Below are 115,343 nucleotides of genomic sequence, written 5' to 3'. Positions count from 1 at the left end.
CTTGAAATACTAAAAGCCGCAGGATGCGATTTTGATTATGAATTTGTTGATGCTGGCCTAGCTGCACTTGAAAAAACAGGTGAGTTACTTCCGCAAGACACAATCGATACTATCGCTAAAAACAAAATCACCTTAAAAGGTCCTTTAACAACGCCAGTTGGTGAAGGCTTTACCTCTATAAACGTAACACTACGTAAGCAATTTGGTTTGTACGCAAACGTACGTCCTGTTAAATCGTTTGTAGGCACAAAAGCGCGTTATGATGATATTGATATCATTACTATTCGTGAAAACACCCAAGGTATGTACTCTGGCGCTGGTCAAATTGTAAGTGAAGATGGTAACGAAGCAGAAGCAAAATCTGTTATTACTCGCGAAGGCGCAGAAAAAATCGTAACGTTTGCTTACGAGCTAGCAGTACGTGAAGGCCGTAAAAAAGTAACAGCGGTACATAAAGCAAATATTTTAAAATCTACATCAGGCCTATTTTTAAAAGTAGCGCGTGAAGTTGCAGAACGTTTCCCAGAAATTGAATCAACCGAAATGATTGTTGATGCAACCTGTATGAAACTAGTAATGACGCCAGAAGAGTTTGACGTAATAGTAACCACAAACTTATTTGGTGATATTTTATCAGACCTATGTGCTGGTTTAGTTGGCGGCTTAGGCATGGCACCAGGTGCTAACATTGGCGAAGATACTGCAATTTTCGAAGCAGTACACGGCAGTGCGCCTGATATTGCAGGTAAAAACCTAGCTAACCCTACTTCAGTAATTTTAGCGTCTATTCAAATGCTTGAGCATTTAAATATGGGCGACACCGCAGAGCGCATTAGAAGTGCAGTTGCTGATGTGATTAAGTCAGGCGATCGTACTACTCGCGATTTAGGCGGCAGCCACGGTACAACAGACTTTACTCAAGCTGTTATCGACCGTTTGTAATATAAAGTATAAAGTACATACATAAGTACTTGTAAGCGTACTGATATAAAAAGCCAGCAATTGCTGGCTTTTTAATACACCAACTTATAAAACTGCATAAAACCTCCTTATACCCACTTGCAAACTTCAAAAAACAACTAATCCCAGCACAAAAACAGCATAGTGAGAAAAAACAATGCAAAAAAGCCATTTCACGGTTGACATACTCTCTCAAAACCCTTAAAAATAACCACATACACAATTTTAGTTTAAAGCAGTATTAACGCTTTGTAATAGAGTAATTAATTATGAATACTACAATTCGCCTATTAGTCGTACTCGTACTGGTCTTAGTTATAAGCCCAGCGGGGATGTATTGAAAGGTGATACTGCTTTTTAAAAACCCCCGCCCCATGCGGGGGTTTTTTTATGCATAAAAATAACGGCAGAGGAATGAGGATGAGCAAACAACAATATAATGGTTCTGAACTAGTTGTTCAGGCATTAAAAGAATTAAAGGTTAAATACATATTTGGCTACCCCGGGGGCTCAGTATTAGATTTATACGATGCGCTTTTTCAGCAAGACGACATTGAGCATATTTTAGTTCGTCATGAGCAAGCCGCGACACATATGGCCGATGGCTATGCGCGTGCTACTGGCGACGTAGGCGTGGTACTGGCAACATCAGGTCCAGGTGCTACAAACTGTATCACCGGCATTGCTACTGCCTATATGGACTCCATTCCTATGGTCGTGCTATCGGGGCAAGTACCTACCAATTTAATTGGCGATGATGCTTTTCAAGAAACCGATATCGTTGGCTGTTCGCGCCCTATAGTAAAGCACAGCTTTAACTGCAGAAGCGCAAAAGATATCCCAACTATTTTAGCTAAAGCTTTTTATATTGCCAGCACAGGCCGCCCAGGCCCCGTGGTAGTAGAGCTGCCAAAAGACATGCTAAACCCTGAGATAAAGTTTGATTATGAATTTCCTAAATCTACCGATTTAAGAACTTATAACCCAAACACTAAAGGCCACTCAAAACAAATACGCAAAGCCGTTACCGCCATCCTAGAAGCAAAAAAACTGGTAGTGTACTCTGGCGGCGGAATTGTAATTTCAAACACTTCTGAGCAATTAACTCACTTGGTAGAGTCACTAAATGCACCAATTACCAATACCCTTATGGGGCTAGGTGGCATTTCAGGTGTGCATCCAAACTTTGTCGGCATGTTAGGTATGCACGGCACCCTTGAAGCCAACAAAGCCATGGCTAATGCCGATGTAATTTTAGCATTAGGAGCACGTTTTGATGATCGGGTTACCAATAACGTACAAAAATTTTGCCCCAACGCCACCATAGTGCATGTAGATGTTGATCCTACGTCTATTTCTAAAACAATTAAAGCCCATATTCCAGTGGTTGGCTGCCTTGCAACCGTACTAGAGCAACTACAAGCTGGTATTGATAAAAGCCCTATTCAAATTGATCGCAGCGCCCAAGAAGACTGGTGGCGTCAAATTATCAGCTGGCGCGAACAAAAGTGCTTAAGCTATAACACCGATGGTGATGCAATTAAACCGCAAGCCGTTATTGAAGCAGTTTATAAAGCAACCAATGGCGACGCTTATGTAAGCTCTGATGTTGGCCAACATCAAATGTTTGCAGCCCAGTATTACCCGTTTAAACATCCGCGTCAGTGGATCAACTCAGGCGGCCTTGGCACTATGGGCTTTGGCCTACCTGCAGCCATGGGTGTAAAACTTGCTTTTCCGGATAAAGAATCGGTATGTATTACTGGCGACGGTTCTATTCAAATGAATATTCAAGAGCTAGCTACGTGTTTGCAATATAACTTAGCGGTAAAAGTCGTGTCGTTAAATAATCGCTCTTTAGGCATGGTGCGCCAATGGCAAGACATGGTATATGGCGGGCGTCATTCATCATCTTACATGGAGTCGCTGCCTGATTTTGTTAAATTAGTAGAAAGCTACGGTCATGTAGGTATCAAAGTAAACACCCTAGACGAGTTACAACCAGCTATCGATAAAGCCATGTCGATTAACGATCGTTTAGTGTTTTTAGACATTCTTGTAGACGAAAAAGAACATGTATACCCAATGCAAATTAAGTTTGGTGGCATTGATGAGATGTGGCTACGTAAAGGAGTAAAAGCATAATGCGTCGTATTTTATCTATATTATTAGAAAACGAACCAGGAGCACTGTCGCGTATTGTAGGGTTATTTTCGCAGCGTGCTTATAACATCGACAGCCTAACAGTTGGCACAACGGATGATCAGTCTTTATCGCGCATTACTATTACCACTATGGGTGATGACCGCGTAGTAGAGCAAATAACCAAACAGGTAAACAAGCTTGTTGATGTACTAAAAATTATTGATTTAACCGAAATGAGCCACATTGAGCGTGAACTATTATTGGTTAAAGTATTTGCCCAAGACGAAACAACACGCGCAGCAGTTACCCGCGTAGCAGATGTATTTCAAGGGACTATTTTAGATATGGGCCGATTAAGCTATAGCCTACAGTTAGTGAGTAGCACAGATAAAATTGAATCATTTTTAGATACGCTACGCCACGAAACCGACATTATTGAAGTAGTACGTTCTGGTGCAGTTGGCATTGGCCGTGGCGATAAAGCCCTAAAAGCCAAATAAATAACTAAAAGTTAATCCACTTTATTAAGGTGGATTAACTTTATTACAATTATTAAATGTGATTGTAATATTAACAAGGCTGACAAATATTTTAGGCATAAAAAAAAGGGCTAAAAGGCCCTCTTTTCATTTAATTAGATAAACCTACAATTAAAGGTTTACTTGGTCTTTAAGACCTTTACCTGCTTTAAAGCTTGGGATAGTTGCCGCTGCGATTTGGATCTCAGCACCCGTTTGTGGGTTACGGCCAGTACGTGCTGCACGTTCTTTAACTGAAAAAGTACCAAAACCAACTAACGCTACTGAATCACCTTCTTTTAAAGAAGAAGTTACAGCGCCAGTAAACGCGTCAAGAGCGCGTGTAGCAGCGGCTTTAGAGATTTCTGCATCAGTAGCAATTTTTTCAACTAATTGAGCTTTATTCATTATTTGATTCCTATTCGTTATTATTTTGCCTTCGCAAAACCTATCTTTATGCATTTTTGAAGAGTTAGCAACAGCAAATTGCATTTTTTGCTTAAAATCTTATAAAATGCGTAAAATTAAAATAATTATCGGTAAAATACAGCGTGTTGAGTTAACAAAGACTTAATTTAAGTGCAATTTTAACGCAATTTAAGCCACAGAGTCATAAGCTATATTTTTTCGATAACCAAAGTAACTTCCCCAACTTCGATACCAAACTTAACAATAGACGTACGGTTTATCAAGCGCGTTTGTGTTACCAAGTACATCCAATCATCAAAGTTTACCGTTAAAGTGCTGCCGTCGTAAGGTAGTTCAACATCGTAATTCCAATGAAATACACTGCCTTCACTTTTCCCATTTGCTGTGCCTAAAACATCATCTGCAGTGCCGGTTAAACTCTTGTCATTATTGAGTGTTACTTTCCAAATACGTTTTTGAGTTTCACCATCATCATAAATAAAATCTTCTTCTATAACGCCCTGGTTGCCCTCCCAGCTTGCGTGCATGTCAACCACGAGCTTTCGGGTTAATTCACCTTTATAATCTTGCACAACGCCATAGGCTTTTAAATTTCCGCTAAAAAACGTTTTAAAGTCAAATTCTGGAGAGGTGTTATTGTAATGCTCGACATTGGGGGCAGAACAACTTACCAACAACAGCGCGCATAGAGCAGCAACAGTCACTTTTGCATAATTTAAAATCATCATGTTAATTCCCTAATAATTGTTTTCTAAGTGCGGGCTCAGAGGTATTTTCGCTTAGCCAAATCGCTAAAAAGTCAGCGGCAAAGCCAGGCTCATTAATTTCACCAATTTTTTTATCATTATGATAAAAAACACTTAGCCCTTGCTTATCTGTTACGAGTGTTAACGATTCGCCTTTTTTTATATCTGGCCACATCGCTAATAATTTATCGCTATATTGCGTCGTTAGCTGTTTTTTACCTAAGTGTTGCCATTGCTCGTTGGTCGCTTTTACTATGTCTTTAGCTGCAAAATCACGCAAATAAGTCAGCTTAAATTTAATCGGGTTATCGCCTAACTTATACTCCCCCGTTGTAGTAAATAATGTGGCGTCGTATACGTCCCAAAATAAATACTCCATCCGCGCATCCCCTACTTTCGTTAAGCTAATGTTTGCCGCAGCAATACAACTCGTTGTGAGTAAACAAATGCACAGTATTTTAAATATAGCGTTCATGGTAAATCCCTTAAGATAAGTAATTAAACATACGGGAGTAGCAAAGGCGAGGATCAGCGAGTAACTAATAATTTAAGTTTTAAATTAGCTAAAATAATTAAAGTAAATACAGCAGCCCAAAGAGCGCCATATACCAACCAAAAAGCCAATAGCGGCAGGCCTAAATTTAGCACTTCAAAGCGTGCGCCGGCCCAGTAACTTGCAGGCGCAAACACAAGGCAAACAATAAATACCTGCCAAAGTTTTAGTGAGGTTAAAAAACGCATTGAGGTATTTATACTAAGCAGTAATGCGAGCCACAACAAAGCAAGCCAAGCAGGAAATGGGAATACTTTAAACTCTAATAAACCACTTTTAACGGCAATAAACTCGCTCAACAAAGCCAAGGGTAAAGTCACTAAAACCAGCAATGCGTCGTGCTTTTTTTGTTTTGATAAATAAAACATCAACACAATAATAGCGCTACTAAACACAACAGAGCTTGATTCAAGCAGTAAGGATAAAAACCACACTGCTTGAAACAACACAAAATTAATAACCGAGTGCAATTTCATCATCAACACTGGTAAAACGCGGTTTACGCGCCATTAAATGCACGGTACTAGTTGCACGCGCTCTAAATGCACCTTCGCAGTAAGCAAAGTAAAATAACCACAAGCGATAAAAACGTTCGTCAAATTTAGAGCTATCTAAGTCTGGCCAGCTTTGTATAAAGCGCGTACGCCAATCGGCAAGTGTACGTGCATAATGGGCACCAATATCGTTTACGGTGTGAATAACCATATCGGTATTGTTTTTAATTTGTTCACTCATTTCATTTAACGATGGCAAACAGCCACCAGGAAAAATATATTGCTGAATAAAATCTGAGTTTTTCAAATAATGTTTATAACGCTGATCGCCAATAGTAATCGCCTGAATAAGCATAGCGCCATCATCTTTTAATAACGCACTACATTGAGTAAAAAAGCTTGGTAGGTAATCGTGCCCTACCGCTTCAATCATCTCAATTGAAACCAGTTTATCGTATTGCCCTTTAAGTGAGCGGTAGTCTAATTTAAGCAAAGTTATTTTATGCTCAAGCCCAAGTTGCTTCACTTTTTGTGCAACATAGTCGTGCTGCTCATCAGATATAGTGGTGGTAGTAACATAGCAGTCGTAATGAGTAGCTGCATAAATTGCAAATGCCCCCCATCCGGTGCCTATTTCTATTACCGAGTCGCCTTTTTGTAGTTCAACTTGTTCACAAATTCGTTGTAACTTATATTGTTGAGCTTGCTCTAAAGTTGCTTCTTTTTCGGGATACACTGCACACGAATACAGCATTTCTTTGCTTAAAAACGATTCGTATAAATCATTTCCCAAATCATAATGAGCAATAATATTTTTTTTCGAACCCGATTCTGAATTTTTGTTTTTTAAGTGATTTAAACGGTTGGCTATATTGCTAAAAAAAGAAAACTTTTTTTCAAAAGCATCTAATTGATTTTGATTAATTGCAAATATTTCGATCAGCTGAGTTAGGTTATCGCAAGACCATTGCCCTAAAATATAAGACTCGCCTGCGCCCACACTGCCCGACAAACAAAATGCTTTGTACATTGCTTTATTATTAACGGTAATCGTTACTTTTGTAGCTGACGATAAATCGCCAAAAGTGCTACGCTCGTTATTATCAACTAACGTTATTTTCCCTGTTTCAATCGATGAAAAGGCTTTAAATACTATTTTTTTATATAAATTAGTAAGCCAGCTTCGATTATTTTGACAACGTAAATGCGTCGCTTTTTCCATAAAATCACCTATATTATTACTCTACTACCTAAACAACATAACAACTTGCTTTATGGCTTACCTGAGTGGCCTAAAAAAGGCACTCTTTTAATAAACAACTTTAATGCTTGATAATAAATACCCTTAAAAATTGACCAGGTCATTGCCGGAAAGCGTTTAAGCAACCTACTTACTTGTTGCTCAGTTAGCTCATAGCGTTTTAACCTTAGTGTAGCGTCGAATAATACCTGCTCGTCGCGTATATTTTTAATTTGTATGAATGCTTTATCCTGCGTTTGTCGAATATGCCAGTGGTAGTTCATGTCCAAGTCCATAAAAGGTGATACGGAAAAAGTTTTCTTAAAGTTCACTTTTTTTTCTAACGGAACTAAATAATAGTGGCGTTCATTCCAAGGTGTGTTGCTAACCTCTGCAATCATGTAGCTAAATTTTGTTTCGTTATCGCCAAAAAAATAAAAATTTACTGGGCTAAAGTAAATACCTAAACAGCGTAATTGCCCCAGCATATAAACATGGCTAAAGGTTTGTTTAACACCTAGCTTTGCAAGGTGTTTGTGCGCGCGCGCTACTAACGAAAGGGTATTTAATTGAGGGTCTTTATTTAGGTAGTCTGCTTGGTTAAATTTAAGAGCTTTAAAACCTGAACTGCCCAATTGGCTGTGCACATCGTTTAATTGCTGTGGGTTATTTAAATCAACCCACATCATGTACAAAGGGTAACTAAAGCTATGGCTTTTAACCGCAAAACGGCGATGTTTTACATCGCCTAAATATACAGCGCTAGTCAAATTCAACCCCTAGCTGTTTTGCAACATCTACACCACTATGCACACCATCTTCGTGAAAACCGTTATACCAATACGCACCACAAAAATAGCTATTGTGTTGCCCGTCAATGCTGTGTTTTTGCTGTTGTGCGGCTATCGACTCTTGGTTAAATACTGGGTGATGGTAAGTAAATTCACGTAATATTTTACTCTTTTCTATCCCTTGTAGATGGTTCAATGTTACACAAAACTGCGTATCTGACTGTAACCCTTGAAGTATATTCATTTGATACGTAACAACAGCCGCTTTATCGGTATTATTATTGAGTAAATAATTCCAACTAGCCCAGGCTGCTTTTCTGTCGGGTAATAAATTAGTATCGGTATGAAGCACCACTGAATTTTCGGTATAAGGAATAGCGCCCAACACTGACTTTTCTTGCTCGCTGGCATCGCTCAATAACGCTAACGCCTGATCTGAATGACAAGCAAATATCACTTTATCAAACTCGCTTTGCTCACCATTAGCAAACACAATGGTTACTTTATCGGCAGCTCTAGTTACTGATTTAATATCAGTATTGAGCTTGATTTTGTCGGCAAAGCCTCTAATTAGCGGGTTAATATATTGACGAGAACCACCAGGTATTACATACCATTGTGGCCTGTTTACTACATCTAATAAGCCATGATTAAAAAAGAACTTAACAAAAAATTCAACGCCCACATTTTGCATTTCTTTAATGCTGGTAGACCAAATAGCAGCGCCCATAGGTAAAATATAATGATATTTAAAAAAGTCGTTAAAATTATGTTCACTTAGTAGCTTACCTAAAGAATGATCTGCTTTATAGGTGCCTTGCTCGTGTATTGTTTTACATAATTTATTAAACCTAACTATGTCGTACAGTAAACGCCAAAATTTAGGTCTAAAAATATTACGACGCTGTGCAAATAAACTCGTAAAGGTATGGCCGTTGTATTCAAAACCTGTGGCATCGTTATGCACACTAAAACTCATTTCTGTTTCTTGCTTATCAACGCCAATACGCGCTAGTAGCTTTTCAAAATAAGGGTAGGTTCTGTTATTAAAAACAATAAAGCCGGTATCAATAGCGTGTTCAATGCCATTAACTTGCACATCAACCGTTGCCGTGTGGCCACCAATATAATTGTTTTTTTCAAATAGGGTTACATCGTAATGCTTATGCAATAAATGCCCACAGGTTAAACCTGAAATGCCGGTGCCAATTATAGCTATTTTTTTCAACGCGCTAGTCCTTTTGCAATTTTGAGCCACAATGGCAATGGTAATATGCGTAGTGCTTTTAATATAAGTGTAAAACGATACGGAAAATGCACTTCTTTACGGCGCTTGTGTATGCCTTTTATCATGTAGTCTGCCGCTTTTTTCGCCGTAACGGCCATAGGCATAGGAAAGTCATTTTTATTCGTTAGAGGCGTTTTAACAAAACCAGGATGCACTAAGGTTACATCAACGTCATTTAAATCAATTGCTAAACTTTTAGCCAAGTAGCTTACACCTGCTTTAGATGCGCCATACGCCTCTGAGCGCGGTAGTGCTAAGTAGGTTACGCTTGAGCTGACTAGCACCAGCTGGCCACCGCTATTTATTTTAGGTAATAAAGCTTCTAAGCAATACCCCATAGCCAGTAAATTAACGCTAATGACCCGCTCAAATAAGGCGCTGTCAAAATTTCGTGCATCGTCAACGTATTCGCAGTTACCAGCATTGAGTATGACCCGATCAAAATGAGCAAAGCCAATGGTAGCCGATTTTATTTGTTGTAAGTTTGTGGCATCAAATTGGCAGGTTTGAATATTGTTATGCTTAGCAAGCTCAGCTAACTTTTCACTGTTTCGACCGCAAGCAATAACAGTATCGCCCTGCTCAGCATATTTTATTGCTAGTTGCTCGCCAATACCTGAGGTAGCACCGGTAATAAGTGTGATCATAATTAGCCCGCCCTTTTATCTATAAGCCTAATAACACTGCCTAATAAAGGAATATGCTTATACAGCAGCTCGCCTACGTTAAAATAGTCGCGGTGCTCAATTATTTTGTCACCGTTAAATGTAAGCTTACTGTGCCCCTGCACAGTAATGGTGTTTCCTGAGGCTAATTTAGGATGCACATAATACATACTCCAATACACAAAGGCGCTATTGGCAACACTAAACGAGTCGGTTATATCAAACTGGCAATGCGTAACATTGCTATACAAATTAGCAAAGTATTTACGCAGATCAACAATGCCATTAATGTTGTGCATTGGGTCGGTAAATTGTATATCGTCGCAGTAAATTTCACTTAGTAAATCAAGGTTACTATTATTAAGTTTTTGATATATATCTACAAACTTATCTACTGGTAACTGGTTATCCATATCATACCTTAAATGCTGCTAGGGCACGCTCTCGCGCCGCTTTATGATCAACAATTGCTGGCCAGTAACACGAACCACTTTGCCCCAATGAGGCTAAATAACTATGTGGAAAGTGAATGTGTTTATCTGGCACGTTTTCAAGCTCTGGTATGTATTTACGAATAAATTCGCCGTTTGGATCAAAGCGTTCACTTTGTCTTATAGGATTAAAAACTCTAAAGTAAGGCTGTGCATCGCACCCCGTACTTGCCGCCCACTGCCAGCCACCATTATTAGAGGCCAAATCGCCATCTATTAGGTGTTGCATAAAAAAGCGCTCGCCTTTGCGCCAATCTATAAGTAGGTGTTTAGTTAAAAAGCTAGCAACCACCATGCGTAAACGGTTATGCATCCACCCGGTTTGCAACAATTGCCTCATGGCAGCGTCAACAAGCGGGTAACCTGTGCGGCCTTCGCACCATGCTTTAAAGTCGTCATCGCTACTGCGCCAAACTACCGCGTTATACTTTTCGTTAAAGTTATCGCCACGCGAAAGCTTTGGAAATTGCGCAATTAAATGCCTATAAAATTCACGCCAAATAAGCTCATTAACCCAAGTAAAGGTTTTGCTTTTCGAAGTGCTTAAAATATCGGGGTAGCGCTGCTGTATATTTATTAATAATTGCTTAGTACTAATAATACCTAACGCTAAATAAGGGCTGAGGCCTGAGGTGCCTTTAATACTGGGAATATCACGGTGATCGTCGTAACTTGTTAGTTTATCGCAAATAAAGTTATCAACTACAGTGGCCAATGTTTTATCATCAACAGGCCATTTTTCAGAGCTGCTATCGCCTTTGAGTAAATTAGCTTCATTTGTGCTTAACTGCTCAGCGCCGCTAACGTGCTCTACAGGCCACTGCGGCAAAGAAAAATGCACCTCAATGTACTGCTTTAACCAAGCGCGTTTAAATGGCGTAAATACTTTGTACATTTCATTGCTTTGGTTTTTAACGCTACCTACCGGGGCAATTAAATCGCCTTCGTACAAAGTAAACGTAATAGAAAGCTCATCGCACTTTGCTAAAATAGCTTTGTCGCGGTTTACTTCGTTTAGCTCATACTCGGTATTAGCAATTACCTGCTGAACATTATTAGCCTTACAAAAATCAATGAGTTGAGTTTCGCAATCAGTAAAGTATGGTGCGTCAATAATGTGTAAGGTAATACCGTGATCAGCAAGTTGCTGGTGCAGATAAGTAATACGACGTTTAAGTAAGTCAATTTGTATTGGCGCGGCTTGATGCAGCTGCCATTGTTTTTCGCAGATAAAAAAAACAGCGTGTTTAGCGCCATTATTAAGCGCTTGAATTAGCGCCTCATTAGAAAAAAGGCGCAAATCGCGCCTAAACCAAAATAGTGTGTTCATTAAATACCGTAGCGTAGTTTTAGCTCATGAGGATAAGGATTAAAAAACACTTGTTTTTCAAGATACTCATTAGGGTGAACTTTTAAATGATGCTTTAACAAAGTAAGTGGCACGTAAAGAGGCACTAAACCCTCGCTGTATTCATCAATTGCTTCTCGCATCTCTTGCTTTTCGACTGACGATAAATCTTTTTTAAAGTAGCCCTGTAAGTGCATTAAGGTATTACAATTATTTTTGCGTGAAGCCGGTTTTTTAAGGCCATTCATCAAACCTAAAATGTACTTATCAGCAAGCTCAGTTACGTCATCACCTAAAAACGTGCCCAACAGATGACCTAGGTCGCGGTAAGCTTGATAATTATGAGCCATTAACAAGTATTTATATTGCGAATGAAACTGGGTTAAGCGATGAACGTTCAGCGGTTGTTGTATTAATTTTTGCCAATTTTTAAATGTATACACTCGCATTACAAAGTTTTCACGCAAGTGCATGTCGTTCAGGCGACCATTTTCTTCGCACGGTAATAATGGATTGTGTTTCATTATTTGCTCTGCAAAAAAACCAACACCTTCTGATGTGTTACCAGTGCCCGCTTCGTTGTATATTTTAATACGTTCCATACCACAGCTTGGGCTTTTAGCACAAAATACAAAGCCGCTTAACTCTTTAGCTTGTTCGGTAGCTACTTTAATACCATAGGCAGTAAGTTGTGGCCCAACATCGCCAGAACCATCAGGGCGACACACTTTTATTGTATCGCCTACTCGTACTTGACGAATAGTTGGCCTTGGAATAGGTAAACCCACCGCAACCTCTGGGCAAAAGCGCGTATATTCAACATGCTTTGCAAACTCATCCATACAAAAGTTTGAGCGTTTATGGCCTGTGTCAAAACGCACTTTTTCGCCTGCTAAACAGGCACTAATGCCTATTTTAATTGTATCAGCTTGCATAATATCCCTAATAAACTGTTTATATTAGTAAATTAAATTACCAATTGGGTTAAGTAACTTACTCAGCCCTTTATTAAAATGTAGCGCACTACTGACTACTGTAAAGCATAAACAGCCTTCTTTTGTTACCGGTGTGTGCTGATGGCTACCATCTTGCCAAATAAAGTCGCCCGGTACGTAGCTACCCTCTTCGTCGCTAAACTCGCCGTTTAGTAACAAAGTAATCTCAAATCCGGTATGAGTATGCTCTGGTATTTCGCCACCAGCAGCAATGTGCAATAAACTGGTACGTAATGGGCCATCATCTAGGGCAACGCGCGAGCGTGCTAATTTGCCAACTTGCGTAAATTTGCTGTGCGATATACGTGTTAAAGCACGCGGCAGTTGATAATTTTGCTGGTTTATTTCAACAGCAATTGGTTCAACTTCGTATACTTCATCAATACTGGTATCGCTGGTTATTAAATCAAATAAGCTTGAGCTTTCTTGCTCAAAATAACCATTAGTATCAGCATCTGCTTCTATTGGTAATGCATCATTAAACACTTCGGCTGCATTCTTAGCTTCAAGCTTTGTCACTTTTGCTTGGCATACCGGGCACATATCTACGTGTATAGACACTGCTAAACTTAACGAGGCGCTAAGTGATGCACTGCAATATTGTGTAAGTAAGGTATCACTCGGGTGATGTTTAATCATGCTGATCTCCCATTTCATTACGTAATTTTTGCAAGGCTAAACGTAACCGTGATTTTACCGTGCCTACTGGAATATTAAGTTGTTGCGCAAGTTGTTCTTGCGACATATCTTGAAAATAAACACCTCGTACTACTTCTCGCTGAGCTACTGGTAGCTTTTCAAGGTAGCGTTTAATTTGCTTATCTTCTAAATGATCTGTGTATTCGTGATGTGAATTTTGCGATTCGTTCAATAACGGCCAAATATCTTCGCTGATATTTTCTTCTTTATTGCTTTTCATTTTGCGCAGCATATCAAACGAAGCGTTTCGCATTACCGTATAAACCCAAGTAGTCGCAGCCCCTTTGTCACTATTGTACAAATGTGCTTTACGCCAAACCGATGTTAGTGTTTCTTGCACTAACTCCATTGCTTGAGCTTCAATACCAAATTGCTTGATACCAAAACGTTTAATTTTTGGCGAAAAATATTCAAATAAATAAGCAAATGCTTTTTTATCGCGGCTTTGTGCAACATCAATTAATGCTTGCATCAATTCCTTACTTGGCGTTTCTGGCATGGCAGTATACTTACCTGTATTAGGTTCACAACGTAGTGATTGTTGTTGACTTACCATAGTAATTTATCCCGTTATTGCTTTAGTACTTGTAAATACGGGCAATAATTAAATAAGGATCAAATTAAATTAGGCAAATTCGTTATTAATCACAGTATGGAGGAAACTTAGTAAGTTATCAAAGTTAGTTTCAAACGCAAGTTGCTGTTTTTTCTCAATAGATATAGGTAACAGCTCAAGCCAGCGAGCAGCAACCCAAGTAAGCTCATCAAAATAGGTTTGTTTATATAATGAACTAAGCTCTGGGTTATTAATAAACACTTCGCGTAGCGTGTCTTGTAGGCGTTTATGCTCGCCAATATTATTGTTTGCCTCTGTGTACCAATAAGGCGTATTACAGTTCGACATTAAACCGTAGCGCAGTTCTTGCTCGTCTTGAAACACATCGTTTATTTGCACACTTTGAGTAGCACACACATCTATAAGCAGCATGCCATTATCATCTTGATCAAAGTCAATAATGTTCATTAGGCAACCTTGGGCGCTTATATTAAATGGCGTGTCGTGCTCAAAACTACAAAGCACAAAGCCAATGTTTTCTTTTAAAGCGCTTTTAACCATATTTAAATAGCGAGGTTCAAATATGCGCAAACGCGTATAACCGTCAGGAAGGATAAATAAGGGTAATGGAAAAATCGCACGTTTCATAAAGTCTACTTGTTTAAAACATTCTGCCTTCATTTACGTGCGCTTTAACTAAGTCGATCAGCTTTTATTAAACCAACGTTAAATATTAAACCACGCTCCCATACTTTTAAGTAATTGCACCGAATAATAAGCACTGATCATACTTATAACCGGCGCAAGCATTAAAGCAAATAATCCAAATTCACTGCTCATAGGGTTATTCCTTATAATTGGCGTATATTATTGCGCTGGTTTAACGGTATCTTCGGTTTTAATTTCAGCTTGAAGATCGGCAATTAATGGCTCACTTAACCAGCTACCTAGCATAGTTTCAGTATTAAAAGTAAGCGTGTCTTTTATTGATTTTTCAAGCTCTATGGTGGTTTGCGATATATAGCTGGTAATTGTTTGTGTGAGCATATCAGTTACATCAAGGTCAACTTCGGTTGCTTTTGCTTGCAACGAACCTAATACTAATAAACTTGCCATAGCGATTTTAATTGAATGTTTCATAATGGATTTCCTTGTTTGTGTATTGTTTCGACTCAATTACATATTCAAGGGATGTGCCACACTAAATTAAAATCATAACCGATTGTTTATACAATACATTTACAAAGTAGCAGCCGCACATAAAATTCAGCGTTGGTTAATATAACTAATTAATTTAACTTTTCAGCTAAATTTTAGTTAATATAACACGCTGTATTTATGCGCTAATACCGCAGTTTATTTAACCGCCTTTTTACCTAACCTGTAAGCATCTACTATGCTCAAAAACCAAATAACCAACATTAAGTAAATATACTGGTATTGCCCTAATACTGCACAGTGCGCTGATGGGTGCTTTACTGCTGCCAAAATATCATCAAAGCTAGCACCGCCCCTTGTGTTTACTATGTCATTAGCTATGCATTGCGCCATTGCATACGCATCTTGTAAAGTTAACAGTAGTAAAACCGAAAATACTCCCGCAAAAATAGCGCCTATTAAACGCTTTTGTAACGCAAAGTGCCCAGCACCTGGGTAAATTAAAGCGCTAAGTAATGCTGCTTTAAAGCTTTTTTGCATAATTTTCCTTTAAGTAACAGTTGAGTGTGTAGCCTATTTTGTAGTAAAACATATTGAATTAATGAGCCTTTAAAGCAAGCGAAAGTTTGCCCTTATGTTTGCTTATAATAATTGAAAGATTCAGCGTACACACGTACACTGAAAACAATTAAAAGTGGTAGGATCAGTTATGTCATCGAATGCGCCCTATTCGCGTAAAGAAGAGCAGCTCAATGTAATTAGCCATGCAATAGGTGTGTTATTTGCTATTTGGGTAATGTGGGATCTGTTTAATCAATCAAGTAGCACTAAAGCCTATATAAGTGCAACGATTTATAGCACCAGCATCTTTATTTTGTTTTTATCATCTACTTTATATCACGCCAGTGTACAACCTAGGCTCAGGGCATTTTATAAAAAGTGCGATCACTGTGCTATTTATATTCTTATTGCCGGTACTTACACCCCCTTTTTATACCTGTCGCTAACGGGTGTTTGGTCTTGGGCAACCCTCGCCTTTATTTGGTCTGTGGCACTTGCTGGCGTAGCGTATAAAACTTTAGTTCACAATGGTAATAAAAAAGTCTCCCTTGCCACCTACTTACTGATGGGCTGGTTTGCACTCGCCATTATTTATCCGCTTTACTTAGTTATTAATGTAAACGCATTATATTGGCTACTCGCCGGCGGCATTTTTTACAGCCTAGGCACAGTATTTTACAGCGCCAAAAACACCCAATTTAGCCACGCCATTTGGCACTTATTTGTTATTGCAGGCTGCGTTTGTCACTATGTGGGGGTTAGTCGTTATGTGTATTGAAGGGATCAGGGTAAATTGATATATGGTAGTTAAGAGTGATAAGCGCATGCTGGTTAAAGTTAAACTTAGCCCTCTTTTGGTGTGTTATAAACCACTAAAATCGTGTTCAGTTAGATGTTATATGCCCGTAATAGCAAAGTCGATCGCTGCAATAATCTCATCTCTTAATGACACAACTGATCCAACAGGGTCTTTGAGTAATTTAGATGGCATCGAAGCAATCTGAGGAGTGAGTAAAACATATTGTTCATCTTCATACTTAATCAATGGAGTTAAGCCATCCATTTGCTCACTTCTAAAATGATTGAATTTTCCTAATGGAATCACAATTCTTGTTGTAATGTCGCTAATTAATGCATTTTGAATATCAATAATAAACGGGTATGCTTCACGACTTTTTTTACTTGGATTTATATATACGTCAAATTGCGACATTAAAACTCTCTAAACTCATCACCAAAACATCCTTTCTCCTCGACAAAGTCATTGTAGGCTTGTATGGCATTTTTATTTTCTTTCACCCACTTTTTAGCTTCAATACTTTTCAATTTATCTTTTAATGATTGCTCTAAAGTCGCAGATAAATTGATGTTAAGTGCTCTTGTTTTTTTTAGTAAATCACTATTTAAACTAAGGTTTGTTGCTTTTTTGGGGGCATTAGAATCGTATAATACTTTCATAACAAGTCTCCAAATAATAATTGCATTAAGTATGCGCACTCTAATACGCATTGTAAAGGGCATATAAGAAGCAATCAATCGGCAACATAAAATGCTGATAATAATTGGCACTTAGCAACCAATCGATAATGCAAAACGCCTAGGTTAATTGATGCTGCCTTTTTTCGTTGGGTTTCGCTGCGCTCAAACCAAGCTACTTAATTTCATATTAAAGCTATTGTTGTGGGGGAGTGTTCAGCAAAAATAAATTTTAAATACACTACACTGTTTACTAATTCTACTTCCCTTAATTATGGTAAGGAAACCACACCATGGCGTTTGAATACTTTCATTTTATGAGTTTAATTGGCGTGGCCTTTTTTGCTATATCGGGCACCTTATTAGGCCATGAAAAAAACATTGGGGGGTTTGGTGTTGTAGTTGTAGGCTCAGTTACTGCGCTTGGCGGCGGAACACTGCGCGATATATTATTAAATCAGCCGGTGTTTTGGATTGCAGAGCCCGATTATTTATACGCCACCTATGGCGCAATATTTATTGCCGTGGTGTTTATACGCCATTTACCGCACGTATCTAATTATTACATGCTGCTAGTTGATGTATTAGGCATGGCTATATTTAATATTGTTGGCATTGAAAAGTCGTTAATTGAAGGCACTACCATGATAGTTGCCATTACCATGGGTATGACTACCGGTATATTTGGCGGGTTAATGCGCGATGTAATTTGCAGAGAAATTCCACTAGTGATGCGCGAAGAGCTCTACTCTACTGCATGTCTGTCGGGCGGCTTAACGTATGCAGCGTTGTTTTTACTCGAAGTGTCTTATATATGGTGTATTTTAGGCTCCTTGTTTATTACCGTGTTTTTACGTTTGGGCGCACTGCATTGGGGTTGGCAGCCAAACATATTTAGAAAAAGAACGGTTAAAAATAAATAACATTAAAAACTAACCGGTTTGTGTTTCATTTTAGCGCCAGCTTATACTCTGCCTGCCGCTAAAATAAAATCACCATGAAATATAACTAATAATATTATGTAACATGAACTCTGGTTAAGAGGTTTACTTACGTATTGAGTCATAGTTAAATTTATTTTTTCTAGCCAGAGGTTTTCGGTGAAAAAAAATGCGAATTTACGCGTCAATAGCTGGCCTATTGCAAGTAAATTCAACGTAGTTAGCGCTAAAAATAGCTGCTTGAGATAGATTTGTTATTTAGGGTTCAAGTTATGCCGGGTATTTTAATTTTACTGCCTACTTTAGCGGGCTTGGGTAGTTGGCTAAATTGCTGCTCTATTACCTTTAAACGCTGTAGTACCTCACTTGGAAATGGCGACACTCGCCTGGTTGCTAAATCAATATGCAAATCTAAGTGCTCGCCCGCAGCGGCGCGATACCCTTTATTGGTGCAGTATATTTCATGAAATGTATGAATACGCTTTTCATCAACGTATAACAGCCAAGACACAACCTCAATTTCATCGCCTTCGCACAACTCTCTTTCAAAAATACAATGGCTCTCTACTAATGCTTTACTGCAGTTATTTGCATAACGGTAACGCTCACCTAAATCCAGATGTTCGGTAAAATCTATATGCGCATCGTAAATAACTAAACCATAATACTTTGTATTCATGTGGCCGTTAAAATCAACCCACTGGGTGGGCACTGTGGCTGAATATTTTTTAAATGGGTAGAGCGACATTTTACTTCCTTTTAGGATAACGATAAGGCCTAAGTTGCTATTGCTGTATTAACCAATCACTGAAAAACTTGCTGTGTAATTACATTCAATAGCCGTCCTGTTGGTTGTTATTCGTTAGCGGAAAATTGATTTATATTAAATATTAAGCAGCACCAATTTCAGCATTTAATACTGTAAACCAAGCTAAATCACATAACATCCTCCATTTGTGTTAACATTAATTTCTTATGTGGGCGTTTTTGCTTACATTCTTCTTACTGATGATCGTATCAGCTATTTTTTGCTACTAGTTTTATTAAGCTAATTTATAAAGTTTTTAGTAGCCCTCTAATTATTTACGTGCGTTTTTAACTGCGTAAAATAAATAATAACCGTCACCTTATTACCCCTATTGTAATGACGAGTGACGCAGCGAAGGAGTCAAAATGTTTCAGTTTAGTACCAGCACTATACTGCTGGTTTTATTTGCTTTTTATGGTTTAACCTTTTTATTCACGCTAAGTATTGGCAAAAAACAAGAAAATGCCGATGGCTATATGGTTTCCAACGGGTCAGTTGGATTTAGCATGTCTGCAGCGAGTATGACAGCGACATGGATATGGGCAGCGTCGTTTTATGCTGCTGCAAGTTCGGGGTATAAATATGGTTTATCGGGGGCAATCCATTACGGTTTTTGGGGCGCACTGATGATTTTATTTATTTACCCCTTTGGTAAGCGCTTTAGGGAGCTTGCGCCAAATGCGCGTACCTTAGCCGAAATTATGCATGCGCGGCATGGCAGTGCTAGCCAAATGATTTTAGCCTCTTCAAACATAGTCGGCAGTATAATTAGTTTAATGGTTAACTTTACTGCAGCCGGTGCGCTGGTAGATATTTTATCACCACTGAACTTTACCGAAGGGGTATTAATTGCAGGCTCTGGCGTGCTTATATACACTTTTTGGTCGGGGTTTCGCTCCTCAGTTTTTACCGATTTTGGCCAGCTAATGGCTATGATGCTCGCCGCTGTGGTTATTATTCCTATGCTATTTTTTGAGCTCGACGGCCCCGACCTATTTACTCAAGGCATGAGTAATTTAACAATAGAACAAGCTGACTTTTTCTCAACTACTGCCATTTTAGAGCAAGGCGCGCCGTTTTTTGTTGCGGTGCTTGCGTACGCTATTGGTAATCAAACTATTGCCCAACGCTTATTTGCTGTACGCGAAGACTTAATAAAACCAAGTTTTATTACCGCAACCATAGGTTATGGCTCTATTGTTATAGGCTTAGGTATGCTGGGTTTACTGGCGTTACTAGCTGGCGTGCAACCTATAGACGGTGATTTAAATAACCTAATTCCGCAAATGGCTGCAACCTACCTGTCGCCTATTATGGTGTTGGTATTATTTGTGATGATTATTGGCTCGCTTTCATCTACCGCCGATTCTGACTTGTCAGCCTTATCGGCAATTATAATGACCGACGTATACGGTAAACACTTAAGTAAAAACAATCCTAACCCTAAAAAAATGCTTTGGGTTGGCCGCTTTACTATGGTTGTTGCCACCATGTTAGGCGTTATATTTGCAAGCCTTAAACTCGATATTCTCTCAATGCTAATTTTTGTTGGCGCACTGTGGGGCGCAATTGTGTTTCCGGTTATTTCTAGCTTATATTGGGATAAGGTGACAAATCTTGCGTTTACTGCCGCGGTAACCGGTGCGTTTTTACTCTTTATTATCGCACGTTTTGAATGGCTAGAATTAACTGGCGCTGTCGCGTTGTTTTTTGAAGTAATAGCAAGCGTAGGCGGCGGTGTTGTTATTGGCTTAATGTGTTTTGGCTTTTTTGGCCGCACTGCTGGGTTAATTTTGGGCGCAATAACAGCCGTAATATTACTGTTTTTTACTTTAGGTTTTTTACGCGACTATATTGTATTGCTAAGCTCACTGACCGCTTACGGTGCCAGCGCTATTATTTGTGTAGTGCTTACCTTAACCAGCAACAAAAGCGCGTTTGATTTTGCTTTAATTAAGCAACGTGTTGTTGAATTTAGTGACAATAAATAAGGAAAAATTATGTCTACAACATTACTTACTATTTATGTATTAATTTGGCCTGTGATTGCCTTTGGTGTATTTGTTATTTTACTTTGCTCACTTATTAAAGATCTTAAAAATGCGAAACAAAAAGGCAAAAACTTAGTGTAAAGCATGCACTTTACACAGTAACTAGGGCAAGTATTTAACTTGCCCTTTTTAGTGCGCTAAGCCCTTAGTTATAAACACTTTAACGCTCGCACTATTTTAACACCGCACTCATTGAGCAAGTAGCTAAGTAAACAGCTGGCAAATTAAACTTATTATACTACTGCCATTGATACACGCGCATATTCACTCGCTCATCTTTAAATGCAATACCTTCTAATAACAGCTTTTGTCGCTGCTCTTTATATTTGTTACTGCCTATTGGAAACGATATTTTACCTTGGCTGTTTACTACTCTATGCCAAGGTATTGTTGAGTCGTTGGGCATTAGCTTTAATAACCGCCCCACTAAACGCGCATTTTGCGGATACCCCGCAATAGCGGCTACTTGCCCATAACTTGCAACTTGCCCTTTAGGAATACTACCAATAACGGTATAAATAAGCGTTTCTTTATCAATTTCCATGTTTTTTCAAATACGCCTGGCTAAGTTGAGTAAACTGCTGCCAAATAGTACGTGCTACTGGCCCATGGTGGCTAGAGTGCTGCCTAAAAACGCGAATTTGCGTGCTAAATTCATGCTCGCGATCAGTTATGCTGACTTTTTGTAATAACCCCGATTTAATTTCTTCAGCGCAATGCTCTAAGCTGATCATCGCCCAACCAGCGCCCGATAATAAAAACGATTTTAAGCTCGATATATCGTCAATTTTCATCATTGCTGGGCCTTTAGAATAAGACAATCTATCACTGTCTATACTCAGGCCGCTTTCAAACATGGCTAAACACGGGTACGACTGCAATTCACTGTAACTAAGTGTGTTGGGTATAATATTTTTTGCGCTAACAATACCAATGTCGAGCTTGCCTATGGGCAAGCTTTCTAAATCGCCGGTAGCATGAAACAAGTCAAACCAAGGGCCTATGCCAAGCTCTGCTTGGCCATTATTAACCTGCTCCAACGAAATAAAACGTTTACCACTGGTTAAACTAAACTCAGTGCTATTAAATACTCTAAAAGTATTACTTATGATCTCATTGTAGCTTTGCACATGGCATATTTGTTCATAACAAATTCTAAATTGCGCTTCATTGCCCAGTGCCAGCTCCTTTGCAAGTTGTGCAAGCTCTTCATTGTTATTGAGTAGTTGTTTAGCTTGGCGATGAAAAATCCGCCCTTTTTCGGTTAATTGTAAACGGTATTGCGAACGGTCGAGTAGCGCAAAGCCTATTTTTGTCTCTAAACTTTTAATAGCTAACGTAAGCGCTGGCTGCGTTTTGTGTAGTTTAATTGCCGCTGCACTTAAGCTTGCGCTTTGTACAATGGCGTCTAATATTTGTAGCTGGTTGAGTTTCATAGCACTGCTAATAACAACATAAGTAAAACTTATTGAGTTTCTAAAATTTAATGAATTTTATTTTATATGTTTGCGGAGTATGCTGCACTGACTTTATTTAGCTTTTAATTTTCATGGAGAAAATATGCACCTCTTACGTCTATGTGTAGTAACGACGACTTTACTTGGTTTAATAGCCTGCTCTGAGCCTGAGCCGCAAGTAAAAGAAGAGCCAATACGCCCGGTAAAGTTATTTAATATTGGTCACGATTCGCAAATTAACATTCGCAGTTTTCCTGGCGAAGTAGTTGCAAATCAAGGCTCTTACCTTGCATTTAGAGTAAGTGGTGAGCTGGTTGAGTTTCCGGTATTAGCGGGTGAGCATGTAAAAAAAGGACAACTATTAGCTAAGTTAGACCCTGAAGATTTTCAGCTGCAATATAATGAGCGTAAAGCCCGCTACGAGCTGGCTAAATCACAATTAGGGCGCATTGAACAACTATTCGAAAAACGCATTACCAGCCAATCAGAGCTTGATCAGGCTGTTGCTAACAAGCAAGTTGCCGAATCGGCCTTTAAAATTGCACAAACAAATGTGGAATATAGCCAACTAAGAGCGCCGTTTGCGGGCACGATTGCTAAAGTATTTGTAAAAAACTTTGAAAGCGTACAAGCAAAGCAAAATATACTGCGCTTAGAAACCCGCGATTTAATGGATGTTGAAATTCAAGTACCTGAAAGAATTGTGGCGCGCTTTATTAAAGGAACTCAATACCAACCAACGGTTATTTTTGACGGCTATCACGATAAAAAATACACACTCACACTTAAAGAGTGGGATACCCAAGCAGATCCTGCCACATTAACGTATAAAGTTGTGTTTTCGCTGCCTGTGCCAGAAGACTTTAACTTACTTGCCGGTATGACTGGCCGCGTACTTATCGATTTAAGTAAAGTAACGCAATCACAAACCGCGTACACTATTTTGCCCAACGAGGCAGTGTTTTCTGATCCGCAGCAATCTATTAGTGATAACGCTTATGTATGGCTATATAACGAGCAAACCGGCCAAATACATAAACAAGCAGTAAAAGTGGGGCAATTACACCGCGATGGCATTGAAGTACTCAGTGGAATTAAAGAAGGACAGCAAATTGTTTCTGCCGGTGTACATTCACTAAAAGAAGGTATGAAAGTACGCCCATGGAATAAAGAGCGAGGCCTGTAATTATGAGCTTTGCACAACTATCTATAGAGAAAAAAGTTATTAGTTGGATGTTTACCCTATTGCTACTTATTGGCGGTGGTGTTTCTTACTTTGACTTAGGGCAATTAGAAGACCCTGAATTTACGTTAAAAAAAGCTATGGTTATCACCATGTATCCTGGCGCGTCGCCACAGCAAGTAGAGGAAGAAGTTACTTTTCCTATTGAAAATGCAATTCAACAATTACCCTACGTTGATTACGTTACCTCTATTTCATCAAATGGTAAGTCGCAAATTACCGTAGAAATGAAAAGTAACTACCGAAAACAAGAGCTAAGACAAATTTGGGATGAAATGCGGCGTAAAATTAACGACCTCAATCCATCTTTGCCCAGTGGTGTATACGCCAGTAAAATTATTGATGACTTTGCCGATGTTTACGGCGTAATGTATTCAGTAACTGGCGACGGCTATTCGTACGACGAGCTTAAAGACTACGTAGACTACCTTAAACGCGAACTAGTATTGGTTAAAGGCGTAAGTAAAGTAACTATTGCGGGGGAGCAACAAGCGCAAGTAATGGTTGAAATTTCTACGCAAAAACTTGCTCAATTAGGCATAGCGCCCAGTCATATTTTTCAATTATTACAATCGCAAAATACGGTTTCTAACGCAGGTAAAATTAGGGTGGGCAGTGAGTCTATTCGCTTACACCCTACTGGCGAGTTTAAAGATGTAAAAGAGCTAGAAACCCTGCTTATTTCTAAATCGGGTGCCAGCGAGCTAATTTATTTAGGTGATGTAGCTAAGGTTTACCGCGAGTATGCCGAAGTACCCAACAATATTATTCGTTACAACCAACAACAAGCATTGTTAATTGGCGTGTCGTTTATGTCGGGCGTTAATGTGGTTGATATAGGTAACGACATTGACGTGCATCTTGCGTCATTAGAATACCAGCGGCCACACGGAATTAAAATTAATGCTGTTTATAATCAACCAAACGAAGTAGAAAAATCGGTAAACGGCTTTATTGTTAGCCTAGTTGAAGCGATTGCTATTGTAATTATAGTGCTACTGCTGTTTATGGGAGTTAAAAGTGGGCTATTAATTGGCGGTATTTTACTGCTTACCGTTTTAGGTACTTTTATTTTTATGAAGTTATTTGCTATTGATTTGCAAAGAATTTCGTTAGGTGCGCTGATAATCGCACTTGGTATGCTTGTTGATAATGCCATTGTTGTTACCGAAGGTATTTTAATTAACCTAAAACGTGGGCAAACTAAGCTAAGAGCCTCTATTAATATTGTTGAACAAACTAAATGGCCATTACTTGGGGCGACTGTGATTTCTATTACTGCATTTGCGCCTATTGGTTTAAGCTCCGATGCCAGCGGTGAGTTTGCCGGTAGTTTATTTTGGGTATTGCTAATCTCCCTTTTATTAAGCTGGATCACTGCCATTACCCTCACACCATTTTTTGCCAATTTAATGTTTAAAGAAACGCAATTAAACGCTGATGGCGAGCAAGAGTATGACGACCCATATCAAGGTTTTATATTTACCAGTTACAAAGCCAGCTTAAACCTTGCTATGCGCTTTAGAAAAAGCACCTTAGTTTTAATGTTAGTACTGCTGTGTAGTGCTGTTGTTGGTTTTGGCGCTGTAAAACAATCATTTTTCCCGGCATCTAATACGCCAATGTTTTATGTAGATTACTGGCAAGAACAAGGCGCTGATATTCGCTCAACGCTTGAGGGGATTAAAAAGTTAGAAGCGTTTTTACAGCAAAACCCGCTCGTTACTGAAATAACCAGTACTGTTGGCCAAGGTGCTCCGCGCTTTATGCTTACCTATGCACCTGAAAAATCATACCCCGCGTACGGGCAGTTGATTATTCGTGTAACTGACCGCGAAGCGGTTGCCACTGTTATGCAAAAAGTACGAGATTTCGCACAGCACAATCCGGTTGCCGCACAGCTTAAAGTTAAACCTATGGAAATAGGCCCTTCAACTGATGCAAAAATAGAAGCGCGTTTTTCTGGCCCAGATCCAGTTGTACTAAGAAAACTATCTGCTCAAGCCAAACATATCATAGCGCAAGATACCGGTTCGCATAATATTCGTGATGATTGGCGGGCACGTAGCAAAATGATTCGCCCACAGTTTAACGAACAAAAAGCGCGCCGTTTAGGTATTAGTAAATCAGACCTTGATCAAGTGTTGCTTACTAATTTGTCGGGTAAGCAAGTGGGTGTATATCGTGATGGTACCCAATTACTGCCTATTATTGCACGCTCTCCTGCTAACGAGCGCTTAAATGTAGAAAGTGTACACGACCTACAAATTTTTAGCCCAGTACTGGGAGTGTTTATACCGGTAACTCAAGTTGTTGATGAGTTTGTGGTTGAATGGGAAGACAGCTTAATTATGCGCCGCGATCGTAAGCGTACTATTACCGTTATGGCTGATCATGATGTATTAAGTGACGAAACGCCGGCTAAACTATTTGCACGTATTCGCACCGATATCGAAAACATTGAGCTGCCACGCGGTTACGAAATGCAGTGGGGTGGCGAATACGAGTCATCGAGTAAAGCTAAAAAAGCTATTTTTGGCTCATTGCCAATTGGTTACTTGGCTATGTTTGCAATTACAGTATTGCTGTTTAACTCTGTTAAGCAGCCTTTAGTTATTTGGGCTACTGTACCACTGGCAATTATTGGGGTAAGCGCTGGGCTATTGGTCATGAACGCGCCATTTAGCTTTATGGCATTACTAGGATTACTAAGCTTAAGCGGTATGTTAATAAAAAATGGCATAGTACTCGTGGATCAAATAAATCTTGAATTATCTGAAGGTAAAGCGCCATACCAGGCAGTATTCGATTCAGGAGTAAGCCGTGTACGCCCTGTTGCTATGGCTGCAATTACTACTATATTGGGGATGATTCCCCTGTTATTTGATGTGTTTTTTCAATCAATGGCGGTTACCATTATGTTTGGTTTAGGTTTTGCTACCATATTAACTTTAATTGTAGTGCCAGTACTTTATACCATAATATATAAAATTGAATATCAGCCATTTAAAGCTCGAATTAAATAAAGTAAATAAACTCTTATTAAATTAATAAGCGCAGCTAAGGCCTAATGCAGATCGTTTAAGCTAATTGAACGATCTTTCAGAGGCTTCATAATAGGCTACAACAAAAGTTGTGGCCTATTTTTATGTCTGAATTTATTAAAGAATTACACCTTACTACTGAGTTTTGCCAAGTTCGTGATATTGATTCGTTCACTAAGCACATTCCCCTTGAGTGGATTGAAGAAGCTGTTACCCAAACAGGAAGAGCATCAGTACGCAAACGACGCTTCCCCGCCGAGCAAGCCGCTTGGCTTGTGTTAGGAATTGGTTTATTAAGAAACCGCTCAATATCTGAAGTCTGTGACAAACTAGAGCTCGCTTTTCCTGACGCTAAAGGAGAGCTTCCACCATTGGCGACCAGCAGTATTATAAAAGGGAAAGAAAAGCTAGGCGCTGCGCCTATGAAGCACCTTTTTAAACATACAGCAACGCAGTGGGAGCAGTCGCAAACGTTTGATGACGTCTGTGGTTTAAAGCTACTAAGCGTTGACGGTACACAATTTAAAACCCAAGATACCCCGAGTAACCGTCACTTTGGATATGCTCAATCGACAACTAACTTTCCCTCAGTACTTGCTGTGACCTTGATGTCGACAAGAACGCATTTAATATCCGATGCAGCGTTTGGCCCTATCACTCAAAGTGAAATTCATTATGCTCAACAGCTTGTTGGCTCAGCACCTGAACATTCATTGACCCTATTTGATAGAGGTTTCTTTTCGGCTGAACTATTCACGAGCTGGCAAGGTGTTAGCGAAAATCATCATTGGCTTACGCCCATTAAAAGCAAAATGCGCTATGAAATAACGGGATCATTTAGTGAGTATGACCACTTAATAACAATGCCTATTTCGCCACAAGCTAAAAAATCAGCCCCTTACCTAGGTGATACATGGCAAGCAAGACTTATTCAAATTCCAACACCTAAAGGTGAAATAAAAGGGTTCATCACCTCATGCGTCTGTCCAGAAAAATACCCGCTAAAAGCGCTACTCGGTGTTTATTGGCAAAGGTGGGAAATAGAGCGAGGATATGGTGAGCTCAAGCAATATCAATTATCTAGTAAACCAGCGCTACGGAGCCTGAAACAGGAAGGTATTTATCAAGAACTATGGGGTATTCTGACGTCATACAATATCGTGAGGCTTGAAATGGCAGAGATGGCTAAAGCCCATAAAGTGGAGCCATTACGCATCAGTTTCATAAACGCATTATACCTGATACAAGACGAGTTTTTATGGTGCTCAGGTCGAAGCCCCGGGACAATCCCTAAAAAGCTGAAAGAACTACGTGAAAACGGGAAACGGCTAATATTACCGGAGAAAAGAAAGCGAAAAGCTTATCCGCGAGCGGTGCTCGCAAAGACACAAAAATATCCGGTTAGGTATAAACGAAAAAACACCACTCGTTCTTAAACGAGTGGTGTTAAGCTAAGGCTGCGTTTATTTTATATCCCACTCTAAGCCTGCCTTATAAACTCCCTACCCCTAGTAATAAAGTACCATTGTAATTATGCCGCTCAAAAAACATCGTTTGTCTTATATTTTATATACATACAAACATTTTAAATATCTGGTATTTTGTTTTAATAATGCTAATGTAACCTTGAGGTTAATCATTTTAAGGACATGAGAAAATAATGAGACTATCCCTAACTCAATCAGCAGCAAGTATATTGTATTTAGGTTTTATTCAATTTTTTCTTGTCGTTGCTTTTTTGGGTGCCTTAGAAAGTATTATCGTTACGCAAAGCTTAATGCCGGTTATTTCTCTGCAACTTTCTTTGACTGCGCTAGGGTTAGCTGTTTTATTGGCTTTTTTACCTAAGGTTTTACCTACAAAAAAAATTAAATACCTCATACCTATATTACTCATTACCGGTGCTATATTGTTTATTAACTTTGAGCTAAGTTTGTGGAGACACGATAGCAGTAGCTGGTTTTGGGATAGCCATAATCCTTTTATCTCATCTTTTAGTGCTGTAATGGTATTTGTATTTTTTTTAGCTTTAATTATAAAAATTAAAAATCCTATTACTACCGTTAATGGCTCAATGACCGCTAAAGTTATTACGTTTTTTGCTATTTTTATTGGCATAACACTTTGGCATGTTACCGCGGTTCAAACAGTAACTAACGCAGCTGTAGATGCACAAAATAAAATTAAGTTTGTTGAAACTATACTCAATAAAAACCTCGAAAGTCATATCACATCACTTACTCGCATAAAAACACGTTTAGAAGCAGTGAATAGCGACGATTTTATAAAAATGGCTAACATAGATTTAAGAGGTTATACCCAAGACTTTGAAATTATAAGCAGTATGCTTCTTCTAGATGAAAATTTGAAGCATATAAGCGGTACAACTTACTCTAAGCAATTTACTAATGACGGATTAATTGCAACCAGTCCTATTACAAACTGGTTAAAAGCCGCTAAAAATGAAGTCAGATTTGCAGCTAACTCAGCAACCTTAGACACAGATACACCAATAATTATGTTCTCAATTCCGATAACGGCAAGCAATGGTAAGCAATACCAAGTGTTGGCACTGTTAAATTTAAACTTGTTAATTGAAAACAGATACATAGATTACCTCAGCTCGTTTGATACCTTTATTGAGTTAACACCTAAAATTTATTTCGCAATCGACAAAAAACAAAAAAATGTTCAAGATTTAAATAGCTTATTAAGCCGTTATAGCAAGCATTATATAATTAAGGAAATTGTTGTAAGAGGATTTATTAAGCACAACGTTTATAGCTTTATTAAAGATTATTCAAAGCTTAAAGAAGCAGCACAAATTGAGCAAATGATAATATGGCTTACTTTTGCGTTTATTTATATTTTGATATTAGCCACTGATTCTACTTTTTTGCTCAGGCAACAGTCTGTTGCGTTACATAAAATGGCTAAATACGATGAATTAACCGGCTTGCTGCGCCGTGATGCATTAAATGCAGAAATAGAGGCTAAGCAAGTTAACTATGTAAATGTTAATTGTACGATAGTCTTTTTTAATTTAGATGGCTTTAGCGCAGTAAATAATAGTTTGGGCCATGAATTAGGTGACATGGTTTTGCAATTAGTCGCTAAAAGGCTTAAAAAAAATGCAGTTAAAGCGGGTGCTATAGCGCGTTTTGGCAACGATGAGTTTGTATTGTATTACTGTAATATATCTAAGCAGCAGTTATCGGAGGAAATTACACTCATAATAAAATCGCTAGCCGATATATATAACTTAGGTGAGGTTGATATCCATCTTACTGTGAGTGTTGGCATAGCTATGTCTGATGGAGAAGTCATTAGCCCTACATTACTACTGCAACAAGCAGATATAGCAATGGATAACGCCAAAGCTTTAGGCGGCAATCAATTTTGTTTTTACCATAAGCTTATGGATGAGAGCCATAAGTTTATGGTTACAATTAGAAGTGAGCTACAAAAAGCGATTAAAAATGAGGAGTTAGAGGTTTATTATCAACCCATTTATAACTTAACCACTCAGTGTATTATTGCTGTAGAAGCATTAGTTCGCTGGAAAAATAATGGCAGTTATGTTTCTCCTGCTGTTTTTATTCCTATTGCTGAACAAACAGGGCAAATATTACAAGTGGGCGAACAAGTGCTTACTCAAGTACTAAACGATATGAGTAGCATAGCTGAATTACAAAACATTTGTGTTGCAGTTAATTTTTCACCGCAACAAATACAACAGCGAAACTTTACCGAAAAACTTTGTAAGTTAACGACTGAAAAAAACATACAATCTAACTTGCTCACCATCGAAGTGACCGAAATGATTATGTCGGAAAAAGGCGCTATTGAAGAGGTGCTTAAAGCGCTAATGAATAAAGGCTTTAATGTTGCAATTGATGACTTTGGGACGGGTTACTCTAGTTTGTCTTATTTATCGCGTCAGCCGGCAAACATTATAAAAATAGATCGTGAATTTACTATTGGCGCCGAATTAGCTGGGCAAAAAAGAGCATTGCTAGAGGGCATTATTAATATTTGCATACAGTTAAATAAAACAGTGGTAGTAGAAGGTGTAGAAAGCCCTGAGCTGATCGATTATTTGTCTAAGTTCAATAACATTCGAATACAAGGCTTTTATTACTGTAAACCTTTGCCTCTGGATAAACTTATAGAATATATACATAGCAACAAATAGCGATTTTGATAATAAACCACCCAAATCGCAGGTTAGTTAAGTTGTTGTACTGTACCTAACTGTAATATCGCTTTATTTTTTAAGGCTCAATATTCCTTTTGAGTCGGATGACTTATTTGCTTTAATACTTTTCGGTTTGCCAACATAAGTGGTTGAGCGCTTTTGATAAGGCGTTTTACTACGCTCTTTTTTACGTTCTTCTGTGCGCTCACCTTGATTAAAACGTTTAGGGTTTTCGCCCTGAAAATCACGTTTTTTATCACTTGTTTTTTGCGGCTTAGCTACTGCTGGCGGGCTTTGTTGCTGTAAAGCGTTTGCCTCATCATATACTGAATGCTCTTGGGTTTTTCCTGAGTCAGAAATTGAGTCGTTTATAATCGTCATTTCTTGTTCGGTTAAGTGGCGCCATTGCCCTACTTTTAAACCTTTAAGCGTCACATTCATAATGCGCACGCGCTTTAGTGTGACCACTTCGTAACCTAAATACTCACACATTCTACGTATTTGACGATTTAATCCTTGGGTTAAAATAATAGTAAACTGCTGCGCCCCGGTTTGGATTACTTTACATTTTTTAGTGATAGTATCGAGTATAGGTACACCATTACCCATTTTAGTTACAAACTGACGATTTAATGGTTTATCTACAGTAACTACATATTCTTTTTCGTGATTATTGCCAGCGCGCAAAATTTTATTAACAATGTCGCCTTCGTTAGTTAAAAATATTAGCCCTTCAGATGGACGATCTAAGCGCCCTATTGGAAAGATCCGATCGGGGTAATTAACGGCTTTAACAATATTACTTTGAATTTTTCGCTCTGTAGTACAGGTAATACCAACGGGTTTGTTATAGGCAATATAAACGCGTTTAGGGATTGCTTTAAGTGTTTTACCATCTACCAATACAACATCTGTAGATGAAACTTTTACGCCCATTTCCGGGCGAATACCATTAACAGTAACACGACCGTCTTCAATATATTTATCAGCCTCGCGTCGCGAACAAAAGCCAGTATCGCTAATAAATTTATTTAATCGTTTTAAGTCTGTCATGGAAGCAATTCACCTTAATTTTAAAGGCTGCTAGTTTAAACCACCCACAATAATTTTTCGCCCTTAATTTAACCTTTGTAGCCGTTTAAGCAGTGATTTTTGCGTAGGTTAATTTTCGCCATATGTATTCTAAAGGGCCTTGTTGAAAATAACGGCTATAAATGGCGGTAATAATAAGCTGAATAACGACCAATAAGGTAGCAACTAAGCAATAGTCAATGCGATTAAAACTGAGCGCCCACTGCTTAAAAAGTACTTTAAACAACAAAAGTTGCATTAACGTTTGGCTTATATATAAACTTAATGCTAAACGCCCTGCTTGTTGAATTAATTTTCCTGTGTTGGCATTGTTACTACACAACTTAACTGCAATGTGAATATAAATAACCGCCATACACAATGCCGCTACACTGTTAATTAATTCTTGCAGCGCATAAAATACACCGCTGCTATATTGCTCTGTAGTTAGCCGTAAACTGATAAATAGTAGCGCACCGCTAATTACTAAAATGAGTTGCTTTGCCGATAAGCCGCTAACAAACACCTGTTGCTTATACAGATATATACCTAACAACATTAACGCTGTCGTTACCCACATAGTGAGTATCGGAACCATAAACACCATTAACGCGTACATGGTTATGTTAGATAACAAGTGATCGCCATATGATTGAAAGTATTGGCTATACAACGCATTAAACTCTGGCGAGTCACGGTATATTAATGTCTCTGGTACGCTATACATAACTAAAGCGGTCGCCAAACCCGAGAGTAAAATAAACCCATAAGCATGCTTCAGAAGTTGCTCATTGGTACTGCTTAAGTACTTTATAGCGAGCAACCCCGACACCCCATACAAAAATAGAATATCGCCTGCCCAAAGTAAAAACCCATGCAATAAACCAAAAAGTAGTAACCAATATAGGCGACTTTTAAGTGGTAAAATCAAGTTATAGCGTTGCCATTGAATGTATAACCCAGCCCCAAACAGTATGCTAAATAAGCTCCTAAAACGCCCTTCAACAAATATTAGGTTTAATGTTTGAATCAGGCTATCGCTGCTTGGTGGGATTGTTAGTGGCGTATAACCGAGCTCAAATACTCCAAAGGTGTATATATTCATAAACACCAAGCCAAGTACGGCAATACCACGAATGAAGTCTAAATTATAATTACGCATTACCTATTCCATTACGTGATATTTTTATAGCTATCGGCCCAATCTACCGCTTGTTTATATATGTTAGGTAGTAATTTACTCTCTATATTTATTAATAAAACTGCCTGCTCTAATGCCCACCAGCTTCCTGATTCGTATGCTTTTACGGTATCAAGAATATAATGTAAGGTGTTTTTTTCACCCTGTAACGCTGCTTTAATGTCATCTGGAAATGGAAGTTTATTAACTAGTAAACTCATGGGTTGATCTAATATGGCATCGAGTAACGAAAACAGCCCGGTTAAAAAAGCTTCACCTTTTTGCTGTTTACTTATTTGCGCGGCAATTAGCTCACAAAAGCGAGCACGAACTACGCACATTTTCATTAATTCGGCAGGCTTAGACTTAACTGTATAAGCAGTCACGATCAAACTTACAAACTTTTTTAACCGTTCCTGACCTAAGTAGACTAATGCTTGTTTAAGGGAAGATATTTTGCTTTTAATAGGAAACACACCACTATTAATTAAGCGTAATAGCTTGTATGCCAGCGCAGCATCAAGCTCAAATAAACCAGAAATTACGTTTATATCTAGATTGGGTTTCATAACTTCTGCATAAATTGCAATTACCAGCGCGTAATTATAGTCTATGTCGTTTTGTTTAAGCATGGTTGGCTTTGCAAAATAATACCCTTGAAAGTAATCAAAGCCCATTTTATATGCAAGTTCAAACTCCTCGGGCGTTTCTATTTTTTCGGCAAGTATTTTTATTCTTTTGTGTTTTTTTAGCTTTTTAACAACCAGGGCAATTTCCGGTAATGGGGTTTGGCGTATATCAAACTTAATCAGATTTACCAGCTTTAAAAAACGCTCCCATTGAGGGGTGTACACAAAATCATCTAACGCTAGTTTATAATTACTATGAAATAAATCACGGCATAACTCATAATTATCGTCTGTGGGCTCTATGGTTTCGAGTAACTCAATAACCACATCTTTACAGGGTAAAAATGCACATAAATCGAGCTTTAACGACTCTGGGCCTATATTAATCAGTGCTTTTTTACCTGATGTTATATGCCGGGTTCCTAAGTTAAGCTGATTCTCCATGATCAATCTTGCCGTTGCTTGGCCATCAGATATTTCCGGAAAATAGTTTTTATCACTATCACGAAATAATAGCTCATAAGCAACCACATTCTGGCGACGATTTAATATTGCTTGCCTTGCAACAAATACAGACACATTACCTACTTCTTGGTTTTTATATAGTACTTAGCTATTAATAGCGTAATCAGCAATAATTGTCACTTTTCTTCGACAAAATCATGTTAATTAGCCACTTTAGTTTAAAATATATGCAACTTTAAGCAACAGTTAATAAACGCTACGAGATAAGTCTTTAGTTCTCTTCTACCATCAGCGATAATAACGATATATTAATTAACATTCTGAAATATATTAATTTGATGTTGAAAAAAAGTATTCTACTTTCTATTGCTGCTCTGTTTATTTTTAGTGCCATATATATAGGCTCTGCTATTTATACCTTGTATAGCAAAAAAATGATTTCTGTTGACCCTAGGCTCAAAGAAGTATCTGGTATTGAGTATGATAAGCATAAACGCTTATGGGCTATTAACGACAGCGGCGACGAGCCTAAACTTTACCGACTCAATGATGATGGCTCAATAGCTAAAGAAATATTAGTGACTAACGCTAAAAATATAGATTGGGAAGATATGACCCAAAATAAATTTGGTCACTTTTTTTTAGGTGATTTTGGTAATAACACCAATGAGCGCCGCTGGCTTACTATTTATAAAATAGAAAACCCCATTGATATTAAAACCGATACCACCGAAGCTGAAATAATTAAGTTTACCTACCCCGAGTTAGACGGTACACCGGTTGCTCCTGATAACCGCAATTATGACTTAGAAGCGTTTGTAGCATTAGGCCGGCACTTATACTTATTTACCAAAAATCGCACCGAACCCTTTGATGGCATAACAAATGTATATAAAGTGGGTGATCATGCAGCTAACTTTAACGCCGAACTAATCGACTCATTTAAAACCTGCACCACCATGGAAAAACTCTGCTGGATCACCTCGGCTGCACTGAGCCCTGATCGGAAAAAACTGGTGTTATTAGACTCAACTAGCCTTTGGTTATTTGAGAATTTTAAAGGGGATAAGTTTTTCTCGGGTGACGTGTCACGAATAGACCTAGGCATTGTTACCCAAAAAGAAGCGGTCACTTTTTACGACGACAACACCATAGTATTTACCGATGAAGAGTTTAAAGGTATTGGCGGTAATGCCTATGTTATAAAGCTCGACGAAGCCAAGAAGCAAATCATTAGAAAAGCCCCTTTAAAACCATAATAACTAATGGGGCTTAATGTATTACTTTATATTGCTAAGCTTAGTTAGCTCAGCAATATAAATATCAATAAAAAAAGCGCTCTAGCCTTCTTCTTCTACCAGCGACTCTAGTAGGTCGTGTATTTCTGCTTTAAGCTCTTTATCAGAAATTTTATTAGCGCTGATTTTAGCGTCTTGAAGGTTTTTAATTGCAGCCTCTTTTTGGCCTAATTCTAGCTGCAAAGTTGCCATAGAAAATGCAACCGACGACATATGATCTTTAGAGTTAATGGCTATCGATTTTTTTAATGCTTTTTCGTAGCCTTCAATTGCTTCCTCTAATTCTTCGGTAAAATCAGCCAGCGTTTCCCATTGTACAGGGTGATCTTTGCTGGTATTTTCGTTTTCAATACAAATTGCTTTAAGCTGCGCGTAAAGTGACTCGAACTTTTTTGTATCGTTTTTATTTGCAGCCGCCATTAGCTCTTCAGCTAAGTCGTGTACTGCTTTGTATACTTTGGTGTTCATCATTGCTAATTACCTTTTGCTACCACTGAATATAGTGGGTAAATTAATCATTCTCTCTTTAATAAACTTATTTTAGCAAATTAATAAATATAAGCTGCAATGAAGTGCACTTTATCAAGATTAATACCATTGATTAAGAGAGCTACTTAAATGACGAAAAAGTCACTAAATTATTAGTGACAAGTTTAACGCATTTACCCGAGCAAAAGATAAGTAATTAAAATATTACAAGCTTACGCAGTCAATAAACTTTTCTGCGACTAAGCTAACCGGTGTTTTTTTATTGTAAAATGCTGCGTTATGCGCCGTTAAAAACTGTGCGCATTTTGCTTTTGATTGATGAAACTTAAGTTTGCAAGAGTCAACCGTTTTCCCTAAAACCTGTTGATAAACTGCATCATCGCACATTGAAAGTGCAAATTGTGAAGCCCCAGCAATAATTTCATCTATGCTCACTGAGTCTGGGGCAGAATCTGAGCCTAGTTTATAAAAAATGTCACTGTAAACTTTAACTTCGATAGCTTTTTTTGCATTGAAGACGGGGATATGAGCATTAAAGTAATAGCCACTCGCTATAATTAATAAAACAATGGTGGTTATAATAACTTTCACAACTTGTCCTTATCATGTCAGCAAATTGCTGACTCCTTGGCGGTGCGTCTCATCTAATAAAATTGACTGACCAATGTACTGTAAATTGATTACTATTAATTGAATTTAAAAGAGAGAGTAATACTCAACTTTCCTAAATTTATTAAAACAGTCCTTGTTTATAAAGTACAAGCTAATCGTGTGCACTTTCATGATATTAGAGCTCGTACTTTATGTAATAACTTTATTATAAACAGCTAATTATATCTATACTTAATCATTATCTGTTTACATTCTTATACAACAAGCCTAGCGTTTAAATTTGGTTTCTAAAATAACAGATGAAGTAGTGCGTTCTACGCCATCTAGGTTGCCAATATCATCGAGTAAATGGCTAAGTTGTTCTAAATTTTGTGCTTGCACAACTGCAATTAAGTCAAACTCGCCACTAATAGCATAAAGCTGCGATATAGCATTAATTTGCTTTAACTCTAAATTGGTTTTAGTCGTCAGTTTTTGCCTTACTTTAATAGACACATGTGCGGCCACCATACTATTTAAAAAGTCATCACCGTAATCAACGCTGTAACCTTTAATAACGCCACTTTCCTCTAGCTTTAACATGCGGCTTTGTACGGTTGATCGCGATAAGTTAAGGTGCCTAGCTAAATCTGAAATACTCGCTCTGGCATTGGTTTTTAAAATAGATAATAGCTTTTCGTCTTGTGTAGTTATCATAATGCACAAACCCTTCGTTAATTTGACTTTTATTCTAATCATTTTTCACAAAATAGCACTGCAAATTTCATTCGCAACCTTCGATAATGACACGTATAACAAAAAACACAGTGTTTACTGAAGAATACAGGCTAAGTTCTTCTTTGTTTTAGCAACACTTTTTAAGTAGCCACATAATTTAGGTGTAAAAATGCAAGTAACTAGAGACTTATTTAACGATGTAATGGTACCAAACTACAATCCTTCAGCAGTTATTCCGGTACGCGGCGTAGGTTCGCGTGTATGGGATCAAGATAATAACGAGTTTATTGATTTTGCCGGCGGTATTGCGGTTAACTGTTTAGGCCATTGTCATCCGGCTTTAGTTAGTGCATTAAAAGAGCAAGGTGAAAAAATTTGGCACTTATCAAACGTAATGACCAATGAGCCTGCTTTGCGTTTAGCTAAAAAAATGGTTGATGCTACATTTGCTGAAAAAATCTACTTTGCCAACTCAGGTGCCGAAGCTAATGAAGCAGCGCTAAAATTAGCGCGTCGCTTTGCCCTTGACGTACACGGCGCTGAAAAAACGCAAATTATTGCTTTTAATAAAGGCTTCCACGGTCGTACCTTTTTTACCGTAACGGTTGGTGGTCAAGCAGCTTATTCAGATGGTTTTGGCCCTAAGCCTGCCGATATTGTGCATTGCGATTTTAATGACATTAACGCATTTGAAGCGCTTATTAGCGATAAAACCTGTGCGGTAATGATGGAGCCACTACAAGGTGAAGGCGGTATTATTTCACCTACAGACGATTTTGCACACAAAGTACGCGAGCTATGTACTAAGCACAACGCGCTGCTTATTTTTGATGAAGTGCAAACGGGTGTAGGCCGTACTGGCGATTTATACGCGTATCAAGGCTTAAACGTAGTACCTGATATTTTAACTACAGCAAAAGCGTTAGGCGGCGGTTTTCCTATTGGTGCCATGATCACCACCACAGCAATAGCAGCACATTTAAAAGTGGGCACACATGGCTCTACATACGGTGGAAATCCATTGGCCTGCGCCGTAGCCGAAGCAGCTTTTGATACAGTAAATACCCCTAAAGTACTTAGCGGCGTAAAAGAGCGCGAACAGCTGTTTCGTGATGGCTTAAATGCAATTAACGAAAAATATAATGTATTTAGTGAAATTCGCGGTAAAGGTTTATTAATTGGTGCAGCACTAAACGACAAGTTTGCTGGGCGTGCGCGCGACTTTTTAATCGCCAGTGCTAACAATGGTTTGATGAACTTAGTAGCCGGTGCGGATGTTATTCGCTTTACTCCATCTTTAGTTATTCCGCTAGAAGATATTAAAGAAGGCCTAGAGCGCTTTGATAAAGCCGTAAGCGATGTAGTTAACGGTTAATAATAGTAAACCAGCACGCCTTTGGGCGTGCTATTGGAGCAAGTAATTAATGCAAGTATTACGTCCTATTACAGCCAACGACTTTGATGCGCTTAAGCAAATAGCAATAGAGTCTGGGCATGGGTTTACCTCTTTGCCCGTGGATGACACCCAGCTAAAAGAAAAAATTGACCGCGCCGAAAAAAGCTTTGCTAAAAATATTAATAAACCATTGGACGAGAGCTATTTATTTGTTTTAGAAGACAGTGAAACAGGTAAAGTGATTGGCACAACCGCCATAGAAGCCGCTGTAGGCTTAACTGTGCCGCTATATCATTATCATTTAGGTAAAACAGTGCATCACTCGCCTACACTAAATGTATACAATACAGTTGATATTTTGAGCATGTGTAACGACTACACGGGTTGCTCTGAAATATGCACTTTGTTTTTACGTGAAGACAGCCGTACAGGCTTAACTGGGCGCTTTTTATCGCGCTCGCGCTTTTTGTTTATGGCGCAGCACAGCGAACGCTTTGCCGATACCGTCATTGCCGAGATGCGCGGTGTAAGCGACGAGCATGGCCACTCACCATTTTGGCAATGGCTACAAGAGCACTTTTTTAGTATTGAGTTTCCACAAGCTGATCATTTAGTCGGTTTAGGCGACAAGGTGTTTATTAGCGAGCTCATGCCTAAGTACCCTATTTACGTAAATTTACTGAGTAAAAAAGCCCAAGCTGTGATCGGTCATGTTCATGAAAAAACCAAACCCGCGCTTAAACTCCTCGAAAAAGAAGGTTTTGAGCATCGCGGCTATGTTGACTTATTTGATGCCGGCCCCACTGTAGAAGCTAAGCTAGGTAATATTCGCAGTATTCGCGAGTCTCAAGTGTGCCCTATTACCATAGGTGAACTTGAGCACATAACACAAAACAGTTCCGACACGCTCGCTATTTGTAATCATGGTGTGAGTGACTTTAGAGCTACATTTACTAAACACGCGCATTATAATCATGCAAAGCATACGTTAATCATTAGCCAAGCAGTGGCTGATGCACTTAAGTTAAGCCAAGGAGATGCAGCACGATTCTTTCGTCTGTAAATATATATGAATACACAACTTATAAATAACCAATGGCAAGCAGGCCAAGGCCCCGCGTTTGCCTCAATTAATCCAAGCAATGGCGAAACAGTTTGGCAAGGTAATGGCGCCAGTGCTGAGCAAGTAAATAGCGCAATAAAAGCAGCAAGAGCCGCGCAGTTACAATGGGCCGATACCCCGCTTGAGCAGCGTATTACTATACTAGAGAGCTTTGCTGCACAACTAAAAGAACACAGCGAAGAGTTTGCCGTTATTATTGCCCAAGAAACCGGGAAGCCTTTATGGGAAACCCGTACTGAAGTAGGCGCGATGACAGGTAAAGTCGCTATTTCGGTAAAAGCATATAATGAGCGTACCGGCACCACAGAAAACCCAATGCCTGGTGCAAAAGCATTTATTAGGCATAAACCGCACGGTGTAGTGGCTATTTTTGGCCCTTATAACTTCCCTGGGCACTTGCCTAACGGGCATATTGTGCCAGCTATTTTAGCGGGTAACACTGTGGTATTTAAACCCTCAGAGCTTACTCCTCATGTAGCACAATTTACTTTATCGCTGTGGTTAAAGGCAGGTTTACCTGCTGGTGTAATTAACCTAGTACAAGGCGAAATTGAAACGGGTAAGGCATTGGCCGCTCACCAAGACATAGATGGCTTATTTTTTACCGGTAGTTCTAATACGGGTCATTTATTACATAAACAGTTTGCTGGCCACCCGGGTAAAATTTTAGCGCTTGAAATGGGCGGCAATAACCCGCTTATAATTAAAGACGTAAACGATATTAGTGCTGCAGTACACGACATTATTCAATCAGGCTTTATTACCTCAGGCCAACGTTGTACGTGTGCACGCCGTGTATTTATTGAAAATTCGAGTAATGGCGATACCATTTTAGCTAAGCTTATTAGCGCCACTAACAATATTGTAGTTGATGACAGCTTTGCAACAGAGCAGCCATTTATGGGTGCTATGATCAGCGAAAAAGCAGCATTAGGTATGGTCGCTGCGCAAAATGAACTTGTCGCAAAAGGCGCCGAGATTTTAGTTGAACTTAAGCAATTAAAACCAGGCACTGGTTTTGTCAGCCCAGGTATTATTGATGTAACTAATGTTAGCGATATGCCAGATGAAGAGCATTTTGGGCCTTTAATAAAAGTATACCGTTACAGCGATTTTGACAGCGCCATTAATGAAGCAAATAACACCAGCTTTGGTTTATCTGCCGGCCTACTCGCCGATAGCGAACACGATTATAGCCATTTTTTAAAGCGTATTCGTGCTGGCATTGTTAACTGGAATCGCCCCATTACCGGTGCGTCTAGCGCTGCACCATTTGGTGGCATTGGCGCAAGTGGTAATCACAGAGCAAGCGCCTATTACGCTGCCGATTATTGCGCCTACCCGGTAGCTTCTGTTGAATCAGACAAAGTAACCTTACCGCAAACCCTCGCGCCGGGCTTAATAATTGAATAAATACAACTTAACTAACGTTAGGTATATAACAAAATTTAAGGATTTAAAATGCATACTGATGTAAATACATTATTTGATAACCTATGGCAAAACTACTTAAACGTAACGCCATCGGCAGACAAAATTCATGATCTATTAGGTTCAACGCAAAAAGATGACATTATTAACGATCATATTGCTCTGCGTACCTTTAACATTGAAAAAGTGGGCTTAGAAAAGCTGGCAGCACACTTTTTAGCTTTGGGTTATAAAGAATGTGGTGAGTATCACTTTGAAGCTAAAAAGCTATACGCAAAGCACTACGAGCATAGCGATTTAACGCAGCCAAAAGTATTTATTTCTGAGTTGTTGGTCGATAAATGCTCTCCTGAGTTACAAGCAATTGTAAATGATATGGTAAGCCAAATTGACGAAAACGCAGTGACTGCCGATAACTTTTTATACTCAGGCACGCACTGGCAAGTAAGCACAGACACTTATAAGCAACTTCTTGCCGAGAGCGAATACGCAGCGTGGATGTCGGCATGGGGTTACCGAGCTAATCACTTTACGGTAAATATTAATACCCTTGATAAGTTTGATAACATTGAAGATGTTAACCAAGCGCTAAAAGATGCAGGCTTTACACTTAACAGCTCAGGCGGCGAAGTAAAAGGTTCGCCAGAGGTATTACTTGAGCAATCGTCAACACTTGCTGATGAGTACTCAGTGAGCTTTAGCGATGGTGAAATGAGCATTCCTAGCTGTTTTTATGAGTTTGCTATTCGCTACCCTAAAGCAGATGGTGAGCTTTACACCGGATTTGTAGCAGCCTCTGCCGATAAAATTTTTGAAAGTACCAATGCGCGCTAAATAGCCTGTATTAAGTTACTTTTTAAAAAGCCCGTAAAGGGCTTTTTTTATGCCTATTTAATATGAACTCTGGTGAAGAGATTTACTAACGTAATGGCGCTTTCGATTAATTTTACTTATCGATAAGATTATTTAAATTAATAACCCAAACTACTGTTTTATATTAACTTAAATTAATTACAAGTTATTTTAAATTAACTATTGCACAAATTAAAAACACGTTTTATTATTTCGCCGCTTCTTGATTATAGTCAATCCGAGTAGATTACAAACCTAGTTTGTAGCAAGGCAAATCAGCAACTACATGCCAAGTTTTAATTGGCTAATTGCTAACAAAATTTCCTCAACTATAGTTACGTTGGCTTGTAACTATATACTTAAACGCAGTTGCTCATTCCAACTGCGTTTTTTTTGCTTTAAGGGAGACAAGCTCCCTGTGGTTATTATAAAAACAGCGGCTTATAATCGTTTTCTAATTGTTCAAACGACAAGTCACCAATAAAGCGCCCAAAACTGAGCCAAGTTGCTAAACCGCGTAAGTCTTTAAAATGTGGCGGTACAAACTTAGGCGATTCGATTACTCCTAAACTATGCAGTTGCGTAATCAGCCTAAAGTCATCAATCGATATTTTTCCCACCAGTAATAAAGGCAGTTGATCGATTCGGCCCAGTTGTATGGCAACCCGGATTAAGTTGTACACCAAAACAAAGCCTTTAATGTAGGCAATGTCTTTAGTAAACGGTAAACCTGTGGGTGTGCTGCCTCTAAATACACGCTGAGCTAGGGTATAGCTTTCATCTTGCGATAATCCTTGCGCTACATAGTCGCGGTAAATATCAACAAATTCAGCACCATCAATTACCTTGGTTACCGCTTGAATACGATTAACTAATTTAGATAAGCGCCGTGGTGTTGATTTTAAGGTGATAATTTCGGTTAATACCGCAAGGCCCTCTTGGGTCACTGTAGAGCTAGGCGTGCCTTTACTTAAACAGGTTAAGTAAGGTTGCGCTAGGCCATTTTGCGTCGTGCCTACGTGTATCCAGCCTTCGTGTACTTCTAAAATATCGAGTTCACGCTGCGAAAACTTCACATCTTTATTAAGTTTAATGTTATTAGCCCCGGCGGCTGCATCACTCACTATGCCATCGCTTAGCATTACCTCTACGTTGATCCCCACCATACTGGCATTAACTTGCTCCGATAAAATACGCACGGCATCGCTGGCTGCTATATTTTTAGGATCGTCTGGCAGTATATCTGCAATTAATAAGTTTTTAAGCGGCCGCTCTAACATGTTTGCCAGCTCAGTAAGTGAAGGCTCACCAGCATGAAACAAATCTTTAGGATGCCCGAATAGCTCTACTGATAAGTCATGAAACTCAGGCGTTCCTCGATATTCCAGCATGCTTAATACTGTTTTATACTCGCTGCACATTTTTCCCATATATTGAGCTATTGGATTTAGCTGTCCTAACTGGTTAATAATGTTACGCTGCAAAGTAGAAAATGCTTGGCGTAGTTCGCTGGGCACAAATCCTAAATCGCGCTGCTGATAATAAGCACGATCGATAAGTGGATTTTTTTGACATTTCTGTCTAAAAAATTCTTCTTTAATTTGTTTATCCCAATTAATCGCATCCAGTATTCTTATAGGTGTTTGCAGGGCAACTAATTGATCTGATAATTCACGAGTTTTAAGTAGTAACGCCTTGTCTATCATGGTGTAAGCTCAACAAATAATGAATTCTGAGCATAATTTAAAATAACCAAATTACAAAGTAATATCATCATTTTTTAACCATTGTTTTTAAGATGATCGGGCCACATATCTAATACGTATACACTTGCAAAGTTAAGGATTAATTAATGAAAAATGAAATCGACAACAAGCAAATTTTAGCTGTGTATGAACGCATAATACAACGCGGCGAAATGCAGGATGATGGTAAGCATTATCAAGGCGTTACCGCGTATTCAGACGCAGACGGTTATACCATTTATTTACAAGGCAGCGGGGTAGAACTGCGCTTTGGTTTTCATAATACGTATCATCTTGATTACGAACATGAAAAACACAAAGATGACTTTTTAAAAAAATTACACAATATTGCCAATGAAACCTAATGCTGCCACCCAGGCTTAAAAACGCGCCACTAGCAAGCTCAATACTTCCTTTATTACGCAAGTAATTATTGAGCTTGAAGCTAATCCGCACAAGCTCGAAATTATTCGCCACAACCTAGCTTACTACCGTACCCAAACCCATTTAAAAAAAGGCTTTCTTCTCGCTATTGAGCGATTTGACTGGGTGTTTGCAGCATGTAATAACATGGATGAAATTTGCGCACAAATTATGGCCGATGACTACATTGGAAATCGTCTTAGGCGTTATCCTCTTTTGTTCAAAGGTATATTAGCGCCTTAAATTAAGCTGTAACAATACCTCTGCTTTGTATATATATTAGCCCTTTTTGCTTTGCTATATTTACATTAACTTTATAAAACCAGCCTGTTGTTATAATTATATCCATTGCAATTTTGGCTATATAAACAGCAACACATACCGTTAGTGCTCTAATGATTACCGTACTAAGCATATTATTTGAAATTATTTACATTTTATTTCTTAGCAAAAATAACCCTCACTTACCTCGCGATAATATAATACATAAATACTTGTTTTTAATGAATATAAAACAATTTCAATGTTTGTTATTTACGTATACTAGACTACCTTATTTGTTAATGATTCATCTACATTTTGGCATCCGATCATTTACCTGCGCCTTGAATTGTTAGAGCTATTATCTTAAACTTATGTTTATTGAACGGTCAATTAATAATAAATATGCCTAAAGTTGGAATGGAACCTATAAGACGTCAGCAGCTAATTGACGCAACAATTGAGTCGGTTGCACAGCGCGGTTTACAGGCAACCACTATTAACAGTATCAGTAGAAATGCGGGATTATCCTCTGGCATTATTAGTCATTACTTTGGTGGTAAGCAGGGATTAATTGAAGCAACGGTCAGGTATTTACTTACGAGTTTAAAACAGGAGCTTGTTTGCAAACTTGAAGCAAATACCAACGCGACGCAGCGCTTAATGTTTATTATTGAAGCCAACTTTGCACTTGTGCAACAGCGTTCAGACACCACACGAACTTGGTTGAGCTTTTGGGCACAATCAATGCATGATGCCGAATTACACCGGCTACAAAATGTAAACAGCAAACGCTTGCAAAGTAATTTAGCATTTTCATTTAAGCAATTAATGCCCACTGAGCAAGCAAAACAAGCTGCCGAACTTAGCGCCGCCATGATCGACGGCCTATGGTTGCGAGCAGTACTTAGTAAATCAAACGAACATCAGTTTAATCACAGTGAAAAGCTAGCAAAAAGTTATGTGCATTCACTCATCAAGCAATATGGAGCCTAGCGTGACAACACCTGTCTATCAAAATTTTATTAACGGCCATTTCCTTGCAAATCAAAGCGGCAAAACATTTGATGTAACCAACCCAGCTACGGGTGAAGTTATTTATGCAGTAGAAATTGCTGACGAGTTTATTCAAAACGCTGCCATTGCAAGTGCAAAGCAAGGTTTTGCTCAGTGGTCGGCTATGTCGCCAATTGAGCGCAGTCGCATTTTACTCAAGGCCGTAGCAATTTTACGCGAGCGCAACGATGAGTTAGCGCTGGTAGAAGTACTTGATACCGGTAAACCAATGCAAGAAGCAAACTGTGTAGATATTGAAACAGGCGCTGATGTTATTGAGTTCTTTGCTGGTTTAGCACCGGCACAAGTTGGTCAACAACAAATGGTTGGCAGCGACTTTTACTATACCCGTAGAGAGCCTTTAGGTATTTGCGCTGGTATAGGTGCATGGAACTACCCGCTACAAATTGCCTGTTGGAAGTCGGGCCCTGCCCTTGCTGCTGGTAATGCGTTTATTTTTAAACCATCGGAAGAAACGCCACTTGGCGCAATTAAGCTAGCTGAAATTTTTGTAGAAGCTGGCGTACCCGCAGGTGTATTTAATGTAGTACAAGGCGCCGGCGATGTAGGCCAGTGGCTAACACAGCATACTGATATAGATAAAGTATCATTTACTGGTGAAGTGGGTACAGGTAAAAAAGTAGTTGCGAGCGCTGCGGGATCTTTAAAAGATGTCACCATGGAGCTTGGTGGTAAGTCGCCATTAATTGTATTTGATGATGCCAATATTGAACAAGCAGTAAGTGCTGCAATGTTAGGCAACTTTTATACTCAAGGCGAAGTATGTACTAATTGTACCCGTATTTATGTTCATAAAAATGTATATCAACAATTTATTGATGAGCTTAAAACCCGTACTGAACAAAATATTATTGCCGGCGATCCGCAAGATTTAAATACTAACTTTGGCGCGCTAATTTCTAAAAAGCATCAAGACTTAGTAATGAGCTACGTTAATAAAGGTATTGCAGAGGGCGCAACGCTACTAACCGGTGGTACAACACTTTCACCTGCATCTGCACCTAACGGCTACTTTGTTGCCCCTACTGTGTTTATTGATTGCAACGATGACATGTGCATAGTTAAAGAAGAAATATTTGGCCCAGTAATGAGCGTGCTGGTATTTGATGACGAAGACGATGTGATTAAACGTGCAAACGGTACTCACCTTGGCTTAGCTGCAGGTGTATTTACTAGCGATATTAAGCGTGCACACCGTGTTATTCATCAACTACAAGCGGGTATTTGTTGGATTAACGCGTATGGTAACTCGCCAGCAGAAATGCCAGTGGGTGGCTACAAGCAATCGGGCATTGGCCGCGAAAACGGCATAGAAACCCTCGATACTTACACGCAAACTAAATCTGTTTATGTTGGTATGGCCAACATAGAAAGCCCATTTTAAAGGATACTGATTATGAGTAATTCGTATGACTATATTATAGTGGGCGCAGGCTCTGCAGGTTGTGTGTTAGCAAATCGCTTATCGGCTGATAAAAACACCCGTGTATTACTACTAGAAACGGGTGGCAGTGATAAAAGCATTTTTATAAAAATGCCTACCGCACTTTCTATTCCAATGAATAGCGATAAATATGCGTGGCAGTTTCATACCCAACCTGAGCCACATTTAGACAACCGCGAAATGCATTGTCCGCGTGGTAAAGTACTCGGTGGTTCGTCATCTATTAATGGCATGGTGTATGTACGCGGCCATGCAAAAGACTTTGACGAATGGCAACACAATGGCGCAAACGGCTGGGATTACCAGTCGTGTTTACCGTATTTTCAAAAAGCAGAAAGCTTTTACTTAGGTGAAAATCAGTACCGCGGCGGTAAAGGCCCGCTGGGCGTTAATAACGGTAACGAAATGAAAAACCCTTTGTACTGCACCTTTATTAAAGCGGGTATTGAAGCGGGTTACGCACACACTAACGACTACAATGCCTCGCAGCAAGAAGGCTTTGGGCCGATGCACATGACGGTAAAAGACGGTGTACGCAGTTCAGCCGCACGTGAATACTTAGATCCAGTTAAATCGCGTAGTAATTTAACTATTGTTACCGGTGCACTTGCCCAGCGCATTATTTTAGAGGGCAAAAAAGCCACTGGTATTGAATACAAAGTAAATGGCGAAGTTAAAACCGCTGTTGCTGCAAAAGAAGTGATATTAAGCGCCGGCTCTATTGGCTCGCCACATATTTTACAGCTGTCGGGTATTGGCGATAGCGAAGTACTTAAAAAAGCGGGCATTGAGGTAAAACATCATTTACCCGGTGTAGGCCAAAACTTACAAGATCATCTTGAGTTTTACTTTCAATATAAGTGCAAACAACCTATTACCCTAAACGGTAAATTAGGGTTAATTTCAAAAGGTTTAATTGGTGCGCGTTGGTTATTAACCCGCAAGGGTCTGGGCGCGACAAATCACTTTGAATCCTGTGCTTTTATTCGCTCTAAGCCTGGAGTTGAATGGCCAGACTTGCAATACCATTTTTTACCTGCCGCAATGCGCTACGACGGACGTAGTGCCTTTGACGGCCATGGTTTTCAGGTGCATGTTGGCCATAACAAGCCTAAAAGCCGCGGCAGCGTTACTGTTGCATCGGCTGATCCTGAGCAACCACCTAAAATTGTGTTTAATTACCTACAACACCAAGATGACATTGAAGGCTTTAGAGCCTGTGTACGCCTAACCCGTGAAATTATTGAGCAAAGTGCCTTTGATGATTATCGCGATGAAGAAATTCAGCCAGGTAAGCATATTCAAACCGATGAAGAAATAGATGCCTTTGTCCGTCAAACGGTTGAAAGCGCTTATCACCCTTCTTGCTCTTGCAAAATGGGTGAAGATGAGCTGGCAGTCGTTAATTCAGACACCCAAGTACATGGGATCGCAGGTTTACGTGTAGTTGACTCGTCTATATTTCCAACCATACCAAACGGTAACTTAAACGGCCCTACCATTATGGTGGCCGAAAAAGCCGCTGATATTATTTTAGGTAATAAGCCATTAGCGAAGCTCAATGCACCAGTAGCAATGAGCGCTGACTGGCAAACAACACAACGTAATAGCAAGATATAAATTAAGCCATTAGCAAAGGTTTAACTACTTAGGTCGTTAAGCCTTTGTGAGACTCGCCGTGGCTCACGATATAAATTGGTTATGTTGTGTTAACGCGAGAAAAAACAATAAACGGAGTATTTATGAATTACTTTTATTTATTTTGGGAGGGCGATAATGACTATTTGGCTTAGTGCTGGGATTATTTTCACCTTATTAGCTGTAATCGCTATTTTATTTAAATGGGGCAATGTACGTGTTGTTGGCGTAACGCCTGTTAGAACATTTACCTTTATAGCCATATTATTTACCTCAGGCCTAGATGTTGGCCTTATTATGTTTCCGTTAACCGAATTTGCCGGTTATGCAGACATAAAAGCAAGCCCAGAGTACGCATTTGCCAATCCGCTAGCTATTGAGTTTGGCTATTGGGGGTTTTTAATCTGGGGATTTTACTTTCTTACGTGCTTTTATTTCTGTGTAATAGAACCTAAAGTTAAATTTTTCGACATTCCTTGGGTTAAGTTTATTAATAACGTTGTCATCATTGGCACCTGTGCATTTACTGCTTACCTACTACTGACTAATTTACCTTGGTACTTACCCGATTTAGGCGATGGTTCGAGTGTTATTCCGGTGTTTTATTTAATTGTGTTGGCTGCAATATCGTTTGCTGCCTACTCGAGTACCGACATTAAGTATGTACGTATTTTAAGTATTTCTACTACTTGGATGTTTTTAGCGCTCATTGCCTTTATGTGGGCGGGTGCATTTGTATTTGGTGACAGTGAATTGTCTGCCTTTTCGAATAACTTAGGCGCTATTGGTACTTATTTTGCCAATATTAATGAGTTTGTTTTACCGCTGAATGACTATCATGAGTTTTATTTATTTTGGTGGTTTGCATGGAGCATTATGATAGGTCAATTTACTGCACGCTTTGTGGGTGGATTAAGAACATATCAAGTATTGGCTGCGATGTTGATTTTCCCATCAATTCCAATTGCTATCTGGTTTAGTGTGCTTTATCACTACCACGAAGCTGGTATTCCTACTGAAGGTATTAAAAACTTTGCCATGGTATTTGTTGGTATTATTTTTGTAATTAACTCTCTTGATTCGCTTATCCGGTTATACACAGATAACTTAAACTTGACGGTTAAACGCTTAGGTAAATTTAAATACTTAACTATGAATATCGTTGCTTTGTCGTTGTTAACATTACTATTTAAGTTAGAGTTTTTACAAATTCAATGGGTTGGCGCATTAGTTATTGCCTTGTTCTTTATTTGTATTGCTTATATTGGCTACAACAAATTAAAAACGGTGAACGACATTATAGGCTCACCAAAAGCAAACAAAATTGATTACACCAAAATTGAAAATATGAGCTAGGAACAACATTATGAATAATAAACTAAAACAACTTTTTATCGCTTTACCTTTTACACTTTTATCTACAACTGCAGCGGCTAATTGGTCAACAACCATTACTGCCGCTTCTGACTATACTTTCAATGGTGTAACGCAAACAGATAACGACCCTGCAATTCAAGCAAGCCTTGATTACGCTTTTGATAACGGTGTATATGCAGGTGTTTGGGCCTCTAATGTAGATTTTGGTGATGACACTGATTTCGAACTTGATGCTTATGTAGGTAGATACATTCAGCTTAATGAACGCTTTAGTGCTGATTACGGTATTGCTTATTACACTTACCAAGGCAATAATAGTGATGGTAATTATGGCGAAGCCTATACTAAATTTGGCTATGCGAGTGATTATGGCCAAACAGAGCTTAACTTTTGGTACAGCTGGGATTACTTTGGCAGTGGTGCAAGTCATGTTATATCGCAAATAGCACATACATATGAGTTAGCACCTAACCATGCGCTACGTGCAAGTTTTGATATTTCGAACTCATTAGACGGTAAAAAATACGCATGGGATAGCAATGAAAAAAAATCTTACAACCATTACCGCTTAGCATACCAAACTAGCTACGAAGGCTTTAATATTGAAGTTGCCGCTGAGAACACCAGCTTAGATTACGACTACGCAGATGAGCGCCTAGTACTGGCCGTTTCACGTACGTTTAATTTATAAACTTAATTAAATGAATGCTATTACTTAGCAAAAAATGCCACTTAAGTTAAGTGGCATTTTTATGTGCGGCTGTAAAATATGCAATTAACTTGAACTCTGGTTAAGAGACTTACTAACGTATTGAATCATAGTTATAGTTATATTTAACTTTATTTTCTCTAGCCAGAGATTTTCAGTGAAAACAAGGCGTATTTACGCGTCAATAGCTGGCCTATTGCAGTAAATTCAACGTAGTTAGCGCTGAAAATAGCTGCTTGAGATAGGTTTATTATCCGGAGTTCAGGTGAACTAACTACTTATTTCCCAGGCGCTGGTTCCTGAGCCTGACATATTGCTCACATTTTTGTTGAGTAGTTTATTACCTACATTAACAGATGACTCTGGCCTACTTACTAAATAGCCTTGTACAGAGTTCACACCAATACGCTTTACTAATTCAAACTGTGCGGGCTCTTCTACACCTTCGGCCACTATTTTAAGTCCAAGCTTTTGTCCGAGTTCGCAAATAGTATTTAATATATCTAGATACTTTTTACTTTTATTTGCTTGAGTAATAAAAGAGCGATCAATTTTAATCACATCTATAGGTAAATCAGCCAAGGTACTTAAAGAGCTAAAACCAGTACCAAAATCATCAATGGCAATAGTAATGCCCTCTTTACGTAATTTTTCAAGCTCTTTAATTATAAAAGCATCTGCTTTTATAAGTGTTGATTCTGTAATTTCTAGCATCAGTGAATTAGGTGACAGCCCGGTTTTGGTAAGGGTTGCCATAACCCAGTCATATATAGATCTATGTTTTAGCTGCACGCCCGACACGTTTACCGATATTCTGACTTTGCGCAAACCAGCATTATGCCATGCAGCCATTTGTCTACATGCCTCTAGCATAATCCAATCGCCTAATTCTAAAATCAAATTAGACTCCTCTGCTATAGGAATAAATTCAACGGGCGAAATCATCCCCTCAATTGAATGGTTCCAACGTGTTAGTGCTTCAAAATAATCTATCATGCAATCTTCAACATGTACGATAGGTTGAAAGTTTAAATAAAAGTCTTTGCGGGCAACCGCTAAACGCAGCTCTTCTAACAAATAATGATAGCGGCGCATTTTATTACCCATTTCGGGAGAGTACACTTTAAAAATACCTTTACCATCGTGCTTTGCTCTATACATAGCTACATCTGCAAGTTGCAGTAAAGCTTGAGGCGTTGAGGCACTCTCTGGGTATTTTGCAATACCTATGCTGGCACTTATTTTTATAATTTTATTACCTAACACAAAGTCTTTTTCTAACTCGTTTAATACATGCCTTGCAACATCTAAAACTTGCGCTTCTGACTCAACTGATTCTATAAAAATAGAGAACTCATCGCCCCCTAGTCGAGATAAATTTTGCTCTAACTGGTTAGCTAGATTTATGTTATTTAACTTATTATGGCGTAATACGTTGGCTAAACGGGTTGCCACTTGAACTAATATTTCGTCACCAAAACTATGCCCAAAAGAGTCATTTACTTTTTTAAAACCATCCAAATCAATAAACAATAAAGCACATTTTAAATTTTCGACACTTACTTGGCTAATTTGTCTATCTATATGTTTAATATAGGCATGACGATCTATTAATAGGGTGAGTTTATCTTGGTAAATACTGGTTTGAGTTTGCTTTACATAGTGCTCAACATGGCTGTTAAGGGTGTTTATAGACTCACTCAGCCTTGTAATACTATTAGCGCTAGCTGCTGACTTTGTTTGTAAGTTAAATGCTTTGAGTAACGTATCAGCTTGTTGATTAAGATGAGTAATTTTACTGGTGTAGTAATGTTTTTTACGCTCTTTTTTTAAGTACACAAAGCCACTAAGAAAGATTACAAAAAATATAAATAGGTTTCGTGGGGATGTAAGCGTAATTAAAATTAAATCGTTAGCTTTAACCGCTATAAATTCTGTTTCGCTGGTTTTTAATACTATAAAAGTTATATTGTTTTGCTTAACAATATAATAGCCATTTAATACTGGGTTATACCAAGGGGCCAATGTCAATGGAGTGGTATTTATTTCAAAGTGACGAACATCGATATTAGAATGAAATAAATTAATTTTATCTATCTGATTACTTATACCTATATTAATACTAAAACATAAAGAAATAGCCATTATTATAATTACATTTATAGATTTTAATTTATTCACTAAAAGGTCCATCTAAGGTTGTTAACATATTAAAGCATAAGCAAATAAAACATCATATACGCTGTTTTTACTACTAATTAAGTTATTGTACAATCCTTAAGGATTGCAAGGTACTCATTATTATCTAATTAAGTGTATTTTAAAGCTGCCATGCGTAACTTACTTTAGTAAACAAGGTGCGCTGATCACGCTCTATGCTTTTAAGTGAATCATCTTGGGAACCTTTATCTGAATACCCTAAGTAAAATAATGTTTGCGCATTAATTTTGTACGAATAAACAAGTTGGCTGCCGTAATCTTTATTAATTTGGCTCACTTGATAAAAATAAGCATTTTCGTTGCGATCAATATCTTCAAATTGCCAAATAAGCTTTAGCATTGAGCGCATATTAAATTTATAGTAAAGCCTAAAATCAATCAGGTTAGCTGTAAACACACGCTCCCCTTGTGGATTGTCTAATTGGCTGTAGCTATGTTTTACATCAACTTGCCAATGGTTGTTTATATCCCACACAGCTTGAGTTTGGGTATCAAAAGCGTCACCTAGCTGCTCATTACTGTAATCAATGCGACTCCCGTATTCAACATACAAAGACAATCTGAGATCTTTTGTTGGCTTAAATCCGCTGTAAATATAACCAATGTTTTGATTGTAAAAATTAGTATTATAATTTTCATACCTATGTATCAGCCCTATTTCGAAAATAGACTGCTTTTGGCCTTTAAAGCTTAAATAACCTTCATACTCTTGTTCGAGTAAATCGCCATTTTGCGCCCAGGTTTTATCCCAATCAGCTACGTATGACCAAGAGGTAACTAAATCATTTTCACCTCGATACCAGGTTTGCCCGCCCCCTAATACAACTTTTTCGTAATCGACCTTAGCTTGATAACCTAAATCGGTACGATAATCTGCGCCAATGTTTTCGTACTCCGCAAATAATTTATAATCGCGTTTATCGCGGGTAAGCTTAATTGCATACGCTTGATCGGATTGCGTTTGCGACAGGTTATAATTTTCAACTAAAAATGTTGAGTTGCGGGTATCACTGCTCGCAACTTGATAACTTAACGTGTCTGATTGGTTAAACCAGTAACTACCATCAAGTGATAAAACCGTATTGCGGTAGTCATCCCCTTCACGATGCGTACTTGAAACCCCTATTGTGCCTTGCTGGCCAATATCGTACTGGTAACGCGCTACTGCCGCTTTGGTATTTTCGTTTAAGCTTGCAAATCCAGAGCCCTGATTAGTTGGCAGTAAAATATTGCTATTGTCATCATCGGCAAACATAACCGCATAACTGTGATTAGCTGTTTTACCGGTTAATTTGGCGCCTAGGTTAGGCTCTGCAATGGTACGAGTATATAAAAGCTCAAATAAACTACTTTTAAAATATGACGCACCGTCTAAAAAAAACGGCCGCTTTTCTTCATAGTAAATTGAGTAAGTGGTATTAATATCCAGCGTCAGGGAGTCGGTTTCTACTTGCGAAAAGTCAGGATTTATAGTGGCGTTTATAACGGCGTCTTGGCTTAAGCCCCAGCGTAAATCAATACCCACTTCGGCGTTTACATTGCCATTTTCCCAATCACCCGGTAACTGTGATTTGGTATCGTTACGCAGCGCAGTTAAAGTAGGCGTTAATTGCAGGTTTTTACTGGCCGCTATTTTTTCAAAGCCGGTAAGTTTATCAAACTGGCAAAGGCTGCACTTAATATCGCGATCAAACCCAACGTTCGATAACTGATAAAGCACATCTCGTTGATAATTGCGCATTAGGGCAAAACCCCAAGTTAATTGCTCCTTATTTTGTGCAAAACGCAGAGCTTTAAAAGGAATGCGCATTTCTACCACATAGCCTTGCTCAGTAATCTTACCTGCGCTATCCCAAATGGCATTCCAAGAAAGGTCTTGTTGCCAGCCATCGGTGTCGGTCATACGAATATCGCCCTGAGCCCCTAGCGGGTTCACATAAAATTCATAACCAGAGCGCTCATCATTAAAGGTATCAATTACCAGTGCTACGGTATCATCTTGCCACAGGGTATCGCGATCTCGCAGTGCAGCGCGAATGTGTGTTGGGTCGGGATCGTGTGCAACAAACGCTACATATAAGTTACTGCCGTCTTCGTATATATAAGCATCGGTTTTTACCGGCGGCGCACCTTTTTCATCTGGCTCATCTTGGTATTGTAATGCAATACGCGTGGCATCTTGCCAATGCGCCTCATTCATTACCCCATCTACTGTTATATTTTTATTAATACGCGTGAGTGAATAGTGTTGTTTATTGGCAAGCGCGCTGGGAGTGGTGAGTAAAAGAAAGCAAAAGCTTAAAATAAAGAGCACTGATTGTTTTTTTATTATTATTAAGTACTGCATAAACATCCATTTAGACTTAAATTACTCAATAAGAGTAATTTCTGGCGTGGATTGTAGTTTATACCAGTGGGTTTGTTAACACCTTGCAAAGATTTTTTTGCATAACATTAACTAATTAATAATAAAGAAGTATTTAAGCGCAGCGATTAGGTTTCAATAAGCTTGAGTTTATCAGCAATACCATTCCACTCATCAGCATCATCTGGGGCTGGTTTTGCCTGGGTAATGCGTGGCCATATAAGCGCAAGTTCGGCATTTAGCTCGGTAAACTCTTGTTGTGACTCTGGTAATTCATCTTCTTGATAAATAGCATCAGCTGAACATTCAGGTACGCATAAACCACAGTCAATGCAATCAATTGGGCTTATAGCTAAAAAGTTAGGGCCTTCAAAAAATGCATCTGCTGGGCACACTGATACGCAATCTGTGTACTTACATTTAATACAATTTTCGGTGACTACAAATGCCATAATGGTTCAATGCCTAAGGTTTTATAACGACAACGGCGGATCATACCCAACCAAGGCTAAAATACAATATATAAGTGCCATAATAGCGTAATTTAACGTAAAATAAGCGCCTTATGTTTTGTGGTGCAATTTGCGCTACTCCCCTTATTGTGAGCGGTAATTAAAAGCCCGCTAAGACACCTAAAAGAGACAAAATGATACGTTTAACCGAAATAAAACTACCGCTAGATCATGACGAAAATGCAATTAAAGATGCTATTGTCAGTAAGCTAAAAATAACGCCAGAACAGTTACATAGTTTTAATGTGTTTAAACGTGGTTACGATGCCCGTAAAAAAACAGCTATTTTACTTATTTATACCTTAGATATAAGCGTTGATAACGAAGAGCAGTTGCTCACTACCTTTGCCAAAGATCAGCATGTAAAAGTAGCACCCGACACCGCTTATAAGTTTGTTGCCCAGGCAAATAACGATTTAAAAGAGCGCCCTGTCGTAATAGGCTTTGGCCCTTGTGGTTTATTTGCGGGTTTAGTGTTGGCACAAATGGGCTTTAAGCCAATAATATTAGAGCGTGGTAAAGAAGTACGCGAGCGCACTAAAGATACCTTTGGCTTTTGGCGTAAGCGTGCCCTAAATACCGAGTCAAATGTACAATTTGGTGAAGGCGGCGCAGGTACATTCTCCGACGGTAAATTATACAGCCAAGTAAAAGATCCAAAACATTATGGCCGTAAAGTTATTACCGAGTTTGTTGCCGCTGGCGCGCCAGAAGAAATTTTATACGTAAGTAAGCCGCACATAGGAACCTTTAAACTGGTAACTATGATTGAAAAAATGCGCGCGCATATTGTAGAGCTAGGCGGCGAAATTCGCTTTAGCACTCGCGTAGACGATATTCATTTAGAAGACGGCCAAGTAACGGGCTTAACCCTGTCAAATGGCGAGCAGCTAAATACCCGCCATGTAGTGCTTGCTGTGGGCCACAGTGCCCGTGATACCTTTGATATGCTATATAAAAAAGGTATTTACATGGAAGCTAAACCATTTTCGGTGGGCTTTAGAATCGAGCATAAGCAATCTATGATCGATGAGTGCCGCTTTGGCGACAATGCAGGTAACCCCATTTTAGGCTCTGCTGATTACAAACTAGTTCACCACTGTGATAATGGCCGTACTGTATATAGTTTTTGTATGTGCCCAGGGGGGACTGTGGTTGCAGCTACCTCTGAAGAAGGCCTAGTTGTTACCAATGGTATGAGCCAATATTCACGTAGTGAACGCAATGCAAACAGCGCTATTGTTGTGGGTATTTCGCCAGAGCAAGACTTCCCAGGTCACCCATTAGCGGGTATTGAGTTACAACGTAAACTTGAAAAACAAGCATACGAACTTGGCGGCAGTAATTACGATGCGCCAGCACAACTTATTGGCGACTTTTTAAAGGGTAAATCGTCATCAGCTTTAGGCGATGTGCAATCATCTTACACGCCGGGTATTAAATTAACCGATTTAGCCAATGTATTACCTAAATATGCAATTGATGCTCTGCGTGAAGCAATTCCGGCATTTAATAAGCAAATTCGTGGTTTTTCAACTAATGATGGCTTACTAACAGGTGTAGAAACACGTACCTCTTCGCCGGTAAGTATTAAGCGCGATAAAACACTTCAAAGTATTAATACTAAAGGGCTTTACCCTTCTGGCGAAGGCGCAGGCTATGCCGGTGGTATTTTATCGGCAGGTATTGATGGTATTAAAGCCGCTGAAGCGGTGGCGCTTTCAATGCTAGAAAACGCAAAATAAGCGTTTTATTAAATTAAGCCACAAAAAAACCTGAGCAAGCTCAGGTTTTTTTGTAACTGCAAATAACCATATTAGGTTAGCGCATTATTAATTACTTTTTAAGCGACAGTTTTTCGCCTTTTAAGCTTTTACGTATTTTAGAAATACGTGAGCGATTTACTGCTCTTGCTTCGCCAGTTGCTTGACCAGATGGCTTATTAGCACGAGTTCGACGTAAGTGTGCAGGCTTTTTGCCAATTTTATCAATTAACACTTCACGGTTACTTACTGCATAGCCTTCTAAGTAAACACGTTTAATTTTTTGACCAATTAAGGTTTCAATTTCAAACAACATGTTTTCTTCTTCACGGCTTACAAACGAAATTGCTTGGCCTTCTTTACCTGCGCGGCCAGTACGACCAATACGGTGTACGTAGTCCTCTGCAAGCCAAGGTAAGTCAATATTAATTACACGCGGTAAACCATCAATATCAATACCACGCGCCGCAACTTCTGTTGCCACTAATACACGTACTTTGCCTTCTTTAAATTCACGTAGCGCACGACGACGATTACCTTGTGACTTATCGCCATGACAAACCGCAGCCGGAATACCATCAAGGTTAAGCTCTGTTACTAGCTCATCGGCTGTTTCTTTCATGTTTACAAATACTAACACTTGCTGCCAGTTTTTCTTACCAATTAGCTCAGAAAGCAGCTCTTGCTTACGGCGCTCTTCAACTGGGTAAACCACATGCGCTACAGTGCTTGCAGTACTGTTTGTTTGATCAACACGTACTATTTCCGGCTGTTTTAATACTTTAGATGCAAACTGTTTAATTGCTGCTGGGAAAGTGGCTGAAAATAATAAAATTTGACGATCGTCAGCGCAGCTTTTTATAACGCCTTGCATCTCTTCAATAAAGCCCATATCGAGCATACGATCGGCTTCATCAAGTACTAAATGCTTTACGCTGGCAAGGCTTAAGTTACCTAAGCGAATATGATCAAGTAAACGCCCTGGCGTTGCTACTACAATATCAACACCTTCTTTAAGTGCATTAGCTTGGCCTGCGGTGTTAACACCACCAAATAAGCTGACTACTTTTAACGAAGTATGTTTTGCAAAGTCTTTAAAGTTATTTGCTATTTGCTCTGCAAGTTCGCGCGTAGGCGCTAAAACTAAAGCATGCGGAGCATTAGTAGTGCTTACTTCAGACTCAAATAATTTTTGAATAATTGGTAGCGCAAACGCGGCGGTTTTACCCGTACCCGTTTGTGCACTTGCTAAAACGTCTTTACCTTTACGAACAGCAGGAATTGCTGCGCGCTGAATGGGCGTAAGGGTGTGATAGTTAAGTTCGTCTAACGCCTGAACAAGTTCAGGAGCAAAACTAAAAGATTTAAAATTCATGGTGTATAACCTGCGGCCACATTATCAAGGGTCGCAAATTATACAGTAAAAAAGTGCTAACAGTTAGTCATTACTTTACTTTTGCATGGTTTAATCTGTTTTATAGCGTTTAAATATTAAAGAGGTATTAATACCGCCAAAAGCAAAGTTATTACTCATTACATAATCGGTGTTAATTTCTCGCCCTTGCTCGGTTATATAGTCAAGTTGAGCGCAGTCGTTATCTACCTCGGTGAGGTTTATTGTGGGGGCAAACCAGTTATCATTCATCATATTAATCGTCGCCCACGCTTCAATAGCACCGCATGCGCCCAAAGTGTGGCCTAAATAACTTTTTAAAGAGCTAATGGGTTTTGCCCCTAAAGCGTTAAAAGTGGCATGCGACTCTGCTATATCGCCTCGATCGGTTGAAGTGCCGTGCGCACTTACATAACCAATTTGCTGGGCAGTTAAATTAGCATCTTGTAGGGCCTGTTCAATCGCTATTTGCATTGTTTTAGAGGTAGGCTGAGTAACATGCTCACCATCACTATTACAACCAAAACCCACCACTTCTGCCAGTATAGTGGCACCGCGCGCTTTTGCGTGTTCGTACTCTTCTAAAATCAGTGTGCCAGCACCTTCGCCAATCACTAATCCATCACGGCTTTTATCAAATGGCCTTGGGGTTAACTTGGGTGTGTCGTTTTTTGTGCTGGTAGCATATAAGGTATCAAATACTGCGGCTTCGGTAATGCATAACTCCTCTGCACCACCAGCAACCATCACCTTTTGACGACCAAATTTTATTGCCTCATAGGCATAACCAATACCTTGTGAGCCCGAGGTACAGGCTGAGCTTGTGGTGATCACTCGCCCTTTTAAACCAAAAAACACCCCAACATTAACCGGAGCGGTATGCGCCATCATTTGAATATAGCTAGTGGCTGTTACCCCAGACATAGAACCCGACTCCATCATATTAGCAAACGCGAGTAACGGCGGAGTTGACCCTATAGATGAGCCATAAGAAACCCCTGTAGAACCATCGGTTAAGCTAGTATGATTGAGCAGTTGAGCTTGCTCTAATGCACACTCTGTAGCGCGTGTAGACATAAGCGCCACCCGCCCCATTGAGCGTATTTGTTTGCGCTTATAATGGCTCGGTCGCTCAAAGTGAGTAACCGGCGCCGCTAAACGCGTATTAAGCTCTGGCGCTTTGTCCCACTGTGGCATAGTGGTCACTGCATTTTCGCCTTTGATCAGTGCTTGTTTAAATACCGACCATTCATCGCCAAGTGCGGTGATAACCGACATGCCTGTCACTACAACGCGCTTCATTACACCATACCGCCGTTAACTGAAATGACTTGGCGAGTAATGTAGGCCGCATCATCTGAGATTAAAAATGCCACAGTACCCGCAACTTCATCTACTGTGCCCATACGCTTAAGCGGGATCATTTTTAGCATTTCGTCTACCGGTAACTCGTCTGTCATTGCGGTTTCTATTAACCCAGGTGCAACGCAGTTTACGGTTATTTTTCGCTTAGCCAGCTCTAACGACAATGCTTTAGTAGCGCCAATAATACCGGCTTTTGCCGCACTGTAATTTACTTGCCCACGGTTACCGGCAATACCCGATACAGAAGCCATAGTTACAATACGCCCGCCTTTACGGTTTTGCACCATAGGCATTACCGTGGGGTGCACTACATTATAAAAGCCATCAAGTCCGGTACGAATAACGCAATCCCAGTCCTCGCCTTGCATTGCCGGAAACGCCATATCATTGGTTATACCCGCGTTACATACCACGCCGTAATAAGCGCCATGCTGGGCTATATCTTGCTCTATTTGTGCTTTGGCGGCGGCTCTGTCGCATACATCAAATTGTAATAAGCTAGTAGCTTGGCCTAATGCCTGTATTGCTGCGCAAGTTGCTTGTGCATCTGCCACACCACTTTTACAATGCACTGTAATGTCGTACCCTTGCGATGCTAATTTAAGCGCAATAGCCCTGCCTATGCCATAATGCAGATCGTTTAAGCTAATTGAACGATCTTTCAGAGGCTTCATAATAGGCTACAACAAAAGTTGTGGCCTATTTTTATGTCTGAATTTATTAAAGAATTACACCTTACTACTGAGTTTTGCCAAGTTCGTGATATTGATTCGTTCACTAAGCACATTCCCCTTGAGTGGATTGAAGAAGCTGTTACCCAAACAGGAAGAGCATCAGTACGCAAACGACGCTTCCCCGCCGAGCAAGCCGCTTGGCTTGTGTTAGGAATTGGTTTATTAAGAAACCGCTCAATATCTGAAGTCTGTGACAAACTAGAGCTCGCTTTTCCTGACGCTAAAGGAGAGCTTCCACCATTGGCGACCAGCAGTATTATAAAAGGGAAAGAAAAGCTAGGCGCTGCGCCTATGAAGCACCTTTTTAAACATACAGCAACGCAGTGGGAGCAGTCGCAAACGTTTGATGACGTCTGTGGTTTAAAGCTACTAAGCGTTGACGGTACACAATTTAAAACCCAAGATACCCCGAGTAACCGTCACTTTGGATATGCTCAATCGACAACTAACTTTCCCTCAGTACTTGCTGTGACCTTGATGTCGACAAGAACGCATTTAATATCCGATGCAGCGTTTGGCCCTATCACTCAAAGTGAAATTCATTATGCTCAACAGCTTGTTGGCTCAGCACCTGAACATTCATTGACCCTATTTGATAGAGGTTTCTTTTCGGCTGAACTATTCACGAGCTGGCAAGGTGTTAGCGAAAATCATCATTGGCTTACGCCCATTAAAAGCAAAATGCGCTATGAAATAACGGGATCATTTAGTGAGTATGACCACTTAATAACAATGCCTATTTCGCCACAAGCTAAAAAATCAGCCCCTTACCTAGGTGATACATGGCAAGCAAGACTTATTCAAATTCCAACACCTAAAGGTGAAATAAAAGGGTTCATCACCTCATGCGTCTGTCCAGAAAAATACCCGCTAAAAGCGCTACTCGGTGTTTATTGGCAAAGGTGGGAAATAGAGCGAGGATATGGTGAGCTCAAGCAATATCAATTATCTAGTAAACCAGCGCTACGGAGCCTGAAACAGGAAGGTATTTATCAAGAACTATGGGGTATTCTGACGTCATACAATATCGTGAGGCTTGAAATGGCAGAGATGGCTAAAGCCCATAAAGTGGAGCCATTACGCATCAGTTTCATAAACGCATTATACCTGATACAAGACGAGTTTTTATGGTGCTCAGGTCGAAGCCCCGGGACAATCCCTAAAAAGCTGAAAGAACTACGTGAAAACGGGAAACGGCTAATATTACCGGAGAAAAGAAAGCGAAAAGCTTATCCGCGAGCGGTGCTCGCAAAGACACAAAAATATCCGGTTAGGTATAAACGAAAAAACACCACTCGTTCTTAAACGAGTGGTGTTAGCCTATGCCACGGCTTGAACCTGTGACTAAAATTCGTTTTGTCATTGATTTTCTCTTATAAATTCCAGCGGATTTTCGGGCTGAAAAACATTAATTTTTGCTTCACATACTAATGTATCGCCGTGGTTTATTTGGCATTCAAACACACTCAACCCAGACTCTTCTTGATACAGTTTATGCACTTTAATGGTTAAGTTACTATTAACTTTAAAACACGCTTGATGGGTTTGATATTTACGCGTACCAATTAAAAAACCTATTTTAGGTGACTCATTTGCATCGTTTGCTAATGCGCCTGCGTAAGCGGCTATTGACTGCGCCATGTACTCAACCCCAATGTAACTGGGTACACCGGCAATATCGGCGTTATAAAATGCACTTTGTGGTGTAATTGTTACCTGGCAACGCGCACTCTCGGCGCTATAATGCGTTAAAGTGTCAATTAAAATCATTGGTGCGTCGTGGGCAAGCAACTGCTCAATTGCGTAATGATTACTGCTCAGCTCATTCATTGGCAATACCTAAAACTAAACTAGCGTTATTGCCACCAAAGGCAAATGAGTTTGACAAGCAGTAACGCAATTTGGGCTTAAATGCTTGTTTTATTACTTTTACATCGGCCAAGTTACCGCCTGTTGATAATACGTTATAGGGCAATGCATACTGGCCTTGCCCTTTTAAAAGTAGCCAGCATAGCGCGGCTTCAATTGCGCCTGCAGCTCCTAGGGTATGCCCAGTTAAGTGTTTGCTTGAGCTCAGTGGCGTATTGTTGCCAAACACACGATTAATTGCAAGTGCCTCCATTTCATCATTTTTTAGCGTTGCGGTACCGTGTGCATTGATGTAGTCAATTTCATGGGCAGCTAATTGCGCTTGTTTTAGTGCTTTTTGCATTGCAGATTGCGCGCCCATACCATTAGGATCGGGTGCTGAAATATGATGTGCATCAGAGCTTTCGCCGCCACCGTACAGCGCAATTGCTGTATCTGTAATTGCGCTTACGCCTTTACTCATTACAAATAATGCTGCGCCTTCACCAATATTAATGCCATCTCGGTTACTTGAAAACGGCTGGCAAACTCCAGTACTTAACGACGCTAACGAATCAAAACCATTGAGAGTAAGTTGGCATAGGGTGTCGACGCCACCGCATATAACAACATCCGCCATATCGGCTTTTAGCAGTGCGCGGGCACTTAGTAATGCTTTTGCGCTTGATGTACAAGCCGTAGAAATACTATAACAGGGTCCCTGCGCATCAAGTTTTTGCGCAATATAGTGTGCTGGGGTAGCAAGTTCTTGCTCATAATAATGAAAGTCATTGGGCCATTGCGCTGTGTGTTCAAAATGAGCACGAGCCCGTTCACCATCTGCAATACCCGAAGTACTCGTGCCTAACACCACCGCAATACGCGATTTATCGATATGCGAAAACTGCTCAATAGTAGTTTGTACTTGCGCTAAGCACATATCAATAAAGGTATTTATACGTTTTTTTTGCGCCAACGCAACCGAGGTTACTTGGCCAACATATAACGGCTGTTGTTGCGCGCTAAGTGTAGAATTTATAGTTAATATAGGCGTTGCAGAGTTATAACTGTTTAAGCTATCGAGCGTTGCCTGCTGGCCTACTCCCATCGCACTAACAATACCTAAGTTATTTAGCCAATATGTCACTGAGTTACCTTTTTAAATATTATTTTATAATCACGAACAATATTATGCAGCGTAATTGCATCGTGGTTATAGTCAATGGTGATCAGGGTTTTATGATTTTGCAGCACCTGCCTGTGTGTGCCTACTTGTTCCACCAATGCGCCGCTCAGCTGCTCATTTATAAACGCGACAGGCCAATGGACTAAGGCAATATCGGCCAGTACATAAGCTGGGTTTATATCGACGCCTACAAGCATTTTTTTAGCTTTAATTGGCTCTTTTGGTAGCTTTTCAAGCTCAACAATCGGAAAGCCTTGGCTAGTCATCATCAGCAGCTTAACCCCGCCCGCCTCATTAACCGCCAATTGCGATAACAAGGTATGCTGCTCTTGCCCAGTGGTAATAAATAACACTTGCTGCCAAGAGCGGCCAAACATTGATGGCGCCATACTATTTAAATTTAAGCTAGCCGCAGGCGCTATGCTAATAGCTGCACTGGAGCTAAACTGACTTGCACAGGCTGACAGCACTATGCAGGTTAGCAATATCAAAGCACGCTGGAGTATTAGTTTAAGCATATTAGTTTCAACATATTAATTTCGGCATATTAGGTTCTGCACAGCTGAGCTAGCACATTTAAGCGGCGCTCACTTTCTGCAACAAATGGGTTACTTGTGTCCCATGCGTATCCGGCTAAAATTGCACTGATCATTTCTCGCACTTGCTTGTTTTGCTCTGTATGAAATATGACGTCTTGAAAGCGCGTATCGTACCAGCCTGTAACAAAAGTTCTAAAACAGTTAACTCCCGCTTGTAGCGGTTTTGCATAATGCTGCTCAAAGTCAATCGTCTCACCTTTTAAATACTGATCGACCAAAGGTGCAATTAAACTTGCTGACTTAAGCGCAATGGTTACTCCTGATGAAAACACCGGATCTAAAAACTCTCCCGCATTGCCTAATAACGCAAAATGCTGCCCATACAACTTACTCACATTAGAGGAGTAGCCTGTTATGCTGCGAGCTGGCCCAATTAATTCGCGTTTAGCTAGCAGTGCTTTTAAATGTGGATCTTGCTCTAAAAAGCGATTTAACATTACCTCTGCTTCATCGTCATTAAAACGCTCAGACTCTGCTACAACACCAATACTTGCGGTACCATCACTAAAGGGAATTAGCCAATACCATATATCTCGGTGCTCTGGGTGTACGGTAATGAGTATTTTATTACGATCAAAATTTTCATCGCTAATATTATCTACAAAGTGGCTAAAGTAAGCACTGCGTACCGGAAAGTTAGAGGGTAGCTCTAAGTTTAGTAGTTTAGGTAATACTCGGCCAAAGCCGCTGGCATCTAACACAAAGCGTGCTTGAACTTGGTAAGGCTGTTGCTGCGCGTCGTGTACTAATAAGGTTGCGCCACCGTTTTTATCGCCACTATCTTTATTGGTATTATTTTCTAAAGAATCAGTAACCTTGTAGTCTTTAACACTGTGCTGATAACGAATAACAGCCCCTTGCAGCTGTGCATTATCGGCGAGTAATTTATCAAACAGCCCTCTTTTCACTTGATAAGTGGTACCCGGGCCAGGAGATGACTTTTCGGTAAAATTAATCGCGGTATTTTCCCCCGCTCGATGAAACGCAGCGCCGTTTTTAAACTGAAACCCTAAACTTGCAGCGTGTTCATGCAATGGAGCGACTAAATTAGCGTCGGCCAAATACTCCATACATTGCGGTAACAAGCTCTCACCTATAGTAAAACGCGGAAAAACCTGCTGCTCAAGTACTAATACTCGCCAGCCTTTTTGCACTAAAAGGCTACTTGCTAGTGCGCCAGAGGGGCCCGCACCAATTACAACAACATCAAACAGCTCAGGGTTATTCACTTTATCCTTCCTTTTGCGAGGGTAATACACTCAGCGGCGATAAAATATATACCGCTAAAATCCCTACCATGACGGTAAGTCCAAAACTAAAAATAGCAGGGGTGCTTGAGGCACTTAACATACCAAACACCCACATAGAAGACGCTGCTGATAAACTAATTGCCAATATATTTTTTGGCTGTAACTTATTAATTTGATAAAAAACAAGGTAGTCAATAGCTAAGGCTACCACTAGCAACGCGCCCAACATATTAAATAACGACAGGCTGCCTTGAATTGCGTTACACACCCACAGCATGCTAACAACCACTAATAACAAACTTAACAGTTGTAAAGTGGCAATTTTAACGCCAAAACGCCAACTGAAAAGTAACCAACTAATGGCCCCTGCAAACACTAAACTTAACAATAAGTATGCTCGGTAATCACTTAATAACGCACTAATTTGCTGCGGTTTATTATATAGCAATAAGCCATCATCTTTTAAAAGCGCGGCGCTTAAGCTCTGTGTATTAATATTAGTTATTGTCATCCAGGTTATGGCTTGCTGCGGTTCAACATGTATTTGCGCTAACAATAAGGGTTTAAATTCGCTATTTAATAATGCGTTATAGGTAATAAATTGCGTGGGGGCGCTACTTAACTGCTGCCCAGTTAATTGCTCGCTTAGTGCAAACACACCACTTTTTTTAGCTTGATTAAACACCGCTAAATTATTTTTTTGCTGCTCAATACTAGGCAGCCATCGGTTAATGGCATTGTGTTTAATATGCGGGTTATTCGCGGTTAAATTGCTGACTAGCCGCTGTTGTTTTTGTAACACCTGCTGTGCATTGTCACCAATAATAAATACTATGTGGCTGCGCCATTGATCCAGTAAAGTTAAATGTTTTTTTTCATTTGCCATTAGCTGCTCAGAGCTGCCATTAAGCAATCTAATGTCATCATTAAACTCAATCGGTTTTAATAGCAATAAGCTTGCAAGTACTACACTTAGCACAATAAACAGTGGTTTTTTTATTTTATTACAGTACAAAAACACCCGCGTTATTTTTTTACTAAGTAATAAACTTGACGCCGATACGCGCAGTGTTTGCTGCCAAAATGGTAAAATTAGCACAGTAAACAACCATGCACTAAATAAGCCCGCTATAACAAACACTGCCACTTGCGCTAATAAGGTTAACGGCGCACCTAATAAGCAGCTGTAGCCTAATGCGGTAGTAATAAAGGAGAGTAATAAAGCAGACTTCACCCCTTTGCTATAGCCGTTAGAAGAGGCTTGCTGTGCAGTTTCATTTGCTACTTTAGCTAAGTCGGTCATGCCATGAAAGGCGTAATCAATAGCAATACCTATTAAGGTTACGGCAAATACCAAGGTTAATAAATGAATGCTGTTAAACACCAATAACATAGCAATAGTGCCGCCCATTAATGCGCTAAGCACTGTAAAGCTCGCTAATAAAATACTGCTAAGCGCCCTAAATACCCAAAACACCATAACCATTAGTGCCATTAGACTTATGCCACCAAACAAACTCATTTCGTATTTTGCTTGTCGGGCATTTTCAGCCGTATGAAACAGCACCCCTGAATAAGAAATAGTGGTATTTGGGTACGCTTTACTTAGGGTGTTTATTTGCGTTTTAATTTTAGCAGCTAAACTAATTGCACTATTAATGCCTAAGTTTGGCTCTGGCAGTGTGGCAAAAAGCATTGCATATTCAACGCCCTCATACTGGCGAGTGAGGCGGTTTTGCTTAATAGTAAAAATTTGGCTTTGGCTTAAGTTTTCGCTAATAAAACCGGCTAAACTTAAACTAATATCAGTACTTAATGTAGCACTGACAAATGGCGAGCCTAACTGATTTAACTGCTGCAGGTAAAACTGCTCAAAACTGGCTTTATCTGCTATTTGTTGTTTGTAAGGCTCACTTAATAATGCATATTTATAGGGTGCAAATGTGGTTGTTAAGGCGTTTATAGAGGGAAAATTAAACGTGCTTGTTATACCTTGCTGCTCAAGCCAATTGTTAAATTCATCGTGGGCGTTATTTTTTTGCTCACCAGCAAATGAAAACACCACACGGTCGGCATTGTTTTCAAAAAACAGCTGTTCGCCATAAGCTAATTGAGAATGCGACTTTGGCAGCAAACTAAACATATCAGCACTAAATGTAGGTTTAGTCAGCCAAAATATGCTGGTTAAAAGCAAAACCAAACCACTAAACCAGATAAAAACAATGCCAATTCGTTTTTTCAATCCACTATTCCATTAATTAACTATTTAAACGATTGAGCCGTTAAGGCTGCTCAGGATAACTAAACTCTATAGTTGTTTTACTGCCTGAATGCTCATAAAGGATGATGCTGTGTACCGTTTTGTTACTTTCACACAAAGTGAAATGGCTAAATAATTGCCGTAACAGCGCTTCTTTTGGGGTTAGTTGCAGGCAATTGTTTTGCGTTTTTATACTAAAACGTGTTGCAAGGGCGCTCATATCTACACTGAGTAAGTCAGTTAAAAGCCCTACAAACTGCTCACTACCTGGCTGTGGTACAAACTCCCCTTTAGCATTTTCAATCAGTACCTGGCCATTTTCTACAATCAATGTGTTTTTTACCGGTTGTTCGACCTGCCATACTAGCTTTTGGGTATTTAGAGAAAATACCCCAGAGGAGACAAATGGCGATGCAAAACCAGCAAGTTGTTTATATTGTTTAAACTCACCCGTTACTGTATCTGCCTTTAATGCGGTATGTACCTGCGATGCCGTGTTTGCTTGCAATACACTACAAAATAGCAGCAATACGCTGGTTATAAATAATTTAAACATTGTCATTCCTTCTCCTTTAATTGCCAGCTACTTTAAAAAAGGGGCTAGTTTTTCATAAAGTATAGGGGGTGAAACAAATTGCATTTCTTTGGAGCTAATTTCTACCGCCACTTGTGTAGTAGACGCCTTGGTAATGCGCTTATTACTGATTGCATCGGTAATAACATAATCAATACGTAAGCGGTTTTCATACTCTTTTAAATACGCTGCTACTTTAATTTTTTGTGTAAATACAGCCGATGCTACGTATTTAATTTGCATATCAACAATGGGCCACGCAAAACCAGAGTCTTTCATTTGCAGGTAGTCGTAGTCAAATATTCTGAGTAACTCACAACGAGCAACTTCTAAATAGCGTGGGTAATTACCATGCCATACTACGTTCATTGGATCGCAATCATGAAAAGGAATTTCTATTTCTACACTGTGCGAAAGTAACGCGCCTTTATTATTCATAAAGCGTCCAGCGTTTGCTTTGAATATAACTAATAGTTTGTCTTAGCACCGCTTCCATGGGTCTGTCTTCGGTCAGGTTTTCAAAGTAACCGGTTATATCGCTATACATATGCTGCATATCGTCAGTTAAACTCGTAAATTCTAATTCGCCTTGTTTAATTCGCAGCCTTAACCCTTGAATAGCGGCTAATAAGGTACTGGCCATCACTTGCTCGGTAAGCTGTAAAATACGTAAACAATCGCGCGAGGCTATGGTTCCCATACTCACTTTGTCTTGGTTGTGACACTCGGTAGAGCGCGAAAACACACTGGCAGGCATAGTTAATTTTAATGCCTCAGCCGTATAAGCACTGGCACCAATTTGTACCGCTTTAAAACCATGATTTATATAACGGCGCTCAGGGGCACTGTCGGATAAATTAGACGCCAAGCCATTGTTATATTTAGTATCAACCAACGAGGCTATTTGTCGGTCGGCTAAATCGGCTAAATTAGCTACTGCGGTTTTCATGCTGTCCATTGCCATGGCAATGTGGCCGCCATAAAAATGCCCGCCGTGCAGTACATGCTCCCCTTCGCCATCAATAATAGGGTTGTCGTTGGCTGAGTTTAATTCGTTTTCGATCATTTGCCTAAAAAACGGCAAGCTGTCTTGCAGTACACCAATAACATGCGGCGCACAGCGAATTGAGTAGCGATCTTGCAGTCGGTCGGCATTACGTGGATGGTCGTGATGATTTAAATCATCTCTGATCCAACGTGCTATTTGCTGCTGCCCTGGGTGGGGTTTTACCGAGAATAAAATTTCATCAAAATGATGACTATTACCTTTGAGCGCTAAGCTGGCAATGGCGGTAATACGACTGGCTAATTTGGCTAAATAATTGGCTCTGTCGAATGCTAAGCAGGCTAATGCGGTCATTACTGCAGTGCCATTCATTACTGCAAGGCCTTCTTTTGGGCGCAGCACGAGCGGCGTTAAACCCACTTCTTGCATTACTGCTAAGCTATTACGTACGGTGTCTTTATAATATACGTCGCGCTCGCCTACCATAGCACCGGCAACATAAGATAATGGCGTTAAGTCGCCACTGGCACCTACCGATCCCTCTTGAGGAATAACCGGTACAATATCGTGATTTAAGTAGTCGCGCAGTAAATTCAGCATTTCCCAGCTAATACCCGAGTAGCCTTGCGATAAAGACGTAAGCCGCGTGGCTAAAATTGCTCGTCCTTGTACTTTATTAAATACGTCGCCTAATCCACATCCATGAAATCGCGTTAAATGCAGGGGTAGTTCATCTACTAAGTTTAATGGTACTGCTACGGTTACAGAGTCGCCATAGCCGGTAGTTACGCCGTAAATAACGCCGTCTTCTTTTAATAATGTATCTAAAAAACTCAGCGCGCTGTTAATTTTGCTACTAAATTTGCTGCAATCACTAATTTGCACTTGGGTGTAGTTATGCGCAATATCAACAATGTTTTCGATTGATAATCGCTGCTGACCAAAAAGCTGTGTGTTTTGAACTGGCACTTCTATTTCTCCTTTGCTTGATCGCGGGCGACTTGCTGATCACTTTGCCAAAAATCGTAAAAATTAAACCATTGATAAGGATATTGCGCCGCATAGTGACCTAAACGCTGCGCATAGTCTGTAATAACTTGGTTTAAAATTGCCTGTCGTTGGGTGCGGGGCATTTTTAAGCTGTTGCTGTATTGCTCAAATATTACGTGGTACTTATTGATTTTCTTATCTTTTAAACAAAATAAAAAATAAACTGGGCAATCAAGTAATGCAGCTAAAATAAAAGGCCCTTGCGAAAACGGGGCTGGCTTGTCTAAAAAAGGCACTTGCACAGAACGCGCGGCAGTGGTGGTACTGGTGCGATCGCCAACAATAACAATAATTTCGCCTTGCTCAATTTTTTCTTTCAATAAAATAGCTAAACCTGGGCCTAAATCGGTTACTTGAATTAAATTAACCACTACGTTGGGGTTAATTTTTTTCAGCATTTTATTAAACTCTACTGCATGGTGAGTAAACACCAGCACGTTAATAACTTTGCCACTGCGATGTTGGCTAAGCGCTCGGCAGACTTCTAAATTACCCAAATGCGAGCCAATAAAAATAGCCCCTTGGCGTTGCTCATTTAATTGGCTAAATAAATGCTCGTTGGTATATTCAATATCACTTAAGCTAATACGCCCAAGCCAACCATCTATTTTATCAAAGGCGCTGTCGGCAAAACTGCAAAAGTGCTTTAGTTGCTGCTTAAGTGTCACGCTTTGCCCAGTGCCGGTGTACAAATTAACTTGCTGTAAAAACTGTTTTGAAGCAGCACGGGCAACCCTACCGGTAATAAAAAGATACACCACCACAGGAAACAAAATTAGCCACAGCCCTTTGCGGCCCAGTATTTTATGTGTAAATAGCAGGGTTTGAATGCCTAAATAATTACCGCGCTCTTGCATTTTAGACCAATGTTTAACGGCCATAACGTCTCTTTACTTTGTGTGCTATTAGCCAAGGCGAGCGCACTAACATACCAAAAAACAATCGCGTATGCAGCCAAGAAATACGCACGTTGTCGTGCAATGGCTGAAAGTGAGAAAGCCCATTTTCTGGATAGATCACTTGGCTAGGTAAAAATATAAACGGCACATTACGCCAATATAAACGCACTAATATTTCAGGATCAAAATCCATCCGCTTGCCCAGCTTAACTTCTTTTAACAGTTTTTCGCAGGCACCCAGCGGATACACTCTAAAACCACACATAGAGTCAACAATTTCAAAGCTGAGAGTTTCAATCCATACCCACACATGGGTTAAGTACCGTGCTAAATAGCGATGCTTAGGCACTGAAGCGTCGTATATTGGGCAACAGCTTACTAATGCCTGTGGATTGGCGTTTGACAGGCGCAAAAGCTGCGCTAAATCGGCCAAATTATGTTGGCCGTCGGCATCAACTTGAATAGCATGGGAATACCCTTGCTGATACGCATAATGCAAACCGCTTTGAACCGCCCCACCTTTACCTTGGTTGTGCGCATGGGTAACAATTGTAAGTAACGGATGCTGCTGTGCAAGTGCAGAAAACACTGTTTTAGCTGCATCATTACTTGCATCATCAACCATAATAATTGGTAAGTTATATTCAGTTAGGCTGGTTAATACCGCCGCTATCACTGAGGTATGATTGTAGTTTGGAATCACTATACAAAACTTATTCATTTAAGCAACACTTTCAAAAACAATCCGCCCAGACGCGTGTTGTCCCTTAGCCGAGCGATAAGAAAACACATACTTATTAAGCGCTTTTTGCTCTATGGCTAATACCATAGTAAGGCCCGGAGTAATCACCACCTGAAACTTTAGCACTTCGACATTTTTTACTGCGAATTGAATATTATACTGCTTACAAATTGCAGCAATCGCCCAATCTAGCTGCACTACGCCTGCTAAAATAGGGCCGTCTTTAAAATGGCCATTAAAGTAATCTAAATCCTTGGGCACAAATAAACTTAATTGATAACCTTGCTCGGTTTGCTCACATTTAAGTAGTTGCGGCTGCGTTTTAATCAACTTTGTCAAAAAGGTGCTCCAATGCTTTTAAGTTTAATTTAGCTTGGCTGTTATAAGGTAACTGCTCTATAAAACGCCACTTTTTAGGCGTACAAATGCGCTCAAAACGCGTTAGTGCATGCTCTTTTAAAAGCTTATTAGTGGCTAATTTACTTTCACTTTGTAAATGTTTTACCCCTTGCTGGCTAAGCACAACTACCGCACCTATTACTTGCCTTGCCCCAGGTAATACAATTACTTTAACGTCGTTTACCCACTCACTGCTTGCTAAGTGGTGTTCTAGTTCGTCTAAACTGAGGCGCTTTTCTTCTAACTTTATGATGCGGTCTAATCGACCAAGCAGTTTAAATTGACCGTTTTTAAGCACCAAACCTCTATCGTCAAGCGAGTAATCTTTGTGGTTCACTAGCGGTGAATTTAAAAAGAGCCTATCGTCTGTGCCAACACTCATTTTTATACCTGAAAACGGCTGCCACGAGCTCACGTTTTCAAGCGAGGTAACTTGTCGATACCCTATACCACCGGTTTCGGTACTGCCAAACACTTGTGTTATTGGTTTATTTAACTGGCTGAATAGCGATACTGCATCTTCGTTTGCCAGTGGCCCACCTGATGAAAATATCCATTGTAAATGAGATTTTTGTTCAATTAATACGTTGTCTGCGCATAATCGTTTTAGCTGTGCGGGGCTAGAAATTAACACCACTTGTTTAGCGCCCTTGAGCTTGGCGGCTATATGTTCTGGGTAGTGCAGTAAATCGGTATCAACGACATGTCCGGTACTAAGCGGCCACAACAACCTAAATAACAGCCCGTAAATATGCTGATGCGATACGCTAGCAATAAACATTGGCATACATTTTAACGCATAACTGCTTGATAAAATGCTCAGCTCTTTGTTAATTGTTTGCCACGACTTTACAATTGGCTTAGCTTTACCTGTTGATCCCGAGGTGTAGAACACCAAGTTCCCTTCTTTGGGCCAAACAAGTTGCGCTAAAGGAAAAAAGCCAGGTTGATCGGGCAAGTTTTCTATATTAATTAGGTCAATACCCAGTGGCTCAACAAGTTCTGAGTCACCTAAAAAACAAGGCGTTTGCTGTAGTAAGGCTTTGAGTGTTTCGGGTTGGCCATTGGGTGGCAATATAACCGTGCAACCGCGCAAGGTGAGTGCCATTAAGCTTACCGCAAACTTATAAGTATTAGTGCTATATAACACTACAGATGTGGGTGCTGTGGCCGGTGAATACTTAGCTAATAGCCGATTAACATCGCTAACAAACTGGCGTTGCGTCACTGCCTTATTTTCATGATTAAAGCACACACTAACATTATTACTTTGAAATATTTTACTTTGAAATGTACTAAACACGCGCTTTCCTTTTTACTTTTAGCCTGACTAGCCACTCTAAGGCAAACAACACGCCCATAGCTACATAGGCAATCACACCATTATAAAAAGCCCACACTGCCAAACTAGCAAACAGGCTGGTATATAAGGCAATACCACCATTAACTATAAAAAAAACGCACCACACCTGAGTTACTTTTTTAGTGTATTGCACACCTTGCTCATCGAGCTCAGGCTCAGTGATGCGGGCAAAGGTTTCTATTATTGATGGCCCTTTATAAAGTGAGTAGCTAAACACGAGCAACATCACAGTGTTAATAATCACCGGGTATAAACGTAAACCCACATCACTGTCGAACACTTTTGACAATACGATTGCGATCACAGCTAAAAATGTCGCTGGCTTTAACCACGGCATTTTGTCAAATAGTGCTTTGCTTAACCACAAGCGTAGTGCAAGCAAAAATAATAATACGATCGACACCAGTTGGCTATTAAACTGCGTCAGGCCCACATACACTATAACTGGGTAGCAGGCCAAACAAAGCATAATAAGGGTGGTTAGCAAGGCTTTAAGCATTTACTTAGTTAACGAGTTTTTCTATTTCGCTAACTACATTTTGCACAGTACGTACTTGTTTAAATGCATCAGGATCAATTTTTTTACCGGTGATTTCTCTTAGTTTTACTACCAAGTCAACAGCGTCAATGCTGTCTAAATCAAGGTCTTGATATAAGTTAGCCTCTAGGTTTATATCGGCTGGGTCTATCTCAAAATCGTTTTCTAAAATGCCGTGTAATACATCATAAATTTCAGCAGCGGTTTTCATTGTTATTCCTATATATTTTTATAATTTAAGAACGTGCTTGTTCTATAAAGTTTGCTAAAGAATTCACCGAGGCAAAATGCGCTTTTGTTTGCTCTGAATTGGCATCTATTTTCACATCAAATTGTTTTTTTATTGCCAAACCAAGTTCTAATGCATCTATGCTATCGAGCCCTAAACCATCAACAAATAATGCTTCATCATCAGCAATGTCTGCAGTTGTCATATCTTCTAGATCAAGGCTAGATATAATTAATTGTTTAATTTGTACTTTTAATTCAGTCATAAATTGCTCAGTTCTTCTGTAAAATAATGTTGTAAGCTATTAGTTAAATGCCGAGATTGTATAGCGGGTGTGTCACTAACATAAGCCAGGTTACTGTTAAACTGCTTGCTGGCCAGCTGCAAGCTAAAGTGCGCTTGATAAGGCGCTACTTTATACCAAGGTGTACCCTTGGTTAAGGTATTTGGCTGCATTTTTATTAATACTGTAGCGATTGGCGCATTGCACCTAAGGGCTATATTGGCCGCTCCTCGTTTAAACTTAAGTGCCGTATGGGGCTGTGAACGTGTGCCTTCAGGAAAAACGATTAAGTTATTTCCTTTACTAATACTGCGCTCACATTCACGTAATAACCCCTCTGGATCTTCGTTACTTATATAGCCAGTACTTTTAATTACACCACGCATAAATGGGTTTTTAAATAAATGGGCTTTCACTACGCAATCTGCATTTTTAATCACAGATATAAGCACAACCACATCAATTAAAGAGGGGTGATTAGCAAGTACTAATTTTCCGCTTAAATTGGCAAGCTGGGCTTTGTCTTTAATATTAAAACGAATAACGCCTGTGTGATGCATTAACCCAACAAAAAATTTAAAACAGTAATGTACTGTCGCTCTTGCTCTGTTTTTACGGGTGTTTATATCTGCTTCTAATACGTTTTGCAGCGGAAAAACCACTAATGTTAGTACTAAACCACCTATGCCAAACACGCTAAAACAAACACCGGTTGCAAGCACACGCCAACAAAGCCCTGTTATTCTTATAATGTGTTTAATCATGGTAGGTAAGTTGCCAATGATGAGCCAGTGTAGTGTGGGTTAATATCGCACTTTTTTTATCGTGCAGGGCTTTAGCACCTTGCAGGCTCATTGGTAAGTTACTATTTTTTGTAGCAGAGTTAAGTACTTTATTTAAACTAAAGCACGGCTCATTTGCTTGAGCAAGGCGCACTATCATAGCAATGGAATGAGTAATTTGTAGCTCGTCAGCAAATTGGTTATATATATCGGGGAGGGTTTCATCGCTATGGACTACTAACATGTACTGCTCATTGCTATCAACAAGACGAATGTAGGCTTCTACAATTGCACACATAAAACTCTCAGCCCCTGCTGCAATAGCATTCATTGCACAGGTATTACTTTTTATAATACTAAAGAGTCCGGCAGCGGCATTGTGTACACTCAGGCCAAAACCTGTGGGCGATAATGGTTGCTGGTTAACTATATCAACTAATAAATTGGCTGTTTTATGCAAGTCCCCGTGGCGCGATGAAAACACCGCAGATAAATTAGTATGCTGATCTGCGCTACTTACTTGCTGGGCACTGTGTAATACCATTTTGCTAAAACGAGTCATACGCCGGCGTTGCATAGGTGCAACCCAATCAAGCGTTATAGGCGAGTTATCATACCAATGATCGCTTTCTATTTGTCGCTGTTCTGGCTGGATCCATGTAGCGAGTTGTTCAACAACAAATTTCACAAATATACATATTTAGTTAATGATAGGACGAAGGATCTTACATTTTTTAACAAAAAAAGTAAAATAAACAATAAAAAAAGCCAGCGCTGAATTTTCATTCAGCGCTGGCTAATAATTCTATGATATTAAAAAGAATTCTTGTTCATTTATGCAGCGAGCATGGCCACCAACAACATCACTTGCGCTTAGCTGATTAATCAACTTTTCACCTTGCTGTTGCTGCGCGTCGTTAAGGGGTAAATAAGGTAATCTAAATACCGGTTTAACTGCCTCAGTCATCATGAGTGCAGTATTAATCGCAATTGGATTTGGCTCGCAAAACAACCAATTTATTAATGGTTGTAATGACGTATTTAGCGCAGCATTAGGCGCATCCATTAACTGGCGAAATAATTCTGGCATAAGATTAGAGCTGACCGAAATAACCCCATGAGCGCCATGAGTATGACGAGCATCGTGGCTTTCATCATCATTACCCGACCAACACGCTATGCCTTGCTTCTCATAATGAGCTATACGTTCGTTACCACCGCACTCTTTAACACCAATAAAATGTTCGTGCTTTGCTAATGGCTCAATAATATCAGGCGTTAAGTCTTGTCCTGTACGCCCCGCTACGTTGTAAATAAATGCGGGGCCAATATCAAGAACACGCTTTAAATGCTCTTTTACACCTGCAATAGAGGTACGCCCATAATAAGGGTTAATTTGCAAAGCAGCATCCATACCACTGGCAAAACCATATTTAGTGGCTTTAATCGCTTCTCGGGTATTATTACTGCCCGTATTACCTACAATTACTAGCTTACTGCTAAACTTATTTACGCTATGCGCTATGAGCATTAAGTGCTCTTCCCAGTTCATTAACTGGCCTTCGCCGGTAGTGCCGCCTACAACGATACCGTCAACCCCAGCTGCTATTTGTAACTCAACAAGGCGATCGTATGTTGCAAGGTCAATTTCGCCACTCGATAAATAAGGTGTTTTAATTGCTGTAATAAGACTTGCTTGTTTAATTTGTTCTAGGCTGCGCATAAAAAATCATTCTTTATAAAACTTGCGCTATTTGTACCATATTTATGTGTGCTTTTGCAGCTGTAAACGCATATTTTGTAATAAAATGGCTTGTAATATTAAGTTTGATAATACAAAATGAATAACTGTATATATAAACAGTGTTTGTATTTTTAATATTAGGCGAGCTTTTATGCGTTTATCTCAGTACTTAACAACCCATTTTTATCATACCGACGAGCTATGCCAGGCACTCAATATTGATGCAGATAAGCTTGAGCATTGGCAACAGCAAAGTGTATTTCCTAAGCCTAGTTATTGTATTAAAAACCAACTAAGTTGCAGTTCATATTCGGGTTTGTACGAATGCGAAGAGTACGACGATTATTACCCTCGAGGTTGTGTAAACTGGGGGCAAGGGCTGATAAAGCAAAAAATTGATTCATCCAGCCAGGCATTTAATTACTTTGCCCAGCAATATACCGCTAGCTTAACCAAACTTGCTCAGCAAGGGTTTGAATTTAACGAAGAACTATTTAGTTGTGAAATAGAAGAACATGTACAACAAGTGTGGCAGCAATTTTTATGCAGCAAATATGGTGTGCTTACTCAAAATGGCTTAATAGACGAAATAGTGGCTGTTGATATAGGCCGACTGGTGGTTGATGACATAACCGAATTACGCAGTAAAGCGGGGTTAGATCAAGATGAGCGAGCAAAACTGCACCCCGCTATAAAGTTACTCAACCGGGCTTTGAGCCATGGTGCCGATCACGAAAAACAACACACACTTAGAACCCGCTATATAGATACCCTTATTTTAAAATACGACTTATCGATAAAGTAATAATACAAACTAGCTAAACCAAAATGCAGGTTTGAAGTATAAATGTAAGTACGTTATGGTAAGCAAGCTCGACTAACCACGCCAAACTAGATCAAAAATTGAAAAGCACGATATAATCCGGAGCAGCAATTTTATGAGCAGTATCAGCAAAAACGCAACAAAACCTGTAAACCACACACTTCAACAGCAAACGCACAGCATTTCCAGTGCACCTGAGCACTGTATTCAGGTTCGGGGTGCGCGGGTTCACAATTTAAAAAATGTTGATGTAGACTTACCCCGCAACGCACTCATCGTTTTTACTGGTATATCGGGATCTGGAAAATCATCTCTCGCTTTTGGCACCTTGTTTGCCGAGTCACAACGCCGCTATCTCGATTCTGTATCGCCTTACGCGCGAAGATTAATTGACCAAGTAGATGAGCCCGATGTAGATGATATAAACGGCCTACCTCCTGCAGTAGCACTGCAACAACAACGAGGCACCCCATCGGTTCGCTCATCTGTGGGAAGTGTAACTACTATTTCTAATACCCTGCGAATGCTCTACTCTCGTGCAGGCGACTACCCTAGCGGTCAAAGTATACTCTACGCCGACGCATTTTCCCCTAACACTCCACAAGGTGCCTGCACCTTATGTCATGGTATTGGCCGAGTGTTTGCAGTAACAGAAAAGTTACTTGTACCTGATGATACAAAAACAATTCGCGAACGGGCCATAGCTGCATGGCCTCCTGCGTGGCAAGGACAAAACCTCAGCCGTATACTTGTCTCTCTTGGTTACGACATTGATACACCATGGAAATTACTCCCTAAAAAAACCCGCGATTGGATTCTATTTACCGACGAAACTCCCGTTGTACCTGTTTACCCGCAATACAGCAAAGAGCAAACTCGCAACGCCATTGAAAAAAATGAGAAGCCGAGTTACATGGGTACATACTCAAGTGCTAAACGTTTTATTTTGCACTCTTTTGCTACCACGCAAAGCCCGCGAACTAAAAAACGTGTATCACAGTTTATGCAAATTTCTGAATGCCCTGATTGCAAAGGTAAAAAATTAAAACAGCAATCCTTGTCGGTCAAGTTTACAGGCCTTGATATTGGTGAGTTATCCCAATTAACGCTAACAGAGCTAGCACTGCGACTACGTGATATTGCTAAGATAAAGCCAGCCAAAAATTCGCCTAATAGAGAGAAAGCAATTGTAGCTCAGCGAATTGCCAGCGACATTTTGGCCCGGGTAGAGGCACTAACAACACTTGGCTTAGGGTATCTGTCGTTGCAACGTACCACACCCACTTTATCTGCAGGCGAACTACAACGCTTACGACTAGCAACCCAAATTCGTTCACAACTATTTGGTGTGGTTTATGTTTTAGATGAACCCTCAGCAGGACTACATCCAGCAGATACCCAAGCATTGCTTGGGGCGCTTGATCAACTCATTGCAGCTGGTAACTCTGTATTTGTTGTAGAACACGATGTTAGCGTTATTAAACATGCCGATTGGATTGTTGATGTTGGCCCAGATGCTGGTACGCATGGCGGTGAAGTGATTTACAGCGGCCCTATTAGTGGTTTACAAGGCGTTGCTAAATCTCATACCGCTCGATTTTTGTTTACTGCAGACGCGATAACCAAACACACTTGCAGACAACCTCAAGCCTGGCTAAAGCTCGCAGCAATTGAGCGTAATAACTTACAAAAATTAGATGTTGAATTTCCACTGGGCGTGATGACAACCGTTACCGGAGTTTCTGGATCGGGTAAATCAAGCCTCATAAGTCAAGCTCTAGTGGAGCTGGTTTATGATGCGTTAGGACAAAAAGCTACTTTAGAGAGCCCAACTGACGAAGCCGAGTTACTCGAGCAAGAACTAGAAATTCCCACTGGCGGGCAAATTACAGATGGCATGCAGCACGTAAAACGTCTAGTAAATGTAGATCAAAAGGCAATTGGGCGTACACCCAGATCAAACCTCGCCACCTATACTGGCTTATTTGATCACGTCCGCAAATTATTTGCATCCACTAACAAGTCTAAAGCACGACGCTACGATATGGGCCGCTTTTCGTTCAACGTGAAAAAAGGCCGCTGTGCTAATTGTGAGGGTGTGGGGTTTGTTAGTGTTGAGCTGTTATTTTTGCCAAGTGTTTATTCACCGTGTCAAGTATGCCAAGGCCAGCGTTATAACGAGCAAACACTTGAAGTGTGTTATCGCGAAAAAAACATTGCTCAAGTACTCGATTTAACGGTTGAATCTGCACGTCAATTTTTTATAGATGAACCACAGATATCACGAGCTTTGGACACTTTGTTACAAGTAGGCCTAGGATATTTACGCCTCGGCCAGCCAGCAACCGAGTTATCTGGCGGCGAAGCCCAGCGTATTAAACTTGCAACCGAATTACAGCGCACACAACGCGGTGATACTCTTTATGTACTTGATGAGCCTACTACTGGCCTGCATCCAGCTGATATAGCAATGCTGATGGTGCAATTAAATAAGCTTGTAGATGCAGGTAACACCGTTATTATGGTCGAACATGATATGCAGGTTGCCAGTAATAGTGATTGGGTTATCGACATGGGCCCCAGCGCAGGTGATCATGGCGGACAAATAGTCGCTCAAGGCTCCCCTGCACAGGTCGCAAAGTCAAAAACCAGCCAAACGGCTCCCTTTTTATTAGTCTAAAATACAGCTATAACAATACTGTTAAACACTTGATATAAGCAAATAACTTAGTGGGTGAGTGGTATAAAGTCAAAATTAGTTTTGCCAATTTATACGTTTTATATTTAAAAAGTGCCTGTAACCCAGATCAAACGCCAGACAACGTAACTTATTGTTAATTAATGCCTTTATTGTTTACCGCTCTAGTGTTGGTAATTTAACTTCGTACAGTCCATTACCCTGCTCTATATAATAACAACTGCGTTTAAGTAGTAATTCACCTTTTAAATTACTACTTAATATAACGTTCTTTATCAAAAATAATTAAACAAATTATAATCCACAAAAGCCAGTACGCTTCGCTAGTGGAAAAAATAAATCTAAATAAAACTTGATATCCGGCTGAGGTTGCTGTTAAAGTACGTCACATCGGGTTGATAGAAAGCCCTGTTTATTTGTAAGTACCACGTTGTTATTAGTAATAATCCTTCGCGCTATCCTCAGTTAAATATATGTTTTCTTACTCTTTATATGCCTTATATAGGGCGCACTTTAATTTTTTTAGGATACTACTATGTCTACAACAACTGGTTCAGTTAAATGGTTTAATGAAGCAAAAGGTTTTGGTTTTATTGAACAAGAGTCTGGTCCTGATGTTTTTGCTCATTTTAGCGCAATTACTAGCGATGGCTTCAAAACATTAGCTGAAGGCCAACGTGTACAGTTTACTGTTACACAAGGTCAAAAAGGCCCGCAAGCAGAAAATATTGTTTGCATCTAAATTTTTTAATTTAATGGGTTAGTAATAACCCGTTAATGAATATTAGTTTGAAAGAAGTTCTGTTTATTTGTACGTACCACGTTGATATTAGTAATAATCCTTTGTGTTATCCTCAAGTTAAATATTTATTTTTTCCAGCTTAATCGCCTACTTTCAGGCACATTTTTTATTAATTTCTTAGGATACAATTATGTCTAATACAACTACTGGTACAGTAAAGTTTTTTAACGAAGCTAAAGGTTTTGGTTTTATCGAGCAAGAATCTGGCGCAGACGTTTTCGCACATTTCAGTGCAATCTCTGGCGACGGTTTCAAAACTTTAGCTGAAGGCCAACGTGTACAGTTTACTGTTACACAAGGTCAAAAAGGTCCACAAGCTGAAAACATCGTTTGTATCTAAGATGTTTAAGTTGATGGGTTATTTATAACCCATCTATTTATATAAGTTTGAAAGAAATACTGTTTATTTGTAAGTACCACGTTGATATTAGTAATAATCCTTCGCGTTATCCTCAAGTTAAATATAGGTTTTTTCCAGCTCAATCGCCTACTTTCAGGCACACTTTTATTAATTTTTTAGGATATAATTATGTCTAATACAACTACTGGTTCAGTAAAATGGTTTAACGAAGCAAAAGGTTTTGGTTTTATCGAGCAAGAATCTGGCGCAGACGTTTTCGCACATTTTAGCGCAATTTCTGGCGACGGTTTCAAAACTCTAGCTGAAGGCCAACGTGTACAGTTTACTGTTACACAAGGTCAAAAAGGTCCACAAGCTGAAAACATCGTAGCTATCTAAGCTGTTTTAGCTGATGCGTTTTTAAAGCGCACTAAAAACCCACTCATAGCCTGGCTATAGTGGGTTTTTTGTTTTACTTTTCTATATTTATATAGCAATTAAATTAAGAGTAATTATAGCGCCAACGAAATGCTGTAATCACAAGATGCGAATAATGAATTATCATTATTATCAAAAATTGCTGCGCATCGTGCATTGCACTATCTTCTGTATCCATACATGTACTTCTGTATCCATACATGTATAAGTTATTACCAACCTAACAAATAAACTATTTAATCAACTAAAATGATCATGTTTTGGCTTGGTATTACTATTAAACTAGTTTTGATGTTCATACTGCCCACGGTACACTTCAAATACTTTTAGTACTGTATGCTGCTCTTTAGTTAGATTATCAAACCAGTGATCAAATAGATCATCGTTATCTTGTTCACTTAATGCCATATATTGGGCAAGTAACTCAATAATATCATTATGGGTGCAAGTTAAAGGGTTTACTTGTTGTGCTAAAACACTATGGTCGCGCTCTTTTAGAGTATCCATTACCCCTTGATCTATTTGTTGTTGTTTTTGTATTGCGTCGCTCATATGTTACCTCTGAGATCTACTGTTTGTGCTGTTTTTAACGAATGTAATTATAGTTATAACAGGCTAAACGCCAATAGCCAGCACTTTTGGTTTAACTACTCATTTTTTGATTCATTTGCATAAATAGCCAGCAATTATGGCCTTTAAACGCTAATTCAATAAATTATTGAGTGTCTATAAATCCCCCAAAATAAAATAACATCACATAGTAATTGCCATTATGGGGACTACCCTATTTTATTTATTAATGAAGTATAAAATGAAAGTATTGAGTTCACTTAAAAGTGCTAAGTAGGGTGCCAAGTTGTAAAAGGTAAAGGACGCGTGTTTGTGATTTGTAAGGAGAAGCCGCGCTTTAAAGCTGTTCAAGTATGAAAAAGAAATAGCATTTGACCACTATCACTTTATAAAGCAGTCACTGGATGTTGTGTAACACTCAGTGACTTTAATTAACTACTTCTTTAACTATTTATTTAACTACCACTGAAAATTCAGGTACTGCCTGAATTACTTTTTTCACGGTGCAGGTATTTACCGCGGCAACCAGTGCTTTTTTATACTTATCAGGAAATCCATCCGGGAGTGTTATCTCAATAGAGAATAACTTTTTACCATCTTCATCCACATTTTCGTTATTTTGCTTAAGTGACATGCCTTGTGTCGAAATATCGCGTTGTTGGCAAAACTTTCTTGCATAAAAGCCTGCACATAACACCATGCTCACTAAAAAGTAATCAAATGGTTCTGGGTGCTCTGCGTTGCCACCTGCAGCCAAACTCTGATCGCTTATCACTTCATGATCGCCAAATTTAGCACTGAGCTTTTGGCCATCTAACATTGCAACTGAAATTTCCATCGAGGTTCCCTTATTTTCCAAATAGTAATTCAAAAAAGCCTGGAGGCTCATGTAACTCATGGTACTTTTTACGTAAATTATCTATATTTTTTAGTGGCTGTTTAGCCGCACTCAAACCTTGCTGGTTAGCGGCTTGTTTTGCAAGCTCAGCCTGAGCAATAACTTTATCAAGCCCTTGTAATGATTGCTCTGGTTCTTTATAAAACTTAGCTGTTTTGCTTATTTCCACTAACGAGATGAATTCATTAATCGCAAGGTTAAACTCTTCAATATTAGTCGCTTGCACTGCTTGTTTATATGCAAGCCCTGTGTTTTTCATATTAATTTCAAGGTCAACTGGCACGCTGGCAATTGAGACTGATGACGTGAGTAAAATAAAAACAAAATAAAAGTACTTCATGATAAACCTTTCAATTAAAAACTCCGTCGATTATACCAATAATACGCTATTAAGTAACCGCAAATGAGAGTGTGTAATGTTTAACCTTGTTTGCTGTGTAAAGCCCCTTTACACTTTATATGCAAAATTAAAGAGTAAACAGGTACTTTTGTGAGGAGCTTGGTAAGCTCCCCCTTGCTGTAACAAGCCATAGTTGCTGCAAAAATAATGTTTTAATTAATTAGCTCTTAAACTCTAAGTCACTAATTTCACGTTGCTCGTTAAGTGTTATAAGGGCATTTGCCGTTGATGCTAGCGTGTTTAAGTTTTCACGAGTGACACGCTCGAAATGAGCGATAAAGTATCTAAGCTGGGCGTCGTTCATTGTACCCGCACCTTGCCCTTTTAAGGCTATAAGCTTTTGCTCTTGCTCTTTTCGCCATGCAAATACGGCAGCAAAACTAGGGGCTTTAAGCATCACTAAATAATCAACTTTAGCAAAAATGTTTAAATATTCTGTTTTTAAACAACTATTCACATAGTTACGCCAAACACCTTGGCTATCTGCATTTTGCTCTAACTCATTCAATGGTGTAGTTAATGCTGATGCCGATTGTGCCTTACTTCCTACGCACCACCCTTCTAAAATAATAATATCGACAGCAGCATTATTACGCGTCCACTCGTTATGTGGTGCACTGTCATCTAAATGCTTATTAAAGTAAGGTAAAGGCACACCGCTGTGCCCTGCGAGTAACTGCTCAAGTGTGCTTTTCATTAAAGCTACATCGTGCGTGCCGGGTACGCCGCGAGTGGCAAGTAATGGGTGTACATTTTTTGCAAGCTGCAGTCGGCGCTGCTTAGTAAGGTAAAAGTCATCGATAGAAAGCGCTATGCAATTAAACGAACTATTTTTTGCCAACCAAGTTACTAAAAAATCAGCCAGCGTGGTTTTACCCGAGCCTTGGCTGCCATTAATAGCAACAAATAATGGGGTATTGTTTTTTTTAGCGTGCAATATGTTTTTTGCTACCGGAATAAAAAACTGTTCGCACTGCTGTTGATAGCTCATTGGCAGTTGATGTTTTGCTAAAAAATCACTGATATCCATATTTCTATTTAGCCTTTATTTTAGTTAAAAAAATAGCGCATATACATATGCGCTATTAGGATAGTTTAACTTATCTATAAATTTAAGCTGCGGTTTTCTTCTCGGCTTTTGGTAATACTAAGTTTAGTACTATGCCTAATATGGCACATAAACTTACGCCTTCTAGGCTAAACTGGCTACTGCCAATATGCATTCCACCAATACCACAAATCAAAATAAGCGCTACTATGCTTAAATTACGCGGTTCGCTTAAATCATCCCCAGATTTAACCAAAGTGTTTAATCCGATCACTGCAATTGAGCCAAACAATAAAATCATAATGCCGCCCATAACCGGCACTGGAATTGTTTGTAAACTGGCGCCCATTTTAGCTATAAAGGCTAAAATAATGGCAATAATTGCAGTCCATATCATCACTTTAGGGTTAAAGTTTTTAGTCAGCATTACCGCACCGGTTACTTCTGAGTAAGTTGTGTTAGGCGGTCCACCAAACAATGATGCAGCTGAAGTAGCTAATCCGTCACCAAATAGAGTGCGATGTAGCCCCGGCTTTTTCAAAAAGTCTTTATTGGTAACTTGGCTAATCGCCATCATATCGCCAATATGCTCTACAGCGGGAGCAATCGCCACCGGCACCATAAACAAAATGGCTTGCCATTTAAACTCAGGTAAAACAAAGTTAGGCACAGCTAACCACTGTGCGTTAGTTACGGCGTCAAATTGCACTACGCCCATAGCAAGCGATAAACTATAACCTGCTATCACCCCTGCTAATATTGGAATAAGTTTAAATACACCCTTACCCCATACCGCTAATATAAGCGTAACCACTAAAGAAAATAATGAGATGTAAATAGCGCTATCATAGGCAATAATTTGCGTGCTGCCGTCACCACTTTTACCCATGGCCATGTTTACTGCAACCGGTGCTAAAGCTAAGCCAATAACCATGATAACCGGCCCAACTACTATTGGTGGTAATATTTTATGTAGCGTTTCAGTGCCTTTAAATTTCACTAAAAAGCTCAATAGCATGTAAGCAAAACCAGCCGCCATTAAGCCACCCATAGTGGCAGGTATGCCCCACATTTGTATCGAGGCAATAATCGGAGCAATAAAAGCAAACGATGACGCTAAGAATATAGGTACTTGGCCTTTAGTAACAAACTGAAATAACAGCGTACCTAAGCCCGCAGTAAAAAGAGCAACACTTGGATCAAGCCCTGTTAACAGCGGTACTAATACTAATGAGCCAAATGCTACAAACAACATTTGCGCACCAGTAAGCATCGTTTTTATTGAGAACATGGCGTTGTTTTTCATCGTATCGGTTTGCACTGTTTTCACTTAAACCGTACCGAAAATTTTATCACCTGCATCACCTAAACCAGGCACAATGTAGCCTTTATCGTTTAAGTGGCTGTCTACCGATGCGGTATATATTTCTACATCTGGATGAGCAGCTAATGTTTTTTCAACCCCTTCTGGGGCTGCAACTAACACAATTACCTTGATTTCTTTACAGCCTGCTTTTTTAAGCATATCGATAGTGGCAATCATAGTGCCGCCCGTTGCCAGCATAGGGTCTATCACTAAACTTAAACGCTCATCAATATTACTTACTAGCTTTTCAAAATATGGAATTGGCTCTAATGTTTCTTCATTTCGCTCAAGGCCTACTACACTTACTTTGGCAGCCGGCAATAACTGCATCACACCGTCCATCATGCCTAAGCCTGCACGCAAGATAGGCACTACAGTAATTTTTTTGCCTTTAATATGCTGCACATTTAACTTTGTGCCATCCCAGCTGGTAATTTCGTTATCTTCTAACGGTAGGTTTTGAGTTGCTTCGTAGGTTAATAAAGTACCTACTTCTGAGCACAATTCACGAAAGCTTTTAGTGCTAATTCCATGGGAGCGCATTAAGCCTAATTTATGTTGAACAAGGGGATGAGTTATAACGTGAATAGCCATATTAAAAAACCTAGTGATAAAATTTGCGATATTTTATAGTAAAAAAGTGCATTTGGCCTGCAGTTTTCGCAATTGCCGCCAAATAACATTATTTTGCCTGATATTAAGGCAATATACCTAATTCAAGCGTTAATTAAATGTGTTTTTTTAACTCTTTCTTCACTTGAAGCAACATATAACTGTTTATTTTTTTATGTTCTGGACTCCACCCTGCTAAAAAACGATAAAAATCGGCCCATGCAACACTCCATAAATTGCGCCAATCGTTAATCACTTTACTTGCCTCTACTTTGGGATGATAAACGCCTAATGCTAATTTCAATTCGCTAAAATACCACTCTAAACAGCTATCAGCATGCTGATGTAATTGTGTTTCGTTAAAGCAGCTAGTCATAAAATACATCACATCTATAACCCCAACACCAGCACCTACATATTGAAAGTCGTACCCTAGCACGTGCTGCTGTTTGTTTATGGCAAAATTGGTCAGCTTAGCATCACCATGAATTACTGTTTTATATGCACTATTGCACAATGCCGTATTTAGCTTAGCTGCAAGCTGTTTAATAGTCGATTGCTGGAGTTTTTTAAGCTCATCGGGGCGCGTACTTAAATGCCAATAATTGCCCTGTGGCCATAGCTTTTCAGCCGCGTGAGTAACGGCTTCAGTAGTTAGATTAAACGCATGAAAATGCGCTAACCATTTAATAACCTCGCGATAGTCTTGAGGCAATGCTTGTACATAGCCCTGCTGGGTAAAATCGTTAAACGCCAGCACATATTGCTGATCATTTTGTATCGCGGTTAAACAGCCAATAGCAGCAGCGTTATTGGGTAACTGCTGGCTGCAATCATTATAAAAATAGTATTCAACATTATAAGATTTACGCTTGCGGTTAAGCGCAAACGCCGTTTGTTTAATTTTAGGGTGATTTATCACCTCAGGTATATTCACCGCTTTTATAACACACGCCTGCCCGTCAAGCTCACAAGCCACAATGCTGCCACAACCACTCCACAAAGAGGTTAGCGTAGCCCCTACTTTTATCTGTTTAAAATGTTGCTGTAATAAAGAAAGGTAAAAAGCCATAGCCGCACTTAATTTTAATAAATTTTAGTTAGTTTAACGCAAAGCGTTGTTATTTAAAAAATCATAAAAAAGCCCTACTAATAATAAAAAGTAGAGCTAATGAAAACGTAAAAAGCGCCCAAACTACAGGCGCTTACATTGTTGAATTTATTTACACTGGGTGATTACTGGTTTACAACACTTTTAAGTGGGTTAACCGGTTGTGCGTTGTCGTCAAGTAAGTTCATATCAAAATCGAACTCATCTACACGAATCGCTTTTTCACGTTTAGTGTTGTAATCAATAAGCTGAGTATGTTCAGCTGCTGTAATTACATTAGCCGCAAGTGCGTTATCAAGTGTGATTGAAAAACGAATACCCGCTTTAATTGTTTTAGCACGCAGTGCTTTTTTAACTTTAGCCAACTCACCAAGCGATGCCATTTTAGCTTTGTACGCTTGCTCGTTAATGTAATGTCCATCACCTTTAACTGGCTTAATTAAATGCGTAATTTGCGCTTTAAAGGCCGTGTCTAGCTGAGCTTGCTTAGCTAATTCACGAATCAAATCGTCGCTAATTTTTGGCATTTTAGTTGAGTAATTCATGGTAATAAAACGCATGAACTTACGCGTGCCACTTGCAGGGAAGTTATCTAAAAACTTATGCAGCGCTTCTTCAGCACTTTGTAATGCAAAGCGAGTGGCATAATGAAAATACGGTGCTGCTTGCTCACGTTCACTGCTTGATACTTTTTGCTCGTAGTATTTAATTGATGCCATTGCTGCGTATAAAAAGCTCATTACATCGCCTAAACGTGCCGACAACATTTCTGCTTGCTTAAGCTTACCGCCAAGTACAAGTAGTGAGAAATCTGCATATACAGCTAATTTAGCTGACAGTTTATGTGCTGCTTTTTCGTATTCACGTACTTCTGGTAACGTTGAGCTTGCACCCGCTGTAAATGGTAATACACCCAAGCGGAACGCACGTAAGCTGTTTGCTACGCTGTAACTTACTGTTTTACGTAAAATACGGTTAAATTCTTTGTCTGCATTTTTATCTTCGCTATGAATTGATTCAACCATAGATTGTAAGTATGGATGACAACGCATTACACCTTGACCAAAGATCATCAGGTTACGAGTAAGAATATTCGCGCCTTCTACCGTAATGGCAATTGGCTGTGCTACATAACCGCTTGCTAGCGTGTTTTGTGGGCCATTTTGAATTGCTTTACCCGCTTGAATATCCATTGCTGAGTCGAGTACATCACGGCCCAACTCGGTCATGTGGTATTTAGCAATTGCAGTTACTACCGATGGTTTTAAGCCCATGCCTAAGCCTTCAGTTGTAAGCACTCGCATTGCTTCTTGTAGGTATGTTTTACCTGCAATATCGGCAAGCTTTTCTTGAATACCTTCAAACTGGCCTATTGCTAAACCAAATTGCTCGCGCACAGCGGCGTACTCAGATGCTGATTTAAATGCAACTTGCGCCGTACTTACACCCAGTGCTGGTAATGAAATACCACGCCCTGCGCCTAAACAACTAACTAGCATTTGCCAACCGCGACCAATGTTTTTCTGGCCACCAATGATAAAGTCCATAGGTACAAATACTTTGTTACCACGCGTAGTACCGTTATAAAAACGAATATTCATAGGATCATGGCGATTACCTAACTCTACACCCGGGTGCTCTTTAGGAATAAGCGCACAGGTAATACCTAAGTTTTCTTTGCCGCCAAGCAAACCATCAGGGTCAACAACTTTAAATGCTAAACCCAACACAGTCGCAATAGGCGCCAGTGTAATGTAACGCTTGTCCCACGTAATTTCTAAGCCAAGAACTTCTTCGCCGTTGTACATGCCTTTAGTAACTGTACCTAAATCTGGAATGCCACCTGCGTCAGAACCCGCTTCTGGGCTAGTTAATGCAAAACATGGAATGTCTGTACCATTTGCTAAACGTGGTAGGTAGTGTGCTTGTTGCTCTTGCGTACCAAAATGCAGTAATAGCTCACCTGGGCCTAACGAGTTAGGTACCATTACTGTTACCGCTACTGCAGAGCTTTTAGTGGCAATAGTGGCTACAATTGTTGAGTTAGCGTATGGGCTGAACTCTAAACCGCCAAACGATTTAGGAATGATCAGCGAGAAGAAACGTTCTTTCTTTAAAAAGTCTAAAATGTAATCCGGTAAATGAATGCCATTTTGAATTTCGGTGTCATCAATCATACCCAACAAGTCTTGCAGCGGGCCATCAATAAAGGCTTTTTCGTCTGCGCTTAATACTGCAGCGGGCACGGCGCGTAGTGCACTAAAGTCAGGTTTACCTTGATAGATAGACCCTTCTAACCATACATCGCCGGCGTCTAGCGCTTCTTGTTCAGTAATTGAAATACTTGGTAATACTTTTTTTAATTTTGTACGTAAACTCATGATTGAACTCATCCGACCAGATAATAATAACTACATTACGTCATAAAAATTCGATTAGATCAATTACTCTATGCAAATAATTAACAGTTTTTTCAATTTATTTTCTTTACGTGAACGTAAACTGTTTAAACACAAGGGCTTACGGCTATGCGCTGAAAAACATTATTTTTCTTCATCTGGCTAATTAAACAACAAAACTTGGCTAAATCACGCCTTAAAAATAAAGCTACTTTTAAACGGGCATAAAAAAACGCAGCATAATTATATGCTGCGTTAATTAGTATCCGCTCAATTATAAAATTAACTAAGTGCTTATTTTAACCACTTGTTTGCCGGTAAAGCCGCCGGCTAATTGTTTATGTAGTGCTGCTGATATTGCCTGTGCGTTAAAGTCGACAGCTGTAATTTCGGGCGTTTTAATGTCACCACTCAAAGCACCTTCTATTAATAAGTTACCCATAAAACTTAAACGTTGCTGGGCACATAAACTATTTGCCAACCAAGCGCCTCCCAAAGATACAACACCAATATTAGGCGCTCGACGATACATTAACTCTTGTTCAAAATGTGGCAATGGGTTTAAACAAGCAATTCGCCCACAAAAACGCATTAGTTCTATATTGCGTATTGTAGAGGCGCCACCAACGGTGTCTATTACCGCATCAAAGCCTTGTGGGCCAAGCTCTCGGCGAATTTTTTCGCATAAGTCTTTATCGTTGTAAGCAAATACCACATCGGCGCCTAATTGTTTTACCAATTTATGATTTCGCTTAGCTGCTGTGGTAAATACGTCGGCACCGCGTTGTTTTGCAAACTGAATAGCAAACTGCCCTACGGCCCCTGCACCACCGTCAATTAATACGGTATCGCCCTCGGTAATGCTAATTTTATCTAAGCTTACAAGTGCAGCCATACCGGCGCAGGGAAGTGTTGCGGCTATAGCCCCTGCAAGCCCCTCCGGCACAATAGACACAGCATAGTTGGCTACTTTGGTGTATTCACTCAATACCCCTTGATCGCCAATACTGGCATGCCACATTACACGAGTGCCAACGCCTGGAAAAACACCTTTACCAGCCTTTACCACTACGCCAACGGAATCAAGCCCTAAAATATGTGGGTATTGCCACTTACAAAAACCCGATTTAGCAAACAAGCCATCAACTGGGTTTAAGCCAACATATTCAACTTTAATAAGTAGCTCGTTGTCTGCACACTCAGGAACAGCGTGCTCAACATCGGCTAAACAAATTTTTTCATTAGGCTCAGGCAATACAATTGCTCGCATAGTCTGCGGTAGCGTGTATTGCGGTGAAATATCAGTATCAGACATCAAAAAACTCTACTGGTTAGTATTATTTAACGCATAACTCCATCGCCCGTTAAATGATTGGTAAGCATTTACTTTAGCGAGCAGTGATGAAATCGTTGAATCAACAGCATTTTCTTGAGCTATTAGAACATCCCGACGCGCATCTAACAACTCTAAGTAAGGAATTTGCCCTTCTTCGTACATTGCTTGCGCTTGTAAAAATGCCTTATTAGCAAACTGATAACGCTGCTCAGCAAAGCTCTTTTGCTGAGCTTGGTTGACCAACAATTGCAAAGAAAGTTCACTTTCGCTCAGCGCTTGGAGTATCACTTGTTGATAATCGCTATAAGCCGCTTGGGTTAAAAACTGCTGTGCGTCGCGCTGCGCTAACAATGCCGGGTAGCTCAGTATTGACCACTGAATTTGCGGAGCCACCTGCCACTGCTGCTGCGTATTACTAAAACTATTACTACCAATACTAAGCACGCCTGCAAAACCACTTAAGCTTATATCTGGTAATAACGCCTTACTGGCAGCAACGCTTAAACTATTTGCTTGGCTAAATGCATAAAGTGCTTGGCTAATATCGGGCCTAAGTGCAATAGACTCATTAGCATCGTTTAACGATACGGTAAATTTATGATCCAAAACTGCTTGCTCATTAGTGAGCTTAACATTTTGTGCTAAACGCCCGCTAAGCACAGCCAGTGTAGATAAATCGCGATATTTAGCGTATTCAATTGCCGGCATTAGTGCTTGTTGTCGCTTAAGTTGTGCCATAGTACGATTTAAATCAAGCTCGTTTGCTACGCCTTCATCAACTTGGGCTTGAAGTACCGCAATACTTTGCTCTAGTGCATCTATTTGCAACGTAACAATGTGCTGCTTTTGTACATTACCTTGATAGCTAACAAAGCCTTTAACAACCGACGAAACCACTTCAATTTGCAATAAACGTACTTGCTCGGCTTGGCTCATGGCCGATGCATTCGCTGCATCGACCAATGCCGTAATACGACCAAATAAATCGAGCTGCCAATTAAGTGCTAAATTAGCACTCGATTGGCGGCTATTTGTATCGCCTAAACCGCTGCGCTGTGCGCCAATTTCTACCCCGCCTTGCGGTAAATACTGCGCTTGTTGCTCGCCTAAGCGTGCTAATGCACTTTTAAGTACTAACTGACTGGTTTTTAAATTGTGGTTATTGGCTAATGCGCCTGTAACCAACTGATTTAACTGAGCTGATTCTAGCTTTTCCCACCAGTTTGTCTCATCGGCATTATTAAGTTCGCTGGCTATATTGGCACTAGCTATAAACTCACTAACCAAGTTTTTCTCGCTGGCAGCATCAATTTTAGCGGCGCAACCCGATAACATAGCAGCAATTAATATAGCGCTTGTGGTAAGCGACGTTTTAAGGCTTTTTTGCACTAATTTAGTCATGTGACACCTGCTGTACTTTTTGCTTTTTATTGGCTACTAACATATAAAATACCGGGGTAAATAATAAGCCGAACACAGTTACTCCTATCATGCCTGCAAATACAGCATTACCCATAGCGTGGCGCATTTCGGCTCCCGCACCCGTTGCTAATACTAATGGTACAACGCCAGCGGTAAAGGCTATTGAGGTCATTAATATGGGGCGTAAGCGCATCCGACATGCCGCTAACATGGCATCTAAATGTGATAAACCGGTTTCGTGTTGATCTTTGGCAAACTCCACCATAAGTATCGCGTTTTTAGAGGCCAAAGCCACCAGCACAATTAATGCAATTTGCGTAAATATGTTATTGTCTGAGCCCACAAACCACACGCCAATTAGCGCCGAAAATATGGTCATAGGTACAATCATTATAATTGCCAATGGTAAACGTAGGCTTTCGTATTGTGCAGCCAGCACCATAAATACCAGCAGTACCACTAACGGAAATACATACACCATAGTATTACCCGCAAGCACTTGCTGATAGGTTACTTCGGTCCACTCGTATTCAATACCTGAAGGTAGCGTATCGGCGAGTACTTTTTCAATCGCAACTTGTGCTTGATCTGAGCTATAACCTGGCGCTGGGCTGCCGTTAAGCTCTGCACTTGGGTAGCCGTTGTAATGCATTACTCTGTCTGGGCCTATGGTAGGAGTTACCGTTAACACCGATCCTAATGGCACCATATTACCCGCACGATTACGTACTTTTAAATGCAATATTTGTTCTGGATCAACGCGATAATCGGCGTCAGCTTGTGCATTTACTTGGTAAGTACGGCCAAATAAGTTGAAGTCGTTTACATACACTGAGCCTAAATATATCTGTAACGCATTAAACACTTCATCCAGTGGTATGCCTTGAATAAGCGCTTGTTCACGGTCAATATCTATATCCATTTGTGGTACTTGAATACGAAAACTTGAGTACAGGCCAACTAATGCTGGGTCTTGTTGCGCTTTCGTTATTACCGCTTGTAGGCTATTAAATAATGCTTCAAAGCCTTTGTTTGCTCTATCTTCAATTTGTAATTTAAAGCCACCTGTGGTGCCTAAACCTTAAATAGGCGGCGGCGGAAATACCGCTACAAATGCTTCGTCAATTGCTGCAAAGCGCTGATTAAGTTGCGCTGCAATTGCCATGGCAGATTGGCTCGGATCAGTACGCTCGCTAAAAGGAGCTAAGGGTGTAAATACAATACCGCTGTTAGGGCTGTTGGTAAAACCGTTAACCGATAACCCCGGAAAGGCAACCGTATGTGCAACGCCGGGGACTTCTAGTGCTATTTGTTGCATTTGTTTAATAACCGCTTCGGTACGATCTAGGCTCGCAGCATCAGGAAGTTGTGCAATTGCCACTAAATACTGTTTATCTTGCTGTGGAATAAAGCCACCGGGTACAGAGTCAAATAACTTAATAGTACCGCCCACTAAAGCAACGTAAGCAACCATTACCACCACGCTCATGCGGATCAGCTTTTGTACCAGTTTTTCGTAGCCTTTAGCGCCACGATTAAACACGCGATTAAAGGGTGCAAATAACCAACGGCCAAATAGTTTATTTAACAACCGCGTAAAAGCGTCTGGCTTTGCGTCATGGGGTTTTAGTAATAATGCAGCAAGTGCAGGAGATAAAGTCAGCGAGTTAAAAGCTGAAATGATAGTAGAAATAGTAATGGTTAAGGCAAATTGCTTATAAAACTGCCCCGACAACCCGGTAATAAACGCCGTAGGAATAAATACCGCACTAAGTACCAAAGCAATTGCAATAATAGGGCCGGTTACTTCACTCATGGCAACGCGGGTTGCTTCAAGTGGCGACAGACCTTTTTCAATATTACGCTCAACGTTTTCTACCACTACTATGGCATCATCTACCACAATACCTATGGCCAATACTAAACCAAACAGCGACAAGGTATTGATAGACACTCCCAGCAACTGCATCACTGCAAAAGTACCAATGAGTGAAACAGGCACCGCAATCAATGGAATTATAGATGCACGCCATGTTTGTAAAAATACAATCACCACAATAACAACCAATGCTATTGCTTCTAGTAAGGTAGTAATTACTGCATCAATAGAGCCGCGTACAAATACTGTCGGGTCGTACACTATGTCGTATTCAACACCGGTAGGAAAGTCTTTCGCTAAACGTGCCATGGTTTCGCGTACTTGATCAGAGAGCTCAATTGCGTTAGAACCTGGGCGTTGAAATATTGGCATAGCCAGTGCTGGTTGGTTATCAAGCTCAGCGCGCAGTGCATAAGTGTCTTGCCCTAAATCTACACGGGCTATATCTGATAAACGGGTTAACTGCCCTTGCTCACCTACTTTAATAATAACTTGTTCAAATTCTTCAATACTGTTTAAACGACCTTTAACATTTAACAATATTTGAAACTGGCTATCGTTCGAAATAGGCTGAGCACCTAAACTACCCGCAGCAACCTGCTGGTTTTGTGAGCGCAGTGCACTTATTACATCCGATGCGGTTAACTCGCGCGATGCTAAAGCATCAGGGTTAAGCCACACACGCATAGAATATTTGCCGCCACCAAACAGGCGAATATCACCCACGCCCGATAAGCGTGCAATTTCATCTTTAATATTTAAATCGGCATAATTTGATAAATACGCCGTATCGTGGGTGTTTTCAGGAGAATATAAATGCACCACCATGGTTAAATCGGGCGATGACTTTTCGGCTACCACACCTAAGCGCTGTACTTCTTGTGGTAAACGCGGCAATGCGCTATTTACTCGATTTTGTACTTGTACTTGTGCTCGGTCTAAATCGGTGCCAAGCGCAAATGTCACCGTTAAGGTCATACGACCATCACTGGTGGCTTGTGAAAACATATACAACATGTTTTCGGTGCCATTAATTTCTTGCTCTAATGGCGTTGCTACCGTTTGTGCAATAACGGTTGGGTTTGCACCCGGGTAACTGGCAGTTACTACTACAGTAGGTGGAACAACTTCTGGGTATTCACTTACTGGCAGTTGAAATAATGAAATTCCCCCTGCTATTAAAATGATTAACGACAACATTGCCGCAAATATTGGACGCTGGATAAAAAAGTGCGAAAACTTCATCAATAAACCTTATTGTTTAGCGACTAACTGGTTGTTGCTATTACCTAAAGTAAATGCAATTCCACTGGTATCAATAGTGACGGTATTAGGAGTAATTGGCATGCCAGGTCCGACGCGAGCGGGGCCATTTACAGCAATCACATCACCCTCTGCAAGGCCTGCAGTAATTGCGCGTAATGAGCCATAACGCTCTCCAATAGTTACTAATTTGTATTGCAGAACATTGTTTTCGCCGACCGTAAGTACAAAGCGATTTTTTAAATCTGTGCCTATTGCTCTATCTGGCACTATTACAGTGTCAGTAATGGCGTTTGCGGCTAACTTAATACGTGCAAACGAGCCTGCACGTAACTGCCCACTATTATCTGCAAACACTGCTCGCACGCGTAAGGTACCTGTAGCGGCGTTAATTTGGTTGTCAATAAAGTTGATGTATCCTGAGTAAGCAAAATCATCTTGACCTACCTTTTGCATTACCACGGGTTGGCGGCTTGCTGCACTAACATCATTAAACGATGAATTCCAAGTGCGCTCGTCTATATCAAAATAAGCGTACATTTTTTCATTTGAAACAATCGACGTTAATACGCTTTGCCCCGCTAAAACATTGTTACCTTTTGTAATATTAGCGCGCGAAATAATGCCATCAATCGGTGATACAACTGAAGTAAATTCTAAATCGAGCTGCGCCGATGTTAGCTGTGCTTGTAGCGCTGCTAGTTGCGCTTCGCGTTGGCGCAGTGTTGAAGTACGTGCTTGTGCTTGCTCAGTTGAAATTGCTTTACGCTGTGTTAAGCGTACCGCACGGGTTGCTTCACTGCTTGCTTGTTCAAGCGCTGCTTTTGCACTGTTAACTTGCGCCTCAAGGCTGGCAACCTTGGCTGTAAATGAACGGTTATCTAATTGAAATAACACGTCGCCCTTATTAACCAAGTCACCTTCGTTAAATTCAATGCTGTCGATAACACCCGATACACGTGGCATTAAAGCAACTTCTTGAGGCGACTCTAAGCGAGTTGTGTAGGTGTGCCAGCTTTGTACCGGTTTAACAATAACCTGGGCTACATCTATTGGCTGATGTTGCGCTGCTGGAGCCGACTGAGCCGTGCTTTCATCGGCACAACCTGCAAGTGTTAAGGATGCTGTAGCCAGTGCTACAGCAATTAAATGTTTGTTCATTACGACGCTCCTTTATAATTAGCGTTGCATGGTACGGAACAATCGTGCTGACAAAAACAATAGATTTCTAAATTCATTAATGCCAAAATGGCATCAATAAACTCTTTTAGGTAATATTATGGATACAACTAGTCGACTTTTAATGTTACTTGAAGTGGTTGAACAAGGCTCTTTTGCCAAAGCAGCTGAAATACGTAATATTGACCGCTCCGTTATATCAAAACAAATTAGCCGTTTAGAAGATGAGCTTGGCGTGAGGTTGTTAAACAGAACAACACGTTCTTTTTCGCTTACTGCGGCGGGCGCCGAAATGATAAAAAAAGCAGCCGACCTTCGAGAGCTGCTAGGTGAAACCCTACGCATGGCCGAAAACTACCACCAAGAGCCGCGTGGATTATTAAAAATAACAGCGTCAACCATTATTGGTCGCCGTTATTTACAACCTGTTATTAATGATTTTCAAAAACGCTTTCCACAAGTAGAAGTAGAGCTGCGCCTAGATGACCGCTTGGTCGATATAGTATCTGAAGGGTTTGATTTAGCATTTAGAATTGGCGAGCCAAAAGATTCATCGCTCATTGCGCGTAAAATTGCCCGTAATCGCTTATTAATATTAGCAACACCTGAATTTGTAAAAACCTATGGCATGCCTAAAACTATGAGCGATCTGGCTCAATTACCGGCGGCAAGCTATAAAAGTAATGCGTTTAGAGTGGATGCAATAAATTACTACAACGATAAAGGCGAGGCTTGCGAGCAAAAAATAAGGAGTGTGTTTCGGGCCAACGACGCTGAAGTATTGCTAATGAAAACACTCTCTGGCACCAGTTACTTTTTAGCACCTGCATTTTTACTCGATAACGAAGTTATTGATGGTGAATTAGTGCCATTACTTACCAATATAAAAATAATGGACCACAGTGCTATGTATGCGCTATATCCGCACCGCGACTTACCGGTTAGAACGCGACTATTTTTTGATGCTGTGCGCGAGTATTTAGGTAAAGATAAACCGATTTGGGAAAACAGTATCCCAAATTTTGATCAAATGTATTAGGGTCTGTTTATCTTTCAAGGTTGAATTTGCAGCAGTGTGTTTGGTATTTAGGTAAGGCCGAGCCTGTGTGGTGTGGTTATTCCCCATAAATAGGCGATAACGTAGCATCAATGTCAAACATGCGCTGCCCGAAGGGTTCTGCCTAGGGCGATTGACTCTTTGTTGCCTACATAGATTTAGGTAACGTGATTAAATAGCCCTAGTTTGAACAAATTTTAATCCGCAAAAGTCAACAGACCCTAATCGTTATATAAGCGCTATTTTGTCATTTTTAACCGCTGGATAATAAACGCTATTGCGCCCTAAATCTTTGGCTTTATAAAGCTGTTTATCGGCTGCTTTAAGCAATTCATTGAGTGATTGTTGGGGTTTATAACGTGCAACGCCAATACTTGCTGTTAGGTTTATTTTATAGTTATCAACGTTTATGTATTTATTTTCCAGTGCTGCTCTTACTTTTTCGGCAACAGCAAGCGCTGCATGCTCACTATTAAACGAGCTTATAAGTGCAAACTCCTCGCCCCCGATCCTAAAAACATAGCCTTTAGCAAAAGTGACCTTTAATAGCGTGGCTACTTCTATCAGTACTTTATCGCCCACATCGTGGCCGTATTTATCATTTATTTGCTTAAAAAAATCTAGATCAACTAAAAACAAGTAAAGCTGGGTACGCTCACGTAACTCAACCGAAAAATAATGATTCATTGCCAAACGATTACCCGCTCCGGTCAGAGGGTCAAGCATGGCAAGTTTTTTAAGTCTTTTTGAAAACTGTGCGCGGTTACTTTCAAATGTATGTGAAATAGCCCAAATAATGATATAAGCAAATAATATATTTAAATATAAATTCAGAGAAGTAAAAGGAGCTAACGAGGATTTATTCATTAATACAATACTTTGTAAGCTAAGCAAAACCATAGAAAAAATAAATCCATAGTTTTTTCCTAGCAATAAATAATACATAGTAGGCAGCACCAACGCCCAAACAAACACCGCATTATTAAGCGTGGCTATATAAGCCCCAAAAACCACAATAAAAGAAATAAAGGCACACATAACAACAGACTGCCAAACTTGCACCGGGTGTTTACCCAAACGAAAATAAATGCAAAAACAATACAGCGCAAAAACAGCTTCAAAATAACCAAGCACACTTAAATTATTCACAGCAAGATTAAAACCTGCAAATACCAACGCCAAGAAACCAAAGCATAAGCTGACCCATTTGAGAACATTTTTTCTTAAGGACTTGGTACTATTAAGTGCTGCTATATCCATTTATGAAACTTGATAAAATAAAAAACCAGTTTAACGTGAAACATAAATATAACAAAATAGCATGCCCATCATACTAGGCATATTAGTAAATAATTATATACAAAGTCGTTACTGTACTGTGAAAAAAGACCTAATCAGCAATAAGATCATCCACAGTCTCTATCAACTCAGCAAAGTGCTTATTTACGTGGCGGCGTTGTTTATCCGATAAAGTACTATTTAAACTAACAAGCAAATTTACATGAGTCATTAAATTAGCTTGATTTTTGGCCGCTAATTCTTCACTAATAAAATATTCACGCTCGGTAATAATAATGCTCATTTGCTGATCAAACTGCTCAACATTACGTAATTCATAATTAAAAGCCTGTTGCAGTGCGTTTAACCTATTTTGCTTATAGCGCTGCCAGAGCACAAAGGTATTAATATGCTGCTCGTTAGCCAATGTTATAAGCTGGGTTTGCTGCTTAGTTAATTTCCCTAACCAATCTTTATAATAATTAAGCTGCTCTTGTAGGCGCTCCTCGCTTAGTTGTTGCGCCGTTTGCTCTTGATACTGTTTTAACTCGTCAGCTAAGTTAGCTTGTATGTTAGTTACAAGCTCTTGTTGTTGCTTAGTACTAAGTGTTTTAGCCAATTCGATTAAAGGCGCTTTAACCTGTATTAATAAATTGCTCCAATGCAATTTAGCGACAGTAACCTGCTGTGTTAAATCGCTGATATTAAACTCACTATTAAATGTTTTTTGTAACTTAATAAGATCTTGCTTGTACTTAGGCAGCTCTACCTGGCGATGCCAATTACGGGTTTGTTTAATTATAATTTTAAGCTGTTTTGCTTGGCTACTGTTTAGGTCTATGTAGTCATCTACCCAAAACGATGACAGCCAAGGTAAATTGTTATAAGCAAAAGAAGTAGAGCAGCTAGCTAAAAGTACAAAGCTGACGGCTATCATTAAATGTATTATTTTTTTTGTATTTATTTTAATTAACATAACTCTCCTACGCACACACAAAATTGATAATAGTTTTTATTTGCATTTGAATTTAATTCAAATCTAACTGATAATCACTCGCATAAGTTAGATATACCGACCTCAGTGCCCAAGGATGAACTTTCAGCACGGATGCTGTTATTTTTATAAGCACGTAATACTTATGTTGCTAGGATTGTAATAAACAAAGTTTAGCCTACATCTTCATTTTTCATATTAGTGACGGTTGATATGACCCAAAAGCCCTAAAGGGCTTTTTTACTGCTTTAAATTTTTTGTAATATCTGTATCTTACACTGCTAAAGCAACTCTGCTCGGCTTTAGGCTATAATAAACGTACTTTGTATTTACTAATGCGGTGCTTAATACTAAGGCCAGCGTAATACATAACAAGCAATAAACTTTGCACTTAATTTTTAAACGTTGCATTACCTCATTTAGCGCAAAATTTTAAATAGAATAATGTTTAAATAGTACACATTGCAACAACCACTTATTGGAGACATTCTTATGTCACAGTTTAATTTAAAAACCTTACTACTAGCTGGCATTTTACTTAGCAGCCCTTTCGCTCATGCTGGGTTAGAGGAAGGGATCAAAGCCGCTAATGAAGGCGAGTTTGCACAAGCACTAAAAGAGTTTAATTACCTAGCAGATAAAGGCTTTGCCCCTGGTATTTATGAGCTGGGTAAATTATATGAAGGTGGATATGGTGTAACGCGTGACTACCGTAAAGCTGCTCAACTTTACCAACAAGGGGTAGTAAAAAACCACCCTGATTCTATGTTTGCTCTCGCTGTTTTATACGATGCAGGCAACGGGGTTAAACTCGACAAACAAATGGCAATAAAGTTATTTGAACAAGCGGCAAACAAAAACCTACCCGCAGCACAATTTAACCTAGGCGTTATGTATGCCAATGGTGATGGCGTAAGCGTAGATTATGAACTTGCAAAAACATGGTATGAAAAAGCCGCAGCCAATAACTATACTTTAGCGCAGTTTAATTTAGCTTTAATGTACTTTGAAGGCTTAGGCATGCCTAAGAATTTAGAAAAGTCATATATTTGGAACACCATTGCCGAGTATAACGGCAATATGCAAGCAAGCCATAGTCGCAAGCTCGATGAGCAAAAAATGCTGCCCAAAGAAGTTGAAGAAGCAAAAGAAAAAGCCGACGCTATTTATGCTAGAATTTTAGCTGGCACTTACGCTGGTGAAGGGCGATTATTTTAATAAATTGCTTTAATGAACTGTTTTAATTAATTGCTTTAAAATAGCGTTTACATTACAAGGCTAAACTTATCTGACTACTAATACAGTAAGATAAATTTAGCCTTTTTGTTATATTCACTACTTTTTAATATAAAGCCACTTTAATAACTTAATTAATACCTTGCTTTGTTTAAGTAGCATGCCAATACGTGGATTAAATGATCCTGAAACCAACGTGTTTTTAGCATGGCTAAAGGTTAAAAAACCTTCATTGGCATGATAATGCCCCATTCCAGAATGCCCCACTCCACCAAACGGCGCATCATCGGCAGTTACTTGCACTAAGGTGTCGTTAACCGCAACAGTACCACTTAGTGTTTGCTTTATAATATATTCTTGAATTTGCTTATTTTGCCCTAAAATATACAAGGCTAATGGGTGATGATGCTGCTTTATATAACTAATTGCGTGCTCTAAGTTGGTGTAACTCATTACAGGTAATATTGGGCCAAATAGTTCATCTTTCATTAATTGCATTTCATCGGTTACTTGGGTAACAATATGTAGTCCCATTCGATGTTTATCTGGGTCTTGCTGGTTATCTTCAAGAGGTTTAATTATGGTTGCGCCTAGCTGCTGTGCTTGTTCTAAATAACCTGATAAGCGTGCATAGTGAGCGTCGCTTACAATAGAGGTTAAATTTTTACCTTCTACCCCTTGTTTGTAGTGTTTTTTATATAGTTCACACAAGTGTTGCACCAACTGATGCTCAAGCTCTTTGGGTACAAATACATAATCGGGGGCAACACAAATTTGCCCAGCATTGGCCATTTTACCAAAGAGTATTGCTTGCGCCGCTTTTTTAATATCTGCTTTTTCAGTGATAATAACAGGCGATTTACCGCCAAGCTCTAAAGTTACTGGCGTTAAATTAGCACTTGCTGCGCCCATTACTAACTTACCTACCGCAATTGAGCCCGTAAAAAACAGGTGTGCAAATGGCAGCGATGAAAACTCACTTGCAACGTCGCTCCCCCCTTGTATTATTTTACAATGTTGCTCTAGTTCACCACTAAATAGCTTTTCAAGCACTTGATTGGTGTGGGGGGTAAACTCACTGAGCTTTAACATTGTACGATTACCCGCTGCCAATGCGGTAATAACTGGCACAATAGCAAGCTGTATTGGGTAATTCCAAGGCGCTATAATGCCAACCACGCCTTTAGGTTGGTATGTTACGCTCACCTTTGAAGGCCATAAGCTTAAACCTACTGAGCGCTTGCTTGGCTTAGACCACTTTGGTAGCTTTTTTATGGTATGTGCTAAGGCTTGCATGGTGGGTAATATATCGCCTAGCAAGGTATCAAATGCGGTGCGGTAACCAAAGTCTTTTGATACTGCGTCTATCAGCTCTTGCTCAAACTCTACAACGCGACTACGCAATTGCTTTAACACTGTGATGCGTTTATTAATCGACAAGTAAGGAGTTTTTATAAAGTACTGTTGTAACTCATCAAATTGTGCAGTTAACGAAGGTGTTTGCGGTGCGTCGATAGTCAAAATAGATTACTCAAATTTTAAAGTTATTTGAGACTATAACCTTGTTCTGTAATACGAGCAATAAAGAGTAACTTTGCATAGTATTGAACTATATACAAAACTACTCTGGTTTTGGTTGGAACTAAGTGGTAACTATTGCAGCTATTGGCGGTTGTTTAGCAGCCAATAGCTGCGCAATTTAAAAGCCAAATACTTGCGCTGCAATTGTCATTGTTACTAAGGTAATTAAAACAATTGCCACAATATTAAGCACAAAGCCTGCACGTATCATGTCGCGCATTTGTATTTGCCCTGAGCCAAACACAATTGCGTTTGGTGGGGTGGCTACTGGCATCATAAACGCACAACTACAGGCAATCGCCGCCGGAATAACCCACACAAGTGGGGAGCCTGCAATCGATTCTGCAACGGGGCCAAGTAAGGGTAAAAAGCCAGCCGCGGTGGCGGTGTTACTGGTGATCTCGGTTAAAAATGTAATTAATGCAACGACCACTAAAATACTCATAACGAGAGGAATAGCACTCGCACCTTGGATCATTTGTGCAATATATTGCGCCAAGCCCGATGACTTTATTTGCGAGGCAAGTGTTAAGCCACCACCAAACAATAATAATACGCCCCAGGGTACTCTAGCAGCACTTTCCCAATCTAAAATACGCTCGTTAGTGCCTTTATTTGCAGGCAATACAAATAATAATAGCGCCGCTGCAATCGCAATAGTGGTGTCTGAAATACTCAAACCACTAAACTCGCCTAGTAAAGGTCTAAATATCCAACACGCAGCAGCAAGCACAAATACAAATAGCACGCCTTTTTCGGCGCGTTGCATTTCACCAAGTGCTTTTAATTGCTCAGTAAAAACTGTTTTAGTGTCTATTTTTTGATTGTTTTTGATACCTGAGTCTACTTTATATGCAAACTTTGTAAGCCAAATCCAACTAATAAACAACATACTTACCGACAGTGGCACACCCACTAGCATCCACTGTGCAAAGCCAATTTCTATTTGGTAGCTATCGGACAAATAAGCCGCCATTAATGCATTAGGCGGAGTGCCGATTAATGTGGCAATACCACCAATACTGGCACCATAAGCAATAGAAAGTAGTAAAGCTTTACCAAACCCTTCATTGCCAGGATCTGACTGCTTTACTAAATGTGTAATAGACAAGGCTATTGGTAACATCATCACTGCGGTAGCTGTGTTTGACATCCACATAGATAAAAAGGCCGTAACCAGCATCATAGCTAAAATTTGTAAGCTAGGCTTAGTGCCTGCATACAGCATAGTGCTCAGTGCTATGCGTTTATGTAATCCCCAGCGCTCCATTGCGATAGAAATTAAAAAACCACCTAAAAATAAAAATATTAATGGATGAGCATAAGGCGCAGCTACACTTTTCATACCCGCTATACCAACCAGTGGCGATATAACAAGTGGCAATAAAGCTGTTGCCGGAATAGGCACCACTTCGCTTACCCACCACGATGCCATCCAAAATGCTAACCCAGCAGTTTTAAACGCTGCACTAGACATACCCGTAGGAGGATCGAGTAAACAGGTTAATAGCATTATGCTTGGCCCAAGTAGCAATAAAAACCAGTGCTTAAATTGGCTTTTAGGCGCGTTATTTTGCAAAATTTGTTGTGTCATTTATCTAAACCTTAAAATTTGTACCTAAGACCAAGTGCTAAGCTGCTATCGGCGTTTTCTTCTAAGTCTAAGTCTGTATATAAAAGATAAGCCGTGGTTTGTTTATCAAATACATAGTCTAAACCTGTACTCCACTGAGTGGCTTCTGATCCTTGACGCAGTGCTGAGTCATCTTTTGCAAACTGTAATTTAGGCACCCATTTATCTAAGGTATAACTTGCACTTAGCACATAGCCATTACCTGATTTAGTGCCATCTATTGACTCTGAGTGTTGGTACAAAGCACCTAGCTGTAACTGCTCAAACTTATAAACACCTGCAACCCGACTCGCTTTAATATTATTAAGTGAGTCAACATGGCTTAAAGAAATATAATATGGTGTATTGTTTAAATTACGATCACCGTAAATAAGTGTAGCGGCAAAACCCGCTTGGTTATCTTTATTATCGTCTTTGGGAGCATAGGTAAGTGAAAACTGAGCATTATGCCAATAGTTTGAAGTGTAAGTGATGGTATCGCCAAGGCGGTCTTGCCCGGCAATAACTTGTGCTATATCGGCTTGTGTTTCGTTAAAATTATCCAGCTTACCTTCTGAGTATTTAAAGCGGGTATCGTTTCTACCAACAACTATTTCACCAAATGCACCTTTTAAACCTAAATAAGTATTACGCGCTGCAAACGGCTCGTTAGTGTCGTCATGTTCAAAGCCCTTTACTTGCACTTCGTATTTAAATACCGCGCTAACGTACTCGTTAAGTGTGTGTTGTCCTTTGATCCCTATGCGTGAAAAGGGCGCGTCTATTTGTGTGCCTTCATCGGCGTAGCGCATAACACCTGTGTCGGTTTTAGCTATTTGTACTTCCGCTTTACCATACACAGAATACTCAGCAGCTAATACCATATTAGGTAAGGCTGCTATGCTACACAATAAAGTAAGCGCAGAGCGTTTAGTGTGTGTGTTGTTTATCATTATGTGTCCTAAAAATTAGAATCTACTTATTGTTGTACACCCATTAAAGCAAAATGATGGCCAACTACTAAATAAACATAAATTTCAGTAAGTTAAATGATTAACACTGTTTTTAAAGCAAAAAAGTGTGCGGATATCCGCACACTTTTATTTAAAAACATCACCTTTACCGCACACGACAACCGTACGTCCTAATCAGTAAACATATCGCGATTTAAACCGTATTTACTCATTTTATCGTACAAGGTTTTACGCGCAATTTGTAGCGTGCCCATGGTGTTTTTTATACTGCCATGGTTACGCTCTAATGCTTCTTCTATTAAAGATTGCTCATAATAACTGACCTTTTCGGCCAAACTTAAATCTTGTGATAACACTTGCTGATCAGCTGAATCACTTTGCGCAAATGCTAATTCAGGCCCTAACAATACCGCCCGTTCTGCTTGGTTTCTTAGCTCGCGCACATTACCCGGCCAGTCATAGGCTAATAAGCGTTGCTCTAACTCTACATTTAACGCCCCAAGTGGTTTATAAAACCGCGTTGCCGCAATTGAGCTAAAGTGCTTAAATAATAAAGGAATATCTTCTTTTCGATCGCGCAGCGCGGGAATGCTTACTTTAACCAAACTAAGGCGATAATATAAATCGGCTCTAAACCCACCTTCATTCACCAATGCCAGTAAATCAACTTTTGTAGCAGCAACAATGCGAATATCTAAGTTAACGGTATGATTAGCGCCAACTGGCGTTACCTTTCGCTCCTCTAGTACACGCAGTAACTTTACTTGTAACGATAACGGGGTGCTTTCTATTTCATCTAAAAAAACAGTGCCACCTTGGGCAAATTCAAATTTACCCTTTCTATTTTTTGTGGCCCCTGTATATGCACCGCTTACAGCGCCAAACAGTTCACTTTCTATGAGTTGCTCTGGCACAGCGCCACAGTTAATCGCCACAAATTGACAACTTGAACGGTTACTGTGGTCGTGTAAGTAACGTGCAACCAGCTCTTTGCCAGTCCCGGTTTCACCTTCAATTAATATATCTGCGGGGGTATCTATCACGGTATTAAGCAGCTTCATCATGTGCTGCATTTTTGGCGTATCACCTAAAATACGCACGCCCGGCGCTGAGGTTTTTTCTACCGCGAGTTTAAGAGCCCGGTTTTCCATTACTAGGCTGCGTTTATCGCACGCTCTAGCAATACAATCTATTAAATGCTCGTTAAGTGGTTTTTCAAATAAATCATAAGCGCCTAACTGCATCGCTTTTACCGCCACCGACACATCGGCATACCCGGTTAAAAATATAACCGGTAACTCACTATCAAACGCTTTTATTTGCTCAAGTAACGTAAGCCCATCCATTGCTGGCATATTAATGTCGCTAAGTACCACGCCGCTATAGCCTCGGCTTAAGCGACTAAGCGCGGTTGCCCCATCACTGAAACATTGAACTTGATAGCCTTCCAAAGTAAGTAATTGATTTAACGAATCGCGGATCATCGCCTCGTCATCAATAACCATGACCTGTTTACAAAGCAGTGGCTCAATCATGTTGTGACTCCGCAGTACTCCAAAGACAAATAATAAACTGCGCTCCCCCTTCTGGGCGATTATGCGCACTTAAACGACCATCAAACGAGTCGATAATTTGCTTAGATATTGATAAGCCAAGGCCTAAACCGGTACTCGACTTAGTACTATAAAATGGTTCAAAAATAGAACCTAAAGTATGGTGTTCTATGCCAGATCCTGTATCTAATATCGATAGTTTTACGCGTCCATCAAAGCATTCAACTTCAAAACTTAATTGCCGCGTTGCGCAGTTACTCATTGCTTGCGAAGCATTAGTAATAACGTTAACTAATACTTGTTCAAACTTAAGTGAGTCGACCAAAACGGTAATATTTTGCTCAAACTGCGGGGAAATAACGCTAATATCATCTTGTTTTAGTTGTGAATGGGTGATCATTAAGGCGTTATTTAATAATGCCGACAAAGGGTGCGGCCTTAGTTGCATTTTTGAAGGTTTACTAAAGTGCTTTAATTGCGCAACAATTTTATGCACCCGCTCCACTAAGCCCTCTATAATGGCTAAGTTTTCGTTTAATGCTGTTAACTTACCTTTATTGAGCAGTATTTTTGCACTGGCTAAATAAGCATTCATAGCACACAAAGGCTGGTTAATTTCGTGGTTTATGCCAGCGCTTAATTGCCCTATGGTGGCAAGTTTTGCAGACTGTACTAAAGCGGTTTGAGCTTTTTCAAGTGCTTGGGTACGCTCAATCACTTTTTGCTCTAAACTGTGCCTAGAATAAAGTAGTTTTTTATAACCGGCAAAGCGTGCAAGTAAGCTATAAACAACAAAAATAAATATACAATAAAAAATCATCAACCATAATAACCGAGGAAACTGCATCGCTGCTATGTTAGAAACATCTACTAATACGCTCATTTGGGCATTAAAGTGTTTTAATGGCTTAGAAGCTACTACATATAAGCGCTTAGCAATTTTAAATTGTGTAATATTTTGGCTATTAAATTGTTGTAAAGGAATAAGACCCGGCTGGTAATCTAAATAAGCACGACGTTGATTTATTTCCCGCCTGGCTGCAATATCTAACTCTTGAAAACTGTTTAAACGCCAACTAGGCTCATCCGACATAGCAATGACATTATCTGCTAATTGTAAATAAAAATGGCTGCCTGCTGCCGTATTAAGTAGCGATCTGTCGTCTTCAAACTTAGCAACATTTACTTTTAGCGCCACAACCCCAATTGCTTTACCTTCATGATAAATAGCCTGCGAAAAATATAATCCACGCTCTTTTGAACGCTGGCCAAGGGCAAAATAAGCTACTTTTTCACCCGCAAATGCTTGTTTAAAATACGGTCGAAAAGAAAAGTTACTACCCAAAAAAGTATAATCGGCCTGCCAATTGCTGCTAGCAACAACCTCACCTTGGGTATTAAGTATATAAATATCAGATGCGCCACTGGCTTTTTGTATATCGGCTAAGTAGTTGTTAATAGCGCTATAATGCTCTTCTTCATTATTAGTAAAGCGAATGAGTAAGTTGTTATTGGTGAGTAATTGCGGGATCGCAGCAAATCGAGCAAGCTCATTATCAATGTAGTTATTTAATTGGCTTACTTGTTGGTCGGCTTGTTTTTTTGCTTGCTCTAAGTCATGTATTCGACCAAACCAAAAAGTGACTGTTAACAACAAGAGTAGCAATAAAAATGCGAAAATAATTTTTTTAGGAATGAAGAACATAAACGCCTATAAAACGGGTAATGTTAGCTATTAATAATGGGGTGTAGTTTATCTGCATAATGCAAAGAGAGATATAAACTTTTTGTTAACAATTGTATTAAAAACATAAAAACCGTGAAATAAGGCAATTTCACGGTTTAAAAGTACAATTAAGCTTTGGCTAGCTTTGGTTTATTTTTAACGTATTTATATAAACCAATTAAAGAGGCTGCAATCCAAAATATTTCAATTACAAAACTGGCCAAATTAAAGTTATAACAAAGACTAATAAGCAACAATATAGCGCCGGTTAAGTTCATCATGTTATAAAGTAAACTCGCTGGTGATACTTTATTTAGTTGTAACAAAAAAAATGAACCCACTACTAAAGCAGTACCCGTCATACCTACAATATCAAATAAAAGTGCAATCACACGTCTATCCTTTTCCATTTTAAAAACCCAATTGACTGGCCCGATCCGTGGGGAGGGTATTTTTCAATCATTGAAACAGCAAAACCGGTTAAGTTTATCAGCCTACCTACAGCAAACAAGGCCTTATGTCCGCCACTCTTGCAATACTAATAATTAAACAGGCTAGCCTAGTTATAGCTACCCTGTTACTTCTCAAGCTCGCTTAGTTATTTAATATGAGGACTGTAAATGTTCAATAAAGAATTTCCAGCGTTTTTCAACAAAATATGGACTTTTATCAAGTACATGACCCATTTTTGGCATAATGAGTAATTCAAAATCTTTATTAGCATTGATCAACTTATCAGCCAAACGAAGCGTCGCCGAAGGGTGCACATTACTATCTAATTCTCCATGAGCGAGCAGTAGCTTGCCTTTAAGGCGCGACACGTCGGTATAATTTGATTGTTGTTGCCAGTGCTCAGTGACCGGCCAGCCCATCCAAATTTCATTCCAACCCGCTTTATCCACGCGAAAATCATGATTTCCTGATGCACTCACTCCTGCTTTAAAAAACTCATTATGACGCAGCATGGCTTGCATAGTATCGTATCCACCGGCACTGAACCCAAAAATACCAACCCGTGTTATATCAAAGTACGCGTGCTTTTTAGCCAGCTGTTTTATTGCCCATACATGGTCATCGGTCCCCGCAGCCAAGTTTTTATAACTGTAACGATGAAATGCTTTACCTCGTTTATTTGTACCTCTGCCATCCATTTTTATCACAATGAATCCCAGCTCAGCTAAAGCAGGCCGTTGATTACTAAAGGTGTCGAATGACTTAGGCGTAAAAAAGTTGTGAGGTCCAGTGTATGTATCATCAATAATTGGATAACGCTTGTTTTTATCAAAGTTGCTTGGTTTATACATTAAACCGTAGAGCTGTGTTTTATTATCTGGCGCTAATAGTGAAAATGGCTCTGGAGCCTGCCAACCTAGCGCTACTAATTGAGACGTATCGGCTTGATCCAATAATATTATTTTTTCGCCACTATAAGCATCGCGTAACCAAGACTGAGTGGGCGTTTGTGGATCTGAATAATTATCTACCAAATACTTAAAATCTGGGGATAGATAACTGTGATGCTCCTGTGGTTCGGGGGTTAACAGGGTTAGATCAGAGCCATCTAAGTTAACTCGATAAAGGTGGCGAAAGTAAGGGTCGACATTAGCCTCTTTACCTGAAGCCTCAAAATACACAAGCCCTTTATCCTCATCAATTCCTTTTATGCTCCTAACCGTAAAATCTCCTTGAGTTATCGGATTTATTAACTTGCCTGAAGATGTATCATATAAATATAAATGTTGATAACCACTGCGTTGTGAACTCCATATAAGCCTATTTGTTTGCTGTAAATTTTCGAACGTTTGTACCCAAGGATCAATGAACTCTTCATCTACTTCTGTTATTAACGCTCTTACTATTTTCTCTTTCGGGAGCACTTGCATTAAGTGATATTGACGGTTACCACGGCGACGATCATGATAATAAAATGCATTGTTATGCCACTTTCCCCAGATAGCGCCCCCATAGTAGGTTTGCATTAGTTTAGGTGCGTCTAATAACTCCCCTTGCTGCGCAACCACATCCACTAAAAATAATTGTGCCATAGGTAATATTTCATCACCGGCTTGTGGGTAATAGTAACTCACGGTATTAACACTAAAGTCGTTATCTGCTGCGCTGTCAGTGAGCGTCAGTTTATTAACCCCTTCTCTAAATAACTTATACGTTATTAAATACTTACTATCGCTAGACCAATAGACTTGCATCTGTTTTTGCGCTGCAAAATGCTGATCATGTAGTAAGTCTTCTGGATAAGGATGTTTAACCGCATAAGGTGCACTTTGTGAGCCATCCTTAGTGATTTGTTTACAGTGATTACTGTTGCTACTGCAAAGATAAATATTAAAGTTTTCTAGCTTTACATAATGCTGTTTATTAGGAGATAAATAACTCGTTTTATTCGCTGTAGGACTCACAGTTAAACGGCATTGATACGCTATTGCCCCTAATTGGCAGGTGTAAGTCTGCTGTTGCAAGCTAAAAGTTAATTTTGTGCCATCAAATGCAAGTTGCTGTAATGGCTTAACATGCCAGTCTATGTTCAAATCATTCGCTATTGCCTGCTGTAACATATGTTTGTCGAATAAAGGCTGCTTGCGATGCTGATTAACAAGTACAAACTCTTGCCCGGCAGTAACAGAGTAACGCTCAAACCAAAATTGCTCACCAGTATTATTTATCCACTGTGGTTTAAGCGATAAATTATGCACTTTTGTGGTCAAGCTCGCCGCAGTAAACAACTTAGCTCGCTGAAAATCAGCTGACGTATTAGTACTGCTAGGTGGTATTGATTGACACCCTACAACTAATAAATTAAACAACAATATTAGTAATTTATTCATACTTCCCTCGTTTAAAACAGTATCGACTGCAAAAGTCGTGTAAATTTTTTGTTTATTTAACAGCCACAATCGAAATTTAACTACCCTTATTTATCAGCAATTTAACTATCAATAATAAGCCAAAAAGTAATGGCTAAAAATTACATAACAAAATTAACCACTTGTTTACATATTGGATATGGAATATTGTATATTATATATTTACTGCGAGCTATTGTATATATCGTTCAATTTTTGCGTGGTGAATATTTACATAATGATAAAAAAAACCAAATACTATCTAGGAGAAACAATGGCTACTCGTAGTTATACTAATCAGGCTATAGCGCGCAAAACCATAGTGTCGCTTGCCGTTTTAACGGCTTTGTCAGCAGCATCAAGTTATGCAGCCGACACTGAGACTAATAAGAAGCTTAATAAAGAATTAGAAAAAATAGAAGTGACAGGCTCGCGCTTAACTCGCTCAACCTTTGATGCACCAAGTCCAACGACCATAATTAGCGCAGAGTCGATAAAAATGACTGGCTCGCTTAATATGAATGACGTGCTCTCCACCATGCCACAATTTGGTAAAGGGTTTGATGCTACCGATGGTAACTACTCGTTTGGTAATTCAGGAATAAATGCCCCTGATCTTCGCGACTTGGGCGCTACGCGCACACTCAACTTAGTTAATGGTAAGCGCCCTATATCCATTACTAACGATAGTAATATAATGCTCACTGATATTGGGATTATTCCATCTGAATTGGTAGAGCGCGTTGAAGTCTTAACCGGTGGTGGTTCGGCTGTTTATGGCTCAGATGCAGTTGCAGGGGTTGTTAACTTTATCTTGAAAAAAGATTTTGAAGGTACATCTATTCGCAGTCAATTTGGAGGAACAGAAGACGGTGGAGCAAGTAGCCGCTCAATCACTATCACGCACGGTTTAAATTTTAACGACGAGCGCGGTAACTTTTCAATGTCTGTCGATTATTTTGATCAAGCCGCATTGTATTATAAAGATCGCCCCGGCTCAGCAAATACCAAACGCTATATCCCCAACCCAAACAACACCGGACCTAATGACGGTATTGCCGATCAAATCATTGCCAGCGATCTAACCTTTCCTTCTTTTGGTGCTGATAAAAATGTATTTGGTGTTTGGAATACAGCAAATGGTGGCGCAGATTGGTTTCAATTAGATAATGGTATTGCTAGCTTAAGAACGCCAAGCAGTAATGTTCAAGATGGTTGGCTGGCAACCGATGGCAGTGGTTTTGATCCTCTTGAGTGGGGCATGGCAAGAAACCCTTATGATCGCATCAATGCCTATACGCGCATAGGCTATATGTTTGATGAGGTTACAATGTCCGTTGATGTGATGTACTCAAAAACAAAGTCACAAGATGAAATTGATCCCCCTTTTGTCTGGGATACTTGGACCACAGTAGAGACGTTAACTGCCGATGGTATCACCGTGCCGGACTCAGTTAAAGATACCCTTGATGCTTACGGAGATAATTGGCTACTGTTACCATACACGTTTGACGAAGCGGGCGGGCGTGGTCATCAAAATGAGCGTGAATATTTTTCAACCAGTTTAACTTTGGAAGGCGAACTAAATGAAAACTGGTTATGGGATATGTATGTAACAACCGGTTTTACTAAAGCCAAGCTACAAAGTAATAATGCGTTACGTAACGATCGCTTTAACAGCAGTAACTTTACGCTGATCGGACCATGCCAACAGCAAGGTAACTGTCCAACTTTTAGTCCCTTTGAAGCGGCCTCGCCTGCAGTACTTGATTACATTATGGCAAGCCACGAAACACATACTGATGTTAAGGGCCATGGTTTTGCAGCGAACCTTTCAGGTGAAGCATTTGAATTACCTGCCGGTAATGTGCAGCTCAGTGCCGGTGTTGAAATACGTTATGAAAGCTTAGATTATCGTCCATCAAAACTATGGTCTTCGGGTAAATTATCTTCACAAATGACCGGTATTGATGATGTTAGTCGCAATATAA

General features: G+C 39.7%; 105 protein-coding genes and 2 pseudogenes (2 of these 107 running past the window's edge). 34 read left to right on the top strand and 73 right to left on the bottom strand.

Annotation, left to right across the window (positions count from 1 at the left end; genetic code table 11):
* From PTRA_RS18290 to ilvN, 3 genes are all read left to right on the top strand, one after another.
* Nucleotides 1-942 carry the 3' portion of an isocitrate dehydrogenase gene (locus tag PTRA_RS18290; RefSeq protein ID WP_011330089.1) on the top strand. Its footprint begins 66 nt before the window's first position, so only the last 942 of its 1,008 coding nucleotides appear in the window; its start codon lies beyond the left edge, outside the window; its stop codon occupies nt 940-942.
* Nucleotides 943-1,380: 438 nt separating this feature from the next.
* Nucleotides 1,381-3,105 (top strand): acetolactate synthase 3 large subunit, encoded by a 1,725-nt coding sequence (locus tag PTRA_RS18285; protein WP_011330088.1) that lies wholly within the window; start codon nt 1,381-1,383, stop codon nt 3,103-3,105.
* Nucleotides 3,105-3,605, top strand: a complete 501-nt coding sequence (gene ilvN, locus PTRA_RS18280; protein WP_011330087.1) for an acetolactate synthase small subunit — start codon at nt 3,105-3,107, stop codon at nt 3,603-3,605. Before PTRA_RS18285 ends, ilvN begins: the two co-directional genes overlap by 1 nt.
* A gap of 150 nt (nt 3,606-3,755) precedes the next feature.
* Here the strand turns inward: ilvN and PTRA_RS18275 are convergent, their stop codons facing one another.
* The 16 genes from PTRA_RS18275 to PTRA_RS18200 form a co-directional block, all read right to left on the bottom strand.
* Nucleotides 3,756-4,031, bottom strand: coding sequence for an HU family DNA-binding protein (locus tag PTRA_RS18275; protein WP_008166804.1), 276 nt, complete (start codon nt 4,029-4,031; stop codon nt 3,756-3,758).
* A gap of 209 nt (nt 4,032-4,240) precedes the next feature.
* Nucleotides 4,241-4,780 (bottom strand): DUF3833 domain-containing protein, encoded by a 540-nt coding sequence (locus tag PTRA_RS18270; protein WP_058375055.1) that lies wholly within the window; start codon nt 4,778-4,780, stop codon nt 4,241-4,243.
* Nucleotide 4,781: 1 nt separating this feature from the next.
* A complete protein-coding gene (locus PTRA_RS18265) occupies nt 4,782-5,273 on the bottom strand; it encodes a chalcone isomerase family protein (RefSeq protein ID WP_058375054.1) in 492 nt (163 codons plus the stop codon).
* Between the two features lie 53 nt (nt 5,274-5,326).
* Nucleotides 5,327-5,827 carry a DUF2878 domain-containing protein gene (locus PTRA_RS18260; RefSeq protein WP_058375053.1) on the bottom strand — a complete coding sequence of 167 codons (501 nt, stop codon included), beginning with the start codon at nt 5,825-5,827 and terminating at the stop codon, nt 5,327-5,329.
* Nucleotides 5,805-7,067: an SAM-dependent methyltransferase gene (locus tag PTRA_RS18255; protein ID WP_058375052.1), complete on the bottom strand. Its 1,263-nt coding sequence runs from the start codon at nt 7,065-7,067 to the stop codon at nt 5,805-5,807. Before PTRA_RS18255 ends, PTRA_RS18260 begins: the two co-directional genes overlap by 23 nt.
* A gap of 50 nt (nt 7,068-7,117) precedes the next feature.
* The gene (locus PTRA_RS18250; RefSeq protein ID WP_058375051.1) at nt 7,118-7,855 is read right to left on the bottom strand and encodes a DUF1365 domain-containing protein; all 738 of its coding nucleotides are present in this window, start codon (nt 7,853-7,855) and stop codon (nt 7,118-7,120) included.
* Nucleotides 7,848-9,104 carry an NAD(P)/FAD-dependent oxidoreductase gene (locus PTRA_RS18245; protein ID WP_058375050.1) on the bottom strand — a complete coding sequence of 419 codons (1,257 nt, stop codon included), beginning with the start codon at nt 9,102-9,104 and terminating at the stop codon, nt 7,848-7,850. Before PTRA_RS18245 ends, PTRA_RS18250 begins: the two co-directional genes overlap by 8 nt.
* Entirely contained in the window at nt 9,101-9,811 is a 711-nt protein-coding gene (locus PTRA_RS18240) for an SDR family NAD(P)-dependent oxidoreductase (protein ID WP_058375049.1), read from the bottom strand. The genes PTRA_RS18245 and PTRA_RS18240 overlap by 4 nt, the downstream gene beginning before the upstream one ends.
* 2 nt (nt 9,812-9,813) lie before the next feature.
* Nucleotides 9,814-10,242, bottom strand: coding sequence for a nuclear transport factor 2 family protein (locus PTRA_RS18235; protein ID WP_058375048.1), 429 nt, complete (start codon nt 10,240-10,242; stop codon nt 9,814-9,816).
* A gap of 1 nt (nt 10,243) precedes the next feature.
* Nucleotides 10,244-11,650: a deoxyribodipyrimidine photo-lyase gene (gene phrB / locus PTRA_RS18230; RefSeq protein WP_058375047.1), complete on the bottom strand. Its 1,407-nt coding sequence runs from the start codon at nt 11,648-11,650 to the stop codon at nt 10,244-10,246.
* Nucleotides 11,650-12,603: a YbgA family protein gene (locus PTRA_RS18225; RefSeq protein ID WP_058375046.1), complete on the bottom strand. Its 954-nt coding sequence runs from the start codon at nt 12,601-12,603 to the stop codon at nt 11,650-11,652. Before PTRA_RS18225 ends, phrB begins: the two co-directional genes overlap by 1 nt.
* 24 nt (nt 12,604-12,627) lie before the next feature.
* Nucleotides 12,628-13,302: a ChrR family anti-sigma-E factor gene (locus tag PTRA_RS18220; RefSeq protein ID WP_058375045.1), complete on the bottom strand. Its 675-nt coding sequence runs from the start codon at nt 13,300-13,302 to the stop codon at nt 12,628-12,630.
* Nucleotides 13,295-13,918, bottom strand: a complete 624-nt coding sequence (locus tag PTRA_RS18215; protein ID WP_058375044.1) for a sigma-70 family RNA polymerase sigma factor — start codon at nt 13,916-13,918, stop codon at nt 13,295-13,297. Before PTRA_RS18215 ends, PTRA_RS18220 begins: the two co-directional genes overlap by 8 nt.
* A gap of 69 nt (nt 13,919-13,987) precedes the next feature.
* Nucleotides 13,988-14,566: an LON peptidase substrate-binding domain-containing protein gene (locus tag PTRA_RS18210; RefSeq protein WP_058375170.1), complete on the bottom strand. Its 579-nt coding sequence runs from the start codon at nt 14,564-14,566 to the stop codon at nt 13,988-13,990.
* Nucleotides 14,567-14,785: 219 nt separating this feature from the next.
* Nucleotides 14,786-15,058 carry a hypothetical protein gene (locus PTRA_RS18205; protein ID WP_058375043.1) on the bottom strand — a complete coding sequence of 91 codons (273 nt, stop codon included), beginning with the start codon at nt 15,056-15,058 and terminating at the stop codon, nt 14,786-14,788.
* A 216-nt stretch (nt 15,059-15,274) separates the two neighbouring features.
* Nucleotides 15,275-15,616 (bottom strand): hypothetical protein, encoded by a 342-nt coding sequence (locus PTRA_RS18200; protein ID WP_058375042.1) that lies wholly within the window; start codon nt 15,614-15,616, stop codon nt 15,275-15,277.
* Nucleotides 15,617-15,785: 169 nt separating this feature from the next.
* On the opposite strand from PTRA_RS18200, the gene trhA reads away from it, so the two are divergent.
* On the top strand, nt 15,786-16,415 hold the full coding sequence (gene trhA / locus PTRA_RS18195) for a PAQR family membrane homeostasis protein TrhA (RefSeq protein ID WP_058375041.1): 630 nt from the start codon (nt 15,786-15,788) through the stop codon (nt 16,413-16,415).
* A gap of 117 nt (nt 16,416-16,532) precedes the next feature.
* Here trhA and PTRA_RS18190 read toward each other — a convergent pair whose 3' ends face one another.
* Both PTRA_RS18190 and PTRA_RS18185 read right to left on the bottom strand, forming a co-directional pair.
* Nucleotides 16,533-16,850: a CcdB family protein gene (locus PTRA_RS18190; RefSeq protein ID WP_058375040.1), complete on the bottom strand. Its 318-nt coding sequence runs from the start codon at nt 16,848-16,850 to the stop codon at nt 16,533-16,535.
* On the bottom strand, nt 16,850-17,095 hold the full coding sequence (locus tag PTRA_RS18185; protein WP_058375169.1) for a type II toxin-antitoxin system CcdA family antitoxin: 246 nt from the start codon (nt 17,093-17,095) through the stop codon (nt 16,850-16,852). Before PTRA_RS18185 ends, PTRA_RS18190 begins: the two co-directional genes overlap by 1 nt.
* Nucleotides 17,096-17,406: 311 nt before the next feature.
* Between PTRA_RS18185 and PTRA_RS18180 the strand changes: the two genes are divergently transcribed.
* Complete coding sequence (locus PTRA_RS18180) at nt 17,407-18,036, top strand: trimeric intracellular cation channel family protein (RefSeq protein WP_058375039.1); 630 nt, start codon at nt 17,407-17,409, stop codon at nt 18,034-18,036.
* Nucleotides 18,037-18,319: 283 nt separating this feature from the next.
* Here the strand turns inward: PTRA_RS18180 and PTRA_RS18175 are convergent, their stop codons facing one another.
* Nucleotides 18,320-18,802 (bottom strand): thioesterase family protein, encoded by a 483-nt coding sequence (locus PTRA_RS18175; protein ID WP_058375038.1) that lies wholly within the window; start codon nt 18,800-18,802, stop codon nt 18,320-18,322.
* 425 nt (nt 18,803-19,227) lie between these two features.
* Between PTRA_RS18175 and PTRA_RS18170 the strand changes: the two genes are divergently transcribed.
* Together PTRA_RS18170 and PTRA_RS19180 are read left to right on the top strand one after the other, a co-directional pair.
* On the top strand, nt 19,228-20,853 hold the full coding sequence (locus PTRA_RS18170) for a sodium:solute symporter family transporter (protein ID WP_058375037.1): 1,626 nt from the start codon (nt 19,228-19,230) through the stop codon (nt 20,851-20,853).
* Nucleotides 20,854-20,862: 9 nt separating this feature from the next.
* Nucleotides 20,863-20,994, top strand: coding sequence for a putative transporter small subunit (locus PTRA_RS19180; protein WP_011330067.1), 132 nt, complete (start codon nt 20,863-20,865; stop codon nt 20,992-20,994).
* A gap of 157 nt (nt 20,995-21,151) precedes the next feature.
* Here PTRA_RS19180 and PTRA_RS18165 read toward each other — a convergent pair whose 3' ends face one another.
* Both PTRA_RS18165 and PTRA_RS18160 read right to left on the bottom strand, forming a co-directional pair.
* Nucleotides 21,152-21,457, bottom strand: a complete 306-nt coding sequence (locus PTRA_RS18165; RefSeq protein ID WP_058375036.1) for an MGMT family protein — start codon at nt 21,455-21,457, stop codon at nt 21,152-21,154.
* The gene (locus PTRA_RS18160) at nt 21,447-22,349 is read right to left on the bottom strand and encodes a LysR family transcriptional regulator (RefSeq protein ID WP_058375035.1); all 903 of its coding nucleotides are present in this window, start codon (nt 22,347-22,349) and stop codon (nt 21,447-21,449) included. Before PTRA_RS18160 ends, PTRA_RS18165 begins: the two co-directional genes overlap by 11 nt.
* 124 nt (nt 22,350-22,473) lie before the next feature.
* Here PTRA_RS18160 and PTRA_RS18155 point away from each other — a divergent pair, with 124 nt between their 5' ends.
* From PTRA_RS18155 to PTRA_RS18140, 4 genes are all read left to right on the top strand, one after another.
* Nucleotides 22,474-23,556, top strand: a complete 1,083-nt coding sequence (locus tag PTRA_RS18155) for an efflux RND transporter periplasmic adaptor subunit (protein ID WP_058375034.1) — start codon at nt 22,474-22,476, stop codon at nt 23,554-23,556.
* A 2-nt stretch (nt 23,557-23,558) separates the two neighbouring features.
* The gene (locus PTRA_RS18150; protein WP_058375033.1) at nt 23,559-26,639 is read left to right on the top strand and encodes an efflux RND transporter permease subunit; all 3,081 of its coding nucleotides are present in this window, start codon (nt 23,559-23,561) and stop codon (nt 26,637-26,639) included.
* 122 nt (nt 26,640-26,761) lie between these two features.
* The gene (locus PTRA_RS18145; RefSeq protein ID WP_058372694.1) at nt 26,762-28,093 is read left to right on the top strand and encodes an IS4 family transposase; all 1,332 of its coding nucleotides are present in this window, start codon (nt 26,762-26,764) and stop codon (nt 28,091-28,093) included.
* A 224-nt stretch (nt 28,094-28,317) separates the two neighbouring features.
* Nucleotides 28,318-30,852: a putative bifunctional diguanylate cyclase/phosphodiesterase gene (locus tag PTRA_RS18140; protein WP_058375032.1), complete on the top strand. Its 2,535-nt coding sequence runs from the start codon at nt 28,318-28,320 to the stop codon at nt 30,850-30,852.
* A 72-nt stretch (nt 30,853-30,924) separates the two neighbouring features.
* Here the strand turns inward: PTRA_RS18140 and rluF are convergent, their stop codons facing one another.
* The 3 genes from rluF to PTRA_RS18125 all read right to left on the bottom strand — a co-directional run bounded on the left by rluF (nt 30,925) and on the right by PTRA_RS18125 (nt 34,314).
* Nucleotides 30,925-31,908 carry a 23S rRNA pseudouridine(2604) synthase RluF gene (gene rluF / locus PTRA_RS18135; RefSeq protein WP_058375031.1) on the bottom strand — a complete coding sequence of 328 codons (984 nt, stop codon included), beginning with the start codon at nt 31,906-31,908 and terminating at the stop codon, nt 30,925-30,927.
* Between the two features lie 85 nt (nt 31,909-31,993).
* Entirely contained in the window at nt 31,994-33,088 is a 1,095-nt protein-coding gene (locus PTRA_RS18130; protein WP_058375030.1) for a DUF418 domain-containing protein, read from the bottom strand.
* An 11-nt stretch (nt 33,089-33,099) separates the two neighbouring features.
* Nucleotides 33,100-34,314 carry an EAL and HDOD domain-containing protein gene (locus tag PTRA_RS18125; RefSeq protein ID WP_058375029.1) on the bottom strand — a complete coding sequence of 405 codons (1,215 nt, stop codon included), beginning with the start codon at nt 34,312-34,314 and terminating at the stop codon, nt 33,100-33,102.
* Between the two features lie 224 nt (nt 34,315-34,538).
* Between PTRA_RS18125 and PTRA_RS18120 the strand changes: the two genes are divergently transcribed.
* Nucleotides 34,539-35,459 (top strand): hypothetical protein, encoded by a 921-nt coding sequence (locus PTRA_RS18120; protein WP_058375028.1) that lies wholly within the window; start codon nt 34,539-34,541, stop codon nt 35,457-35,459.
* A gap of 81 nt (nt 35,460-35,540) precedes the next feature.
* Here the strand turns inward: PTRA_RS18120 and PTRA_RS18115 are convergent, their stop codons facing one another.
* The 3 genes from PTRA_RS18115 to PTRA_RS18105 all read right to left on the bottom strand — a co-directional run bounded on the left by PTRA_RS18115 (nt 35,541) and on the right by PTRA_RS18105 (nt 37,295).
* The gene (locus tag PTRA_RS18115; protein WP_011330057.1) at nt 35,541-35,969 is read right to left on the bottom strand and encodes a hypothetical protein; all 429 of its coding nucleotides are present in this window, start codon (nt 35,967-35,969) and stop codon (nt 35,541-35,543) included.
* A 222-nt stretch (nt 35,970-36,191) separates the two neighbouring features.
* A complete protein-coding gene (locus tag PTRA_RS18110; protein ID WP_058375027.1) occupies nt 36,192-36,578 on the bottom strand; it encodes a hypothetical protein in 387 nt (128 codons plus the stop codon).
* A gap of 288 nt (nt 36,579-36,866) precedes the next feature.
* Complete coding sequence (locus tag PTRA_RS18105; RefSeq protein WP_058375026.1) at nt 36,867-37,295, bottom strand: Lrp/AsnC family transcriptional regulator; 429 nt, start codon at nt 37,293-37,295, stop codon at nt 36,867-36,869.
* Nucleotides 37,296-37,485: 190 nt separating this feature from the next.
* On the opposite strand from PTRA_RS18105, the gene PTRA_RS18100 reads away from it, so the two are divergent.
* The 4 genes from PTRA_RS18100 to PTRA_RS18085 are packed head-to-tail and all read left to right on the top strand — an operon-like array spanning nt 37,486 to nt 42,100.
* Entirely contained in the window at nt 37,486-38,691 is a 1,206-nt protein-coding gene (locus PTRA_RS18100) for an aspartate aminotransferase family protein (RefSeq protein WP_058375025.1), read from the top strand.
* Nucleotides 38,692-38,740: 49 nt separating this feature from the next.
* The gene (gene astA / locus PTRA_RS18095) at nt 38,741-39,775 is read left to right on the top strand and encodes an arginine N-succinyltransferase (RefSeq protein ID WP_011330052.1); all 1,035 of its coding nucleotides are present in this window, start codon (nt 38,741-38,743) and stop codon (nt 39,773-39,775) included.
* A 6-nt stretch (nt 39,776-39,781) separates the two neighbouring features.
* Nucleotides 39,782-41,248 (top strand): succinylglutamate-semialdehyde dehydrogenase, encoded by a 1,467-nt coding sequence (gene astD / locus PTRA_RS18090; RefSeq protein ID WP_058375024.1) that lies wholly within the window; start codon nt 39,782-39,784, stop codon nt 41,246-41,248.
* 48 nt (nt 41,249-41,296) lie between these two features.
* Nucleotides 41,297-42,100: a DUF1338 domain-containing protein gene (locus tag PTRA_RS18085; protein ID WP_058375023.1), complete on the top strand. Its 804-nt coding sequence runs from the start codon at nt 41,297-41,299 to the stop codon at nt 42,098-42,100.
* Between the two features lie 443 nt (nt 42,101-42,543).
* On the opposite strand, the gene PTRA_RS18080 is transcribed toward PTRA_RS18085, so the two are convergent.
* Complete coding sequence (locus PTRA_RS18080; RefSeq protein WP_058375022.1) at nt 42,544-43,824, bottom strand: flavohemoglobin expression-modulating QEGLA motif protein; 1,281 nt, start codon at nt 43,822-43,824, stop codon at nt 42,544-42,546.
* Nucleotides 43,825-43,970: 146 nt separating this feature from the next.
* Between PTRA_RS18080 and PTRA_RS18075 the strand changes: the two genes are divergently transcribed.
* The 7 genes from PTRA_RS18075 (at nt 43,971) to PTRA_RS18050 (ending at nt 50,774) form a co-directional block, all read left to right on the top strand.
* Nucleotides 43,971-44,228 carry a DUF3081 domain-containing protein gene (locus PTRA_RS18075; RefSeq protein WP_011330048.1) on the top strand — a complete coding sequence of 86 codons (258 nt, stop codon included), beginning with the start codon at nt 43,971-43,973 and terminating at the stop codon, nt 44,226-44,228.
* Nucleotides 44,229-44,280: 52 nt separating this feature from the next.
* Nucleotides 44,281-44,529: a hypothetical protein gene (locus PTRA_RS19310; RefSeq protein ID WP_083497565.1), complete on the top strand. Its 249-nt coding sequence runs from the start codon at nt 44,281-44,283 to the stop codon at nt 44,527-44,529.
* Nucleotides 44,530-44,967: 438 nt separating this feature from the next.
* Complete coding sequence (betI, locus tag PTRA_RS18070; protein ID WP_058375021.1) at nt 44,968-45,543, top strand: transcriptional regulator BetI; 576 nt, start codon at nt 44,968-44,970, stop codon at nt 45,541-45,543.
* A 1-nt stretch (nt 45,544) separates the two neighbouring features.
* Nucleotides 45,545-47,008, top strand: a complete 1,464-nt coding sequence (gene betB / locus PTRA_RS18065; protein WP_058375168.1) for a betaine-aldehyde dehydrogenase — start codon at nt 45,545-45,547, stop codon at nt 47,006-47,008.
* 12 nt (nt 47,009-47,020) lie between these two features.
* Nucleotides 47,021-48,688 (top strand): choline dehydrogenase, encoded by a 1,668-nt coding sequence (betA, locus tag PTRA_RS18060; protein WP_058375020.1) that lies wholly within the window; start codon nt 47,021-47,023, stop codon nt 48,686-48,688.
* A gap of 156 nt (nt 48,689-48,844) precedes the next feature.
* The gene (locus tag PTRA_RS18055; protein ID WP_058375019.1) at nt 48,845-50,062 is read left to right on the top strand and encodes a BCCT family transporter; all 1,218 of its coding nucleotides are present in this window, start codon (nt 48,845-48,847) and stop codon (nt 50,060-50,062) included.
* Between the two features lie 10 nt (nt 50,063-50,072).
* On the top strand, nt 50,073-50,774 hold the full coding sequence (locus tag PTRA_RS18050; RefSeq protein ID WP_058375018.1) for a TorF family putative porin: 702 nt from the start codon (nt 50,073-50,075) through the stop codon (nt 50,772-50,774).
* Nucleotides 50,775-51,062: 288 nt separating this feature from the next.
* Here the strand turns inward: PTRA_RS18050 and PTRA_RS18045 are convergent, their stop codons facing one another.
* The 3 genes from PTRA_RS18045 to fdxA form a co-directional block, all read right to left on the bottom strand.
* Nucleotides 51,063-52,973: a putative bifunctional diguanylate cyclase/phosphodiesterase gene (locus PTRA_RS18045; protein WP_058375167.1), complete on the bottom strand. Its 1,911-nt coding sequence runs from the start codon at nt 52,971-52,973 to the stop codon at nt 51,063-51,065.
* A gap of 139 nt (nt 52,974-53,112) precedes the next feature.
* Complete coding sequence (locus PTRA_RS18040; protein WP_058375166.1) at nt 53,113-55,359, bottom strand: carbohydrate binding family 9 domain-containing protein; 2,247 nt, start codon at nt 55,357-55,359, stop codon at nt 53,113-53,115.
* A gap of 146 nt (nt 55,360-55,505) precedes the next feature.
* Entirely contained in the window at nt 55,506-55,829 is a 324-nt protein-coding gene (fdxA, locus tag PTRA_RS18035; RefSeq protein ID WP_058375017.1) for a ferredoxin FdxA, read from the bottom strand.
* A gap of 194 nt (nt 55,830-56,023) precedes the next feature.
* Between fdxA and PTRA_RS18030 the strand changes: the two genes are divergently transcribed.
* The gene (locus tag PTRA_RS18030; protein ID WP_058375016.1) at nt 56,024-57,634 is read left to right on the top strand and encodes an NAD(P)/FAD-dependent oxidoreductase; all 1,611 of its coding nucleotides are present in this window, start codon (nt 56,024-56,026) and stop codon (nt 57,632-57,634) included.
* 91 nt (nt 57,635-57,725) lie between these two features.
* Here the strand turns inward: PTRA_RS18030 and PTRA_RS18025 are convergent, their stop codons facing one another.
* The 3 genes from PTRA_RS18025 to PTRA_RS18015 all read right to left on the bottom strand — a co-directional run bounded on the left by PTRA_RS18025 (nt 57,726) and on the right by PTRA_RS18015 (nt 61,084).
* A complete protein-coding gene (locus PTRA_RS18025; RefSeq protein ID WP_011330036.1) occupies nt 57,726-59,027 on the bottom strand; it encodes a DEAD/DEAH box helicase in 1,302 nt (433 codons plus the stop codon).
* A gap of 90 nt (nt 59,028-59,117) precedes the next feature.
* Nucleotides 59,118-60,347 (bottom strand): beta-ketoacyl-ACP synthase, encoded by a 1,230-nt coding sequence (locus PTRA_RS18020; protein WP_058375015.1) that lies wholly within the window; start codon nt 60,345-60,347, stop codon nt 59,118-59,120.
* Nucleotides 60,347-61,084, bottom strand: a complete 738-nt coding sequence (locus PTRA_RS18015) for a 3-ketoacyl-ACP reductase FabG2 (RefSeq protein ID WP_058375014.1) — start codon at nt 61,082-61,084, stop codon at nt 60,347-60,349. The genes PTRA_RS18020 and PTRA_RS18015 overlap by 1 nt, the downstream gene beginning before the upstream one ends.
* Nucleotides 61,085-61,117: 33 nt before the next feature.
* On the opposite strand from PTRA_RS18015, the gene PTRA_RS18010 reads away from it, so the two are divergent.
* Complete coding sequence (locus PTRA_RS18010) at nt 61,118-62,449, top strand: IS4 family transposase (RefSeq protein WP_058372694.1); 1,332 nt, start codon at nt 61,118-61,120, stop codon at nt 62,447-62,449.
* Between the two features lie 54 nt (nt 62,450-62,503).
* Here the strand turns inward: PTRA_RS18010 and PTRA_RS18005 are convergent, their stop codons facing one another.
* From PTRA_RS18005 to dapA, 18 genes are all read right to left on the bottom strand, one after another.
* On the bottom strand, nt 62,504-62,974 hold the full coding sequence (locus PTRA_RS18005; protein WP_058375013.1) for a hotdog family protein: 471 nt from the start codon (nt 62,972-62,974) through the stop codon (nt 62,504-62,506).
* Complete coding sequence (locus PTRA_RS18000; RefSeq protein ID WP_058375012.1) at nt 62,967-64,139, bottom strand: beta-ketoacyl-ACP synthase; 1,173 nt, start codon at nt 64,137-64,139, stop codon at nt 62,967-62,969. Before PTRA_RS18000 ends, PTRA_RS18005 begins: the two co-directional genes overlap by 8 nt.
* Nucleotides 64,136-64,555 carry a DUF3261 domain-containing protein gene (locus PTRA_RS17995; protein ID WP_237113502.1) on the bottom strand — a complete coding sequence of 140 codons (420 nt, stop codon included), beginning with the start codon at nt 64,553-64,555 and terminating at the stop codon, nt 64,136-64,138. The genes PTRA_RS18000 and PTRA_RS17995 overlap by 4 nt, the downstream gene beginning before the upstream one ends.
* A 170-nt stretch (nt 64,556-64,725) precedes the next feature.
* A complete protein-coding gene (locus PTRA_RS17990) occupies nt 64,726-66,006 on the bottom strand; it encodes an NAD(P)/FAD-dependent oxidoreductase (RefSeq protein ID WP_058375010.1) in 1,281 nt (426 codons plus the stop codon).
* Nucleotide 66,007: 1 nt separating this feature from the next.
* Nucleotides 66,008-68,269, bottom strand: a complete 2,262-nt coding sequence (locus PTRA_RS17985) for an MMPL family transporter (RefSeq protein ID WP_058375009.1) — start codon at nt 68,267-68,269, stop codon at nt 66,008-66,010.
* A gap of 40 nt (nt 68,270-68,309) precedes the next feature.
* Entirely contained in the window at nt 68,310-68,849 is a 540-nt protein-coding gene (locus tag PTRA_RS17980; protein ID WP_058375008.1) for an outer membrane lipoprotein carrier protein LolA, read from the bottom strand.
* Nucleotides 68,850-68,870: 21 nt separating this feature from the next.
* Nucleotides 68,871-69,299 carry an acyl-CoA thioesterase gene (locus PTRA_RS17975; RefSeq protein ID WP_058375007.1) on the bottom strand — a complete coding sequence of 143 codons (429 nt, stop codon included), beginning with the start codon at nt 69,297-69,299 and terminating at the stop codon, nt 68,871-68,873.
* Nucleotides 69,292-70,836 (bottom strand): HAL/PAL/TAL family ammonia-lyase, encoded by a 1,545-nt coding sequence (locus PTRA_RS17970; protein ID WP_058375006.1) that lies wholly within the window; start codon nt 70,834-70,836, stop codon nt 69,292-69,294. The genes PTRA_RS17975 and PTRA_RS17970 overlap by 8 nt, the downstream gene beginning before the upstream one ends.
* Before the next feature lie 2 nt (nt 70,837-70,838).
* Complete coding sequence (locus PTRA_RS17965) at nt 70,839-71,798, bottom strand: LpxL/LpxP family acyltransferase (protein ID WP_058375005.1); 960 nt, start codon at nt 71,796-71,798, stop codon at nt 70,839-70,841.
* Nucleotides 71,788-72,537: a glycosyltransferase family 2 protein gene (locus PTRA_RS17960; protein ID WP_058375004.1), complete on the bottom strand. Its 750-nt coding sequence runs from the start codon at nt 72,535-72,537 to the stop codon at nt 71,788-71,790. Before PTRA_RS17960 ends, PTRA_RS17965 begins: the two co-directional genes overlap by 11 nt.
* Nucleotides 72,538-72,897, bottom strand: a complete 360-nt coding sequence (locus PTRA_RS17955) for an ApeI family dehydratase (RefSeq protein ID WP_058375003.1) — start codon at nt 72,895-72,897, stop codon at nt 72,538-72,540.
* Nucleotides 72,881-74,260, bottom strand: a complete 1,380-nt coding sequence (locus PTRA_RS17950; RefSeq protein ID WP_058375002.1) for an AMP-binding protein — start codon at nt 74,258-74,260, stop codon at nt 72,881-72,883. Before PTRA_RS17950 ends, PTRA_RS17955 begins: the two co-directional genes overlap by 17 nt.
* Nucleotides 74,253-74,819 carry a COG4648 family protein gene (locus PTRA_RS17945; protein WP_058375001.1) on the bottom strand — a complete coding sequence of 189 codons (567 nt, stop codon included), beginning with the start codon at nt 74,817-74,819 and terminating at the stop codon, nt 74,253-74,255. Before PTRA_RS17945 ends, PTRA_RS17950 begins: the two co-directional genes overlap by 8 nt.
* Before the next feature lie 4 nt (nt 74,820-74,823).
* Nucleotides 74,824-75,069: an acyl carrier protein gene (locus PTRA_RS17940; RefSeq protein WP_058375000.1), complete on the bottom strand. Its 246-nt coding sequence runs from the start codon at nt 75,067-75,069 to the stop codon at nt 74,824-74,826.
* Between the two features lie 25 nt (nt 75,070-75,094).
* A complete protein-coding gene (locus tag PTRA_RS17935; RefSeq protein WP_058374999.1) occupies nt 75,095-75,352 on the bottom strand; it encodes a phosphopantetheine-binding protein in 258 nt (85 codons plus the stop codon).
* A complete protein-coding gene (locus PTRA_RS17930; RefSeq protein ID WP_058374998.1) occupies nt 75,349-76,134 on the bottom strand; it encodes a lysophospholipid acyltransferase family protein in 786 nt (261 codons plus the stop codon). Before PTRA_RS17930 ends, PTRA_RS17935 begins: the two co-directional genes overlap by 4 nt.
* On the bottom strand, nt 76,127-76,840 hold the full coding sequence (locus PTRA_RS17925; protein ID WP_083497564.1) for a beta-ketoacyl synthase chain length factor: 714 nt from the start codon (nt 76,838-76,840) through the stop codon (nt 76,127-76,129). Before PTRA_RS17925 ends, PTRA_RS17930 begins: the two co-directional genes overlap by 8 nt.
* A 117-nt stretch (nt 76,841-76,957) precedes the next feature.
* Nucleotides 76,958-77,875: a 4-hydroxy-tetrahydrodipicolinate synthase gene (gene dapA, locus PTRA_RS17920; protein WP_011330016.1), complete on the bottom strand. Its 918-nt coding sequence runs from the start codon at nt 77,873-77,875 to the stop codon at nt 76,958-76,960.
* A gap of 172 nt (nt 77,876-78,047) precedes the next feature.
* Here dapA and PTRA_RS17915 point away from each other — a divergent pair, with 172 nt between their 5' ends.
* The 5 genes from PTRA_RS17915 to PTRA_RS17895 all read left to right on the top strand — a co-directional run bounded on the left by PTRA_RS17915 (nt 78,048) and on the right by PTRA_RS17895 (nt 82,958).
* Nucleotides 78,048-78,701, top strand: coding sequence for a DUF6058 family natural product biosynthesis protein (locus tag PTRA_RS17915; RefSeq protein ID WP_058374997.1), 654 nt, complete (start codon nt 78,048-78,050; stop codon nt 78,699-78,701).
* Between the two features lie 133 nt (nt 78,702-78,834).
* Nucleotides 78,835-81,399, top strand: a complete 2,565-nt coding sequence (gene uvrA, locus PTRA_RS17910; protein WP_058374996.1) for an excinuclease ABC subunit UvrA — start codon at nt 78,835-78,837, stop codon at nt 81,397-81,399.
* 553 nt (nt 81,400-81,952) lie between these two features.
* The gene (locus PTRA_RS17905) at nt 81,953-82,159 is read left to right on the top strand and encodes a cold-shock protein (RefSeq protein WP_011330013.1); all 207 of its coding nucleotides are present in this window, start codon (nt 81,953-81,955) and stop codon (nt 82,157-82,159) included.
* Nucleotides 82,160-82,349: 190 nt separating this feature from the next.
* A complete protein-coding gene (locus tag PTRA_RS17900) occupies nt 82,350-82,559 on the top strand; it encodes a cold-shock protein (RefSeq protein WP_011329603.1) in 210 nt (69 codons plus the stop codon).
* A gap of 189 nt (nt 82,560-82,748) precedes the next feature.
* Nucleotides 82,749-82,958, top strand: coding sequence for a cold-shock protein (locus PTRA_RS17895; RefSeq protein WP_011330012.1), 210 nt, complete (start codon nt 82,749-82,751; stop codon nt 82,956-82,958).
* A gap of 321 nt (nt 82,959-83,279) precedes the next feature.
* Here PTRA_RS17895 and PTRA_RS17890 read toward each other — a convergent pair whose 3' ends face one another.
* On the bottom strand, nt 83,280-83,549 hold the full coding sequence (locus tag PTRA_RS17890; protein WP_011330011.1) for a hypothetical protein: 270 nt from the start codon (nt 83,547-83,549) through the stop codon (nt 83,280-83,282).
* Between the two features lie 259 nt (nt 83,550-83,808).
* Between PTRA_RS17890 and rpmJ the strand changes: the two are divergent.
* Nucleotides 83,809-83,935: pseudogene (gene rpmJ / locus PTRA_RS19000) on the top strand (50S ribosomal protein L36).
* 83 nt (nt 83,936-84,018) lie between these two features.
* Here rpmJ and PTRA_RS17885 read toward each other — a convergent pair.
* From PTRA_RS17885 to PTRA_RS17835, 11 genes and pseudogenes are all read right to left on the bottom strand, one after another.
* Nucleotides 84,019-84,405, bottom strand: a complete 387-nt coding sequence (locus PTRA_RS17885) for an OsmC family protein (RefSeq protein ID WP_011330009.1) — start codon at nt 84,403-84,405, stop codon at nt 84,019-84,021.
* A gap of 10 nt (nt 84,406-84,415) precedes the next feature.
* Nucleotides 84,416-84,805 (bottom strand): cytochrome b562, encoded by a 390-nt coding sequence (locus PTRA_RS17880; RefSeq protein WP_058374995.1) that lies wholly within the window; start codon nt 84,803-84,805, stop codon nt 84,416-84,418.
* Nucleotides 84,806-85,025: 220 nt separating this feature from the next.
* Complete coding sequence (locus PTRA_RS17875) at nt 85,026-85,895, bottom strand: hypothetical protein (protein WP_058374994.1); 870 nt, start codon at nt 85,893-85,895, stop codon at nt 85,026-85,028.
* Between the two features lie 82 nt (nt 85,896-85,977).
* Complete coding sequence (locus PTRA_RS17870; protein WP_058375164.1) at nt 85,978-87,219, bottom strand: uracil-xanthine permease family protein; 1,242 nt, start codon at nt 87,217-87,219, stop codon at nt 85,978-85,980.
* Nucleotides 87,220-87,243: 24 nt separating this feature from the next.
* On the bottom strand, nt 87,244-87,873 hold the full coding sequence (gene upp / locus PTRA_RS17865) for a uracil phosphoribosyltransferase (protein ID WP_058374993.1): 630 nt from the start codon (nt 87,871-87,873) through the stop codon (nt 87,244-87,246).
* Nucleotides 87,874-88,006: 133 nt separating this feature from the next.
* The gene (locus PTRA_RS17860; protein WP_058374992.1) at nt 88,007-88,963 is read right to left on the bottom strand and encodes a phosphotransferase; all 957 of its coding nucleotides are present in this window, start codon (nt 88,961-88,963) and stop codon (nt 88,007-88,009) included.
* Nucleotides 88,964-89,127: 164 nt separating this feature from the next.
* Nucleotides 89,128-91,383 carry an acyl-CoA dehydrogenase gene (locus PTRA_RS17855; protein WP_058374991.1) on the bottom strand — a complete coding sequence of 752 codons (2,256 nt, stop codon included), beginning with the start codon at nt 91,381-91,383 and terminating at the stop codon, nt 89,128-89,130.
* 304 nt (nt 91,384-91,687) lie between these two features.
* Complete coding sequence (locus PTRA_RS17850; RefSeq protein ID WP_058374990.1) at nt 91,688-92,716, bottom strand: zinc-binding dehydrogenase; 1,029 nt, start codon at nt 92,714-92,716, stop codon at nt 91,688-91,690.
* A gap of 9 nt (nt 92,717-92,725) precedes the next feature.
* On the bottom strand, nt 92,726-94,138 hold the full coding sequence (locus PTRA_RS17845; protein WP_058374989.1) for a TolC family protein: 1,413 nt from the start codon (nt 94,136-94,138) through the stop codon (nt 92,726-92,728).
* A pseudogene (locus PTRA_RS17840) lies at nt 94,131-97,283 on the bottom strand (efflux RND transporter permease subunit). The gene PTRA_RS17845 and the pseudogene PTRA_RS17840 overlap by 8 nt, the downstream one beginning before the upstream one ends.
* A gap of 9 nt (nt 97,284-97,292) precedes the next feature.
* A complete protein-coding gene (locus PTRA_RS17835) occupies nt 97,293-98,462 on the bottom strand; it encodes an efflux RND transporter periplasmic adaptor subunit (RefSeq protein ID WP_058374988.1) in 1,170 nt (389 codons plus the stop codon).
* 118 nt (nt 98,463-98,580) lie between these two features.
* Between PTRA_RS17835 and PTRA_RS17830 the strand changes: the two genes are divergently transcribed.
* Complete coding sequence (locus tag PTRA_RS17830) at nt 98,581-99,519, top strand: LysR family transcriptional regulator (protein WP_058374987.1); 939 nt, start codon at nt 98,581-98,583, stop codon at nt 99,517-99,519.
* 246 nt (nt 99,520-99,765) lie between these two features.
* Here the strand turns inward: PTRA_RS17830 and PTRA_RS17825 are convergent, their stop codons facing one another.
* Nucleotides 99,766-100,797, bottom strand: coding sequence for a GGDEF domain-containing protein (locus PTRA_RS17825; RefSeq protein ID WP_058374986.1), 1,032 nt, complete (start codon nt 100,795-100,797; stop codon nt 99,766-99,768).
* Nucleotides 100,798-100,927: 130 nt separating this feature from the next.
* Nucleotides 100,928-101,791: a DUF6279 family lipoprotein gene (locus tag PTRA_RS17820; protein WP_058374985.1), complete on the bottom strand. Its 864-nt coding sequence runs from the start codon at nt 101,789-101,791 to the stop codon at nt 100,928-100,930.
* A gap of 510 nt (nt 101,792-102,301) precedes the next feature.
* Here PTRA_RS17820 and PTRA_RS17815 point away from each other — a divergent pair.
* Nucleotides 102,302-103,027 carry a tetratricopeptide repeat protein gene (locus PTRA_RS17815; RefSeq protein WP_058374984.1) on the top strand — a complete coding sequence of 242 codons (726 nt, stop codon included), beginning with the start codon at nt 102,302-102,304 and terminating at the stop codon, nt 103,025-103,027.
* A 117-nt stretch (nt 103,028-103,144) separates the two neighbouring features.
* Here PTRA_RS17815 and PTRA_RS17810 read toward each other — a convergent pair whose 3' ends face one another.
* The 7 genes from PTRA_RS17810 to PTRA_RS17780 all read right to left on the bottom strand — a co-directional run bounded on the left by PTRA_RS17810 (nt 103,145) and on the right by PTRA_RS17780 (nt 113,334).
* Nucleotides 103,145-104,566 carry a coniferyl aldehyde dehydrogenase gene (locus PTRA_RS17810; RefSeq protein WP_058374983.1) on the bottom strand — a complete coding sequence of 474 codons (1,422 nt, stop codon included), beginning with the start codon at nt 104,564-104,566 and terminating at the stop codon, nt 103,145-103,147.
* A 178-nt stretch (nt 104,567-104,744) separates the two neighbouring features.
* On the bottom strand, nt 104,745-106,220 hold the full coding sequence (locus PTRA_RS17805) for an SLC13 family permease (protein ID WP_058374982.1): 1,476 nt from the start codon (nt 106,218-106,220) through the stop codon (nt 104,745-104,747).
* Between the two features lie 11 nt (nt 106,221-106,231).
* Entirely contained in the window at nt 106,232-107,191 is a 960-nt protein-coding gene (locus tag PTRA_RS17800; RefSeq protein ID WP_058374981.1) for a porin, read from the bottom strand.
* A 191-nt stretch (nt 107,192-107,382) separates the two neighbouring features.
* On the bottom strand, nt 107,383-108,747 hold the full coding sequence (locus tag PTRA_RS17795) for a sigma-54-dependent transcriptional regulator (protein ID WP_058374980.1): 1,365 nt from the start codon (nt 108,745-108,747) through the stop codon (nt 107,383-107,385).
* Complete coding sequence (locus tag PTRA_RS17790; RefSeq protein WP_058374979.1) at nt 108,740-110,470, bottom strand: sensor histidine kinase; 1,731 nt, start codon at nt 110,468-110,470, stop codon at nt 108,740-108,742. The genes PTRA_RS17795 and PTRA_RS17790 overlap by 8 nt, the downstream gene beginning before the upstream one ends.
* Before the next feature lie 149 nt (nt 110,471-110,619).
* Nucleotides 110,620-110,883, bottom strand: a complete 264-nt coding sequence (locus tag PTRA_RS17785; protein WP_058374978.1) for a CBU_0592 family membrane protein — start codon at nt 110,881-110,883, stop codon at nt 110,620-110,622.
* A gap of 210 nt (nt 110,884-111,093) precedes the next feature.
* Nucleotides 111,094-113,334: a S9 family peptidase gene (locus PTRA_RS17780; protein ID WP_058374977.1), complete on the bottom strand. Its 2,241-nt coding sequence runs from the start codon at nt 113,332-113,334 to the stop codon at nt 111,094-111,096.
* Nucleotides 113,335-113,626: 292 nt separating this feature from the next.
* On the opposite strand from PTRA_RS17780, the gene PTRA_RS17775 reads away from it, so the two are divergent.
* Nucleotides 113,627-115,343 carry the 5' portion of a TonB-dependent receptor domain-containing protein gene (locus PTRA_RS17775; protein WP_058374976.1) on the top strand. 1,145 nt of this gene lie beyond the right edge of the window, so the window shows 1,717 of its 2,862 coding nt (coding positions 1-1,717); it begins with the start codon at nt 113,627-113,629; its stop codon lies beyond the right edge, outside the window.

The organism is Pseudoalteromonas translucida KMM 520 (assembly GCF_001465295.1).
Lineage (GTDB): Bacteria > Pseudomonadota > Gammaproteobacteria > Enterobacterales > Alteromonadaceae > Pseudoalteromonas > Pseudoalteromonas translucida.
Note: the sequence above shows the minus strand (reverse complement) of the source record. Positions and strands in the feature narration are given on the sequence as shown.

Bases quoted from the DNA above. Each gene is read 5' to 3' on its own strand.
- PTRA_RS18015 (WP_058375014.1), bottom strand. From the start codon at position 61,084: ATGAAGCCTCTGAAAGATCGTTCAATTAGCTTAAACGATCTGCATTAT.
- PTRA_RS17980 (WP_058375008.1), bottom strand. From the start codon at position 68,849: ATGACAATGTTTAAATTATTTATAACCAGCGTATTGCTGCTATTTTGT.
- rluF (WP_058375031.1), bottom strand. From the start codon at position 31,908: ATGACAGACTTAAAACGATTAAATAAATTTATTAGCGATACTGGCTTT.
- PTRA_RS17930 (WP_058374998.1), bottom strand. From the start codon at position 76,134: ATGATTAAACACATTATAAGAATAACAGGGCTTTGTTGGCGTGTGCTT.
- PTRA_RS18155 (WP_058375034.1), top strand. From the start codon at position 22,474: ATGCACCTCTTACGTCTATGTGTAGTAACGACGACTTTACTTGGTTTA.
- PTRA_RS17885 (WP_011330009.1), bottom strand. From the start codon at position 84,405: ATGGAAATTTCAGTTGCAATGTTAGATGGCCAAAAGCTCAGTGCTAAA.
- upp (WP_058374993.1), bottom strand. From the start codon at position 87,873: ATGGCTATTCACGTTATAACTCATCCCCTTGTTCAACATAAATTAGGC.
- PTRA_RS18130 (WP_058375030.1), bottom strand. From the start codon at position 33,088: ATGCGTAATTATAATTTAGACTTCATTCGTGGTATTGCCGTACTTGGC.
- dapA (WP_011330016.1), bottom strand. From the start codon at position 77,875: ATGCGCAGCCTAGAACAAATTAAACAAGCAAGTCTTATTACAGCAATT.
- PTRA_RS18010 (WP_058372694.1), top strand. From the start codon at position 61,118: ATGTCTGAATTTATTAAAGAATTACACCTTACTACTGAGTTTTGCCAA.
- PTRA_RS17825 (WP_058374986.1), bottom strand. From the start codon at position 100,797: ATGGATATAGCAGCACTTAATAGTACCAAGTCCTTAAGAAAAAATGTT.
- PTRA_RS18165 (WP_058375036.1), bottom strand. From the start codon at position 21,457: ATGGAAATTGATAAAGAAACGCTTATTTATACCGTTATTGGTAGTATT.
- PTRA_RS17815 (WP_058374984.1), top strand. From the start codon at position 102,302: ATGTCACAGTTTAATTTAAAAACCTTACTACTAGCTGGCATTTTACTT.
- PTRA_RS18100 (WP_058375025.1), top strand. From the start codon at position 37,486: ATGCAAGTAACTAGAGACTTATTTAACGATGTAATGGTACCAAACTAC.
- PTRA_RS17895 (WP_011330012.1), top strand. From the start codon at position 82,749: ATGTCTAATACAACTACTGGTTCAGTAAAATGGTTTAACGAAGCAAAA.
- phrB (WP_058375047.1), bottom strand. From the start codon at position 11,650: ATGAACACACTATTTTGGTTTAGGCGCGATTTGCGCCTTTTTTCTAAT.
- PTRA_RS18170 (WP_058375037.1), top strand. From the start codon at position 19,228: ATGTTTCAGTTTAGTACCAGCACTATACTGCTGGTTTTATTTGCTTTT.
- PTRA_RS18105 (WP_058375026.1), bottom strand. From the start codon at position 37,295: ATGATAACTACACAAGACGAAAAGCTATTATCTATTTTAAAAACCAAT.
- PTRA_RS17965 (WP_058375005.1), bottom strand. From the start codon at position 71,798: ATGGCCGTTAAACATTGGTCTAAAATGCAAGAGCGCGGTAATTATTTA.
- PTRA_RS17960 (WP_058375004.1), bottom strand. From the start codon at position 72,537: ATGAATAAGTTTTGTATAGTGATTCCAAACTACAATCATACCTCAGTG.
- PTRA_RS18180 (WP_058375039.1), top strand. From the start codon at position 17,407: ATGGCGTTTGAATACTTTCATTTTATGAGTTTAATTGGCGTGGCCTTT.
- PTRA_RS18030 (WP_058375016.1), top strand. From the start codon at position 56,024: ATGATACGTTTAACCGAAATAAAACTACCGCTAGATCATGACGAAAAT.
- PTRA_RS18120 (WP_058375028.1), top strand. From the start codon at position 34,539: ATGTTGAAAAAAAGTATTCTACTTTCTATTGCTGCTCTGTTTATTTTT.
- PTRA_RS17995 (WP_237113502.1), bottom strand. From the start codon at position 64,555: ATGTTTGGCCGCTCTTGGCAGCAAGTGTTATTTATTACCACTGGGCAA.
- PTRA_RS18220 (WP_058375045.1), bottom strand. From the start codon at position 13,302: ATGATTAAACATCACCCGAGTGATACCTTACTTACACAATATTGCAGT.
- PTRA_RS17935 (WP_058374999.1), bottom strand. From the start codon at position 75,352: ATGACTGAATTAAAAGTACAAATTAAACAATTAATTATATCTAGCCTT.
- PTRA_RS18190 (WP_058375040.1), bottom strand. From the start codon at position 16,850: ATGTCGCAATTTGACGTATATATAAATCCAAGTAAAAAAAGTCGTGAA.
- PTRA_RS18085 (WP_058375023.1), top strand. From the start codon at position 41,297: ATGCATACTGATGTAAATACATTATTTGATAACCTATGGCAAAACTAC.
- fdxA (WP_058375017.1), bottom strand. From the start codon at position 55,829: ATGGCATTTGTAGTCACCGAAAATTGTATTAAATGTAAGTACACAGAT.
- PTRA_RS17800 (WP_058374981.1), bottom strand. From the start codon at position 107,191: ATGATAAACAACACACACACTAAACGCTCTGCGCTTACTTTATTGTGT.
- PTRA_RS18050 (WP_058375018.1), top strand. From the start codon at position 50,073: ATGAATAATAAACTAAAACAACTTTTTATCGCTTTACCTTTTACACTT.
- PTRA_RS17900 (WP_011329603.1), top strand. From the start codon at position 82,350: ATGTCTAATACAACTACTGGTACAGTAAAGTTTTTTAACGAAGCTAAA.
- PTRA_RS18260 (WP_058375053.1), bottom strand. From the start codon at position 5,827: ATGAAATTGCACTCGGTTATTAATTTTGTGTTGTTTCAAGCAGTGTGG.
- PTRA_RS18185 (WP_058375169.1), bottom strand. From the start codon at position 17,095: ATGAAAGTATTATACGATTCTAATGCCCCCAAAAAAGCAACAAACCTT.
- PTRA_RS18055 (WP_058375019.1), top strand. From the start codon at position 48,845: ATGACTATTTGGCTTAGTGCTGGGATTATTTTCACCTTATTAGCTGTA.
- PTRA_RS18145 (WP_058372694.1), top strand. From the start codon at position 26,762: ATGTCTGAATTTATTAAAGAATTACACCTTACTACTGAGTTTTGCCAA.
- PTRA_RS18265 (WP_058375054.1), bottom strand. From the start codon at position 5,273: ATGAACGCTATATTTAAAATACTGTGCATTTGTTTACTCACAACGAGT.
- PTRA_RS18205 (WP_058375043.1), bottom strand. From the start codon at position 15,058: ATGAAACATTCAATTAAAATCGCTATGGCAAGTTTATTAGTATTAGGT.
- PTRA_RS18115 (WP_011330057.1), bottom strand. From the start codon at position 35,969: ATGATGAACACCAAAGTATACAAAGCAGTACACGACTTAGCTGAAGAG.
- astD (WP_058375024.1), top strand. From the start codon at position 39,782: ATGAATACACAACTTATAAATAACCAATGGCAAGCAGGCCAAGGCCCC.
- PTRA_RS17860 (WP_058374992.1), bottom strand. From the start codon at position 88,963: ATGGCTTTTTACCTTTCTTTATTACAGCAACATTTTAAACAGATAAAA.
- PTRA_RS17795 (WP_058374980.1), bottom strand. From the start codon at position 108,747: ATGATTGAGCCACTGCTTTGTAAACAGGTCATGGTTATTGATGACGAG.
- PTRA_RS17790 (WP_058374979.1), bottom strand. From the start codon at position 110,470: ATGTTCTTCATTCCTAAAAAAATTATTTTCGCATTTTTATTGCTACTC.
- betI (WP_058375021.1), top strand. From the start codon at position 44,968: ATGGAACCTATAAGACGTCAGCAGCTAATTGACGCAACAATTGAGTCG.
- trhA (WP_058375041.1), top strand. From the start codon at position 15,786: ATGTCATCGAATGCGCCCTATTCGCGTAAAGAAGAGCAGCTCAATGTA.
- PTRA_RS18005 (WP_058375013.1), bottom strand. From the start codon at position 62,974: ATGAATGAGCTGAGCAGTAATCATTACGCAATTGAGCAGTTGCTTGCC.
- PTRA_RS18210 (WP_058375170.1), bottom strand. From the start codon at position 14,566: ATGAAACGTGCGATTTTTCCATTACCCTTATTTATCCTTCCTGACGGT.
- PTRA_RS17820 (WP_058374985.1), bottom strand. From the start codon at position 101,791: ATGTTAATTAAAATAAATACAAAAAAAATAATACATTTAATGATAGCC.
- PTRA_RS17975 (WP_058375007.1), bottom strand. From the start codon at position 69,299: ATGAATAATAAAGGCGCGTTACTTTCGCACAGTGTAGAAATAGAAATT.
- PTRA_RS17875 (WP_058374994.1), bottom strand. From the start codon at position 85,895: ATGGATATCAGTGATTTTTTAGCAAAACATCAACTGCCAATGAGCTAT.
- PTRA_RS17905 (WP_011330013.1), top strand. From the start codon at position 81,953: ATGTCTACAACAACTGGTTCAGTTAAATGGTTTAATGAAGCAAAAGGT.
- betA (WP_058375020.1), top strand. From the start codon at position 47,021: ATGAGTAATTCGTATGACTATATTATAGTGGGCGCAGGCTCTGCAGGT.
- PTRA_RS17915 (WP_058374997.1), top strand. From the start codon at position 78,048: ATGCGTTTATCTCAGTACTTAACAACCCATTTTTATCATACCGACGAG.
- PTRA_RS17870 (WP_058375164.1), bottom strand. From the start codon at position 87,219: ATGAAAAACAACGCCATGTTCTCAATAAAAACGATGCTTACTGGTGCG.
- PTRA_RS18075 (WP_011330048.1), top strand. From the start codon at position 43,971: ATGAAAAATGAAATCGACAACAAGCAAATTTTAGCTGTGTATGAACGC.
- PTRA_RS17805 (WP_058374982.1), bottom strand. From the start codon at position 106,220: ATGACACAACAAATTTTGCAAAATAACGCGCCTAAAAGCCAATTTAAG.
- PTRA_RS18270 (WP_058375055.1), bottom strand. From the start codon at position 4,780: ATGATGATTTTAAATTATGCAAAAGTGACTGTTGCTGCTCTATGCGCG.
- PTRA_RS17890 (WP_011330011.1), bottom strand. From the start codon at position 83,549: ATGAGCGACGCAATACAAAAACAACAACAAATAGATCAAGGGGTAATG.
- PTRA_RS18175 (WP_058375038.1), bottom strand. From the start codon at position 18,802: ATGTCGCTCTACCCATTTAAAAAATATTCAGCCACAGTGCCCACCCAG.
- PTRA_RS18215 (WP_058375044.1), bottom strand. From the start codon at position 13,918: ATGGTAAGTCAACAACAATCACTACGTTGTGAACCTAATACAGGTAAG.
- PTRA_RS17830 (WP_058374987.1), top strand. From the start codon at position 98,581: ATGGATACAACTAGTCGACTTTTAATGTTACTTGAAGTGGTTGAACAA.
- PTRA_RS18275 (WP_008166804.1), bottom strand. From the start codon at position 4,031: ATGAATAAAGCTCAATTAGTTGAAAAAATTGCTACTGATGCAGAAATC.
- astA (WP_011330052.1), top strand. From the start codon at position 38,741: ATGCAAGTATTACGTCCTATTACAGCCAACGACTTTGATGCGCTTAAG.
- PTRA_RS17850 (WP_058374990.1), bottom strand. From the start codon at position 92,716: ATGTCTGATACTGATATTTCACCGCAATACACGCTACCGCAGACTATG.
- PTRA_RS17880 (WP_058374995.1), bottom strand. From the start codon at position 84,805: ATGAAGTACTTTTATTTTGTTTTTATTTTACTCACGTCATCAGTCTCA.
- PTRA_RS18225 (WP_058375046.1), bottom strand. From the start codon at position 12,603: ATGCAAGCTGATACAATTAAAATAGGCATTAGTGCCTGTTTAGCAGGC.
- PTRA_RS17780 (WP_058374977.1), bottom strand. From the start codon at position 113,334: ATGAATAAATTACTAATATTGTTGTTTAATTTATTAGTTGTAGGGTGT.
- PTRA_RS18150 (WP_058375033.1), top strand. From the start codon at position 23,559: ATGAGCTTTGCACAACTATCTATAGAGAAAAAAGTTATTAGTTGGATG.
- ilvN (WP_011330087.1), top strand. From the start codon at position 3,105: ATGCGTCGTATTTTATCTATATTATTAGAAAACGAACCAGGAGCACTG.
- PTRA_RS17835 (WP_058374988.1), bottom strand. From the start codon at position 98,462: ATGAACAAACATTTAATTGCTGTAGCACTGGCTACAGCATCCTTAACA.
- PTRA_RS18140 (WP_058375032.1), top strand. From the start codon at position 28,318: ATGAGACTATCCCTAACTCAATCAGCAGCAAGTATATTGTATTTAGGT.
- PTRA_RS18240 (WP_058375049.1), bottom strand. From the start codon at position 9,811: ATGATCACACTTATTACCGGTGCTACCTCAGGTATTGGCGAGCAACTA.
- PTRA_RS18025 (WP_011330036.1), bottom strand. From the start codon at position 59,027: ATGAATTTTAAATCTTTTAGTTTTGCTCCTGAACTTGTTCAGGCGTTA.
- PTRA_RS18080 (WP_058375022.1), bottom strand. From the start codon at position 43,824: ATGATAGACAAGGCGTTACTACTTAAAACTCGTGAATTATCAGATCAA.
- PTRA_RS18040 (WP_058375166.1), bottom strand. From the start codon at position 55,359: ATGCAGTACTTAATAATAATAAAAAAACAATCAGTGCTCTTTATTTTA.
- PTRA_RS18200 (WP_058375042.1), bottom strand. From the start codon at position 15,616: ATGCAAAAAAGCTTTAAAGCAGCATTACTTAGCGCTTTAATTTACCCA.
- PTRA_RS18020 (WP_058375015.1), bottom strand. From the start codon at position 60,347: ATGAAGCGCGTTGTAGTGACAGGCATGTCGGTTATCACCGCACTTGGC.
- PTRA_RS18235 (WP_058375048.1), bottom strand. From the start codon at position 10,242: ATGGATAACCAGTTACCAGTAGATAAGTTTGTAGATATATATCAAAAA.
- uvrA (WP_058374996.1), top strand. From the start codon at position 78,835: ATGAGCAGTATCAGCAAAAACGCAACAAAACCTGTAAACCACACACTT.
- PTRA_RS19180 (WP_011330067.1), top strand. From the start codon at position 20,863: ATGTCTACAACATTACTTACTATTTATGTATTAATTTGGCCTGTGATT.
- PTRA_RS18255 (WP_058375052.1), bottom strand. From the start codon at position 7,067: ATGGAAAAAGCGACGCATTTACGTTGTCAAAATAATCGAAGCTGGCTT.
- PTRA_RS17945 (WP_058375001.1), bottom strand. From the start codon at position 74,819: ATGCTTAAAGCCTTGCTAACCACCCTTATTATGCTTTGTTTGGCCTGC.
- PTRA_RS18285 (WP_011330088.1), top strand. From the start codon at position 1,381: ATGAGCAAACAACAATATAATGGTTCTGAACTAGTTGTTCAGGCATTA.
- PTRA_RS17855 (WP_058374991.1), bottom strand. From the start codon at position 91,383: ATGAGTTTACGTACAAAATTAAAAAAAGTATTACCAAGTATTTCAATT.
- PTRA_RS17845 (WP_058374989.1), bottom strand. From the start codon at position 94,138: ATGACTAAATTAGTGCAAAAAAGCCTTAAAACGTCGCTTACCACAAGC.
- PTRA_RS17940 (WP_058375000.1), bottom strand. From the start codon at position 75,069: ATGAAAACCGCTGCTGAAATTTATGATGTATTACACGGCATTTTAGAA.
- PTRA_RS18160 (WP_058375035.1), bottom strand. From the start codon at position 22,349: ATGAAACTCAACCAGCTACAAATATTAGACGCCATTGTACAAAGCGCA.